The 115,343-nt window shown below is 70.7% G+C and carries 82 protein-coding genes, 1 tRNA gene and 6 pseudogenes (1 of these 89 running past the window's edge); 52 read left to right on the top strand and 37 right to left on the bottom strand.

Annotated elements, in window-relative coordinates; translation table 11 throughout:
* Window positions 1-331 carry the 3' portion of a DUF427 domain-containing protein gene (locus tag AOQ53_RS26630; protein WP_059421045.1) on the top strand. 494 nt of this gene lie to the left of the window's left edge, so the window shows 331 of its 825 coding nt (coding positions 495-825); its start codon lies off the left edge, out of view; its stop codon occupies window positions 329-331.
* On the opposite strand, the pseudogene AOQ53_RS26625 reads toward AOQ53_RS26630, so the two are convergent.
* The 7 genes and pseudogenes from AOQ53_RS26625 to iolC form a co-directional block, all read right to left on the bottom strand.
* Window positions 297-631, bottom strand: a pseudogene (locus tag AOQ53_RS26625) (TetR/AcrR family transcriptional regulator); the annotation flags it as partial. The gene AOQ53_RS26630 and the pseudogene AOQ53_RS26625 sit on opposite strands and share 35 nt — an antisense overlap.
* Before the next feature lie 14 nt (window positions 632-645).
* Window positions 646-1,437, bottom strand: a complete 792-nt coding sequence (locus tag AOQ53_RS26620; RefSeq protein WP_059421041.1) for a GntR family transcriptional regulator — start codon at window positions 1,435-1,437, stop codon at window positions 646-648.
* A 43-nt stretch (window positions 1,438-1,480) separates the two neighbouring features.
* Window positions 1,481-2,977, bottom strand: a complete 1,497-nt coding sequence (locus AOQ53_RS26615) for a CoA-acylating methylmalonate-semialdehyde dehydrogenase (protein WP_059421133.1) — start codon at window positions 2,975-2,977, stop codon at window positions 1,481-1,483.
* Between the two features lie 53 nt (window positions 2,978-3,030).
* The gene (gene iolD, locus AOQ53_RS26610) at window positions 3,031-4,905 is read right to left on the bottom strand and encodes a 3D-(3,5/4)-trihydroxycyclohexane-1,2-dione acylhydrolase (decyclizing) (protein ID WP_059421039.1); all 1,875 of its coding nucleotides are present in this window, start codon (window positions 4,903-4,905) and stop codon (window positions 3,031-3,033) included.
* Window positions 4,902-5,795 carry a 5-deoxy-glucuronate isomerase gene (gene iolB, locus AOQ53_RS26605; protein ID WP_059421037.1) on the bottom strand — a complete coding sequence of 298 codons (894 nt, stop codon included), beginning with the start codon at window positions 5,793-5,795 and terminating at the stop codon, window positions 4,902-4,904. Before iolB ends, iolD begins: the two co-directional genes overlap by 4 nt.
* Before the next feature lie 45 nt (window positions 5,796-5,840).
* Window positions 5,841-6,719 (bottom strand): Cgl0159 family (beta/alpha)8-fold protein, encoded by an 879-nt coding sequence (locus tag AOQ53_RS26600; protein WP_059421035.1) that lies wholly within the window; start codon window positions 6,717-6,719, stop codon window positions 5,841-5,843.
* Between the two features lie 12 nt (window positions 6,720-6,731).
* On the bottom strand, window positions 6,732-7,709 hold the full coding sequence (gene iolC / locus AOQ53_RS26595; RefSeq protein WP_059421033.1) for a 5-dehydro-2-deoxygluconokinase: 978 nt from the start codon (window positions 7,707-7,709) through the stop codon (window positions 6,732-6,734).
* Between the two features lie 322 nt (window positions 7,710-8,031).
* Here iolC and AOQ53_RS26590 point away from each other — a divergent pair, with 322 nt between their 5' ends.
* The 5 genes from AOQ53_RS26590 to AOQ53_RS26570 are packed head-to-tail and all read left to right on the top strand — an operon-like array spanning window position 8,032 to window position 12,986.
* Entirely contained in the window at window positions 8,032-9,051 is a 1,020-nt protein-coding gene (locus AOQ53_RS26590) for a sugar ABC transporter substrate-binding protein (RefSeq protein ID WP_059421031.1), read from the top strand.
* The gene (locus AOQ53_RS26585) at window positions 9,051-10,127 is read left to right on the top strand and encodes an ABC transporter permease (RefSeq protein WP_059421029.1); all 1,077 of its coding nucleotides are present in this window, start codon (window positions 9,051-9,053) and stop codon (window positions 10,125-10,127) included. Before AOQ53_RS26590 ends, AOQ53_RS26585 begins: the two co-directional genes overlap by 1 nt.
* Window positions 10,128-10,132: 5 nt before the next feature.
* A complete protein-coding gene (locus AOQ53_RS26580; protein ID WP_059421027.1) occupies window positions 10,133-11,044 on the top strand; it encodes an ATP-binding cassette domain-containing protein in 912 nt (303 codons plus the stop codon).
* A gap of 1 nt (window position 11,045) precedes the next feature.
* Window positions 11,046-11,948 carry a sugar phosphate isomerase/epimerase family protein gene (locus AOQ53_RS26575; RefSeq protein ID WP_059421024.1) on the top strand — a complete coding sequence of 301 codons (903 nt, stop codon included), beginning with the start codon at window positions 11,046-11,048 and terminating at the stop codon, window positions 11,946-11,948.
* An 18-nt stretch (window positions 11,949-11,966) separates the two neighbouring features.
* Complete coding sequence (locus AOQ53_RS26570) at window positions 11,967-12,986, top strand: Gfo/Idh/MocA family protein (protein ID WP_059421022.1); 1,020 nt, start codon at window positions 11,967-11,969, stop codon at window positions 12,984-12,986.
* Between the two features lie 48 nt (window positions 12,987-13,034).
* Here the strand turns inward: AOQ53_RS26570 and AOQ53_RS26565 are convergent, their stop codons facing one another.
* The 4 genes from AOQ53_RS26565 to AOQ53_RS26550 all read right to left on the bottom strand — a co-directional run bounded on the left by AOQ53_RS26565 (window position 13,035) and on the right by AOQ53_RS26550 (window position 17,110).
* Complete coding sequence (locus AOQ53_RS26565) at window positions 13,035-14,051, bottom strand: Gfo/Idh/MocA family protein (protein WP_059421018.1); 1,017 nt, start codon at window positions 14,049-14,051, stop codon at window positions 13,035-13,037.
* The gene (locus tag AOQ53_RS26560) at window positions 14,048-15,052 is read right to left on the bottom strand and encodes a Gfo/Idh/MocA family protein (RefSeq protein ID WP_059421017.1); all 1,005 of its coding nucleotides are present in this window, start codon (window positions 15,050-15,052) and stop codon (window positions 14,048-14,050) included. Before AOQ53_RS26560 ends, AOQ53_RS26565 begins: the two co-directional genes overlap by 4 nt.
* Window positions 15,053-15,167: 115 nt before the next feature.
* The gene (locus tag AOQ53_RS26555; protein WP_059421015.1) at window positions 15,168-15,944 is read right to left on the bottom strand and encodes an SDR family oxidoreductase; all 777 of its coding nucleotides are present in this window, start codon (window positions 15,942-15,944) and stop codon (window positions 15,168-15,170) included.
* An 8-nt stretch (window positions 15,945-15,952) separates the two neighbouring features.
* Entirely contained in the window at window positions 15,953-17,110 is a 1,158-nt protein-coding gene (locus tag AOQ53_RS26550) for a phytanoyl-CoA dioxygenase family protein (protein ID WP_059421014.1), read from the bottom strand.
* 108 nt (window positions 17,111-17,218) lie between these two features.
* Between AOQ53_RS26550 and AOQ53_RS26545 the strand changes: the two genes are divergently transcribed.
* Both AOQ53_RS26545 and AOQ53_RS26540 read left to right on the top strand, forming a co-directional pair.
* Window positions 17,219-18,253: a LacI family DNA-binding transcriptional regulator gene (locus AOQ53_RS26545; RefSeq protein WP_059421013.1), complete on the top strand. Its 1,035-nt coding sequence runs from the start codon at window positions 17,219-17,221 to the stop codon at window positions 18,251-18,253.
* 75 nt (window positions 18,254-18,328) lie between these two features.
* On the top strand, window positions 18,329-18,940 hold the full coding sequence (locus AOQ53_RS26540) for a TMEM175 family protein (protein ID WP_078945517.1): 612 nt from the start codon (window positions 18,329-18,331) through the stop codon (window positions 18,938-18,940).
* Window positions 18,941-18,943: 3 nt separating this feature from the next.
* Here the strand turns inward: AOQ53_RS26540 and AOQ53_RS26535 are convergent, their stop codons facing one another.
* Entirely contained in the window at window positions 18,944-20,107 is a 1,164-nt protein-coding gene (locus AOQ53_RS26535; protein WP_059421011.1) for a Gfo/Idh/MocA family protein, read from the bottom strand.
* A gap of 111 nt (window positions 20,108-20,218) precedes the next feature.
* Here AOQ53_RS26535 and AOQ53_RS26530 point away from each other — a divergent pair, with 111 nt between their 5' ends.
* The 3 genes and pseudogenes from AOQ53_RS26530 to AOQ53_RS26525 all read left to right on the top strand — a co-directional run bounded on the left by AOQ53_RS26530 (window position 20,219) and on the right by AOQ53_RS26525 (window position 22,035).
* On the top strand, window positions 20,219-21,217 hold the full coding sequence (locus AOQ53_RS26530; protein ID WP_059421009.1) for a LacI family DNA-binding transcriptional regulator: 999 nt from the start codon (window positions 20,219-20,221) through the stop codon (window positions 21,215-21,217).
* Window positions 21,218-21,395: pseudogene (locus AOQ53_RS46580) on the top strand (GntR family transcriptional regulator); the annotation flags it as partial. It abuts the gene before it with no gap.
* A 566-nt stretch (window positions 21,396-21,961) separates the two neighbouring features.
* A tRNA-Pro gene (locus AOQ53_RS26525) sits at window positions 21,962-22,035 on the top strand.
* A gap of 80 nt (window positions 22,036-22,115) precedes the next feature.
* On the opposite strand, the gene AOQ53_RS26520 is transcribed toward AOQ53_RS26525, so the two are convergent.
* From AOQ53_RS26520 to AOQ53_RS26510, 3 genes are all read right to left on the bottom strand, one after another.
* Entirely contained in the window at window positions 22,116-23,891 is a 1,776-nt protein-coding gene (locus AOQ53_RS26520) for an ABC transporter ATP-binding protein (RefSeq protein WP_078945516.1), read from the bottom strand.
* Entirely contained in the window at window positions 23,888-25,741 is a 1,854-nt protein-coding gene (locus AOQ53_RS26515) for an ABC transporter ATP-binding protein (RefSeq protein WP_059421008.1), read from the bottom strand. The genes AOQ53_RS26520 and AOQ53_RS26515 overlap by 4 nt, the downstream gene beginning before the upstream one ends.
* Before the next feature lie 123 nt (window positions 25,742-25,864).
* Window positions 25,865-27,307, bottom strand: a complete 1,443-nt coding sequence (locus tag AOQ53_RS26510) for an MFS transporter (RefSeq protein ID WP_059421006.1) — start codon at window positions 27,305-27,307, stop codon at window positions 25,865-25,867.
* A 137-nt stretch (window positions 27,308-27,444) separates the two neighbouring features.
* Between AOQ53_RS26510 and AOQ53_RS26505 the strand changes: the two genes are divergently transcribed.
* Window positions 27,445-28,125, top strand: a complete 681-nt coding sequence (locus AOQ53_RS26505; protein ID WP_059421004.1) for a TetR/AcrR family transcriptional regulator — start codon at window positions 27,445-27,447, stop codon at window positions 28,123-28,125.
* A 1,002-nt stretch (window positions 28,126-29,127) separates the two neighbouring features.
* Here AOQ53_RS26505 and absR1 read toward each other — a convergent pair.
* Window positions 29,128-30,213 (bottom strand): beta-glucuronidase AbsR1, encoded by a 1,086-nt coding sequence (absR1, locus tag AOQ53_RS26500; protein WP_059421001.1) that lies wholly within the window; start codon window positions 30,211-30,213, stop codon window positions 29,128-29,130.
* Window positions 30,214-30,335: 122 nt separating this feature from the next.
* Here absR1 and AOQ53_RS26495 point away from each other — a divergent pair, with 122 nt between their 5' ends.
* Window positions 30,336-32,036 carry a LuxR family transcriptional regulator AbsR2 gene (locus AOQ53_RS26495; protein ID WP_059421131.1) on the top strand — a complete coding sequence of 567 codons (1,701 nt, stop codon included), beginning with the start codon at window positions 30,336-30,338 and terminating at the stop codon, window positions 32,034-32,036.
* 63 nt (window positions 32,037-32,099) lie between these two features.
* On the opposite strand, the gene AOQ53_RS26490 is transcribed toward AOQ53_RS26495, so the two are convergent.
* Entirely contained in the window at window positions 32,100-34,667 is a 2,568-nt protein-coding gene (locus AOQ53_RS26490) for a CHAT domain-containing protein (protein ID WP_059421130.1), read from the bottom strand.
* Window positions 34,668-34,844: 177 nt separating this feature from the next.
* On the opposite strand from AOQ53_RS26490, the gene AOQ53_RS26485 reads away from it, so the two are divergent.
* From AOQ53_RS26485 to AOQ53_RS26475, 3 genes are all read left to right on the top strand, one after another.
* Window positions 34,845-36,275, top strand: a complete 1,431-nt coding sequence (locus tag AOQ53_RS26485) for a S8/S53 family peptidase (RefSeq protein ID WP_059421000.1) — start codon at window positions 34,845-34,847, stop codon at window positions 36,273-36,275.
* Window positions 36,276-36,337: 62 nt separating this feature from the next.
* Window positions 36,338-36,913 (top strand): RNA polymerase sigma factor, encoded by a 576-nt coding sequence (locus AOQ53_RS26480; RefSeq protein ID WP_059420998.1) that lies wholly within the window; start codon window positions 36,338-36,340, stop codon window positions 36,911-36,913.
* A complete protein-coding gene (locus AOQ53_RS26475) occupies window positions 36,910-37,395 on the top strand; it encodes a hypothetical protein (protein ID WP_099054692.1) in 486 nt (161 codons plus the stop codon). The genes AOQ53_RS26480 and AOQ53_RS26475 overlap by 4 nt, the downstream gene beginning before the upstream one ends.
* A 3-nt stretch (window positions 37,396-37,398) precedes the next feature.
* Here the strand turns inward: AOQ53_RS26475 and AOQ53_RS26470 are convergent, their stop codons facing one another.
* The 4 genes from AOQ53_RS26470 to AOQ53_RS26460 form a co-directional block, all read right to left on the bottom strand.
* Window positions 37,399-37,941: a cytochrome P450 family protein gene (locus AOQ53_RS26470; RefSeq protein ID WP_059420995.1), complete on the bottom strand. Its 543-nt coding sequence runs from the start codon at window positions 37,939-37,941 to the stop codon at window positions 37,399-37,401.
* A 121-nt stretch (window positions 37,942-38,062) separates the two neighbouring features.
* Window positions 38,063-38,188 (bottom strand): hypothetical protein, encoded by a 126-nt coding sequence (locus AOQ53_RS48150; RefSeq protein ID WP_408055189.1) that lies wholly within the window; start codon window positions 38,186-38,188, stop codon window positions 38,063-38,065.
* A gap of 58 nt (window positions 38,189-38,246) precedes the next feature.
* The gene (locus AOQ53_RS26465) at window positions 38,247-39,035 is read right to left on the bottom strand and encodes an N-formylglutamate amidohydrolase (protein WP_059420993.1); all 789 of its coding nucleotides are present in this window, start codon (window positions 39,033-39,035) and stop codon (window positions 38,247-38,249) included.
* 125 nt (window positions 39,036-39,160) lie between these two features.
* Window positions 39,161-41,380, bottom strand: a complete 2,220-nt coding sequence (locus AOQ53_RS26460) for an NADP-dependent isocitrate dehydrogenase (RefSeq protein ID WP_059420991.1) — start codon at window positions 41,378-41,380, stop codon at window positions 39,161-39,163.
* A gap of 271 nt (window positions 41,381-41,651) precedes the next feature.
* Here AOQ53_RS26460 and AOQ53_RS45270 point away from each other — a divergent pair, with 271 nt between their 5' ends.
* Window positions 41,652-41,852, top strand: coding sequence for a hypothetical protein (locus AOQ53_RS45270; protein ID WP_174523352.1), 201 nt, complete (start codon window positions 41,652-41,654; stop codon window positions 41,850-41,852).
* Window positions 41,853-42,031: 179 nt separating this feature from the next.
* Here the strand turns inward: AOQ53_RS45270 and AOQ53_RS26450 are convergent, their stop codons facing one another.
* Both AOQ53_RS26450 and AOQ53_RS26445 read right to left on the bottom strand, forming a co-directional pair.
* Window positions 42,032-43,129 (bottom strand): mechanosensitive ion channel family protein, encoded by a 1,098-nt coding sequence (locus AOQ53_RS26450; RefSeq protein WP_059420987.1) that lies wholly within the window; start codon window positions 43,127-43,129, stop codon window positions 42,032-42,034.
* A gap of 230 nt (window positions 43,130-43,359) precedes the next feature.
* Window positions 43,360-44,343, bottom strand: a complete 984-nt coding sequence (locus AOQ53_RS26445) for a lysylphosphatidylglycerol synthase transmembrane domain-containing protein (RefSeq protein ID WP_167745765.1) — start codon at window positions 44,341-44,343, stop codon at window positions 43,360-43,362.
* Window positions 44,344-44,555: 212 nt separating this feature from the next.
* On the opposite strand from AOQ53_RS26445, the gene AOQ53_RS26440 reads away from it, so the two are divergent.
* The gene (locus AOQ53_RS26440) at window positions 44,556-46,442 is read left to right on the top strand and encodes an ABC transporter ATP-binding protein (protein ID WP_099054691.1); all 1,887 of its coding nucleotides are present in this window, start codon (window positions 44,556-44,558) and stop codon (window positions 46,440-46,442) included.
* A 108-nt stretch (window positions 46,443-46,550) separates the two neighbouring features.
* Entirely contained in the window at window positions 46,551-47,045 is a 495-nt protein-coding gene (locus tag AOQ53_RS26435) for a hypothetical protein (RefSeq protein ID WP_059420984.1), read from the top strand.
* Window positions 47,046-47,047: 2 nt separating this feature from the next.
* On the opposite strand, the gene AOQ53_RS26430 is transcribed toward AOQ53_RS26435, so the two are convergent.
* Window positions 47,048-48,031, bottom strand: coding sequence for a Bug family tripartite tricarboxylate transporter substrate binding protein (locus AOQ53_RS26430; RefSeq protein WP_059420982.1), 984 nt, complete (start codon window positions 48,029-48,031; stop codon window positions 47,048-47,050).
* Between the two features lie 97 nt (window positions 48,032-48,128).
* Here AOQ53_RS26430 and AOQ53_RS26425 point away from each other — a divergent pair, with 97 nt between their 5' ends.
* Together AOQ53_RS26425 and AOQ53_RS26420 are read left to right on the top strand one after the other, a co-directional pair.
* A complete protein-coding gene (locus AOQ53_RS26425) occupies window positions 48,129-49,757 on the top strand; it encodes a sensor histidine kinase (RefSeq protein WP_099054690.1) in 1,629 nt (542 codons plus the stop codon).
* 32 nt (window positions 49,758-49,789) lie between these two features.
* A complete protein-coding gene (locus AOQ53_RS26420; RefSeq protein ID WP_408055190.1) occupies window positions 49,790-50,491 on the top strand; it encodes a response regulator in 702 nt (233 codons plus the stop codon).
* Window positions 50,492-50,499: 8 nt separating this feature from the next.
* Here the strand turns inward: AOQ53_RS26420 and AOQ53_RS26415 are convergent, their stop codons facing one another.
* Window positions 50,500-50,856, bottom strand: a complete 357-nt coding sequence (locus tag AOQ53_RS26415; protein WP_236711828.1) for a hypothetical protein — start codon at window positions 50,854-50,856, stop codon at window positions 50,500-50,502.
* An 84-nt stretch (window positions 50,857-50,940) separates the two neighbouring features.
* Window positions 50,941-51,888: a methionyl-tRNA formyltransferase gene (locus tag AOQ53_RS26410; protein WP_059420976.1), complete on the bottom strand. Its 948-nt coding sequence runs from the start codon at window positions 51,886-51,888 to the stop codon at window positions 50,941-50,943.
* Between the two features lie 264 nt (window positions 51,889-52,152).
* Between AOQ53_RS26410 and AOQ53_RS26405 the strand changes: the two genes are divergently transcribed.
* From AOQ53_RS26405 to AOQ53_RS26370, 8 genes are all read left to right on the top strand, one after another.
* The gene (locus tag AOQ53_RS26405; RefSeq protein ID WP_059420975.1) at window positions 52,153-53,505 is read left to right on the top strand and encodes a lysine N(6)-hydroxylase/L-ornithine N(5)-oxygenase family protein; all 1,353 of its coding nucleotides are present in this window, start codon (window positions 52,153-52,155) and stop codon (window positions 53,503-53,505) included.
* A 93-nt stretch (window positions 53,506-53,598) separates the two neighbouring features.
* Entirely contained in the window at window positions 53,599-54,657 is a 1,059-nt protein-coding gene (locus AOQ53_RS26400) for a FecCD family ABC transporter permease (protein ID WP_059420974.1), read from the top strand.
* On the top strand, window positions 54,654-55,727 hold the full coding sequence (locus AOQ53_RS26395; RefSeq protein WP_059420973.1) for a FecCD family ABC transporter permease: 1,074 nt from the start codon (window positions 54,654-54,656) through the stop codon (window positions 55,725-55,727). Before AOQ53_RS26400 ends, AOQ53_RS26395 begins: the two co-directional genes overlap by 4 nt.
* A gap of 38 nt (window positions 55,728-55,765) precedes the next feature.
* Entirely contained in the window at window positions 55,766-56,605 is an 840-nt protein-coding gene (locus AOQ53_RS26390; protein ID WP_059420971.1) for an ABC transporter ATP-binding protein, read from the top strand.
* 115 nt (window positions 56,606-56,720) lie between these two features.
* Window positions 56,721-57,779, top strand: a complete 1,059-nt coding sequence (locus tag AOQ53_RS26385; RefSeq protein WP_059420969.1) for an iron-siderophore ABC transporter substrate-binding protein — start codon at window positions 56,721-56,723, stop codon at window positions 57,777-57,779.
* Window positions 57,780-57,825: 46 nt separating this feature from the next.
* The gene (locus AOQ53_RS26380) at window positions 57,826-59,613 is read left to right on the top strand and encodes an ABC transporter ATP-binding protein (protein ID WP_059420968.1); all 1,788 of its coding nucleotides are present in this window, start codon (window positions 57,826-57,828) and stop codon (window positions 59,611-59,613) included.
* A gap of 58 nt (window positions 59,614-59,671) precedes the next feature.
* The gene (locus AOQ53_RS26375; RefSeq protein WP_059420967.1) at window positions 59,672-70,615 is read left to right on the top strand and encodes a non-ribosomal peptide synthetase; all 10,944 of its coding nucleotides are present in this window, start codon (window positions 59,672-59,674) and stop codon (window positions 70,613-70,615) included.
* Entirely contained in the window at window positions 70,602-72,302 is a 1,701-nt protein-coding gene (locus AOQ53_RS26370) for an ABC transporter ATP-binding protein (RefSeq protein ID WP_059420965.1), read from the top strand. Before AOQ53_RS26375 ends, AOQ53_RS26370 begins: the two co-directional genes overlap by 14 nt.
* An 84-nt stretch (window positions 72,303-72,386) precedes the next feature.
* On the opposite strand, the gene AOQ53_RS26365 is transcribed toward AOQ53_RS26370, so the two are convergent.
* A complete protein-coding gene (locus AOQ53_RS26365; protein WP_059420964.1) occupies window positions 72,387-73,484 on the bottom strand; it encodes an alpha/beta hydrolase-fold protein in 1,098 nt (365 codons plus the stop codon).
* A gap of 91 nt (window positions 73,485-73,575) precedes the next feature.
* On the opposite strand from AOQ53_RS26365, the gene AOQ53_RS26360 reads away from it, so the two are divergent.
* The 3 genes from AOQ53_RS26360 to AOQ53_RS26350 are packed head-to-tail and all read left to right on the top strand — an operon-like array spanning window position 73,576 to window position 75,914.
* Window positions 73,576-73,788, top strand: coding sequence for an MbtH family protein (locus tag AOQ53_RS26360; protein WP_059420962.1), 213 nt, complete (start codon window positions 73,576-73,578; stop codon window positions 73,786-73,788).
* 6 nt (window positions 73,789-73,794) lie between these two features.
* Window positions 73,795-75,393 (top strand): amidohydrolase, encoded by a 1,599-nt coding sequence (locus AOQ53_RS26355; protein WP_059420960.1) that lies wholly within the window; start codon window positions 73,795-73,797, stop codon window positions 75,391-75,393.
* Window positions 75,390-75,914, top strand: coding sequence for a GNAT family N-acetyltransferase (locus AOQ53_RS26350; RefSeq protein WP_078945513.1), 525 nt, complete (start codon window positions 75,390-75,392; stop codon window positions 75,912-75,914). Before AOQ53_RS26355 ends, AOQ53_RS26350 begins: the two co-directional genes overlap by 4 nt.
* Window positions 75,915-75,927: 13 nt before the next feature.
* Here the strand turns inward: AOQ53_RS26350 and argB are convergent.
* The 7 genes and pseudogenes from argB to AOQ53_RS26315 form a co-directional block, all read right to left on the bottom strand.
* Window positions 75,928-76,643, bottom strand: a pseudogene (gene argB / locus AOQ53_RS26345) (acetylglutamate kinase); the annotation flags it as partial.
* A 49-nt stretch (window positions 76,644-76,692) separates the two neighbouring features.
* On the bottom strand, window positions 76,693-78,183 hold the full coding sequence (locus AOQ53_RS26340) for a glycoside hydrolase family 43 protein (protein WP_059420958.1): 1,491 nt from the start codon (window positions 78,181-78,183) through the stop codon (window positions 76,693-76,695).
* A gap of 70 nt (window positions 78,184-78,253) precedes the next feature.
* On the bottom strand, window positions 78,254-78,997 hold the full coding sequence (locus AOQ53_RS26335; protein WP_059420957.1) for a cupin domain-containing protein: 744 nt from the start codon (window positions 78,995-78,997) through the stop codon (window positions 78,254-78,256).
* Window positions 78,994-79,917 carry a DUF6807 domain-containing protein gene (locus AOQ53_RS26330; protein ID WP_078945512.1) on the bottom strand — a complete coding sequence of 308 codons (924 nt, stop codon included), beginning with the start codon at window positions 79,915-79,917 and terminating at the stop codon, window positions 78,994-78,996. Before AOQ53_RS26330 ends, AOQ53_RS26335 begins: the two co-directional genes overlap by 4 nt.
* The gene (locus AOQ53_RS26325) at window positions 79,910-81,037 is read right to left on the bottom strand and encodes a Gfo/Idh/MocA family protein (RefSeq protein ID WP_059420956.1); all 1,128 of its coding nucleotides are present in this window, start codon (window positions 81,035-81,037) and stop codon (window positions 79,910-79,912) included. Before AOQ53_RS26325 ends, AOQ53_RS26330 begins: the two co-directional genes overlap by 8 nt.
* A gap of 267 nt (window positions 81,038-81,304) precedes the next feature.
* A complete protein-coding gene (locus AOQ53_RS26320; protein WP_107084039.1) occupies window positions 81,305-83,020 on the bottom strand; it encodes a substrate-binding domain-containing protein in 1,716 nt (571 codons plus the stop codon).
* Window positions 83,021-83,107: 87 nt separating this feature from the next.
* Window positions 83,108-85,108, bottom strand: a complete 2,001-nt coding sequence (locus tag AOQ53_RS26315) for a DUF4978 domain-containing protein (protein ID WP_059420954.1) — start codon at window positions 85,106-85,108, stop codon at window positions 83,108-83,110.
* A gap of 470 nt (window positions 85,109-85,578) precedes the next feature.
* On the opposite strand from AOQ53_RS26315, the gene AOQ53_RS26310 reads away from it, so the two are divergent.
* The 6 genes from AOQ53_RS26310 (at window position 85,579) to AOQ53_RS26285 (ending at window position 94,518) form a co-directional block, all read left to right on the top strand.
* Window positions 85,579-87,378 (top strand): RICIN domain-containing protein, encoded by a 1,800-nt coding sequence (locus AOQ53_RS26310; protein WP_078945511.1) that lies wholly within the window; start codon window positions 85,579-85,581, stop codon window positions 87,376-87,378.
* Window positions 87,379-87,651: 273 nt separating this feature from the next.
* A complete protein-coding gene (locus AOQ53_RS26305; protein ID WP_059421120.1) occupies window positions 87,652-88,680 on the top strand; it encodes a LacI family DNA-binding transcriptional regulator in 1,029 nt (342 codons plus the stop codon).
* 546 nt (window positions 88,681-89,226) lie between these two features.
* Window positions 89,227-90,543, top strand: coding sequence for an ABC transporter substrate-binding protein (locus tag AOQ53_RS26300; protein WP_059420952.1), 1,317 nt, complete (start codon window positions 89,227-89,229; stop codon window positions 90,541-90,543).
* 70 nt (window positions 90,544-90,613) lie between these two features.
* Window positions 90,614-92,674 (top strand): beta-galactosidase, encoded by a 2,061-nt coding sequence (locus AOQ53_RS26295; RefSeq protein WP_059421119.1) that lies wholly within the window; start codon window positions 90,614-90,616, stop codon window positions 92,672-92,674.
* Window positions 92,675-92,705: 31 nt separating this feature from the next.
* Window positions 92,706-93,617, top strand: coding sequence for a carbohydrate ABC transporter permease (locus tag AOQ53_RS26290; RefSeq protein ID WP_059420951.1), 912 nt, complete (start codon window positions 92,706-92,708; stop codon window positions 93,615-93,617).
* 1 nt (window position 93,618) lies between these two features.
* Entirely contained in the window at window positions 93,619-94,518 is a 900-nt protein-coding gene (locus AOQ53_RS26285) for a carbohydrate ABC transporter permease (protein WP_059420949.1), read from the top strand.
* Between the two features lie 558 nt (window positions 94,519-95,076).
* Here AOQ53_RS26285 and AOQ53_RS26280 read toward each other — a convergent pair.
* Window positions 95,077-97,005 (bottom strand): rhamnogalacturonan lyase, encoded by a 1,929-nt coding sequence (locus AOQ53_RS26280; RefSeq protein WP_167745764.1) that lies wholly within the window; start codon window positions 97,003-97,005, stop codon window positions 95,077-95,079.
* A 719-nt stretch (window positions 97,006-97,724) separates the two neighbouring features.
* Here AOQ53_RS26280 and AOQ53_RS26275 point away from each other — a divergent pair.
* From AOQ53_RS26275 to AOQ53_RS26225, 12 genes and pseudogenes are all read left to right on the top strand, one after another.
* Window positions 97,725-98,822 carry a poly(ethylene terephthalate) hydrolase family protein gene (locus AOQ53_RS26275; protein ID WP_236711826.1) on the top strand — a complete coding sequence of 366 codons (1,098 nt, stop codon included), beginning with the start codon at window positions 97,725-97,727 and terminating at the stop codon, window positions 98,820-98,822.
* A 21-nt stretch (window positions 98,823-98,843) separates the two neighbouring features.
* On the top strand, window positions 98,844-98,963 hold the full coding sequence (locus AOQ53_RS46575) for an RICIN domain-containing protein (protein ID WP_269085471.1): 120 nt from the start codon (window positions 98,844-98,846) through the stop codon (window positions 98,961-98,963).
* A 507-nt stretch (window positions 98,964-99,470) separates the two neighbouring features.
* On the top strand, window positions 99,471-101,846 hold the full coding sequence (locus AOQ53_RS26270; protein WP_059420948.1) for a glycosyl hydrolase 53 family protein: 2,376 nt from the start codon (window positions 99,471-99,473) through the stop codon (window positions 101,844-101,846).
* Window positions 101,847-102,011: 165 nt separating this feature from the next.
* The gene (locus tag AOQ53_RS44875; protein ID WP_059420946.1) at window positions 102,012-102,257 is read left to right on the top strand and encodes a hypothetical protein; all 246 of its coding nucleotides are present in this window, start codon (window positions 102,012-102,014) and stop codon (window positions 102,255-102,257) included.
* Window positions 102,221-102,596, top strand: a pseudogene (locus AOQ53_RS41635) (transposase family protein); the annotation flags it as partial. The gene AOQ53_RS44875 and the pseudogene AOQ53_RS41635, both read left to right, overlap by 37 nt.
* 90 nt (window positions 102,597-102,686) lie before the next feature.
* A pseudogene (locus AOQ53_RS48145) lies at window positions 102,687-103,454 on the top strand (aldehyde dehydrogenase family protein); the annotation flags it as partial.
* 100 nt (window positions 103,455-103,554) lie between these two features.
* A pseudogene (locus AOQ53_RS47460) lies at window positions 103,555-104,166 on the top strand (aldehyde dehydrogenase family protein); the annotation flags it as partial.
* Window positions 104,167-104,620: 454 nt separating this feature from the next.
* Entirely contained in the window at window positions 104,621-104,815 is a 195-nt protein-coding gene (locus AOQ53_RS45265) for a hypothetical protein (protein WP_059420938.1), read from the top strand.
* A gap of 944 nt (window positions 104,816-105,759) precedes the next feature.
* Window positions 105,760-106,335 carry a hypothetical protein gene (locus tag AOQ53_RS26240; RefSeq protein WP_174523351.1) on the top strand — a complete coding sequence of 192 codons (576 nt, stop codon included), beginning with the start codon at window positions 105,760-105,762 and terminating at the stop codon, window positions 106,333-106,335.
* Complete coding sequence (locus tag AOQ53_RS26235) at window positions 106,325-107,008, top strand: hypothetical protein (RefSeq protein WP_236711825.1); 684 nt, start codon at window positions 106,325-106,327, stop codon at window positions 107,006-107,008. The genes AOQ53_RS26240 and AOQ53_RS26235 overlap by 11 nt, the downstream gene beginning before the upstream one ends.
* Window positions 107,008-111,714 carry a putative T7SS-secreted protein gene (locus AOQ53_RS26230; protein ID WP_078945510.1) on the top strand — a complete coding sequence of 1,569 codons (4,707 nt, stop codon included), beginning with the start codon at window positions 107,008-107,010 and terminating at the stop codon, window positions 111,712-111,714. The genes AOQ53_RS26235 and AOQ53_RS26230 overlap by 1 nt, the downstream gene beginning before the upstream one ends.
* Window positions 111,711-112,130: a hypothetical protein gene (locus AOQ53_RS26225; RefSeq protein ID WP_148640382.1), complete on the top strand. Its 420-nt coding sequence runs from the start codon at window positions 111,711-111,713 to the stop codon at window positions 112,128-112,130. Before AOQ53_RS26230 ends, AOQ53_RS26225 begins: the two co-directional genes overlap by 4 nt.
* 431 nt (window positions 112,131-112,561) lie before the next feature.
* Here the strand turns inward: AOQ53_RS26225 and AOQ53_RS44860 are convergent, their stop codons facing one another.
* Together AOQ53_RS44860 and AOQ53_RS26215 are read right to left on the bottom strand one after the other, a co-directional pair.
* On the bottom strand, window positions 112,562-112,813 hold the full coding sequence (locus AOQ53_RS44860; RefSeq protein ID WP_059420932.1) for a hypothetical protein: 252 nt from the start codon (window positions 112,811-112,813) through the stop codon (window positions 112,562-112,564).
* 249 nt (window positions 112,814-113,062) lie between these two features.
* Entirely contained in the window at window positions 113,063-113,761 is a 699-nt protein-coding gene (locus tag AOQ53_RS26215) for an N-6 DNA methylase (protein ID WP_059420930.1), read from the bottom strand.
* A 507-nt stretch (window positions 113,762-114,268) separates the two neighbouring features.
* Here AOQ53_RS26215 and panD point away from each other — a divergent pair.
* Both panD and AOQ53_RS26205 read left to right on the top strand, forming a co-directional pair.
* Window positions 114,269-114,688 (top strand): aspartate 1-decarboxylase, encoded by a 420-nt coding sequence (panD, locus tag AOQ53_RS26210; RefSeq protein WP_059420928.1) that lies wholly within the window; start codon window positions 114,269-114,271, stop codon window positions 114,686-114,688.
* A gap of 28 nt (window positions 114,689-114,716) precedes the next feature.
* Window positions 114,717-115,061 (top strand): GNAT family N-acetyltransferase, encoded by a 345-nt coding sequence (locus tag AOQ53_RS26205; RefSeq protein WP_059420927.1) that lies wholly within the window; start codon window positions 114,717-114,719, stop codon window positions 115,059-115,061.
* Window positions 115,062-115,343: the final 282 nt, after the last annotated feature.

Raw genomic sequence — 115,343 nt, 5'->3', positions numbered from 1 at the left:
CACCCACGCCCCCGTCCTGCTCTTCGAGACGTCCCTGCCGACCCGGTACTACCTCCCCCGCGAGAACGTCCGCCTGGGCCTGTTCGACGCCACCGACCACATCACCCGATGCCCCTACAAGGGCACCGCCGAGTACTGGTCCTGGCGCGGCGAGGGCGATGTGCCACCCAACATCGTCTGGAGCTACCCCGAGCCACTGCCCGCCGTGGCGGCGATCCAGGGACGCGTCGCCTTCTTCAACGAGGCCGTCGACATCACGCTGGACGGCGAGCGGCTGGAGCGCCCGGACACGCCGTTCAGCCGGATGCTGCGGAAGGGGAGCCGCTCGTGAAGCTGTCGAACAGGGCGTCGAGACCGGCCGCGAGGCCCTCGGGGCCGCCCTGCTCGGCGAGCGCGGCCGCCGTCTCCCGCAGCGTCGGCAGCTCCCTGGCCGACAGGCGGTGCAGCCCGATCCGGAAGGCCGGATCGGCCTCGTCCGGGTTGTCCACCACGGTGGTGGCCTCGTCGAACCCGGCGGGCCGCAACAGCGCCAGCACCGCTCGTGATCCCGCAGCACCGTGGCGGGCCGCCCGGCCAGCGGGAACGCCGGCAGACGCGTGGCGAGCAGCGGCGCCCCCTGGAGGTGCGCGAGGCTTCGGGGTCCGGTCAGGGCCTCACCAGCAACTGGAAGTCGAACGTGTACCGCGACGCCCGGTAGATGTGCGTTCCGTACTCGACCGCGCGCCCGGTGTCGTCGTACGCCGTGCGCTGCATGGTGAGCAGCGCGGCGCCCTCTTCCTCGTCCAGGCGGGCGGCCTCCTCCGCGGTGGCCGCGCGGGCGCTGACGCGCTGCCGGGCGCTGTGCAGGGTGATGCCCGCCGAGCGCATCATCCGGTACAGGCCCGTCGCCTCCAGGCGTGTGTCGTCGAGGTCCACGAGAGACGCCGGCAGGTAATTGCACAGCAGGGCCACCGGCTGGCCGTGCGTGCGGCGCAGCCGGTCCAGGACGGTGACCTCGCTGCCCTCCGCGACGCCGAGCGCCGCGGCCACGTCGCAGGAGGCAGGGACGACCTCGTTGCGCACGACCTGCGTGGTGGGCCCCTGCCCGGCCGCCTCCAGGTCGTCGTAGAGGCTGCTCAGCTCCAGCGGGCGCTTGACCTGGCTGTGCACCACCTGCGTACCGACCCCGCGCCGCCGGACCAGCAGTCCCTTGTCGACGAGGGACTGGATGGCCTGGCGGACGGTGGGGCGGGACAGGCCGAGGCGCACCGAGAGGTCGACCTCGTTGCCCAGGAGGTTTCCCGGGGCGAGGATCCCGTGCTCGATCGCCGACTCCAGTTGCTGTGCGAGCTGGTAGTACAGCGGCACGGGACTGCCCCGGTCCAGGGCGAAGTCCAGCGAGCTGAGCGCAGGGGCGGCCGCGGGTCGGTTGCGGGCCCGGTCACCGGTCCTCGCCATGGATTACCCCCTTCGGTGTGCCATGGATTACCCCCCTTCGGCGTCAGGAGTTGCTCGGGAAGCCGAGGTTGATGCCGCCCGCGTCGGCCGGGTCAGGCCAGCGCGTGGTGATGACCTTGCCCTGGGTGTAGAAGGCGATGCCGTCGTTGCCGTAGACGTGCAGGTCGCCGAAGAGCGAGTCCTTCCAGCCGCCGAAGGAGTGGTAGCCGACCGGGACCGGGATCGGCACGTTGACGCCGACCATGCCTGCCTTGACCTCCAGCTGGAAGCGGCGGGCGGCGCCGCCGTCCCGGGTGAAGATCGCGGTGCCGTTGCCCCAGCGGGAGTCGTTGATCAGCTTGATGGCCTCTTCGTACGTCTCCGCGCGGACCACGCACAGCACCGGACCGAAGATCTCCTCCCGGTACGCGTCCGCCGTCAGCGGCACCCGGTCCAGGAGGGAGACGCCGAGGAAGAAGCCGTCCTCGTGGCCGTCGACCGAGAAGCCGGTGCCGTCGACGACGACCTCGGCGCCCTGCTCGGCGGCCGACGACACGTAGGACGCCACCTTGTCGCGGTGCTCTCGGGTGATCAGCGGGCCCATCTCGGACGCCGGGTCGTTGCCGGGGCCGATCCGCAGGTTCTTCGCCCGCTCGGCGATCTTGCCGACCAGCTCGTCACCGGTGTCGCCGACCGCGACCACGACCGACACGGCCATGCAGCGCTCGCCCGCCGAGCCGTACGCCGCGTTGATCGCCTGGTCGGCGGCGAGGTCCAGGTCGGCGTCGGGCAGGACCAGCATGTGGTTCTTGGCGCCGCCCAGGGCCTGCACCCGCTTGCCGTGCTCGACCGCCTTGAGCTGGATGTACTTGGCGATCGGGGTCGAGCCGACGAAGGAGACCGCCTCGATGTCCGGGTGCTCCAGGATGCGGTCCACGGCCGTCTTGTCGCCCTGCACGATGTTCAGGACGCCGTCCGGCAGGCCCGCTTCGGAGGCCAGCTCGGCCAGGCGGAAGGAGGCCGACGGGTCCTTCTCCGACGGCTTCAGCACGAACGTGTTGCCGCACGCGATCGCCAGCGGGAACATCCACATCGGCACCATGGCCGGGAAGTTGAACGGCGTGATGCCCGCGACCACGCCGAGCGGCTGGCGGATCGAGGCGACGTCGACCCGGGTGGAGACCTGCGTGGACAGCTCGCCCTTGAGCTGGACGCTGATCCCGCACGCGAGCTCCACGATCTCCATGCCGCGCGCGACCTCGCCGAGCGCGTCGGAGTGCACCTTGCCGTGCTCGGCGGTGATCAGCCCGGCGATCTCGTCGCGGTGGGCGTCCAGCAGTTCGCGGTACTTGAACAGGACCGCCGTGCGCTTGGCGAGCGAGGACTCCCCCCAGGACTCGAAGGCGGCCTTGGCGGAGGCGACGGCGGCGTCCACCTCGTCGACGGTCGCGAAGGCGACCTGCTTCTCCTGGGCGCCGGTGGCCGGGTTGTAGACGGGGCCGAAGCGGCCGGAGGTGCCCTCGACGGGCTTGCCGTCGATCCAGTGGGTGATGGTCTTCATGGTGCGCAAGGGCCTTTCGTGGAGCCTGAGTCAAGTAAGGAGGGCGCGGGTGTTCAGAGGTGGCGGCGGCGCCCGGCGACCTGCCGGTCGTAGCGCTCGCGGGCCTCGACGGCGGCCTCACGGGAGGCGGTCTCGGCCACCGGCACGTCCCACCAGGCCTCGGCCGGGGGAGCGGTCGGGGCCGGGTCGGTCTCGACGTACACGCAGGTCGGCCGGTCGGAGGCGCGGGCCGTGGCCAGCGCCTCACGCAGCTCGCGCACGGTCTTGGCGCGCAGGACGTCCATGCCGAGGCTGGCCGCGTTGGCGGCCAGGTCGACGGGCAGCGGGGCGCCGGTGAAGGTGCCGTCGGCGGCCCGGAAGCGGTAGGCGGTGCCGAAGCGCTCGCCGCCGGTCTCCTCCGACAGGCCGCCGATGGAGGCGTAGCCGTGGTTCTGGATGAGGACGATGTTGAGCGGCAGGCCCTCCTGGACTGCCGTGACGATCTCCGTCGGCATCATCAGGTAGGTGCCGTCGCCGACCAGCGCCCACACCGGCGTACCGGGAGCGGCCTGCTGGACGCCGATGCCGGCCGGGATCTCGTAGCCCATGCAGGAGTAGCCGTACTCCAGGTGGTACTGGCGCGGGCTGCGGGAGCGCCACAGCTTGTGCAGGTCGCCGGGGAGCGAGCCGGCCGCGTTGATCACCACGTCGTCGTCGCCGACGGCCGCGTCCAGCGCGCCGAGCACCTGCGTCTGGGTCGGGACCGCGCTCTCGTCGTCGGCGCGGTACGACGCCTCGACGACCTCGTCCCAGCGCTCCTTGCCTGCGCGGTACCCGGCCTCGTACGCCTCGCTCACCCGGTGGCCGGAGAGCGCCTCCAGCAGCCTTTCGAGGCCCGACTTCGCGTCGCACACCAGCGTGCGTGCGGCCAGCTTGTGCGCGTCGAAGCCGGTGATGTTGAGGTTGAGGAACCGCACGCCCGGGTTCTGGAAGAGCGTGCCGGAGGCCGTGGTGAAGTCGGTGTAGCGGGTGCCCACGCCGATGACGAGGTCGGCGGTGCGGGCGAGGTCGTCGCTGACGGCCGTGCCGGTGTGGCCGATGCCGCCGAGGTCGGCGGGGTGGTCGTGGCGGAGTGACCCCTTGCCCGCCTGGGTGGAGGCGACCGGGATGCCGGTGGCGTCCGCGAACGCCTTCAGCGCCGCCTCGGCCTCGCTGTGGTGGACGCCGCCGCCCGCGACGATCAGGGGGCGCTCGGCCGACCGGATCGCCTCCACGGCCGCCGTCAGCTCCACCGGGTCCGGCGCGGGACGCCGTACGTACCAGACGCGCTCGGCGAAGAACTCCTCCGGCCAGTCGTACGCCTCCGCCTGCACGTCCTGCGGCAGCGCCAGGGTGACGGCGCCGGTCTCGGCCGGGTCGGCCAGCACGCGCATGGCCTGGAGCGCCGAGGGGATCAGCGCCTCGGGGCGGGTGATCCGGTCGAAGTACCTGGACACCGGGCGCAGGGTGTCGTTGACCGACACGTCGGCCTCGACCGGGTGCTCCAGCTGCTGGAGCAGCGGGTCGGCCGAGTGCGTGGCGAAGTAGTCGCCGGGCAGGAGCAGCACCGGCAGCCGGTTGATCGTCGCCAGGGCCGCACCGGTGACCAGGTTGGTGGCGCCCGGGCCGATCGAGGTCGTCACCGCCTGCGCGGACAGGCGGTTGAGCTGCCGGGCGTAGCCGACCGCCGCGTGCACCATCGACTGCTCGTTGCGGCCCTGGTGGAACGGCATGACGTCCTCGCCCGCCTCCAGGAGCGCCTGGCCCACGCCCGCCACGTTGCCGTGGCCGAAGATGCCCCAGGTCCCGGCGATCAGCCGGCGCCGCACGCCGTCCCGCTCGGTGTACTGGGCGGACAGGAACCGCACCAGGGCCTGGGCGGTCGTCAGTCGGCGGGTGCGGGCGCTCATGCGGAGGTCTCCGGGGCGGTGTAGAGGGGGAGCCGGGGATCGACCGGCTGGTCCGGCCAGGTGTCGCGGACCCAGGCGTGGTCGGGGTGGTCGCAGATCAGCCAGGCGCGCTCGTCCTCCGGGCCCGCCATGACGTTGAGGTAGTACATGTGGTGGCCGGGCGTGGCCATCGACGGCCCGTGCCAGCCGTCCGGGATCAGGACGACGTCGCCGTCGCGGACCTCCGCCAGCACGTCGGTGTCCCGGCCCGGTCCGGACGGGGAGACGCGCTGGTAGCCGAGGCCGGGGGTGCCGTCGTGGCCGGCGAACTCGAAGTAGTAGATCTCCTCCAGCACGGACTCCTCGCCCGGCCGGTGCTCGTCGTGCTTGTGCGGTGGGAACGACGACCAGTTGCCGCCCGGGGTGATCACCTCGACCGCGATGAGCTTGTCGCACTCGAACACGCCCGCCGCGCCGAAGTTGTTGACCTGCCGCGAGCAGTTCCCGGTTCCTCGCAGCTCCACGGGCACCTCGGAGGCCGGGCCGTAGCGGGCGGGCAGCCGGCGGGTGCAGCGCGCGCCGGTCAGCGCGAAACGGCCGCCGGCGGCGGACGTCACGGTCGCCCGGGCGTCGCGCGGCACGTACGCGAAGTCGCTGACGCCGCTGAAGACGTCCCGGCGGCCCTGGAGCTCGAAGGTGTCCTGGCCGAAGTCGTCCGTCGCGGCGACCGTGCAGCCGCCGCTGAGCGGGACGACGATCCACTCGCTGTCGCCGGTGTCGAAGGAGTGCGTGCCGCCCGGCGGCAGCTCCAGGACCCGCAGGCTGGAGTGGCCCCAGCCGGCCTTCTCGGGCGTGACGTCGACGATGTAGGGGCCGCCGAGGGCCTTACCCGCGGGAAGGTGATACGTCATCGTGTGCCTTTCGGATCACAGCAGAGCGACTCACAGCAGACCGATTCACAGCAGACCGACGGCCGTGTCCACTGCCTGTTCCACGCTGCCCTCGGCCGGGTAGAGCAGCGAGCGTCCGACGACCATGCCCTGCACGGTGGGCAGGCGCAGGGCCTTGCGCCAGCGTTCGTACGCGCCCTCCTGGTCGCCGCCGACCTCGCCGCCGAGCAGCACGACGGGGAGCGTGGAGGTCTCCAGCACCTGGGCCATGTCGTCCGGGTCGTCGGTGACTGGCAGCTTCAGCCAGGTGTAGGCGGAGGTGCCGCCCAGTCCCGAGGAGATCGCGATGGACCGGGTGACCGCCTCGGCGGACAGGTCGTTGCGCACCTTGCCGTCGGCCCGCCAGGAGATGAACGGCTCGACGAACAGGGGGAGTTGCCGGGCCGCCATGGCGTCGATGGCCCGCGCGGTGGACTCCAGGGTGGTGAGCGAGCCCGGGTCGTCGTAGTCGATGCGGACCAGGAGCTTGCCCGCGTCGAAGCGGAGCCGGGCGATGTCCTCGGCGCGGTGGCCGGTGAAACGGTCGTCCATCTCGAACGTGGCGCCGGCGAGGCCGCCGCGGTTCATCGAGCCCATGACGACCTTGTTCTCCAGCACCCCGAGCAGGAGCAGGTCCTCCAGGATGTCGGCGGTGGCGAGCACCCCGTCGACCCCGGGCCGCGACAGCGCGACGCAGAGCCGTTCCAGCAGGTCGGCGCGGTTGGCCATGGCCAGGCGCCGGTCGCCGACCCCGAGGGCGCCGCGTGCCGGGTGGTCGGCGGCCACGATCATCAGCCGGCCGCTGTCACCCATCAGCGGTCGGCGCACCCGGCGGGCGGCCGCCTCGGCGACGGCCTCGGGATTCCGGGCCCGGACCGTGGTGAGGTCGGGGATGCCGATGTTCAATTCAGGCTCCGTTCAGTGGCTCGTGCTAGGCGACGACACCTCGGCGAGGAGGTCCTCGACCTCGGACTCGGCGGGCATCGCGGAGGAGCAGGCGAGGCGTGAGGCGACGAGGGCACCGGCGGCGTTGGCGTGGCGCATGGTCTTCTCCAGGTCCCAGCCGGCGAGCAGGCCGTGGCAGAGGGAACCGCCGAAGGCGTCGCCCGCGCCCAGGCCGTTGACCACCTCGACCGGCACCGGCGGCACCTCGGCCCTGGTGCCGTCGCGGTGCACGGCCAGGACGCCCTTGGGGCCCTGCTTGACGACGGCCAGTTCCACGCCCGCCTCCAGCAGCGCGTCGGCGCAGGCCTGCGGCTCGCGCACGCCGGTGGCGATCTCGCACTCGTCGAGGTTGCCGACCGCGACGGTGGCGTGGCGCAGCGCCTCGCGGTAGTACGGGCGGGCCTCCTCGGGGTCGGACCAGAACATCGGCCGCCAGTCGAGGTCGAAGACGGTGATGCCCGCCTTGTCGCGGGCCTTGAGGGCGGCGAGCGTGGCGGAGCGGCTCGGCTCCTCGCTCAGTCCGGTCCCGGTGATCCAGAAGATCCGGGCCCCGCGGATCGCGAAGAAGTCCAGCTCGTCGGTGTGGATCTCCAGGTCGGGGGCCTTGGGCCGGCGGTAGAAGTACAGCGGGAAGTCGTCCGGCGGGAAGATCTCGCAGAAGGTGATCGGCGTCGGATAGGCGTCGACCGGGGTGACCCAGCGGTCGTCGACGCCGAAGGACCTCAGCTCCTCGTGCAGGTAGGTGCCGAAGGGGTCGTTGCCGGTCCGGGTGATGACCGCCGTACGGCGTCCGAGGCGCGCCGCGGCGACCGCCACATTGGCCGCCGAACCTCCCAGGAATTTCCCGAATGTCTCCACCTGGGGCAGCGGGACGCCGGTCTGGAGGGGATAGAGGTCGACCCCGATGCGGCCCATCGTGATCAAGTCGAAATACTGGGCTGGCTCGGCCATGCGCGACCTCCTCGGGAAGCTGGGGATGCGGGTCCGGGGCCGCCCTGACACCGTGGGGCGTGGGGGGCTTGGGACCTGCCGCCTTACAGGTGTAGGTGCCGGAGGACGGCCCTGTCAATAGTTTGTACTTACATTCGGACCTGCTTGTGAAATGATGTCTTAACAAAGTATTGACAGCGGACGCGGCAGGGACTTGTATCCCGTGGCATCGCAACAGTCTGTTTGCGGCATCATGATCCGGACTCCGTAAGGCTCCGGGACCACGGATCCCTCGTGATCCCCTTCCTTTCCCCCGCAGTAGCACAGTGAGGTGCCAGGAAAGATGGACCGCTCTTCTCACCCCCGCTCCCGTAGGTTCGCGCCGGTTGTAGCCGTTGCCGCGGCGGCGGCCCTGACCCTCGCCGGCTGCTCCAGCAGTTCCGGGGGCAAGAAGTCCGAGGAAGGCGCCGCGAACGCCTCCGCCGGCAAGGCGACCACGCCGCGCATGACCGTCGCCCTGGTCACCCACCAGGCGCCCGGTGACACCTTCTGGGACACCGTGCGCAAGGGCGCCGAGGCCGCCGCCGCCAAGGACAACATCAAGCTCGTCTACTCCGCCGACCCGAACGCGGGCAACCAGGCCAACCTGGTCCAGAACGCGATCGACCAGAAGGTCGACGGCATCGCCGTCACCCTCGCCAAGCCCGACGCGCTCAAGGGCGTCATAGGCAAGGCCGAGAAGGCCGGCATACCCGTCGTCGGCCTCAACTCCGGCCTGAGCGACTGGAAGAACCTCAACCTGCTGGAGTTCTTCGGCCAGGACGAGTCCGTCGCGGGCGAGGCCTTCGGCAAGAAGCTGAACGAGGTCGGCGCCAAGAAGGTCCTGTGCGTCATGCAGGAGCAGGGCAACGTCGGCCTGACGCAGCGCTGCGACGGCGTGGCGAAGACCTTCGAGGGCAAGGTCGACCCGCAGAACGTCAACGGCACCGACATGCCCTCCGTGAAGTCGACGATCACGGCCAAGCTGAAGCAGGATCCGTCCATCGACTACGTCGTCACCCTCGGCGCCCCCTTCGCGCTGACCGCGGTGCAGTCGGTCGGCGACGCCGGCAGCAAGGCGAAGGTCGCCACCTTCGACCTCAACAAGGACCTCATCAAGGCCATCAAGGACGACTCCATCCAGTTCGCCGTCGACCAGCAGCCCTACCTCCAGGGCTACCTGGCCGTCGACGGCCTGTGGCTCTACAAGAACAACGGCAACTACAGCGGCGGCGGCGAGCAGCCCGTGCTGACCGGCCCGGCCTTCGTCGACAAGTCCAACGTCGACAAGATCGGGGAGTTCGCCGCGAAGGGCACCCGGTGATGAGCATGACCCAGCAGGCCACGCCGGCGGTGGAGACACCGCCGGCCCCCGGCCCCAAGCAGTCCGACGGCCGGACACGGCAGCGCCCGCCGGCGCTGCGGCTGCTGGCCAGGCCCGAGGTCGGCGTCTTCCTCGGCGCCGTCGCCGTGCTCGTGTTCTTCCTGTTCGCCGCGCCGCCGGTGCGCGACGGCAGCTCGATGGCCAACATCCTGTACCAGTCGTCGACCATCGGGATCATGGCGCTGCCCGTGGCCCTGCTGATGATCGGCGGCGAGTTCGACCTGTCCGCGGGTGTCGCCGTGATCACCTCGGCGCTGACCGCGTCGATGCTCAGCTACCAGCTGACCATGAACGTCTGGGTCGGCGTGATCGTCGCCCTCCTGGTGTCGCTCGCCATCGGGGCGTTCAACGGCTGGCTGCTGGTCAAGACGGGACTGCCCAGCTTCCTGGTCACCCTCGGCACCTTCCTGATCCTCCAGGGCGTGAACCTCGCCGTGACCAAGCTGGTCACCGGCAACGTCGCCACCGACGACATCAGCGACATGGACGGCTTCTCCCAGGCGCAGAAGCTCTTCGCCTCGACGTTCACCGTCGGCGGTGTCAACGTCAAGATCACCGTCGTGTGGTGGCTGGTCTTCGCGGCCCTGGCCACCTGGGTGCTGCTGCGCACCAAGTACGGCAACTGGATCTTCGCGGTCGGCGGCAACAAGCACTCCGCCCGGGCCGTCGGTGTCCCGGTGACCTTCACCAAGATCTCCCTGTTCATGCTGGTCGGCTTCGGCGCCTGGTTCGTCGGAATGCACCAGCTGTTCTCCTTCAACACCGTGCAGTCCGGCGAGGGCGTGGGCCAGGAGCTCATCTACATCGCCGCGGCCGTCATCGGCGGCTGTCTGCTGACCGGCGGCTACGGCTCCGCGATCGGCCCGGTCTTCGGCGCCTTCATGTTCGGCATGGTGCAGCAGGGCATCGTCTACGCCGGCTGGAACCCCGACTGGTTCAAGGCCTTCCTCGGCGTGATGCTCCTCGGCGCCGTCCTCATCAATCTGTGGGTCCAGCGCACGGCGACCCGGAGGTGACCGCAATGACCAGCAACGAAACCGGCACCCACGGTGCCGTCCTGATGGACACCCCGCCCGAAGGGGACCGCCCCCTCGTCGAGCTGCGCGGCGCCGGCAAGTCCTACGGCAACATCCGCGCCCTGCACGGCGTCGACCTGAAGGTCTTCCCCAACCAGGTCACCTGCGTCCTCGGCGACAACGGCGCCGGCAAGTCCACCCTCATCAAGATCATCTCGGGTCTGCACCAGCACACCGAGGGCGAGTTCCTCGTCGACGGCGAACCGGTGCGCTTCTCCACCCCGCGCGAGGCCCTCGACAAGGGCATCGCCACGGTCTACCAGGACCTCGCCGTCGTCCCGCTGATGCCGGTGTGGCGCAACTTCTTCCTCGGCTCCGAGATGACCAAGGGCCCCTGGCCCCTGCGCCGTCTCGACATCGAGAAGATGAAGAAGACCGCGGACGAGGAACTGCGCAACATGGGCATCGTCCTCGACGACATGGAACAGCCCATCGGCACGCTCTCCGGCGGCCAGCGCCAGTGCGTCGCGATCGCCCGCGCCGTCTACTTCGGCGCCCGCGTCCTCATCCTGGACGAGCCGACCGCCGCCCTCGGCGTCAAGCAGTCCGGTGTGGTGCTGAAGTACATCGCCGCCGCCCGCGAGAAGGGCCTCGGCGTCATCTTCATCACCCACAACCCGCACCACGCCTACATGGTCGGCGACCACTTCAGCGTGCTGCGCCTGGGCACCATGGAACTGTCCGCCTCCCGCAGCGAGGTCAGCCTCGAGGAGCTGACCAACCACATGGCCGGCGGCACCGAACTGGCCTCCCTCAAGCACGAGCTGGCCCAGGTGCGCGGCGTCGACGTCGAGGAGCTCCCCGAAGAGGGAGACCTCACCGCCCCCGTAGCCACGTCTTCGGAAGGAAAGTCCTGACATGGCCCTCGCGCTCGACCGCATCCGGATCGGCTCCGCCCCCGACTCCTGGGGCGTCTGGTTCCCCGACGACCCCCAGCAGGTGCCCTGGGAACGCTTCCTCGACGAGGTCGCCGAGGCCGGCTACTCGTGGATAGAACTCGGCCCGTACGGCTACCTGCCGACCGACCCGGCCCGGCTCACCGACGAGGTGACCAAGCGGAACCTGAAGGTCTCCGCCGGCACGATCTTCTGCGGCCTGCACCGCGGCCCCTCCGAGTGGGACTCCACCTGGGAGCAGGTCAGCCGGGTCGCCGCCCTCACCCAGGCCATGGACGCGAAGCACCTGGTGGTCATCCCGTCCTTCTGGCGGGACGACAAGACCGCCGAGATCCTGGAGCCGCCGGAGCTCACCACCGAGCAGTGGCGCAACCTCACCACGGGCATGGAGCGCCTCGGCCGTGAGGTGAAGGACACGTACGGCCTGGACATCGTCGTCCACCCGCACGCCGACACCCACATCGACACCGAGGAGCACGTCGAGCAGTTCCTCGACTCCACCGACTCCGACGCGGTCAATCTCTGCCTGGACACGGGGCATTACGCCTACTGCGGCGGCGACAGCGTCAAGCTGATCGAGACGTACGGCGAGCGCATCGGCTATCTGCACCTCAAGCAGGTCGACCCGGACATCCTCGCCGACGTGGTCAGGAACGAGGTCCCGTTCGGCCCCGCCGTGGCGCGGGGAGTCATGTGCGAACCGCCCGCCGGTGTGCCCGAGCTGGGTCCGGTGCTCACGGCCGCACAGAAGCTGGGCGTGGACCTGTTCGCCATCGTCGAGCAGGACATGTACCCGTGCGAGCCGGACAAGCCGCTGCCGATCGCGGTGCGCACCCGCAAGTTCCTGAGGTCCTGCGGCGCCTGACGATCCGAAAGGACGGCCATGACTGAGCGCGCCACCCTGGGAGTCGCGGTCATCGGTACCGGAAGAATGGGCGCCGACCATGTGCGCCGCCTCCACGAAGTCACCAGCGGAGCACGGGTGGTGGCCGTCGCGGACGTCGACGCGGAGCGCGCGAAGGCCGTCGCCGCCCGCGTCGACGGCTGCAGCGCCCACACCGACCCGGCCGCCGCGCTGGCGGCCGCCGACGTCGACGCCGTCCTGATCGCCTCCCCGGGCCCGGCCCACGAGGCCACGCTGCTCGCGGCCTTCGAGCGCGACCTGCCCGTCCTGTGCGAGAAGCCGCTCACCCCCGACGCGGCCTCCGCCCTGCGCGTCCTCGAAGCCGAACTGCGCCTCGGCCACCGCCGTGTCCAGGTCGGCTTCATGCGCCGCTACGACCCCGAGTACGCGAAGCTCAGGGCCCTGCTGACGACGGGTCAGCTGGGCCGTCCGCTGATGCTGCACAACCGGCACCGCAACGTGGCCAGCCCGCCCTTCTTCACCAGCTCCATGCTCATCAGCGACTCCGTCGCCCACGAGGCGGACGTGACCCGCTGGCTGCTGGGGCACGAGATCACGGCGGTCACGGTGCTGCGCCCGGCCCCGTCCGCCAACGCCCCCGACGGACTGCGCGATCCGCAGTTCGTCGTCTTCGAGACCGACGGCGGCGCCCTGTCCGACGTGGAGATCTTCGTCAACTGCGGCTTCGGCTACCAGGTGCAGGCCGAGGTGGTCTGCGAACGCGGCACCGCCCGCATCGGCGACGGCCACGCCCTGGTCACCAACATGGCCGGCCGCTGGGGCGGAACCATCGCCCAGGACTGGACCGAACGCTTCGAGACGGCCTACGACCGTCAGATCCAGACCTGGGTCGACGCCACCCGCCGCGGCGAGGTCACCGGCCCCAGCGCCTGGGACGGCTACGCCGCCGCCGCGGTGTGCGAGGCGGGGGTGCGGGCGCTGGAGGACGGCGGCCGGGTCGAGGTCGAACTGGCCGAGAAGCCCGCGCTGTACGGGTGAACGGGCCGAACGGGCCGGGGGCGCGCCCCCGGCCCGTCCGGCGTGTTCTCAGACCCTGGTACGCGGCCGGGGCTCGAACCCGGCCGCGCGGTAGCAGTCGTCGATGAGCGCCATCGTCGTCACCGCGTCGTCCGCGTCCAGCGGCACCGCCGCACCGTCTCGCACCCGGGCGGCGAACGCCTCCAGCTGGTACGTGTACGACGAGCGCGTCCCGAGGTGCTCCGTGCGCTCGCCCTCCGGGGTGCGCACCACGATCCGGTCGTCCATCTGGGGCAGCACGAAGTTCGGGGCCGTCGCCTCGCCTCGGGACCCGGTGATCCGGATGCTCATGTCCCGCCCGCCGTACGCCATGTGGCAGCGGGCCGAGCCCGTCGCGCCGCCCGGGAACTCCAGGTCGGCGTCCAGCCACTCGTCGACCCCGGGCGCGCCCGCGCGCTCCCCGCCCCGGGCCCCGGCCAGGCGGGGCGCGCCGCCCGCCCAGGGGGCGAGCATGCGCAGCGCGTGCAGGCTGTAGCAGCCCAGGTCCATCAGGGCGCCGCCGGCCAGCGGCAGCGACCAGCGCGGGTCGGTGTCCGGCGGGGCGGCGATGGCGACCATCGCCTCGACGTGCCGCAGTTCGCCGAGTTCACCGGAGTCCAGCAGCTCGTGCAGGCGGCGGGTGACCGGGTGGAAGAGGTAGTGGAAGGCCTCCATGAAGACCGTCCCGGACTTCCCGGCGGCCTCCCGTACCTCCGCCGCCTCCCGCGCGTTGCTCGCCGACGGCTTCTCCGACAGCACGTGCTTGCCCGCCGCGAGGGCGGCCAGGTTCCACGGGCCGTGCAGGCCGTTGGCGAGTGGGTTGTAGACGACGTCGATCTCCGGATCGGCCACCAGCTCGGCGTACGAATCCGCCACCCGCTCCACGCCGTGCTCGGCGGCGAACGCCTCGGCTCGGGCGCGGTCGCGGGCGGCCACCGCGACGAGACGGTGGCCTGTCGCCCGGGCCGGGTCGATCAGGGAGCGTCCGGTGATCCGCGCGGCTCCCAGTACGCCTATGCGCAGGGGTTCCCGGTCCTTCTCGCTCATGCCTGCCGTACCTCCTCGATCGTCACGGGACGGTGCTCGTGCAGCGACAGTGTGCACGCCTCGGCGATCCAGCCCGCCTCCAGGGCGTCCTCGATCGTGCAGGGAGAGGGGCGGGTGCCGGCGACGACCTCGGTGAACGCGGTCAGTTCGGCGCGGTAGGCCTCGGTGAAGCGGTCCATGAAGAAGTCGTGCGGCGTGCCCGCCGGGAAGGTCACGCCCGGCTCGACCGAGCGCAGCGGCAGCTTGTCCTCCAGGCCGACGGCGATGGAGTCGGTGAAGCCGTGGATCTCCATGCGCACGTCGTAACCTCGGGCGTTGTGGCGGGAGTTGGAGACCACCGCGATGGTGCCGTCGTCCAGGGTGAGGATCGCGCCGGTGGTGTCGGCGTCACCGGCCTCCTTGATGAAGTCGGCACCGCGGTTGCCGCCCACGGCGTACACCTCGGTCACCTCACGGCCGGTCACCCAGCGGATGATGTCGAAGTCGTGCACCGAGCAGTCGCGGAAGATGCCGCCCGAGGCTGCGATGTACGCGGCGGGCGGCGGCGCCGGGTCGAGCGTGGTCGAGCGGACCGTGTGCAGCTTGCCCAGCTCGCCGCCCTGCACGGCGGCGCGGGCGTTGACGAAACCGGTGTCGAAGCGGCGGTTGTAGCCGATCTGGATCGGCACGCCCTTGCCCTGGACGGCCTTCAGCACCTCGACGCCCTCGCTCATGGTCCTGGCGACGGGCTTCTCGCAGAAGACGGGGATGCCGGCCTCGACCCCGGCCAGGATCAGCGCGGGATGGGCGTCCGTCGCGGCCGCGACGACGATGCCGTCCACGCCGGCGGCCAGCAGGGCCTCCGGCGAGTCCACGACCTCGGCGCCGAACCGCTCGGCGGCGGCCTTGGCGGCGTCCGCGAACGGGTCGGTGACGACGAGGGACTCGACGGCGTCGAGCCCGGACAGGGTCTCGGCGTGAAAGGCGCCGATGCGGCCGAGACCGAGGATTCCGATACGCATGGGTGTTGCTCCTAGCTGTAAACGGGGAGTGGTTCTATGCCCTTGGGGGCGCGGGGAACTGCGCGACCAGCCACAACGGCGCCGCACACGACAGACGACAATGTGCGGCGAATCCTTAGTCGAGTCCGCCCAACACGTTCTGATCCCAATCGATAACCGACCCGGTGACCACCCCGGACCGCTCCGACAGCAGGAACACAACAAAGTCGGCGATCTCATCCGGCTGGCCCAGCTTGCCCATCGGCAGCTTCGCGGCGGCCTCCTCACGCCAGTCGTCCCCGGCGCCGTGGAAGGCGCGCTGTGTCGCGTCCTCACCCTCCGTCGCCGTCCAGCCGATGTTCACCCCGTTGATCCGCACCCGGTCCCACCGGTGCGCGTGCGCGGCGTTGCGGGTCAGGCCGATCAGCCCGGCCTTCGCGGCGACGTACGGCGCCAGGAACGGCTGCCCGCCGTGCGCCGACGAGGTGATGATGTTGACGATCGTGCCGGGTGCCTGACGCGCGACCATGTCCGCGACCGCAGCCTGCATGGCGAAGAACGGCCCCTTGAGGTTGATCGCTATGTGCTGGTCGAACAGCTCGGGCGTGGTGTCCAGCAGCGTCCCCCGGGAGGTCAGCCCGGCGGAGTTCACGAGGCAGTCGACACGGCCGTACGTCTCCACGACCCGGGCCACGGAGGCCTTCGCCTGCCCGGCGTCCGACAGGTCGGCCCGGACGAACACGGCCTTGCCGCCCGCGGCGGTCAGCTCCTCCACCAGGGCCTCGCCGGGTTCGGGGCGCCGCCCGGTGACGGCCACGACCGCTCCCTCGCGGACCGCGGCCCGCGCGATGGCGGCGCCGACACCCTGACTGCCGCCGTTGACCAGGACGACCTTGTCGTCGAGAAGTCCCACGAGGTTCCTCAGCTCTCTCGCCGTTCGGTACCGGCCCGCAGCTCCGCGCGGAGCGCCTCCGGCGTCCATTCCTCGTACAGGGCCCGCCGTACGAGATCCGCCTGCGAGGGCGGGGCCAGGCCGTCGACCGGCGGGTCGCTGTCGAGGTTGGTGGGGAAGGGGTAGCCCTCGGCGCTCGCCGCGATGACATTGGCCAGCCACGCGTCGCTCGCGCCCTCGGCCTTCCGCTTCAGCAGCACGGGGTACACCGCGTTGGTCACGGCCTCCCGGTCCACGGTCTCCATCGCGCGCCCGAACGCGGACGACACCTGCAACAGGTTGGCCATGCGCCGGATGTCCGCCGAGCGGTTGGTGCCGGCGGCGTGGAAGAGGGCCGGGTTGAAGAAGACCGCGTCGCCCTTCGCGAGCGGCAGCTGCACCTGGTGCGCGTCGAAGTACGCCCGGAACTCCGGGAGCCGCCAGGCGAGATAGCCCGGCCCGTACTTCTGCGAGTGCGGCAGATACATCGTCGGCCCCGACTCCACCGGCATGTCGCAGTGCGCGACCGCGCCCTGGAGGGTCAGCACCGGGGAGAGGCGGTGCACGTGCCCGGGGTAGGCGGCGGCGACCTCGTTGGAGAGGAAGCCCAGATGGTAGTCGCGGTGCGCGGTCTGGGCGGCGCCGCCCGGGTTGACCACGTTGAGCTGCGAGGTGACCTGGTAGCCGGGGCCCAGCCAGGCCGTCGCCACCAGGGCGAGGACGTCGTTGGCGTAGTAGTCGGCGAACGCCTCCGCGTCGTACAGGGCCGCCTTCTCCAGCGCGTTCCACACCCGGTCGTTGGCGCCCGGCTTCGCGAAGTGGTCACCGGCCGTCGCGCCCGAGGCGCGCTGCTCGGCGATCAGGGCGTCGAACACGGCGGTGGCCCGGTCCACGACCGCCGGGTCGGGAAAGGCACCCCGGAAGACGACGATGCCGGGCCCCTCGGCGAGCGCGCGCACCAGCTCGGCCTGGACCACCCGGTCGCCTTCGAGCAGGCCGGTGTCGTAGACCGGCACGTTCCGCTCCACGGCCGAGGCGTGCGGATAGTCGGCGGGGTCCGTCGCCCGTTCGACCAGCGCGCGGAACGCGTCGAGATCGCAGTCCTGCTCGGACAGCCAGACGCGGGGGTGTACGGAAGTGAAGGACATCGTCGTCCCTTCGGGGTCACGGAGCGACGGAGCCCTGTCATTCTTGTCAGTACAAACCCCTCGAACAACCAGCAGGCAGCCATCAAAAACCCCTCAAGGAGCCGGCGCATGGGCCACCCGTTCCCTATCCGGGAGATCGCACGTCAGGCGGGCCTGAGCGAGGCGACCGTCGACCGGGTCCTCAACGGCCGGGGCGGGGTCCGGGAGAGCACCGCGCGGGAGGTGCACCGGGCGATAGCCGACCTGGACCGGCAGCGCACCCAGGTCCGGCTCGTGGGCCGGACGTTCATGGTCGACATCGTGATGCAGGCGCCCGAGCGCTTCACCAGCGCGATCCGCGCCGCCCTGGAGGCCGAGCTGCCGTCCCTGCACCCGGCGGTGCTGCGCTCCCGCTTCCACTTCCGCGAGACCGGCCCGGTCGGGGAACTGGTGCGGACCCTGGACCGGATCGCCCGGCGCGGCTCCCAGGGCGTGATCCTCAAGGCCCCGGACGTCCCCGAGGTCACCGCCGCCGTCGGCCGCCTCGAAGCCGCCGGCATCCCGGTCGTGACCCTGGTGACCGACCTGCCCGCCAGCGCCCGCCTCGCCTACGTCGGCATCGACGACCGGGCGGCGGGCGCGACGGCCGCGTATCTGATGGGCCAGTGGCTGGGGGAGCGCCCGGGCAACATCCTCACCAGCCTCAGCAGTGGTTTCTTCCGCAACGAGGAGGAGCGCGAGATGGGCTTCCGCAGCGCCATGCGGGCCCGGCACCCCGAGCGCACGCTGGTCGAGATCGCCGAGGGGCAGGGGCTGGACGCCACCCAGTACGACCTCGTCCGGGCCGCACTGGAACGCGATCCGGACATCCGCGCGGTGTACTCGATCGGCGGCGGCAACATCGCCACGCTGAAGGCCTTCGACGACCTCGGCCGCGAGTGCGCCGTGTTCGTCGCGCACGACCTCGACCACGACAACACCCGGCTGCTGCGCGCGCACCGCCTGTCCGCCGTGCTCCACCACGACCTGCGCCAGGACGTGCGCGAGGCCTGCCACACGGTCATGCGGGCCCACGGCGCGCTGCCGCCGGCCGGGCCGTCGCTGCCGTCGGCGATCCAGGTGGTGACGCCGTACAACCTGCCGCCGCAGGCGACGGCCGTGTGAGCCGGGTCGGTGCCGGGGCCGGGGCCCCGGCGTGTATCCGGAACGGCGTGCGCCACGGCCCCTAACGTCGTCCTCATGTGGACTTCGCGCCCGGACGGCGGGCCGGACCGGTTGCTGACCCTCGCCGACGGCGTGTTCGCCATCGCCATCACGCTGCTGGTCCTGGACCTCTACGTCCCGCGGGAACTGGACGCGGACGGGTATCACGAAGCGCTGCGCCGGCTGCTCCCGGACCTCGGGGCCTACGCACTCAGCGTCGCGGTGCTCGGCAGCTTCTGGCGCGACCACCGCAGGATCTTCCGCGACGTACGGGAGGTCGACGGACACGTGATCATCCTGTCCCTCACCGGCTTGGGTGTCGCGGCCCTGGTGCCTTTCCCGACCAGGCTGCTCGCGGAGTACGGCGACGTGCCCGTGTCGGTCGCCGTCTACGCGGCGGCGGTCGCAGCGCTCGGCGCCTGCCATCTGGCACTGGCCGCCGTCCTGGCGAAGCGCCCGTGGCTCCGCGACGGCACCCCCTCCGATACCGGCAGCACGCCCTACCTCCTCGAGAGCGCCACGCTGGTGGTGGTGTTCGCCGTGACCGTCCCGCTGGCCCTGGTGGCCGGCGCCCCGGCCATGTGGCTGTGGCTCGTCCTCCTCCCGGTGAGGTTCGTCACCGGCCGCCGCCTCCAGAAGGCGGGCTGAACGTCAGGCCCCCGCGGTCACGTCCGCCCAGGCACCGCTCGACGCCGACCGCGCCATCGCGTCCAGCGCGGCCGCACTGTGCACGGCGTCCGCGAGTGTCGCCCCGTGCGGAGTGCCCTCGGCGACCGACCGGAGGAAGCGGTACGCCTCGATGACCTTCAGGTCGTCGTACCCCATGGCGTTCGCCGCGCCGGGCTGGAACGCGGCGAACTCGCCGTGGCCCGGGCCGACGTACACCGTGGTCACGGCCTGGTCCTGGTAGGTCGTGCCGCGGCTGATCCCCAGCTCGTTCATGCGGCGGAAGTCCCAGAACACCGCGCCCTTGGTGCCGTGCACCTCGAAGCCGTAGTTGTTCTGCTCGCCGACCGAGACCCGGCAGGCCTCCAGCACACCGCGCGCCCCGGAGGCGAAACGCAGCAGGCAGCTGACGTAGTCCTCGTTCTCGACCGGGCCGAGTTCGCCGCCGGAGGCGCGGCTGTGGCCCGCCGTAGCCCCGGTGGGACGGGCCCGCTCCGGCAGGAAGATCGCCGTGTCGGCCGTCAGGGACGTGATGTCGCCCAGCAGGTGACGGGCCAGGTCCGTGCCGTGCGAGGCCAGGTCGCCCAGCACGCCGCTGCCGCCCCGCTCCCGCTCGTACCGCCACGTCAGCGCGCCCTCGGGATGGGCCGCGTAGTCGCTGAACAGCCGGATGCGGACATGCGTGACCGTGCCGATCTCCCCCGAGGCGATCAGCTCGCGGGCGGCCTCGACGGCGGGCGCGTTGCGGTAGTTGAAGCCGACGGCGCTCTGCACACCCGCCTGGGCCACCGCGTCCGCCACCGCACGGGCGTCCTCGGCGGTCAGACCCACCGGCTTCTCGATCCAGATGTGCTTGCCCGCCTCGGCCATGGCGACGCCGATCTCGCGGTGCAGGAAGTTCGGCGCGGTGATGCTGACCGCCTGCACCCGGGGGTCGGCGGCCACCTCGCGCCAGTCCCGCGTGGTCGACGCGAACCCGAACTGCGCGGCGGCCTCCTCCGCCCGGCCCGGCACCTCCTCGGCGACCGTGATCAGCTCCGGAACGAGGGGCAGCTGCGGATAGTGGTGCCGCACGCGCGCGTACGCCTGGGTGTGCACCCGCCCCATCCAGCCGAAACCGACGACGGCGACGCCGAGCGTGTCCACCATGAGAGCCCCTCTTTGGACCGTTCCAGAACCTGTCCAGCCCACCCTGGGCGCGGTTTCCCGTCGCTGTCAACCCTTTGACAAGGCGCCGACCCGCATGGAACGGTCCATCCCATGAGACCGCCGACGATCCGCGACGTTGCCGAACGGGCTGGCGTCTCCAAGTCACTGGTCTCCCTGGTGCTGCGCGGTTCCGACCAGGTACGCCCGGAGAAGCGCGAGGCCGTGCTCCACGCCGCCCAGGAGCTCGGCTACCGGCCCAACGCCGCCGCGCGCAGCCTCAGTGAGCAGCGCACCCGCACGGTCGGTGTCCTGCTGAACGACCTGCGCAACCCGTGGTTCGTCGAGCTCCTCGACGGCCTGAACTCCCTCCTGCACGCCAATGGCCTGCAGATGCTGCTCGCGGACGCCCGCCTCAACCGCCGCACCGGCCAGGACCCGGCCGATCCGCTCCTGGACCTCCGCGTCGACGGCCTGGTCGTGGTCGGCACCCTGCCCGGCCCGGCGGCCCTCGGCGCGGTCGCCGAGCGGATGCCGGTGGTCCTGGCCGGCGCCCGTGAGCCCGTGCCACCCGGGGTGGACCAGGTCGCCGGCGACGACGAGCAGGGCGCCCGGCTGGTCACCGAGCACCTCATCGGCCTCGGCCACCGCCGCATCGCGCACCTCGCGGGCTACGGAGCCGTCGGCGAACTGCGCCGCCGCAGCTTCGAGGCGACGATGCGGGCCCACGGCCTTGCGGACCGGGCCGTCGTCGAGACCGGCGACATGACCGAGGAGGGCGGCTACCGCGCCACCGTCCGCCTCCTGAGCCGGCCCGACCGCCCCACGGCCGTCTTTGCCGTCAACGACATCACCTGCGTCGGCGCCCTCTCGGCGGCGGAGGAGCTCGGCCTGCGCGTCCCGCACGACGTGTCCGTCGTCGGCTACGACAACACGAGCATCTCCCGCCTGCGCCACCTGTGGCTCACCACCGTCGACAACGCCGGTCACGAGGTCGGCCGCCGCGCCGCCCGTTTCCTCCTCGACCGGTTCGAGCGGCCCGGGGGAGAGGGGCGGCTCCATCTGGCGGCGCCGACGCTGGAGGTCCGGGGGACGACGGGCCGGCCGTCGTAGCGGATCCGCAAGCGCGGTTCGCGGGTGCGGGTGGTGACCGTGGAGGAAGCGGTCGCCATCACCGAGTACCGCATGGTGCTGGAAGGGCTGTGCGGCGAAGGCGGCCGTGGCGGCGAGCTACGAGCGGCTGGCCGAACTGACCGTCCTCGGCAGGCCGATGACCAAGGCCGTGGCCGACGCGCGAGGCGGGCGGGCGGCGCCACCGCCCTGGCCGCCTCCCGCGCATCTCGGCGATCTGGTTCGCCCTGACCGCGGCCGGCGTCTTCCTCAACAGCGCCCAGCCATGACTGCGCGACCGTCTCCATCGGCCTTGCCGCCGTACGCAGTTCGCGCCGGGCGGGCGCTCATCGGCGCCCGCTGAGCGGTGGAGCGGACCGAGGTGTCCGTCTCGGCCTCTACGCCCTGGTCGGGTGCAAAGGGGGAGCGACGGGTGGATGAGGTGCGCGACCGGCGCGTCCGGCGAGCCGAAGCGACGGGAGGCGCCGTCACGGGCTCCTCGCCCTCGCGTCCTGCGCCGGGCACGCGACCAACTCGGAACTGCCCTGGTGGGCCGCCCTCGCCGTCGCCGTGTCGACGGCTGGCCTCGTCGGCTGGACCGGGGCACATCTCGGCCGCCGACGCGTACGCGATCCTCCCTCCGCACGCCACCGGCTCACACACCGCTCGACTCCCACGAGGGTCCGGTGTGCGGATGCGGTAGGGTTGACCTGCGTGATCACGCGGGTTCGACCGCGCGAGCCGCATCGGGACGTGGCGCAGCTTGGTAGCGCACTTGACTGGGGGTCAAGGGGTCGCAGGTTCAAATCCTGTCGTCCCGACTCGTAAGAGTCACAGGTCAGAGGTCGTATCGGAGGAATCCGACACGGCCTCTTGATCGTTGGTCGTGCCGACGTAGGTGCTACGACAAGACCGAGCCGTCCACCTTGCTGGGCTCCACGGCGTTGCCATCCTCATCGGTCGGCAAGGTGATCACACCGCAGCGCCCTGCATTCCAGAAATCGGCGTAGCGGCCGCCGCGGCGCAGCAGCTCGTCGTGGGTGCCCTTCTCCACGATCCGGCCGCCGTCCAGAAAGACGACGTGATCGGCACGTTGGACGGTCCGCATCCGGTGCGCGACCATCACCACCGTCCGGCCGGCCATCAGGCGCTCGATGCCCTCGTGGACGGCTGCCTCGTTCACCGGGTCCAGCGCGGAGGTCACCTCGTCCAGCAGCACGATGGGCGCGTTCTTCAACAGTGCCCGCGCGATCGAAACACGCTGGCGTTCACCGCCCGACAGCAGTGCGCCGCCCTCGCCGACATTCGCCGCCCAACCGCCGGGCAGCCGCTCGATCACCTCGTCCAGCCGCGCCGCGGTGGCTGCCGCCCGCACCTCGGCTTCGTCGGCGTCGGGACGGCCGAGGCGTACGTTCTCCTCGATCGTGCCGTCGAAGAGATAGACGTCCTGGAAGACGATGGCGATCTGCGCCATCAACGCCTCCGTGTTGACAGCGCGCACGTCCACCCCTCCCACGCGCACCGCGCCCGCGTTCACGTCGTAGAACCGCGCGATCAGTTGCAGCAATGTGCTCTTGCCCGCACCTGACGGTCCGACAACGGCAAGCCGCTGTCCCTCCGGCACGGACAACGACGCGTTGTCGATCACCGTGCGGTCGCCCTGCCGGAAGGCGACGGACTCGAACTCCAGATCGTGGCGTACCGGTTGGATCGGTTCGGCTGGTTCCGGCAGCGGCTCGGTGCGCAATACCGCCTCGAGCCGCGCCAACTCGTAACGCGCGCCGCGGAGTTTGCCGCCGATGTCCGACAGCGACAGCAGCGGATCCGCGCAGCGGGCGGCCAGCACCAGGATCGCCAGGATCTCCGCCGCACCGATGTCCCCGCCGAGTGCGAGGTAGGCGCCCAGGGCCAACACGACGGTGAACATCGTCTGCACCGCGAGTGCCAGACCCACCACGCCGGGCAGCGCCGACAGCGCGGTTCGGCGGGAGGCGCGCTGGACTTCCTGCAACGAGTCGTCGAGCACCCGGAAGCGTTCGGCGGTCCGGCCGCCGGCGCGCAGCACCGGCTGGGCCTGGAGGTACTCGATGACTCGCCCGGTGGCCTCGTGGTCGCGTTCGTGGCGCTCCGTGTCCGTGGCGGCCATCGAGCGTCCCGTCCGCATCTGGATCGCCGCCACGATCGGAACGGCGGCCAACGCGGCCAGCCCCATCTGCCAGTTGAAGGCCAGCATGACGGCAACAATCGTCAGGGGGGTCACGCAGGCGGAGATGAACGGTGCCAGCAGATGCGCGATCACGCTCATCGCTTGGAGGACGCCGCGGCTGGCAAGGACGGATACCTCCCCCAGGCGGCCTGAGTCGTACCAGCCGATGGGCAGTCGGGCCAGATGGTCGCCGAGACGGTGGTACGTGCCGCGCAACAGCGTGGTCCCGGCCAGGAAACCGGACCGATCGCTGACATAACGCAGCACCGCGTAGACGGCGACCGCGGCCCCGAACGCGACCAGCCAGGGCCAGGCGTCTTCGGGTGTGCTCCCGAACAGTGCCCGCAGCACGGGAACCAGCAGGGCGTAGGACAAACCCTCGACGAGGGCGGTCGCCGTCATCAGGGCCACGGCGCGACGCACCGGCTGGGCGTACTCGTGCCCCAGCACGCGCAGCAGCATTCGAATCATCGGGGCTCGCCTCCCTGCCGTACGCCACTGCGGGCTTCGGTCCGGTCGGCGATCGCCGACCGTTGGGCTTGCCAGAACGCGGCGAACTTTCCGTTCTGTGCCAGCAGTTCGGCGGGCTTGCCGCGCTCGACGATCGACCCGCTGTCCAGCATCACGACGGTGTCGGCTTCAGCGATCGTCTCCAGGCGATGGGCGATGACCAGGATCGTCTGTGTGCCCTCCAGCGTCGCCAGTGCGCGGCGCACCGCCTGTTCGGTTTGCGGGTCGGCGAAGGCGGTCGCCTCGTCGAGCACGAGAACCGGCGCGTCGGCGAGCAGTGCGCGTGCGAGGGAGATCCGCTGTGCCTCGCCGCCCGACAGCCCGGCATCCTCACCGATCACCGACTCGTATCCGCGGGGCAGCCTGAGAATCCGATCGTGAATGTGCGCCAGCCGGGCGGCGCGCACCACGTCGTCGAACTCGGCGTGCGGTACGGCCAGCGCGATGTTGTCCGCGACCGACGCGCGCAGCAGCCGGACGTCCTGGAAGACGAAGGAGACCTTCCGGTAGAGCTCCCGGCTGCCGAGCTCGCGCAGATCGACGCCGCCGAGGGCGACCGAACCGTGGGTCGGGTCGAAGAACCGTGGCAACAGCTGCACCAGCGTGGACTTCCCGCTTCCCGACGGCCCGACGATCGCGGTGACCGTCCCCGGTTCGAGCACCAGGTCGATCCCGCGCAGCACTTCGTGATCGGCTTCGTAGCCGAATCGGACGTCACGCAGTTCCACCCGGTGCCCCTGGGGCGTGGCCGGGTGCGTGGGCTCCGGTAGCGGCTGCACCTCGAGCACGTCCCGGATCCGGCCGATCGCGCGCCGGGCGGCCTGCACATCGTCGAAGCCGTGGCCCAGGGCCGCCACCGGAGCGGTCAGGCCCAATCCGAGCAGCAGGAAGGGCAGCAGGTCGGCCGCGGCCATGTCACCGGTGGTGATGAGAACCGTACCGCCGATCAGCACGACCAGCAGCACGAATGGGGGCGACAGCGCCACCTGCATCCCGGCGGCGACCCCGGCGAGCCCGCGCACCATCCGGAAGAAGCTGCCGACGAAATCGTCCACGGCCGTCAGGAACGTACGGTGGGCGCGCTCACTTCCGCCGAAGGCCTTGACCACCGCGATGCCCTGGACGAACTCGACGACCGAACTCGCGATCCGCCCCATGCCGGCATCGAACTCCTCCTGTTCACGCAGCCGGGTCGGGGTCATCATCAGGGGGACCAGCGCCACTGCCAGCACGACCGGTATCAGCGTGATCAGTGTGAGCCGCCAGTCGATGGTGAAGAGGTAGATCAGCGACACCAGCGGCACCACGAAGGCGGAGACGAGCTCGCCGGGAGTGTGGGCGATGAACGGGTGCACGGCGCTGACGTCCTCGCCCACCATCTTTGCCAGCTCGCCGGTACCGCGCCGGGAGAACCAGCCGATCGGTACGCGCCCCAGTTGCGCGGCCAGTTGCCGGCGGAACGTCAGTTGCACCTGACCGTCGACGATGTGCCCGATTCCTGACGACGCGGCCGTGAACAGCAGTCGGAGGAACAAGCCGACCGCACCCGCGATCACGACGAACCAGACATGACCGTGATCGATCGGGCCGGGCGCCAGCAGAGTGCGCCCCAGTTCGACGACCGCCAGCAGCGGCATCAGACCCGCGAGGGCGCCTATGACCTGCAGGGTCACAACGGCGGCGAAACTCAAGTAATAGGGGCGCAGCAGCCTCGCCATGTTCCGTCCCGCCGTGGAACCGGCATCCGTTGGCGGTGTGGACTGGTGTGGTGTGGACTGCCCCCTCGCTGTGGCGAGGTCGGTGGTGCTCATGGTCCTCCTGTCTTCGTCGATCTCGTCGCGACCAGGCCCGTAGCCGAGCCGAGGTCGTCGGTGGGCGTGCCGTCGTAACACGCCGTGATCAAGGACCCCCGGACGAACGGCTCGCCCGCATGGTCAACCCCGGGCGGGGAGCAGATCACGGTCATCGGTCCGCTCAACGCGTGACGGTGGACTGGTTCGACGCAGGACGGCGAGGGCGACGAGGACTGCGCAGACCAGGAGCGCGGCGCTGAGGGTCAGCCCGAGCGCGTATCCGTCGTTGAGTGTCTGGGGTGTGGCGGCCGGGCCGGTGCGATGGTGCGCCGCGGCGCCGAGGGCGGCGAGTCCGAGTGCGGCGCCGATCTGGCGTGAGCTGTTGAGCAGGCCTGAGGCGGTGCCGGTCTCGTGGGGCGCGACGCCGGCGGTGGCGAGGGAGGCGACCGGTCCGAGGCAGAGCCCGAAGCCGCCGCCGGTGACGATCGAGGGCCCGAGGACGTCGGTGGTGAAGGTGCCAGCGGGGCTGATCAGGCCGAACCAGGCGAGCCCGGTCGCAGCCAGGAGTCCGCCGATGACCAGAAGGGTGCAGGGGACGAGACGGTGGCCGAATGTGACGGCGAACACGGAGCCGGCGACCACTGCGAGGGCGAACGGCAGGAACATGATCCCGGTCCGGGCCGGCCCCGTCCCGAGGACTTGCTGGAGGTAGAGGGACGCGAAGTAGAAGCAGGAGGTCATGGCCGCACCGACCAGGAGCGTGTAGACGTTCGCGCCGGTGACCGAGCGGTTGGCGAACAGGCCGAGCCGGATCAGAGGTTCGCGGGCGGTGGTCAGCTCGACACAGATGAACGCGGCCAGCAGTGCGGCGGCGACCGCCAGAGTCGCCAGGGTGACCGGCGAGGTCCACGCATACTGATCCGTGCGCACGACGCCGAACACCAGCAGGGTCATGCCCGCCGTGACCAGGACGGCACCGAGCACGTCCGGACGGCCACCGCGAGCGGTCGGCCGGCCGCCGGCGACGCCGCGCCGGGCCAGGGCCAGCGCACAAGCGGCCATCGGCACGTTCACGAACATGACCCATCGCCAGTTGGCGTACTCGGTGAGCAGGCCGCCTGACAAGACGCCGAGGGCGCCGCCGGCGGCGTTCGTCGCACTCCATACCCCGAAGGCCCGGATGCGGGCCCTGCCCGTGGGGAACGTCGCGGTCAGCAGCGCCAGTGCGGCCGGAGCCAGCGCGGCGGCTCCGATGCCCTGTGCCGCTCGGGCGGCGACAAGGTGGCCGGGTTCCTGGGCGAACCCGCCGACGAGGGAGGCGAGCCCGAACAGGCCGAGTCCGAGCAGCAGGATCCGCCTGCGGCCGTACCGGTCGGCGGCCTTGCCACCCAGCAGGAGCAGCCCGCCGAAGGTGAGGGCGTAGGCGTGGATCACCCAGGTCAGGCCCACCGCGCTGAAGCCGAGGCCGACGGCGATCTGCGGGAGTCCGACGTTCACGACCGACAGGTCCAGCGACACCATGAACTGCACGAGGGCCACCGCGGCGAGCGTGAGACCTGGCCGAGCACCGGAACTATCCGTCATCACGAACTCCCTTCCCGACGCTGCCTTTTGACTTTTCGAACATGTTCCGAAATTAGCACGAGGCAGGCCGCCGTGAACACGAAAGCTGAACCGCACCCGTTTCGAGGCGGAGGACGGCGGGGCGGCATGATGGGACGATGTCCCGAGCGCCCGCGCCGCACGGCCGCACCGGCCGGCCACCCCTGACCTCCCGTGCGCAGATCCTGGTGGCCGCCCGTCGGCTCATCGACCAGGACGGCTGGGAGAAGCTGACGATCCGCCGCCTGGCCGCCGAGATGGGCATCGGGGCGACGACCCTCTACCACCACATCCGGAACAAGGACGACCTGCTGCTGCTCCTGCTCAATCACCACATCGAGCAGATCGAACGCCCGCAGCTGCCCGGTGACCCACGGCAGCGCATCATCACGGCCGCCACCGCGATGCACGACGCCCTCGCGGCCTGGCCATGGGCCGCGGAGGTGCTCTCGGCCGACGGGTTCGTCGGCCTCCTCGACGAATCGGCGATGTGGATGGTCGAAGCCATCGTGGCCGGTGCCGACGACTACGGATGCACACCCGAACAGAGCGTGGACGTCTTCCGCAACATCTGGTACTACACCGTCGGCGAGGTCCTCGTCCGCGCCCACTCCGCCCGCCGACGGGACGAAGGCCGGCCCTTCGCCTACCGCGACGACCTGGACCCGTCCCGTGTGCCCCACCTGGCCGCCATCGGTGTCCGATGGGCCGCGCTGGCCGCACGGGACAGCTACCCCCAGGGACTCCGCACGTTCGTCGACGGTCTGCTCGCACAAGCCACCTCCCGTGGTGTCGGCTGAGCACGGACAACGGGCCGGGCCGCCACTTCCCCAAGGCCGGCAGAAGAGCGAGCGTGACCGCGGCCAGGCCCCGCAGGGTCGGCGAGTCGCCGCCCCGGACCTGCCGCCCCGGACCCCCGGGGCCCCGGACCCCCGGAGCGGCATCGGGGGTGAGCGCGGGCTGTCAGGGGCGGGCGCCGGTGCGCGGCCTGCCGGGCCGGAGCGGTTCGGCGAGCTGGGCGAGGCAGGTGTTCGGGTAGCGGGGTTCGGCGGCCATGCCCAGGTCCTCGGAGGTGAACCGCCGGTCCGGGGCATAGGTGTAGGTGCGCGTGGCGTGGTCCCGGACGAGGGCGAACGACCGAAGTTGACGTCGCCGATGCCGGCCCGTTTCAGGTGGTGGAACAGCCGGCACGCACTCGCCGAACATCCTCAGTGTGCGGGCGCAGTCAACCAGGTCGCGAGCCCGGCGTCTCCACGGTGGGGCACGGCGCAGGTACGGATCCGGGGACCAGTCGGGAGTCATATGGTGTGCGCGGTGCCGCGCTAGTGCCCCGGCAGGCGACGTTCGCCCCGTCGCGACACCCGGCACGCCCTCTCGCCGCACCGGCCGTAAGCCCGAGTACATCCAGCACGAGGGCTTCCGGCCGGCACTCCCCCAAGCTCTTCGAGCAGGGGGTACCCCCAGAGCACGCACCGGACGCCGCTCCTTGACGGGCAAACGTTGCCTGCCGGGGCACTAGCCATCTCTAAGCGCACGCCGCCGTGACCTCCCGCCAGTGCAGATCGCCCCCCGTCAGACCCAGCGGCCGGCTCCGGCACGCCGGGGAAGCGCAGTGGGTCCACGTCGTCCAGGAGGGGGGCGCGCCGGTGTCCAGCCCGACGAGCGAGCCGGTGTGCCGCCCGCCACCGTGGCCGACGCATGGCGTGGTCGAGGACGTCACCCACCCCCGATGAGGCGACGTCCTCGACCCTTCCCCCGGCGCCGGACTGTGGCTCAGATGCCCGCACGGCGGATCCGTGCCGTCACCAGCACATCACCGCCGTCTCGCCGGAACCCCAGGCGGAGTACAGGCGTACGCGGACGAAGTAGCGGCGGCCCTTGACGAGCCGGGCGCTGATCGTGGCGTTGTGCGCAGTTCCTCCGTCGTCCTGCCCGGCGAGGTAGCGGGGTTCCCCGTCCCGCTCCTCGAAGACCACGACGACGGCGTCGCTGTCGCCGAAGGTGCCCAGCGTGTACGTGCGGGTCTCCGGCGGGTCGACGACGAAATCGGCCTGCTCGCCCGGCCCGAGACCGAGCGGTGCCGAGCGGAACGGCACCAGCGCGGGCGGACCCGCCGGATGTGCCGGCGGATACCAGCGGAGCACGAACTCCTTGTCGGCGGCGGACAGGGTGCCGGGCGGGTTGAGACCCGCACGGTACTGCTCCGGCTCCAGGACCAGCCCCGACGAGAACGGAAACTCCATGATCGAATGCGGGTCCCAGGCGGAGCCGTTGACCTCGTCCGGGTCGAGCTTGCGCAGGATGTTGTAGTGCGTCCGCTCCCGGCTCCAGTGGTTGGGCGGGCCCGCCAGTTCGGCGTACACGGCCTCGTCGTCCCAGTGGATGCCGGCGAACGGGCTCTGGTGCTCGTGCAGCATGCCGAGCGCGTGCCCGATCTCGTGCAGGGCCGTCCCGCGCTCCCCGGGCGCGGTCAGGTCCCAGCCGAAGTTCATGGTGCGCTCGTGCCGGCCGGCCGGCAGCGCGTCCCGGCCCACCGCCGACCAGGAGCCGGCGCCGAGCTGGAACCCGATGCGCAGTTCGGCCTCCGAGGGGTCGTCGACCTCGGCGAAGGTGATCCCGATGCCGAGGTTCTGCCACTCCTCGAAGCACTCGCGTACCACGTCCCGCTGCTCCCTGGCGCCGGCCCACGACACCCGTCGCGTCATCCCCGTCCCCGGCACGGGGATGACGGACGCGTCGGTGTCACGGTCGAAGAAGCAGTAGTGCAGGACCGTGCCGTTGACCCACATCCGCCGCCCGCTCACGAGCGCGCTCAGCCGCTCGGCCGCCAGCCCGGGTGCGAAGGCGGGCGCCGGCGCCTGTGCCAGCGAGCAGTAGCGTGCGGTCATGGCCACAGCCTGCCCCCCGGCCGGTCCCGGGCGCCTGAGTCGGGGGCTACTCAAGTCGCCCTGTATCAGAAGTGAGTAACCGCGCTCATGCATGTGTGACGACTTACGAGCGGGACGCGACGATGCTGGAGCTGCCCTGGCCGTTCGCCGGGCGGGAGGACGAACTGGAGCTGGTCCGCCGGTCCCTGGCCGGCGGACGCCGTGGCATCGTGGTGACGGGCCCGGCGGGCTGCGGCAAGACCCGCCTCGTCACCGAGGCGCTCCGCGGCACCGACTGCGCCCGGGCGGCGGGTACGCCCGAGACCCGGGCCATCCCCTTCGCCGCGTTCGCCCATCTGCTGCCGGAGGCGGTCACCCTGCACCGCGCGGTCCAGCTCCTGTCGGGCGTACGGACGTTGGTCGTGGACGACGCCCAGCTGCTCGACGACGCCTCCGCCGCCCTGGTCCACCAGCTCGCCGTGCACGGCCGCACCCGCCTGCTGGTCGTCGCCACGGACGGCAGCCCGGCGCCCGGTGCGATCTCCCGGTTGTGGACCGGTGAGCTGCTGCCGCGACTCGCCCTGGAACGGCTGCCCGAGGAGGAGAGCGCGCAACTGCTCGCGGCAGCCGGGGCCGGACCTCTCGAGCCGCTGACCGTCAACCGGCTGCGGCGCCTGAGCCAGGGGGACCTGCGGCTGCTGCGCGACCTGCTGGGGGCCGTCCGCGGACTGCTGACCCCCGTGCCGGGCACCGACGAACGGGCGTGGCGGGGTCCGGTGCCACTGACCACGGCCGTCCGCGAACGCACCGCCCATGTCCTCGGCCGTACCTGCCCGCTCGAACGGGAGACCCTCGACCGCCTCGCCTTCGCCGAACCCCTGTCGCCGACACTGGACGACCTCGACCTCGGAGCCCTCGAAGTCCTGGAGTCCGACGGCCTGATCGAGGTCGACGACCTGGGCGGCGTCCGTCTCGCCCACCCCCTCCACGGCCCGGTGCTCAGGGCGGCGGCGGGCCGGCTGCGGGCGCGCCGGCTGTCCCGGACGCCGGACGCGTACGCCTCGGCGCTCGACGCCGAGTCGGCTGCACTGGCCCGCCGTATCGACCGGGACGACGTACGGGCGATGCCCACGCCGGTGGGGGAGTGGCTGGTCGCCGAGGGCGGCCCGCTGCCCGGCCGGTACGCCGCCGTACGCGCCCGGTTCGCCCGGCTGCGGGGCGAGTTGAGGGAGGCGGAGGCCTGGGCGAGAGAGGGCCTGCGGGGCGATCCCGGGGACGCGTCGTGCCGGGAGGAAATCACCCGCGCCTCCGCACCGGTGGACAGCCGGGGGGACCTGGACCTCGAAGCCCTCACCGACCCCTACGACGCCGTCCGTCTCGGCGCCCCCGAGAAGGGCATCGACCGGCTGACCGGCGTGTTCGCCCGGCACGCCGACGCGCTGACCCGTGCCGACGGCCCGGCCCTGGACGAGGTGGCCGAGGAGCTGGAGCGGCGCGGCTTCACGCTGTTCGCCGCGGAGGCGCACGCCCAGGCCGTGCGCGCCCACCGCGATCCGAGCGCCGCCCGGCACTCCCGCACCCGGGCCGTCGCCCTGGCCCGGCGCTGCCAGGGCGCCCGCACACCCGCCCTGTCCGGGCTGGTCCTCGGCGAACTCACCGCCCGGCAAAGGCAGATCGTCACGCTCGCGGCGGCGGGCCTGAGCAACCGGCAGATCGCCGAACGCCTCACCCTGTCGATCCGGACCGTCGGCAACCACCTGTACAGCGCCTACGCCCGCCTCGGCGCGAGCGACCGCGGCGCCCTGCCCTGGCTGACGGAAGTCCCGCAAGCCCAGTCGGCCTGAGGCTTTTTGCAGAAGAAGTCCCGGCCCAACCAGACCGGCGGCCTGACCCGAACAGGGGACGGGTCAGGCCGCCCCGAACGCCGAGAACGCCCACCCCGTGGCCTGGTGCAGCGCGTCGCCCGGCAGGGCGGCCCGGGCGTCGCGCAGCGCCTCCGCCAGGGACAGTCCGGCCCCGAGGCCCTTGTGCAGCGCGAGCATCAGCGGCACCACGGCGGCGTCGTTGACGGGCGCGCTGCACGCCACCACCCCGGCCGTGCCGAGCGGCAGCAGCGCGGTGACCAGGCCGAGCAGTTCGTCGGCGCCGACGGAGGCGAGGAGGGCGGTGTCGCAGCAGGAGAGGATGATCCGGTAGGGGCTGCGGTCCAGACGCTCGAAGTCGTGCACGACGATCGGGCCGTCGGCCATCCGCAGCGAGGAGAACAGCGGGCTGTCCGCGCGGAACGTGCCGTGCGCGGCGATGTGCGCCAGCGCGGCCCCGTCCAGCTCCTCCAGCACACGCGGCACCCGCGCCTCGTCGTCCTCCAGGACGGTCGCACAGGCGTAGCGCCCGGCCAGTTCGGGCACCTCGGCGCCGCCCGTGGCCAGGCCCGGGCCGCGTACCAGCACATGGCGGCCGTCCGGCGGCGGCGCGGTCTCCCGGGCCCGCAGCCAACTGCCCGCCGACGGCGAGACGCTGAGCACCCGTTCCCGCAGCGACGGCAGCAGCGCCCACGGCACCCGGTGCAGCCGCCCCGGCGGCACGATCACCACGGGGCCGCCGCCCAGGTGGGCCGCGGCCGGCCCGAGCAGCAGCTCCTCCAGCCGCCGCCCCGCAGCCTCCACCATGGGAAGCCGCGCCTCGGCCCCCGGATGCGCCAGCCGCCGCAGCCCCGCCTGTACGTGCTCGGTCTCGGTCTCCGCGTCGGCCAGCAGCCCGGCCTCGAACCTGCGCACCCGCCCCTGCCCGCACAGCAGCACCTGCACCCGCCCGTCGAGCACGGCGAGTTCCACCAGCCGGACCTCGTCGCCCAGCCGGTCCAGCAGCCGGCCGACGTCGAACCGGTCGCCGCCCCCGGGGGCCTCGCCGCGCATGTGCAGGGTCCGGGAGCGGATCTGCCGCTCCAGGCGCCGCTGTTCGCGCTCCAGTGCCGGAACCGGCCGGCCCTCCATCCGGGCGGCCTCCGCGCGGGAGGCGATCTCGCGGAAGGCGGTCATGCCGCTGAGCAGTTCCGGGTCGGCGGGCGGCCGGGTCGGCGGGGTGGACAGCACGGTGGCCCGCCAGCGCTCGCTCCACACCAGCAGCCGCCGCGGGCCGCCGGAGACCAGACTGGCCCGCCCGGCCAACGCGGCCAGTTCCGCGCCCTGTTCGGTGGCGCGGGCCCGCAGCTCCGAGGCGCCCAGCGTCATCCGGTGGTCGTCGAGCACGTCCAGGCCGCGCCGGCACGCCTCCAGCACGCCCCGGGTGGACCCGGCGGCCCGGGCCCGCAGCGCCTGCGCCGCCCAGCCCGTCATCCGCGCCAGCGGCGGGCCGTTCCGTCTGCTGCGGGCGGCGACGGCCAGATGCCGTTCCGCGTCCGCCGTCCAGCCCAGGCCCAGCGCGATCCGGCCCGCGAGCAGCGACGCCTCCGGCGCGGCCGGCGCACCGAAGGCGGCCAGCTTCCCGGCCACCGCCGCGGCGTCGGCGACCAGCCGCCCCGAGCCGCGCCCGGCCGCGTGCCGCGCCTCGATCAGCACCAGCCGGGCGTGCGTCTCCCACCAGGTGCGGCGCTGCCCGGCGAACAGCCGTACCGCCAAGGCGGCGCGGGCGATCGCGGTGTGCGGGTCGCCCGCCAGCCGTGCGGCACGCGCTGCGGCCAGCAGCAGCTCCGCCTTGCGGGTGGACTGCCCGCCGATCCCGTCCAGCTTCCCGATCGCCGCGTCCGCCTCGGCCAGCGCCTCGGGGGCCAGCCCGGCCGCCATCAGCACCTCACAGCGCCGGATGTTCAGCATGAACGTGGGCGTGCCCAGCCGGGCGTACCGCTCCTCCGCCTCGTCCAGCAGCCGCAGCGCCGCCGGCACGTCACCGGACCGGAACGCGGCGAGCCCCCGGCTCTCCACGGCGTCGGCCTTGTCGTGCTCCTGGCCCGTGGTGTCCCACAGCGCCTCGGCCGCCGTGAAGTCCGCCTCGGCCCGCTCCACCGCCCCCAGCGCCAGATGCACGGTCGCCCGCAGGGTCAGCGCACGCGCCGTCCAGATCACGTCCTCCGCCTGGCGCAGCACGGGAATCGCCCGGCGTACGTCCTCCAGTGCCTCGCGATGGTGACCGAGCACCCACCACACGTACGCCCGCCGGTACAGCACCCGCGCCCGCGTGTGCCCGCCGCCCCGCGCGACCCCCCGCTCGAACGCCGCCAGGCCCTCCCGGGTACGGCCCGCGTGCACCAGCGCCACCCCCAGGGTGGCCAGCACGTCCGCCTCCCGGTCGGCCGAGTCCGCCCGCGCCGCGAACTCCCGGGCCCGCCGCAGATGGCTCAGCGCGAGCCGCAGATCACCGAAGTCCCGCTGCCAGATGCCGATCACCTGATGCGCGACGGAGGCGTCCAGCGGGGAGGGATCGGCGTCGAGCAGCGCCCGGGCGCTCGTGAGAGCCTCGCCCGGGTCGGCGAACACCATCGGCAGCAGTTCCTGCACCGAGTTGCTTCCCGCTGTCACTTCTCGGATGGTAGTGGCCCCCGAACCGCACCACACAGGTTGGCGCTGTATCAAAAGGCCGCCCGGCGGCTCTTGTCGACGAGTACCGACGACCGTTCGCCGCACCGACCGACGCCGTCGCCCAGTGGGAGGACCCGCATGGCACCTCAGCGATTCCACGAGCAGTTCGACCAGATCCAGCGCTCGATGCCCGACGTCCCCCTGGCGACGGGACCGGACGACTCGGCCGAGTTCATGTACGAGAAGGGCGTCGTCCTCGTCCGCGACGGCGAAGAGGCCCGGATCGTCGAGGACACCGTACGGGCGCACTTCACGGCGGCACCCGACCTCGACCAGGACCAGGTCCGCAGGGCGGGCCCGCAGGCCAACCGCAGTGGCGTCACCCGGATCCGGGTCGGCGACCCCGGCGAGGGGAGCCGGGGAACCGACCGTGCCGTCACGCAGGCACTGCGGTCCGTGCGCGAGCGCGAGGCCCGTGCCGGGCACCGGATGGTCGCCCGCAACCACGTGGTGCACATCGCGGTCAACGCCTGCCCAGGCGACGAACCCGTACCCGTCCCGGCGAGCGAGCCGCCCAACCCGGCGGCCGCGGACACGGCGTACGACCCGGGCACCGCCGTCGGCGTCCTCGTCGTCGACACCGGCCTCACGCACGACTACCGCTCCTGCACGCTCCTCGCCCACACCGACGGCGACGCCCAGGTCCAGGAGCGCGACGAGCAGGGGATCCTCCAGCAGTACGTCGGGCACGGCACGTTCATCGCCGGGCTCGTCGCCGCCGTCGCGCCCAACACCGACATCACCGTGCGCGGCAGCCTCAACGACGCGGGCGCCATCCTGGAGTCGGAGTTCGGCGAGAAGCTCTTCGAGGCCGTCGACGCCGGCGGCTGGCCCGACGTCCTCAGCCTCTCCGCCGGCACCTCCAACGGCCGCACCGACGGCCTGCTCGGCGTGGAGAACTTCATGCGGGAACTGCGCGAGCAGCGCACCCTGCTGGTCGCCGCCGCCGGCAACAACGGCAGCGCCACCCCCTTCTGGCCCGCCGCCTACGCCGACCTGCCCGGCTGGGAGGACTCCGTGCTGTCGGTCGGCGCGCTGCGCAGCGACGGCGAGTCCGGCGCCTGTTTCACCAACCACGGCCCGTGGGTGAAGGTCTACGCCCCCGGCGAGCGACTCACCAGTGCCCTCACCGGCTTCGAGACGCCCGTCCCGTACGTCTACCAGCACTCCACGTACGATGCCTGCCGCTACGGCTTCACCTACGGCTGCACCTGCCGGCACCCCCGCCACACCGGTGTGCTGAGCGACGAGAACGCCTCCGCCAAGCCGGACCAGGTGATGTTCGAGGGGTACGCGCAGTGGAGCGGCACGTCCTTCGCCACCCCCGTGACGGCCGGCCTGATCGCCGCCCACATGACGGCGCACAAGGAGGCCGACCCGCGCGCGGCCCGGCGGCAGCTGCTCGCCGCCGGCACCGGGGTCGCGGAAGTGCGCGGGGCGCACGTACCCGTGCTGCGCCCGCCCACCTGGCGTCCTGTCCCGGTCGTCCGTCTCGCCCCCGGCCTGTGAGGGCCGGAACTGCCCCCTCCACGGCGTACGATGACGTGCCGTACTCGAGGGGTGGGGCTGCCGTGGACCGTACTGATGCCGGCGCGCTCGTCCAGGCCGCCGCCGACGGCGACGCGGCGGCCTGGAAGGCGCTCGTGGAAGGGCTGAGCCCCCTGGTGTGGTCCGTGGTGCGGGCCCACCGGCTGTCCGACGCGGACGCCCACGAGGTGTACCAGACCGCCTGGTTCCGCTTCGCCCAGCACCTCGGGCGGATCCGGGAACCCGGCAAGGCGGGCGCGTGGCTGGCGAGCACCGCGCGCCACGAGTGCCTGAAGGTCATCCGGAGTTCGCAACGACTGACCCTGACGGACGATCCACAGCTCCTGGACCGGGTCAGCGAGGACGGCACGCCGGAACAGTCGCTGCTCGACTCCGAGGAGGCCGCCGCCCAGAGCGAACGGGTACGGCGGCTGTGGCAGGAGTTCGAGGAACTGGGCGAGCGGTGCCGGCAGTTGCTGCGGGTACTGATGGCCACGCCGCCGCCCAGCTACCAGGACGTGTCCGCCGCGCTCGGGATCGCGGTGGGCAGCATCGGGCCGCTGCGCCAGCGCTGCCTGCGGCGCCTGCGGGCCCGGCTCGAAGCGCGGGGGACGATATGAGCGACATGAACGACGACGTGTTCGACGAGGACGGCTGGGAGGACCAGGAGTTCGACGCCGGCCTGCTGGAGGAGGAACTCCGGCAGGCCGCCGCCGTCCTGGACCCCGTGCCGGCGGAACTCCAGCAGATCGCCGTCGACGCCTACGCACTGCACGACCTGGACGCCCGCGTCGCGGAACTCACCTTCGACTCGCTGGTCGACGCCCTCCCGGTCCGGGGAGCCGGCGACCCGCCCCGGATGCTGACCTTCCAGGCGGGTGAGGTGACCGTCGACGTCGAGGTCACCACGCACCGGCTGATGGGCCAGGTGCTGCCGCCCCAGCCGGCCGGCATCGAGGTCCTGACCGGACCAGGCCCCGGCTCCTCGCTCACGTCCGACGATCTGGGCCGCTTCACCGCCGACGCACCGCCCCAGGGCCCGTTCGCCCTGCGGTTGCGGACCGGCGGCGACGTGGTGGTGACGGAGTGGCTGCGGGCGTAGGCCTCACGGGTCACCAGGTGCAGGGCAGTGTCCTCGGCCCCCGGGGCATCGTCTTGCGGCGCCAGGCCACCTGGTCCGCGGGGACGGCGAGCCGCAGTCCGGGCGTGCGGCGCAGCAGCTCGGCCAGCAGCGCGTCGCACGCCCCGGGCCGCTCGTGCCACGTCTGCCGCGACTCGGGCCGGTGAGCAGCAGGCAGAGCATCTGCCCGCAGTTGCGGATGACGGCCTCGCCGCCGGTCTGGAGCGGTCCGGCGAGGCCGACCGCCTCCGTATCGCTGATGTCGCCGGCGGCCACGGCGGCGCCCAGCAGGGAGTACACGTCGCCGCCGGTGCTGTGCGCACGGGAGCGGATCGTCTGCGTGAGCCAGCCGTACAGGCTGCCCTTGGCCCGGTCGGCGGCCTCGGCCCCGCCCGAGGTGGAGATGATCTGCCGTTTCATCGAGCCGGCGGTGAAGGCGCCGGCGACGGCCTTGCGCGGCCGGTTGTGGTCGGGCTGGTCGGTGAAGGCGAGCGAACCGGGCGGCGGCTGAAGTGCGGTACCGTCCATGTCACTTGACGACCAGTCACCTCCGCGCGGCTGAACCGCGGATCGTTGGTGATCAGCTTCACGTCGTCGTGGCGGGTGGCCAGCCACGCCCACCCCTCGCCGTACGGCAGCCGGATCCGGGTCAGCGGCCCTCGCGCATCAGCTCCGCGAGGACCGGGCCGAACTCCGTCCCGTCCAGGTCGAGGACGGGCCAGTCCCGTACCGGGGGCGGTGCCTGGCCGGTCGGCGTGGTGGTCTCCTCCTTCATTCCCCCAGCCTCACCGCGTCCCCGCCGCTTGTCGCGCGGGAGTTCAAGCCGGTGGCGGTCAGCCGGACACGGCGTCTACCAGGCGGGCCAGCGCGGCGGCGAGCCGCCCGAGACCGGGACTGGCGGGACCGCCCGGCTCGGTCATGTAGGTGTCCCGGCGGATCTCCACCATGAGCGCCTCGACCCGCGGGTCGGTCCCGTAGAACTCCAGCGGCACGTAGGCCCCCCTGAAGGGGCTGTCGAGCTCCGTCTCCCCGAAGGCCCGCCGCGCGGCGTCCAGCAGCCCGGGAGAGGTGTGGAAGGAGTCGGTGCCGAGACACACCGGCGGACGGGCCCCCTCCCCGTGCAGCTCGTACGGCAGCCGGGCGCGGGGATAGGAGTGCACGTCGATGATCACGGCCCGTCCGGTGGCCGCCAGGCGGTCCGCCACGGCCTGGGTCATCGCCCGCGCGTACGGCAGGAAGTACCGCTGGACGAGCGGCCCGGCTTCGACGTCCCCGGACCGCAGCACAGCGCCGTGCGTGGTCCGGGTGTAGACCGCGCCCATTCCGACGACGCGCATCTCCTCCCGTTCGTCGGGGAAGCGCTCGGGGTCGACGACCAGCCGCGACAGCCGGTTGACGAACCGCCACGGGACGACGCCGGCGGCCCCGGCCGCCGCCTCGGCGATCTCCGCCGTGTGCGCGTCGGTGATGTGGTCCAGCTCCCGCGCGAGCTCGTCGTCGCCCAGCACGATGTCCGCCCGGACGGACGGCGGTATCTCCCGCGCCGAGTGCGGGACATGCAGGATCACGGGGGAGTGCCCGGCGCCGGGCAGGACGTCGAAGGACTGGGGGTCGTCGGTCACGCGGCGGCTCCACAGGACGTTGTCAGGGGGCTCCGCTCGAGACCCCGCCTCTTCGAACATGACTCCGCCCCGGCCGGGCGGTGCGCCGGCCGGGGCGGAGCGGAGGGACCGAGGGAGGCCAGGCGTCAGCTCAGCGACGCCAGCGCCTCGTTCCACGTGGCGGACGGGCGCATGACCTCAGCGGCCTTCGCCGGGTCGGGCTGGTAGTAGCCGCCGATGTCGGCCGGCTTGCCCTGGGCGGCGATCAGCTCGTCGACGATCTTCTGCTCGTTGGCGGCCAGCGTCTCGGCGATCGGCGCGAAGGCCTTCGCCAGGTCCGCGTCGTCGGTCTGCCGGGCCAGCTCCTGCGCCCAGTACAGGGACAGGTAGAAGTGGCTGCCGCGGTTGTCGATGCCGCCGACGCGCCGGGTCGGGGACTTGTCCTCGTTGAGGAAGGTCGCCGTGGCGCGGTCGAGGGTGTCGGCCAGGACCTGGGCACGGGCGTTGCCCGTCACCTTGGCGAACTGCTCGAGGGACGGCACCAGGGCGAAGAACTCGCCCAGGGAGTCCCAGCGCAGGTAGTTCTCCTTGACCAGCTGCTGCACGTGCTTCGGCGCCGAGCCGCCCGCACCCGTCTCGAACAGGCCGCCGCCCGCCATCAGCGGGACGACCGACAGCATCTTGGCGCTGGTGCCCAGCTCCAGGATCGGGAACAGGTCGGTCAGGTAGTCGCGCAGCACGTTGCCGGTGACGGAGATGGTGTTCTCGCCGCGGCGGATGCGCTCCACCGACAGCTTCGTGGCCTCGACCGGGTTCAGGATCCGGATGTCCAGGCCCTCGGTGTCGTGCTCCGGCAGGTACTGCTCGACCTTGGCGATCAGGTTGGCGTCGTGCGCACGGGTCTCGTCCAGCCAGAACACCGCCGGGTCGCCGGTGGCGCGGGCGCGGGTGACGGCCAGCTTCACCCAGTCCCTGATCGGCGCGTCCTTGGTCTGGCAGGCGCGGAAGATGTCACCGGCCGAGACGGACTGCTCGATGAGCGCGGTGCCGTTTTCGTCGACCAGGCGGACCGTGCCCGTGGTGGCGATCTCGAAGGTCTTGTCGTGGCTGCCGTACTCCTCGGCCTTCTGCGCCATGAGGCCGACGTTCGGCACCGTGCCCATGGTGGACGGGTCGAAGGCGCCGTTGGCCTTGCAGTCCTCGATCACGGCCTGGTAGACGCCGGCGTAGGAGGAGTCCGGGATGACCGCCAGGGCGTCGTGCTCCTGCCCGTCCGGGCCCCACATGTGGCCGGAGGTGCGGATCATGGCTGGCATGGAGGCGTCGATGATGACGTCGGAGGGCACGTGCAGGTTCGTGATGCCCTTGTCGGAGTCGACCATCGCCAGCTCCGGGCCCTCGGTGAGCTCGGCGTCGAAGGAAGCCTTGATCTCGGCGCCCTCGGGCAGGGCGTCCAGGCCCTTGTAGATGCCGCCCAGACCGTCGTTCGGGGTCAGGCCGGCCGCGGCGAGCTTGTCGCCGTACTTCGCGAACGTCTTCGGGAAGAAGGCGCGCACCACGTGGCCGAAGACGATCGGGTCGGAGACCTTCATCATCGTCGCCTTCAGGTGCACCGAGAACAGCACACCCTCGGCCTTGGCCTTGGCGACCTGCGCGGTCAGGAACTCACGCAGCGCGGCGACCCGCATCACGGAGGCGTCGACGACCTCGCCCTTCTGGACGGGTACGGACTCGCGCAGCACGGTGGTGGTGCCGTCGTCGCCGACGAGCTCGATGCGCAGCGCGCCGTCCTCGGCGATCACCACGGACTTCTCGGTGGAGCGGAAGTCGTTCTGGCCCATGGTCGCCACGTCCGTCTTGGACTCGGCGGACCAGGCGCCCATGCGGTGCGGGTGGGACTTGGCGTAGTTCTTGACCGACGCGGGGGCGCGGCGGTCCGAGTTGCCCTCACGCAGGACCGGGTTCACGGCGGAGCCCTTGACCTTGTCGTAGCGGGCGCGGATGTCGCGCTCCTCGTCGGTCTTCGGGTCGTCCGGGTAGTCCGGCAGCGCGTAGCCCTGGCTCTGGAGCTCGGCGATCGCGGCCTTGAGCTGCGGGATCGACGCCGAGATGTTCGGCAGCTTGATGATGTTGGCGGCGGGCGTCTTGGCCAGCTGCCCCAGCTCCGCGAGGGCGTCCGGGATGCGCTGGTCCTCGGTCAGGTACTCCGGGAACAGGGCGATGATGCGCCCGGCCAGCGAGATGTCGCGGGTCTCGACGGCGACACCCGCCTGCGAGGCGTACGCCTGGACCACCGGCAGGAAGGAATACGTTGCCAGGGCCGGGGCCTCGTCAGTGTGCGTATAGATGATGGTCGAGTCAGTCACCGGGTGCTCCGCTCCACGTCTGCAACATTGCTCGACATCAAGATATCTCGTGACTGACCTCGTCTCGACAGGGGTCCGCGCCCAGTTTCGGGTGACCGGCACCCGCCAGCCGTCCGAGCGAAGCGGACCATGAGACACCGCAGCGGAGCGACGGCCCCGACGGCAGCCCGCATCGGCACGGCGGCGGTCCCTGACCTGCTTCTCCCTCGACGCGCTCGGCCCGGACGTGCGGTCCGTCCGCGTCGGCGGTCGCCCGGGCACTTTCGAGCAGGTGGCCGAGAAGCTGCGGATCAGCCCGGGGCGTACGCTCCCCGCGAAAGCCCGGGGCACCGTGCCCGGCGGACTGCGGGGCGCCGCAGGCGGGCGGCCCGTGCATACCGAGCGGCTGACCGGCGACGGGATCGCGGGCAGGTGCTGCTCCTGCCCGCCGATCGCCACCGAGGTGGCGCAGATCACCCTGGCGGCTATGTGATCGAGGACCGGTCGCGGTGTCGATCGGCGAGGCGGCTTCACCGCCGTCGAGGGTGCGCTCCTGGAGCGGTACGGCGGGCATGGCAGACGCCGCGCACGCGCCCGGCCACCGGGACTGAACGGCCCGCCCCCGGCCGGGCCGCACAGCCGGCGGGGCGGGCGCCTGCACGAGAACTGGCCTCAGTCGAACCGGGCGGAGGTCATGTCGCCCGGCTCGAGCTCGCCGGTCCGCTGCTGGGGGATGACGGCCCCGCCCTGCTGGAGCGCCACCGTCCGGGCCGGGGCGGGGATGCGGATGCCCTCGGCGCGGTAGCGCTTGTGCAGGCGCTTGATGAACTCGTGCTTGATCCGGTACTGGTCGCTGAACTCGCCGACGCCCAGGATGACCGTGAAGCCGATGCGCGAGTCGCCGAAGGTGTGGAACCGGATGATCGGCTCGTGGTCCGGCACCGCGCCCTCGACCTCGGTCATCGTCTCGGCGATGACCTCGTTGGTCACCCGCTCCACGTGCTCCAGGTCGCTGTCGTAGGCCACCCCGACCTGGACCAGGATGGTCAGCTGCTGCTCGGGGCGCATGAAGTTGGTCATGTTCGCCTGCGCGAGCTGGCCGTTGGGGAGCACGACGAGGTTGTTGGACAGGTTGCGGATCGTCGTCTGCCGCCAGTTGATGTCCTCGACGTAGCCCTCCTCACCGCTGCTGAGCTGGATGTAGTCACCGGGCTGGACGGTCTTGGAGGCGAGGATGTGGATGCCCGCGAAGAGGTTGGCGAGGGTGTCCTGAAGCGCCAGCGCGACCGCCAGACCGCCGACGCCCAGGGCGGTGAGCATGGGGGCTATGGAGATCCCCAGCGTCTGAAGCACCACCAGGAAGCCGATCGCCAGGACCAGGATCCGGGTGATGTTGACGAAGATCGTGGCCGAGCCGGCGACACCGGAACGAGACTGGGTGACCGTGCGCACCAGACCGGCCACCACCCGCGCCGCCGACACCGTCGCCACGGAGATGAGCAGCACCGTCAGCACCTGGTTGGTGTGGTGCTGCACCGTCTTCGTCAGCGGCAGAACCGCCGCCGCGCCCGCCACGCCGCCCACCACCGCGGCCCACGGCAGCACGGCCCGCAGCGCGTGCACGATGACGTCGTCCCCGCTCCAGCGGGTGCGGTCGGCGTGCCGGCCCAGCCAGCGCAGCAGCATGCGCAGCGCGAAGGCCGCCAGCAGGCCCGACGCCAGGGCGATGCCGGCGAAGACCAGATCGTCCGCGGTGAGCGCCCGGTTCACCTGTCACCTCCGGGAAGGAAAACTGCGGCGAACGCCGTTGCCGGCGGCCGGATGTGAAGTTTCGTCACGTCGTCACCTGTTCGTCCTGCGGGATGTCCGGTCGCGCCCGACCACCCTGACCCGGGGTCGGCGCGATCGTTCATCCTGCCGCATTCCGTACGGTGGTTCGTACCGGGGAACGGGCCAAGCCGCGGGCGTTCCGCCCGGGCACTCCGGGGCTTGTCGGCCGGTCAGATCACCTTCAGGCGTACCAGCGCCGCCAGCGTCAGCGCGCCCGGCAGCAGTGGCAGCCAGACCGTGATGACCCGGAAGGCCAGCACCACGGCCGTGGCCACCGCGGCCGGGCCGCCAGCCGCGACCAGCGCCATGACCAGGGCCGCCTCCACCGAGCCGATCCCGCCCGGCGTGGGCACCAGCGCGACGGCGACCGTCGCCGCCAGGTAGGCCACCGCCATGTGCGCGGGCGGCACGTCCAGCCCCATCGCCCGGCCCACCAGCACCAGGACGCTCGCCTGCAACGCGGGGAAGGCGAAGGCCCCGCCCCACAGCGCCAGGGCCCGGGCCGGGCGGGTGTGCACCGAGCGGGCCTCACCGAGCGCCGTCCGCAGGAAGGACAGCACGGCCGCGCGCACCCGCCGGACGAGGGCCAGCACGGCCACCGCGATGACGAACACCACACCGGCACCGGCCAGCAGCGGGCCGAAGGCCGTCTCCGGAACCAGCGCGCCGAGCCGCAGCGCGTCCGGGAACGCGACGAGCAGGACGCCCAGCAGGGCCACCCGGCCGATGCTCTCCGCCAGCAGATACAGCGCGAGAGCCGCCGAGGAGCGGGCGAGCGGCAGCCCGCACACCGTCATGAACCGCAGGTTGACCGCGCTCGCGCCCAGCCCCGTCGGCAGCAGGTGGTTGGCCGCGCCCGCCGCGAACTGCGTGGCGAGCAGCCGCCGTCGGGGCAGCCGCTCGACGACCGCGCCCTGCCGGGTGCAGGCGGCGGCGACCCAGGTCAGACAGGTCGCGCCCACCGCGGCCAGCAGCCATGGCCACTCGGCGTTGCCCAGATGCGCGAAGCCCTCGGCCAGCACCGACCGGTGCTGCACCGCGACCACGGTGACCAGCAGGAGCGGAAGCAGACACAGGATCTGACGCAGGCGGCGGACCGGGACGCGACGGGGGAGTCGTCCCGGGCGGAGTTCGGGGAGTTGTACCGCTGTCACGTCCGCTGAGGCTTCCCACGCCCCGCCAACGGCGGGTTGCGGACATGCGGACGGCGTCTTACGCGCGGGGAGCGGCTGGGAGGAGAGCGTCATCGGGGCCTTTGCGGGGGGACGGGGAGAGGGGGTTCGGGCCGATTGTGCGGGATGTCGCGGCGATGTGCGAGCGCCTTGACCTCAAGAATGCTTGAGGTTCTACGTTCTCTTCCATGAGTATGGAGACCACAGCGTGGACACAACTGCACAGCGTCATGAACGCCCAGGAGGAGCGCCGCCCCCTCGCCCTCGCCACCCTGCGCCGCATCGGCGCGTTCGCCCGCCCCCACCGGCGCCGCATCGCCCTGTTCGTCCTGCTCGGCGTGGGGACCGCCCTGCTCGCCGTGGCGACCCCCGTCCTGGCCGGAAGCGTCGTCGACGCGATCGTCTCGGGCGGCACCGAGAGCACCGTCGTACGCCTGTCCCTGCTCATCGCGCTGATCGCGGTGGCGGAGGCGGCGCTCGGCATCCTCGGCCGGAGGCTGTCGGCGACGCTCGGCGAGCACCTCATCCTCGATCTGCGGACCGCCGTCTTCGACCATGTACAGCGCATGCCGGTCGCGTTCTTCACACGCACTCGTACGGGCGCCCTCGTCTCCCGACTCAACAACGACGTCATCGGAGCCCAGCGCGCGTTCAGCAACACCCTGTCCGGAGTGGTCAGCAACCTCGTCACGCTGCTGCTCACGCTCGCCGTGATGCTCACGCTGTCCTGGCAGATCACCCTGCTCTCGCTGGTGCTGCTGCCGGTGTTCGTGGTCCCGGCCCGGCGCATGGGCAGCCGTATGGCCCGTATGCAGCGGGAAGCGGCGACGCTCAACGCGGCCATGGGCACCCGCATGACCGAGCGCTTCTCCGCACCCGGCGCCACCCTGGTCAAGCTCTTCGGGCGTCCCGAGGAGGAGTCGGCGGAGTTCGCCGAACGCGCCCGCCGGGTCGCGGACATCGGCGTCCGGACGGCGACCGCCCAGGCCGCGTTCATCACCGCCCTCACCCTGGTCTCCGCCCTCGCCCTGGCCCTGGTCTACGGCCTCGGTGGCACCCTCGCCCTGCGCGGCACGCTGGAGCCCGGCGCGGTCGTGTCGCTGGCGCTGCTCCTGACCCGGCTGTACGCGCCGCTGACCGCGCTCGCCGGGGCCCGTGTCGAGGTGATGAGCGCCCTCGTCAGCTTCGAGCGGGTCTTCGAGGTGCTCGACCTGAAGCCGCTCATCGAGGAGAAGCCGGACGCACGCCGGGTACCCGACGGGCCCGTCGCGGTCGAGTTCGACCACGTCCGCTTCGGCTACCCCTCCGCCGACAAGGTCTCCCTGGCCTCCCTGGAGGAGGTCGCCACTCTGGACAAGCGGGGCGGTGACGAGGTCCTGCACGGCATCTCCTTCCGCGCCGAACCGGGGCAGACCGTGGCGCTCGTCGGCTCCTCCGGCGCGGGCAAGTCGACCGTCGCGCAACTGCTGCCGCGCCTGTACGACGCCGACGAGGGCGCCGTACGCGTCGGCGGCGTCGACGTCCGCGACCTGAGCGCGCGCTCCCTGCGGGAGACCCTCGGCATGGTCACCCAGGACGGGCACCTCTTCCACGACACCGTCCGCGCCAACCTCCTCCTGGCCCGCCCCACGGCCACGGAGAGCGACCTGTGGGACGCCCTGCGCCGGGCCCGGCTCGACGACCTCGTACGGTCGCTGCCCGACGGTCTCGACACAGTGGTCGGCGAACGCGGCTACCGTCTGTCCGGCGGGGAACGCCAGCGCATGACCATCGCCCGGCTGCTGCTGGCCCGGCAGCGCGTCGTCATCCTCGACGAGGCCACCGCCCACCTCGACAACACCTCCGAGGCCGCCGTCCAGGAGGCACTCGCCGAAGCCCTCGAAGGCAGGACGGCGGTCGTGATCGCCCACCGGCTCTCCACGATCCGGACAGCCGACCAGATCCTGGTCGTCGAGGCCGGCCGGATCGTGGAACGCGGCACGCACGAGGAACTCCTGGCGGCGGGGGAGCGGTACGCGGAGCTGTACCGGACCCAGTTCGGCGGGACGGAGAGCCCGGTCGTGGACGGGGTGGCCGCGTAGAGCGCCGACGCCCCGGCCTGTGTGAACGGCTCCGGGTGCGCATCCGTACCCCTGACGAGTACTCCTGCTGCCCGCGAGGGCAGGACGGTTCGCACCCGGAGAAACGACGTGTCCCAGCAGCAACCGCACGCACGATCCAACCGCCGGCCCCTGTCCCGCGCCCATCGGTTGCGCGCCGCCGCGCTGATCGTGCTCCCTCTGGTCACCGCTTGCGGCGGTGGTGACCACGACAAGCCGGCCGCCGGCGGCAGGACGGCGAAGCCGAGCGGGTCCGCCGCTCCCGCCGCCGGAGTCGTCGCGCCGGCGAAGGCGGAGGTGATCGCCGCCCTGACCGGCTGCAAGGTGAAGATCCGCACCGAGGCGGACGAGCTGCGCGAGGGCGTGTGCCACACCAAGAAGGGTGACTACCTCATCACCACCTTCCCCGAGGAGAGGCTCAAGGAGACCTGGCTGGAGTCGGCCGGCGTCTACGGGGGCAGGTACCTCGTCGGCATGCGCTGGGTGGTCAGCGCCAAGCCGGAGATGCTCGAACCCCTCCGCGCGAAACTCGGCGGCACGGTCCGGGAGTTGAAGGGGATCGGCCCCAGCGCGAACGCCTCCTGAGGTCACCGCTGTCCGAGCCGGCTGACGAGACCGGCGACCTGTGCGTCCTGCCGGGCCAGATACGACTCGAAGGCACGGCCGGTGGCGAACACGTCTCTCCAGCCGTGCCGGCGGAGCTCGGCCCGCCACTGGCGGGAGTCGTGCAGCTCGGTCAGGGCCTCGACCCAGCGCCGCCGGTCGGCGTCGCTGATGCCGGGCGGCGCCACGACGCCCCGCCAGTTCTCGAAGACCAGGCCGATCCCCGAGGACTTCAGGGTCGGGACACCCGGCAGCACACCGACCGGCCGCTCGCCGGTGACGGCCAGGACCCGCAGCCGGCCGGCGCGGATCTGGTCGAGGAACTCGCCGAACCCGCTGGTGGCGATGGAGACCCTGCCGTCCAGCAGCGCGGGCAGCAGCTCCCCGCCCCCACCGTCGTACGGCACGTACGCGACCTTCCTCGGGTCGATGCCGACCGTCTGCGCCAGCCGCATCGGCAGCAGATGGTCGGGGCCGCCGGCCGAGGACCCGCCGCCCACGCGGAGGCTCCCGGGGTCCTCGCGCCAGGCGTCCACCAGCGCGCCGATCGTCCGGTACGGCGAGTCCTTCCGGACGACGATCGCGCCGGCCTCTTCGACGAGGCGTGCGATCGGGGTGGTCTCGGTGACGGTCACCTCGGAACCGGCCGCGTGCGCCGCGCCCACGACTCCGAGGCCCATCTGGAGGGCGAGATCGCCGTTGCCCCGCTCGTCGGCGAGGCGCTTCAGGCCCACCGTGCCGCCGGCGCCGGGCAGATTGAACACCTGCACGTCCGAGGCGATCCCGGTCTCCTCCATGACCCGGGCCGCGGTACGGGCCGTGGTGTCGTAGCCGCCGCCCGGGGTGTTGGGCACCATGAGCCGCAGGTCCCGCGCGGGCCCGTCGCCCGGCCACCCACCGCACGCGCCGGCCGCCAGCAGGGCCAGGGCCGAGAAGGCGCCGAGTAAGGCGCGTGCGGGACGTCTCATGACACCTCACTTCCGGTTTTCCCTGGCCGGCGTCATGATTGTGCGACTCGGCACACGAGCCGCCCCACCTGTGTCGGCATTGAAGATTGAGTTCATTGTGGTCGCCACCTTTCGTCGCCATTCGCTCGCGGGCGAGATGCTGGTGCTCCAGCTCGCCATCGTCGTGGTGGTGCTGCTGGCGGTCGCCGCGGTCTCGCTCGCCCAGTCGCAGGCCACCTTCAACCGCGTCGAGGGACGCCGGGTGAGCGCGCTGGCCGAACAGCTGGCCGCCAACCCCCTGGTACGCAGCCAGCTGGTGCGTCCCGCGCCCGGCGAGACCCTCGCTCCGCTGGTGCTCGCCACGCAGGCGCAGTCCGGAGTGACCTCGGTGACGGTGGCCGACGCCTCCGGCCGGATCGTCAGCTCCACCAATCCCACGGTGATCGGCGAGCGGCTGCCCCAGGGGCATGCCCCCGACCAGGCGCGGGGCTGGTCGGGGCCGCTGACGCTGGACGGCAACCGCGAGCTGGCAGCCCGGGTCCCCGTCCTCGGGGCGACGCAGGAGAATCTCGGCCGGATCCTCGGCACGGTGATGATCGGCGAGGCCGATCCGACCGTCTGGCAGCGGCTCAGCGGCGCCTCCTCGTATCTGCTCGCCTACCTGGGCATCGCCAGCGGGCTCGGCGTGGCCGGCTCCTGGCTGCTCGCGCGGCGGGTGAAGCGGCAGACCCTCGGGCTGGAGCCGGGGGAGATCGCGGGGCTCGCCGAGCACCGGGAGGCGATGCTGTACGGGATCGCCGAGGGCGTGGTCGCCCTGGACCCGCAGCACCGGCTCTCCCTCGTCAACGACATGGGCCGCCGCCTGCTCGACCTGCCCGAGGACTGCGTCGGTCAGAGCCTGGACGGCCTGGGCATCGACGGACGGCTGCGCGACGTGCTGGCCGGAACCACCGCCGGCAAGCGGGACGAGGTCGTCGTCCGCCACGGCCGGGTCCTGGTGATGAACCGGATGACCGTCACCAAGGACGGCCGGCTCCTCGGCTCGGTCACCACCCTGCGCGACCGTACCGAACTGGCCCGGCTGGAGCGGGAGATCGGCTCCTTCCGCAGCTCCTCGGAGCTGCTGCGGGCGCAGGCGCACGAGTTCGCCAACCAGCTGCACACCATCTCCGGGCTGATCCAGATCGGCGAGCAGGACGAAGTCGTGCGCTACATCCGCGCGTTGAACCAGCACCGCCAGTCCCTGGACGTCACCCTCAGCCGCCGCGTCCGGGACACGGCGGTGGCCGCGCTGCTGATGGCCAAGGCGTCCCTCGCGGCCGAACGGAAGGTCAGCCTGCGCATCTCGGACGACACCGCGCTGGAGCGGCTGGCCCCGGAGGACGCCGCCGACGTGGCGACCGTGGTGGGCAACCTCGTGGACAACGCCGTCGACGCCGCGGCGCACCAAGGGGAGCGGTGGGTCGAGGTGGCGCTGCGGCAGGACGCCTCCAGCGTGGAGATCGTGGTCCGCGACTCGGGGCCGGGCGTGGCTCCCGAACTGGCCCGCGAGGTGTTCTCCCACGGCTTCACCACCAAGGCCGCGCGGGAGGGCGAGCGCGGCATCGGACTGGCCCTGACCAAGCTGGTCTGCGAACGGCACGGGGGAGAGATCTCGGTGGCCAACACCCCTGACGGGGCCGTGTTCACCGCACGCATGACCGTCAGCCACCTCCCCGAAGCGGTGGCGGAAGGAGCGGCCCCATGACCGGAACGCGCAACATGACCGGAACACGCGACATGACCGGAACGCGTGACAAGGCGGGCACGATCGACGTCCTCGTGGTCGACGACGACTTCATGGTGGCCCGGGTCCACCGCGCGTTCGTCGAACGCGTCGAGCCGTTCCGTGTCGTCGGCGTGGCCCATACCGGCGGACAGGCGGTCGAGGCCGTGGACGAACTGCGCCCCGACCTCGTCCTGCTCGACCTGTATCTCCCCGACCTCTTCGGCCTGGACGTCATCCCCCGGCTGCGCACCGCAGGCCATGACTGCGACGTCATGGTCATCAGCGCCGCGCAGGAGGCCGGCGCGGTCCGCGGCGCCGTCCGGCAGGGGGTCGTCGACTACCTCCTGAAACCCTTCGACTTCGAGGATCTGCGCCCCCGCCTGGAGCGCTATGCCGCCCAGCGGGGCCGGCTGCTCACGACAGTGGTACGAGGCCAGGCCGACATCGACCGGGTCCTGGCCGGAACGGGCGTCCCCGCCCCGGCCCCCGCGCTGCCCAAGGGCATGAGTGTGGAGACCGCCGAACTCGTCGAGCGGGCCCTGCGCGAGGCGGACGGCTCCCTGTCCGCCTCCGAGTGCGCCGCGCTGACCGGCGTGTCCCGCGTGAGCGCCCGCCGCTACCTGGAGTACTTCCACGGCACCGGCAGCGCGGAGGTGTCCCTGCGCTACGGCGTCGCCGGCCGGCCCGAACGGCGGTACTCCTGGCGGGCGTGATCCCGCGCCTACGGCGGGCCGTCGCCCTGCAGAGGGCCGGGCGCGGGCAAGGGGGAAGGCACGGGGGCCGGGACGGAGGCCGTCGCGGCGGAACCGCCTCGGTCCTTCGGCGTCGAGGTGCCCGTCTTCTCCGTCGTGTCCTCCGTGATCGTCACGGTGTGCAGGCCAGGGCTCTGGTCACGCCACTGCCCGGATTCCGGTCCGACGGCCGTCGCGGCGGTCAGGGGAAGCACCACGGCCCCGGTGAGCGCCAGGACCCAGCCGAGGACGGGGCTCAGGAGCGTGCCGGCAGTCCGGTGGTACGTGTCGTGGTAGGCCAACTGTCGTCCCGGTGGTTCGACTTCGACGTCATGTACTGCCCCCATGGGACTCACTGTCGCAGCAGCCCACCGGAAAAGGAATCTTGAAACTTAAAGCCTCACCCGTTGCACAGAAGTTTCACAGCAGCGTCAGGGCTGGTTGGTCAGGTAGCCGCCCATGGCGGTGAAGTGCTCGGTCGCGGGCAGCTCCCGGCCGTCCTCGGTCCGCACGCGCGTGATGGCCAGACCGTGGTTGCGGCCGGTGCGGGCGTCGGCTCCGGCGACGATCACCACGCCCTCGCCCTCGCGGTAGAAGATGCGGCCGGGTGTGCCGCCGTACCGGCCCTCGGAGACGACGGCGGCCAGGACCTCGAGTCGCCTGCCCTTGTGGAAGGTGAAGGCGCTGGGGTACGGCTCGGACTGGGCGCGGACCAGGCGCTCCAGGTCCTCGGCCGGCCAGGTCCAGTCGATGCGGCTGTCCTCGATGGACCGCTTGTGGAAGAAGCTGGCCTGGGAGCGGTCCTGCTTGGTGAACTCCGTCTGCCCGGAGGCGATGAGGTCGAGCGCGCCGATGGTGACCGGGGCGATGAGGTCGACGGTCTTGTGGAACAGGTCGGTCGCCGTGTCCGTCGGCCCGACCGTCACCGCCTCCTGCCGCACGATGTCGCCGGCGTCGAGTTCGTCGTTCATCATGTGGGCGGTGACGCCCACTTCGGGCTCGCCGTTGATCAGCGCCCAGATCAGCGGGGAGAAGCCGGCGTACTTCGGCAGCAGCGAGTCGTGCACGTTCAGCGTGCCGTGGCGCGGCAGATCGAAAATGCGCGGCGGAATCCACGTACGCCAGTTGTTGGCCACGATGATGTCCGGGTCGGCCTCCTTGAGGCGCTCGAACAGCTCGTCGTCGTCAGGGCGGTTGCGGATCACGACCGGTACGTCGTTCTCCTCGGCGAGGTCGGCGACCGAGTCGCTCCAGATCTTCTCGTACGCGTGCTCGCTCTTGGGGTGCGTCACGACCAGGACCACGTCGTGCTCGGAGTCCAGGAGGGCTTGCAGGGTGCGGTGCCCCCAGGTCTGGTAACCGAACATGACGACCCGCATGGGGTTCCTCCTCGAAGCAGGGAATGGCCGCGGCCAGTAAAGCAAGGCTTGCCTAAGTGGTCAACGGGTCCGGTTTACGCACGTGTTGACGACCCGCCTGCTGCGGCGTACCCGTTTTGTCTATGGACAGCTCCACGGGATGAGCTTAGCCTTACCTAAGTTTTTGGGTGGTGCCTCTTCGGCGTGCCCGACTTCCGTACTTCCCGATGCTCGACCGACGGCTGCCTGCCCAGAAGGGCCGCCGCACCGCACGATGGGAGTGACATGGCACAGGCTCGTCCTGGCGACGCCCCTTTGATCCACGACCTCATAGGCATCGGCTTCGGGCCGTCCAACGTGGCCATGGCGATCGCGCTCAGCGAGCACAACGCAGGCGCCGGGGAGGAAGCGGTCTCCGCTCACTTCTTCGAGCAGCAGCCGCGCTTCGGCTGGCACCGAGGCATGCTCATCGACGACGCGACCATGCAGGTGTCCTTCCTCAAGGACCTGGTGACGCTCCGGAACCCCGCCAGCGAGTACAGCTTCCTGTGCTACCTCAAGAGCAAGGGACGGCTGATCGACTTCATCAACCACAAGAACCTCTTCCCGCTGCGGGTGGAGTTCCACGACTACTTCGAGTGGGCCGCGGGCCAGGTCGACGGCATGGTCTCCTACGGCCACGAGGTCGTCGGCGTCATGCCGGTCATGCGCGACGGCGCCGTGGAGTACCTGGACGTGACGGTCCGTTCGGGGGAGGGCCTCGAGGTCCACCGGGCCCGCAACCTCGTCCTCGGTACCGGCCTGCGCCCCCTCATGCCGGAGGGCGTGGAGCGCAGCGACCGCGTCTGGCACAACTCCGAACTACTGGGCAGGATAGACGCGTTGGAGGGCACCTCACCCTCCCGGTTCGTCGTCGTGGGCGCCGGGCAGAGCGCCGCCGAGAACGTCGCCTACCTGCACCGCCGCTTCCCCGAGGCCGAGGTGTGCGCGGTCTTCTCCCGCTACGGCTACAGCCCCGCCGACGACAGCGCCTTCGCCAACCGGATCTTCGACCCCGAGGCCGTCGACGAGTTCTTCGCCGCGCCGGAGGACGTCAAACGCCGGCTGATGGACTACCACGGCAACACCAACTACTCCGTGGTGGACATCGACCTGATCGACGACCTGTACCGGCAGATGTACCGGGAGAAGGTCCTCGGCGCCGAGCGCCTGCGCTTCCTCAACGTCTCCCGGCTCACTGGTGTCACGGAGACGCCGGACAAGGTCACGGCCGCCGTCACGTCCCTCGTCACCGGCGAGGAGACCCTCCTGGACGCCGACGTCGTGGTCTTCGCCACCGGCTACAGCCCCGCCGACCCCGTCGGTCTGCTCGGCGAGGTGGCCGACCGCTGCCTCCGTGACGACGAGGGCCGCGTCCGCGTCGAGCGCGACTACCGCATCGCGACGGAGCCCGGCCTGCACTGCGGCATATACCTCCAGGGCGGCACCGAGCACACGCACGGCATCACCTCGTCCCTGCTGTCCAACACCGCCATCAGGGTCGGCGAGATCCTCGACTCGCTCCTCGACCGGGGCCGCAAGTCCGCCTCCGACGAGGCCCGGACGGTCGCCGACGGAACCGGCAGCCCCGCCCGTTAGTCCACCGGTTCCGCCGTCACATCGCCGCGCCTCGCCAGGTGGGCCCACCCGGCCGGCGCGGCGGCACTGATCAAAGGGATAACGTACGTCGACATGGGCACGATCGCAGTGGAGCGCCCCGCGTCCAAGGTCACAACTCAAGCCCGTCGACGGCGAGTTGTGGGCCTGGGTGCGCTGGTGCTGATCCTCGTGGCAGCGGGGGCGGTGTCATTGGCCGTCGGGGCGCGCGCGTTGAGCCCCGGCGAGGTGTGGCACGGCTTGTTCGCGGCGCCGGAGTCCGACCAGCGGCTCACCGAGATCAGGCTCATCGTGGAGACCGTGCGGGTGCCCCGGACGGTGCTCGCGATCGTGACGGGCGTCGCCCTGGGGGTCGGCGGGGCGCTGATCCAGGGGTACACGCGCAACCCGATCGCCGACACCGGCCTGCTGGGCGTGAACTCCGGCGCCTCGTTCGCCGTGGTGACGGTGATCGCCGTGTTCGGGCTCTCCGACCCGTTCCAGTACATCTGGTTCGCCTTCCTGGGGGCGGCGGTCACCGGTGTCGTGGTGTTCGGCCTTGCGAGCATCGGCCGCGGTGCCGGGAACCCGTTGACGCTCGCCCTGGCCGGGCAGGGAGTCACAGTGTTCCTCGCGGCGATGACCGTGGCGGTCGCGCTGTCGGACCAGAAGTCGCTGAACGCGCTGCGGTTCTGGAACGCGGGCTCCGTGGCCGGCGTGGGATTCGGCGTCATCTGGCCGGTGACCGGGTTCATCGCGGCCGGGCTGGTACTGGCACTGATCACGCTGCCGGCCCTCAACCTGCTCAACCTGGGTGACGACGTGGCGCGCGGGCTCGGGGTGAACATCGCGCTGAGCCGGACCATCGGCATCACCGCCATCACCCTGCTCGCGGGCGCCGCGACGGCCGCGTGCGGCCCCATCGCGTTCCTCGGGCTCATGGTGGCCCACGTGGCCCGGTACCTGACCGGGCCCGACTACCGCTGGCTGGTGCCGTACGCGGGTCTGCTCGGCGCCGTCGTCCTCCTGGTCTGCGACATCGTCGGGCGCCTGGTGGTGCGGCCGAGCGAGTTGGACGCGGGTGTCGTCGTCGCTCTGCTGGGAGCCCCGTTCTTCGCGGCTCTGGTGTGGCGCGGAAAGTTCAAGAACGCATGAACAGGACAGACGTGAAGCCGGACGTAAAGCCGTCGGTGGCGCCGGGCGTGCGGCTCGGCCAGGTGTCGTTCGTGTGGCGACCGTGGCTCGTGTGCGTCACGCTGCTGCTCGCGGCGGCGACGTTCCTGGTGTTCTGCCTGTCCATCGGCGTCGGGGACTTCCCCATCGGGCTGCCCCAGGTGATCGCCACGATCTTCGGCCGGGGTGAGCAGGTCGACGAGTTCGTGATCATGGATCTGCGGATGCCGCGGGCCCTGGCCGGGGTCGTCGTGGGCATCGCGCTGGGGGTGTCCGGAGCGCTCACGCAGTCCATCGCCCGCAATCCGCTGGCCAGTCCGGACGTCCTCGGGATCACGGGCGGCGCCAGCGCGGTCGCGGTGTCCCTGGTGACGGTGTCGGGCGGGACGGCCGCGGCGGTCGTCAACTCAGTGGGCCTGTCGGCGGCTGCCCTCATGGGCGGTCTCTGCACGGGCCTGCTGGTGTACTTCCTCGCCTGGCGGCGCGGGATCGACGGCCTCCGGCTCATCCTCATCGGCATCTCGGTGAGTGCCGTGATGGAGGCCCTCACGACCTGGCTGCTGGTCTCGGCCGACATCAGGGACGTGGCCCAGGCGCAGGCTTGGCTGATCGGCTCGCTGGACGACCGGTCGTGGGACGAGGTCCAGGTGGCCGTCTGGGGCACGCTCGTCCTCCTGGTCGTCGTGGCGGGCGCCGCGTTCCAGTTCAAGCCGATGCACCTCGGTGACGACGTCGCCGCGGGCCTGGGGGTGCGGTACTCGGCCGTGCGGGCGGTCCTCCTGCTGTGCGCGGTGCTGCTGGCCGGCGTGGCGGTGAGCGCGGCGGGCCCGGTCCCGTTCGTGGCGCTGGTGGCCCCGCAGGTGGCGATGCGCCTGGCGCGGTGCCCGACGCCGCCCATGGTGGCCTCCGCGCTGGTCGGTGCGCTGCTGCTGACCGGCTCGGACCTGGTCGCCCGCACGGCACTGCCCGTCAGTCTCCCGGTCGGCGTGGTCACCGCGGCGATCGGCGGCCCCTTCCTCGTCTATCTGCTGGTACGGGCGAACCGCAGATAGCTGGTACAAAGTCAGGCGAGCCTAAGTAAGGGGGCCTTGTGGTCACTCAGTCCGTCACCGGGGTCGAGTCCGAGTCCGATCACGCCTCACGGCTGGCAGCCAGGGGCGTCACGGTCGGATACGGCGCCCGGACCGTCATCGACGATCTCGACGTGGCGATACCCCCCGGGGTGATCACCACCATCATCGGCCCGAACGGCTGTGGGAAATCGACCCTGTTGCGGACCCTGTCCCGGCTGCTCAAACCGTCCAAGGGGACGGTCGTGCTGGACGGTGACGACATCGCCCGGCTCAGGACGCGGGACGTGGCGAGGAAACTCGGCCTGCTGCCGCAGGCGCCGGTCGCACCCGAGGGGCTGACGGTGGCCGACCTGGTCGCCAGGGGCCGCCATCCGCACCAGAGCTGGCTGCGGCAGTGGTCCTCGGACGACGCCGACGTGGTCGAACGTGCGCTGGCCATGACCGGAGTGTCCGACCTGGCCGACCGCCCGGTCGACGCGCTGTCCGGCGGACAGCGGCAGCGCGTGTGGATCTCGATGACCCTGGCCCAGGGCACCGATCTGCTGCTGCTGGACGAGCCGACCACCTATCTCGACCTGGCGCACGCGATGGACGTGCTCGATCTGGTCGACGATCTGCACGAGTCGGGATGCACCGTGGTGATGGTGCTGCACGACCTCAATCTGGCCGCGCGCTACAGCGACAACCTCATCGTGATGCGGGCCGGGTCGATCCTGGCGCAGGGACATCCCCGTGACGTGCTGACCGCCGAGTTGCTGCACGAGGCGTTCGGACTGCGCGCCAAGGTCATCGACGACCCGGTGGGCGACCGGCCGCTTATCGTCCCGATCGGTCGCACGCATGTCCAACTCGACTAGTTCGCCATAAAGTTACACAAGTAAGGCTAGGCTTGCCTTACTGCCTTGCGATACGGTTTGCCTGGCCCTTACCCGGGGGCGTAGTGGACAGTGCGAAAAGCAAGGGGATTGACGGATGCTCCTCCACAGAACGACGCGCAGGACGCCATGGCGGCGGGTCGCTGCACTGCTCTCCGCCGCGACGCTCGGCGTCGGCCTCCTCGCGGGGTGCGGTTCCGGATCGGACTCGGCGGACAAGGGCAGCGACACCACCTCGACCGCCGCGGCCGGTGCCTTCCCGGTCACCGTGGAGCACGCGTTCGGCACCACGAAGGTCACCGAAACCCCGAAGCGGGTCGTCACCGTCGGATACACCGACGACCAGACCGTCCTGGCGTTCGGCATCAAGCCGGTCGGCATGACCGACCAGTACCCGAACCCGGCGGGCCAGAGCCCCGACATCAACACCCAGTGGCCCTGGGTGAAGGACAAGTGGGGTGACACCAAGCCCGAGGTCATCATGAAGAACGGTGACACCGGCCCCAACTACGAGAAGATCGCCGCCCTGCGCCCGGACCTGATCATCGCGGTCTACTCCGAGATCGACCAGGCCGGCTACGACAAGCTCTCCAAGATCGCGCCGACGGTGGCCCGCACCAAGGCCGAGAAGGAGCCGTTCAGCGCCCCCTGGCAGGACAACGCCCTGCACATCGCCAAGGCACTCGGCAAGGCCGAGGAGGGCGAGAAGATGGTGCAGGACATCCAGGGCAAGCTCGACGCGGCCAAGAAGGCGCACCCCGAGCTCGCGAAGCAGACCGCCGTCGTACTGTCCTGGTACGAGAACTCGGTGGCGCCCTTCACCTCCACCGACGTGCGCGGCCGGCTCGTGACGGGCATCGGCTTCAAGTACCAGACCGAGATCGACAAGGTCGCGGACGGCAGTTTCTACACCAAGCTCTCGCCCGAGCGCGTCGACCTGGTCGACGTCGACCGCATCTTCGTGATCAACGACAAGGCCGACACGGCGGCCCTGAAGAAGTTCAAGCTGTTCGCCAACCTGGACGCCGTGAAGAAGGGCAACGTGTCCTACCTGCTGGACAGCGAGGGCCCGGCGGTCGGCGCGGCCATCTCCCAGGGCACCCTGCTGTCCATGCCGTACGCCGTCGACGAGCTCGTGAAGTCGGTGGCCGAGTAGCGATGCCGGTCACCAAGTCCTGTCCCCTGCCCGCCCGGGTCGCGGTGTGAGCGCGACCGACACCCGCCCCGCCCCGGCGACCCTGCACACGGCGACCGGGCGCGAGGCCTCCCGATGGGTCGCGGCGCACTGCCGCGAGGTGCCCTGGCTGTCGGCGGCCACCGTGCTCACCACGGTGGCCGGCGCGGCGCTCCAGGTGCTCCCGGTCCTGCTGCTCGGCCGGGTGGTCGACGGCGTGGTCGAGGGGGAGTCGCGCTCGATCCTGGTCACCGTCGGGGTGCTGATCGGAGCCGCCGCGCTGCTCGGCGCGGCGGCCACCGCGGTGTCGACCTACCTGATCGGCCGGCTGGGCGCCGACCTGCTCGCGCGGCTGCGGGAAGGAGCCGTCCGGGCGGTGCTGGGAATGCCGAGCGCCCGCGTCGAACAGGTCGGCCGGGGAGACGTGCTCTCCAGGGTCGGCGACGACGTGGCCGTCATCTCCAAGGGCATCCGCACGGCCATCCCCACGGTGTTCTCGGCCGGAGTGCTGGTCACCATCGCCACGTTCGGCATGTTCGGGCTGGACTGGCGGCTCGGACTGGCGGGCGCCGGCGCGCTGCCCGCGTACGCGCTCGCCCTGCGCTGGTACCTCCCGCGCTCCGCGCCGCTCTACCGGAAGCAGCGGGTGGCCCAGGCCGACCGCGCCCAGGCGCTGATCAGCGGTCTGAACGGGATCGACACGGTCCGCGCGTACCGACTTGAGGGTGCCTTCCGCGAGAAGGTCACCAGCGAGTCCTGGCGGGTGCGCGATCTCGGTATCGAGGTGTTCCGGTTCTTCGGCCGGTTCGTAGGCCGGGAGAACCGCGCCGAGTTCATCGGGCTGGTCCTGATCATCGTGGTGGGGTACGCCCTGCTGGAGGCCGACGCCGCCAGCCTGGGCGAGGTGTCGGCGGCCCCGCTGCTGTTCCACCGGCTGTTCGGTCCGCTGGGCCTCATCATGTTCACCTTCGACGAGGCGCAGAAGTCGGGCGCGAGCCTGACCCGGCTGGTCGGGGTGCTCGGGGAGGCCGGTGAGGGCCGCCTGGTGGGTGACCCGGCCGTCGCGCCGGCGGACGCCGAGCCGTTGCCGGTGACGGTGCGGGGGCTGACGTTCCGTTACCCCGGCGCCGAGGAACCGGTGCTGAGGGACGTCGATCTGACGATCCCGGCCGGGGGGTCGCTCGCACTGGTGGGCGCGACGGGTGCGGGCAAGACGACCCTGGCCGCGCTGATCGCGGGCATCGGGACTCCCGAGTCCGGGTCGGTGCGCATCGGCACGACCGACCTGGCGGGTCTGGACGAGGCCGGGGCGCGGGCCCTGGTGAGCATCCTGACGCAGGAGACGCACGTGTTCTCCGGCCCGCTCGCCGAAGACCTGCGGCTGTCCGCGCCCGGGGCGACCGACGCCGACCTGACGGACGCACTGCGCACGGTCGGCGCCGACGCATGGGTCCAGGCGCTGCCCGACGGACTGAACACCACGGTCGGCGAGGGCGGCGAGCGCCTGGACGTCACCAAGGTCGCCCAGATCGCCCTGGCCCGGCTGGTGCTGGCCCGCTCGCCCGTGGTGGTGCTCGACGAGTCCACCGCGGAGGCCGGCAGCGAGGGCGCCGCCGAGCTGGAACGCGCGGTCCTGGCCGCCTGCGCGGGCCGGACCACCCTGTTCGTCGCGCACCGGCTGACCCAGGCGACGGCGGCGGACCGGATCGCCGTGCTGGACGCGGGCCGCGTCGTCGAGCAGGGCACGCACGACGAGTTGGTGGCTCTGGGCGGCCGGTACGCGCGACTGTGGCAGGCATGGCGCGAGGGTAGTTAGGCAAGCCTAAGTTAGGCTGGGCTTACTTTGGTTTCCTTGAAAGGGTGCTGAGTCTTCGATGATGGAACCGAGCGCTCGTCTCGTACGGCTTTCTCCCGCACGCCTGGCCGACGTACGCCGGCGGACCGGCGACTACTCCGACAGGACCATCACCGAAGCGTGCGCCATCGCGCTGTCGTACTGGACGACGGGTCAGAGCCCCGACGGCATCGACCTCACCCCCGGCACCCTGTTCGCCGACGTCCTCGGGTGGGTCGACAACGGCGGGGCCGGGCCCGGTGACTGGGAGGTCGGTGCGGACGGCCGCACCATCACCGTCCCCGACGGTGTCGACCCGGCCGAGGGGCAGCTCGCGCTGGACGACCTGGCCGACTTCCCGGACCGGCCCCTCGGCACCATCGGCCCGTCCAGCGCGGCCGCGAGACTCGACGTCCTGGCCCGCTGGAACGACACCGAGGCCGACCGTGTCCGCCCGACCATCGTCGAGATGTTCCGCGAGCAGACACGGGCCAGGCCGGACGCCGTCGCCATCGTCGACGAGCACCGGTCGCTGATCTACCGTCAGGCGGCCGAGCGGTCCAGTCAGCTGGCCCACCATCTGATCGAACGCGGCCTCGGCCACGAACAGGTCGTCGGCATCTCGCTGGGCCGCTCCGCCGAGATGGTGATCGGGCTGCTCGCCGTGCTCCAGGCGGGGTGCGCGTTCGTGCCGCTCGATCCGCAGTGGCCCGCCGCGCGCCGGGCCCTCGTCATCGAGGACGCCCGGGTCGTCGTACAGCTCAACGACTCGGGCGAGCACGACCCGGCCGAACCGCCGGCCGTGGCCGTGGACCTCGACGACTGGCGCTACGGTTCCCACCCCACCGAGGGGACCGGCGTCACCGTCCGCGGCGACGCCCTCGCGTACGTGATCTTCACGTCCGGCTCGACCGGACGGCCCAAGGGTGCCATGATCCGGCACGAGGCGATCAGCGAGCGCCTGCTGTGGCAGGTGAACGAGATCCTGGGCTTCGGCCACGACGACGCCTCGCTGTTCAAGGCGCCGTTGTCCTTCGACATCTCCATCAACGAGATATTCCTGCCGCTGGTGTCCGGCGCCCGCCTGGTGGTGCTGCGGCCCGGCGGCGAACGCGACCCGCACCACCTGCTGAGCGTCATCGCCGAACAGCGCGTCACCTTCACGTATTTGGTGTCGTCCATGCTGGACGTGCTGCTGGAGATCGCCGGCGACTCCGGTCGGCTGGACAGCCTCAGGCACGTGTGGTGCGGCGGAGAGGTGCTGACCCCGGAGCTGTACGAGCGATTCCGCACCAAGCTCGACATCCCCATGTACCACGGCTACGGCCCCGCCGAGACGACCATCGGCGTATCGCACGTGATCTACCGGGGAGCGGCGGAACGCCTGTCGACATCCATCGGCAAGGCCAACCCCAACACCCAGCTGTACGTCCTGGACGAGGAGCTGCGCCCGGTCCCCGTCGGCGTCGGCGGCGAACTGTACGTGGGCGGCTTCCTCCTGGGACGCGGCTACGTCAACGCGCCCGGTCTGACGGCCTCGCGGTTCGTCGCCAACCCCTTCGCCAGCGACGGCTCCCGCCTCTACCGCACCGGTGACCTCGCCCGGTTCGCCCCGGACGGATCGCTGGACTTCCTCGGCCGCGCCGACAACCAGATCAAGATCCGCGGCATGCGGCTGGAGATCGAGGACGTCGAGGTCGGCCTCGCCGAGCACCCCGGCGTACGGCACACCTGCGTCGTCGCGCGGAAGAACGCGGCGGGCGGCACCTACCTGGTGGGCTACGTCATCCCGGCCGCGGGCAGCGAGCACCTGCGGGCGGACGAGGTCAAGGCGTGGGCCGCCGAGCACATGGTCGAGTACATGGTGCCCGCCCACATCGTCGTGATGACTCAGTTCCCGCTCACCGCCAACGGCAAGCTCGACCGCAACGCCCTGCCGGAGCCCACGATCGGCACCGGCACGCTCGTACGGCCCACCACCGACAACGAGCGCGCGGTCTGCGCGGCGGTCGCGGCGGTGCTGCGGCTCGAAGAGGTCGGCGTCGACCAGGACTTCTTCCAGCTCGGCGGCGACAGCATCCTGGCGATCTCGCTGCTGACCGCGCTGCGCGACGCGGGCCTCTACGTCACGGCACGGCAGATCTTCACCCACAGCACCGTGGGGGCCCTGGCCTCGGTCGCGAGCCGGGAGGACGTCTCCACGGTCGACCACCGCGATGTCGCGACCGGGACCGTCGTGGGATCGCCCATCGTGCAGTGGCTCGGCGGTACCACCGACGCGATCGACGGCTTCGTGCAGTCCGTCGTGCTCAACACCCCGCCGGATCTGACCGCCGGCGCTCTCGACGAGATGCTCACCGCCGTGGTCCGCAGGCACGACATGCTGCGCGCCAGGCTGGTGCGCGCAGGCCGCTGGAGCTTCGACATCCCGGAGCCGGACCAGGCTGTCGTCGGGTGGCAGGAGAGCGACGGGCCGCTCGACGCGTGCGTCGCACTCGCCACCGACGCCCTGGACCCCGACGACGGGGTGATGCTCCGAGCCGTGTGGCGCCGCGAGGCGGGGCAGCTGGTCCTGGTCGCCCATCACGTGGTGATCGACGGCGTGTCCTGGCGGATCCTGATGGACGACCTGGCCACGGCCTGGCGGCAGTTCACCTCGGGCACCCCCATCGAGCTGCCCCCGGTGGGCACGTCCTTCCGGCGCTGGACGCAACTGCTGGAGCGCGCGGCGTTCGACGCGGACAGTTCCTACTTCTGGCGCCCCCTGCCGGGCGAGGACCAGCCGGTGGGCAGGCGCGCGCTGTCCGAAGCCGACACCGTCGCCACGGAGCGACTGCGGACCGTCTCGGCCGGCCCCGAGATCACGGCCGCGCTGCTCGGCGAGACCCCCGCGAAGTTCCACGCGGGCGTCAACGACGTCCTGCTGACCGGACTCGCCGTCGCGCTCGCCCGATGGCGCCGCGACCTGGGACAGGACCAGACCTTCGCGCACATCGAACTGGAAGGCCACGGCCGCGAAGGACAGTTCGTGGCGGGCTCCGCCGGCTTCGAGCCCGAGCTGTCGCGGACCGTCGGCTGGTTCAGCACCCTCTTCCCGGTGACCGTCGACCCCGGCACGGCGGCCGACTTCACCGCACCCGACTACCTGACCGCCGCCCTCAAGGCCGTCAAGGAAGACCTCGCCCGGGTGCCGGACAACGGCGTCTCCTACGGTGCCCTGCGCTACCTGACCGACACCGAGTTCGACGCCCCCGCACCGCAGGTGCTCTTCAACTACCTGGGCCGCTTCGCCGCCGGCGAGCCCGGGGACTGGCAACTCGCGCATTCCACAGGCCAGTTGGGCGAGAAGCGTGATCCGCGGATGCGGCTGCCGCGCGCCCTGGAGTTCAACGCGATCGCCGAACCGGCCGCGACCGGCGAGTACGACCTGGTCACCACCATCTCCTGGCCCGACGGCATGTTCACCGACGAGGACATCGCGACCATCGGCGAGTACTTCCGCAGCGCCCTGGCCGGACTGGCCGCACTCGACCCGCGGGGCGGCCACTCGCCCAGCGACTTCGGCCTGGTGCCGCTGACGCAGGTCGACGTCGACGCCCTGGACGGCCCGGCGCTGCGGGACATCCTGCCGCTGACGCCGTTGCAGGAGGGCCTGTACTTCCACTCCGTCTTCGACGACGACTCGGCCGGCGCCTACGTCGAACAGCAACTGCTCACCCTGGACGGCGAGGTGGACGCCGACCGGCTCGCGGCGGCGGCCACCCGGCTGCTCACGCTGTACCCGAACCTGGCAGCCCGGTTCGTGGCCCTCGCGGACGGCCGTGTGGTCTCCGTACTGGAGAGCGGTGTCGAGGCACCCTTCACGACCCTGGACCGCCCCGGCATCACCGACGCCGAGCTGCGCGACCTGGCCGAGCGGGACCGCCGCGCCGGATTCGACCTGGCGACCGGCCCGCTGATGCGGTACACGCTCGTCCGCGGCGGCCCGGGCCGGAACGTCCTGGTGCAGACCGTGCACCACATCATCGCCGACGGCTGGTCGGTGCCGCCGATGCTCCGCGCGCTGCTCGCCGAGTACCACGCGCCGGGGAGCGTGTACCCGATCGGCGGCTTCGCCGACTACCTGCGCTGGCTCGCCGGACGCGACGCCGACGAGAGCGACCGGGTGTGGCGCGAGCAGCTCGCGGACCTGCCCGGGCCGTCGCTGGTCGCAGGGGGGCACACCCCGTCCGACCGGTTCGCCGACACCGCCGTGCGGCCGGAGCACGACATCGACGCGGCCGCACGGTCGGCCGGCGTGCCGCTCAGCGTGGCCGTGCACAGCGCCTGGGCGGTGACACTGGGCGGCATCCTGCACGGCAGGGACGTGGTGTTCGGCTCGACGGTCTCCGGACGCGACGCGGACGTACCCGGCATCGAGGACATGGTGGGCCTGTTCATCAACACGGTCCCCGTACGCGCTCGTTGGACCGGCACCACCACCGCGCGGGACCTCCTCGCCTCGGTGCGGGGACACCAGGGCGCCGTCCTGCCGCACCAGCACGTCTCACTGGCCAGGATCGGCCGCCAGGCCGACGCCGGCTCCCTGTTCGACACCCTGGTGGTGTTCGACGTCGCGACCGACGTGGACGGACTGCGGCGGCCCGGTGACACGCTGGTCGTCACCGACCTCGTCAACGAGGGCGCACCGCACTACCCGATGACCCTGGTCGTGGAACGCGCACTCGACGGCCGTCCCCGCTTCAACCTGATCTACGACGGCGAGCTGCTGCGGGAGACCACCGCCCAGGCGATCCTGCGCACGTTCACCTCGACGCTCACCGCCCTGCTCACCCGACCGGACACCCTGGTCGACGACGTGATGTCCGAGGGCGACCGGCGCCCCGCGCGCATCACTCCGACGCCCCTGGGCGGCCTGTTCGACGCCGCCGCACGGCGTGACCCGGCCGCCACCGCCGTTACCCAGTGCGGCCTCGACGGCGGCACCCGGTCCCTGACGTACGGCGAACTGGCGTACGCCAAGGACCAGTTGGCCTCCGCTCTGCGCGCGGCCGGTGTCGGCCCCGGCCGCCGGGTCGCCGTCGCCGTCCCGCGGTCCGTGGAGCAGGTCGTCGCCCTGGTCGCGATCGTCGGCGCGGGCGGCGCCTACGTACCGCTGGACCTGGCCTACCCGGACGAACGGCTGGAGTACATCCTCGCCGACGCCGCCCCGCAGGTCGTCCTTGTGGACCGCGAGCAGCGGGACCGCTTCACGCAACTCCTGGCACGTACGGGCGTGCGGGCCCGCGTGCTCGTCCAGGGCGACGAGCTGCCGCAGGCCACCGCCGAGCAGCCCCGCCCGGAAGCCGGCTGGCACGACCCCGCGTACGTGATCTACACGTCCGGATCGACCGGCCGGCCAAAGGGCGTCGTCGTCCCGCACTCCAGTGTGGTGACGCTGCTCGCCAACACCCAGCCCGGCATGGACTTCGGCCCGCACGACGTCTGGGTCCAGTTCCACTCCTTCTCCTTCGACTTCGCGGTCTGGGAGCTGTGGGGCGCGCTGGCGTACGGCGGTGAACTGCTGGTGCCGGAGTACGGGTTGACCCGCTCCCCGGTCGACTTCCACCGGCTGGTCCGCGAGCGCGGGGTGACCGTGCTCAACCAGACGCCGTCCGCCTTCTACCAGTTCATCGAGGCCGACCGGCACGCCGGCGAGCCGCTGCCCGCCCTGCGCCGCATCATCTTCGGCGGCGAGGCGCTGGACCTGGGGCGGCTGCGCGGCTGGGTCGAGCGGCACGGCACAGGCTCCCCCGAGCTGGTCAACATGTACGGCATCACCGAGACCACCGTCCACGTCACCCACCGCGTGCTGACCGGGGAGGACTTCGGCCCCGGCGACGACGTCAGCCCGATCGGCGGCCCCATACCCGGCCTTGTCACCTACCTCCTCGACGACCGGCTCCGGCCGGTGCCGCCGGGCCGGGTGGGCGCCATCTACGTCGCCGGCGACCAGGTGTCGCTCGGCTACCTGGGCAGGCCCGGCCTCACCGCGAGCCGGTTCGTGGCGAACCCCTTCGCCGGCGACGGCTCCCGCATGTACCACACGGGCGACCTCGCCCGCCGCACCCTCGACGGTGAGCTGGAGTTCGCCGGCCGCGCCGACGACCAGGTCCAGCTCAAGGGCTTCCGCATCGAGTTGGGCGAGGTGGAGGCCGCGATCCGGGAACTCGACGGCGTGACCGACGTCGCCGTGACGGTGGCGGACAGCGGGGATCACCTGGTGTCGCACGTGGTGGGCCACGTACCCGACGACCTCACCGCCCAGCTGTCCGAGAAGCTGCCTGTTCACATGGTCCCGGGCCGAGTGCTGAGGATCGATGCCCTGCCGCTGACGGTCAACGGCAAGCTGGATCGAAAGGCCTTGGCGGAGCGCACCCTTAGCAGCGCGGGGCTGTATCCCTATACGGCTCCGCCGCGGGCCGCGACCAGCCAAGACGCTCCCGCGGACGAAGACTCAGCTGTAGCCGCACTTCTCGACATCTTCACCCAGACACTGCCCGGCACGGCCGTGGACGCCGACACCGACTTCTTCCACGCCGGAGGCGACAGCATCATCGCCATCACGGTCGTGAACAGGGCCAGGACGCTCGGCCTGCCCATAGCCCCCCGGGACGTGTTCCTGCACAAGACCCCCCGCGCTCTCGCCGAGCACCTGGCGACGCGTACACCACAGGCCGCCGCCCCGACCCACCGCGAGGACGGCCCCCTCCCCCTGACGCCGATCATCCTGCGCCAACGCGAACTGGGCGGCTCACTCGCCCGGTTCGCCCAGGCCAGGACACTCCAGGCTCCAGACGGCACCGGCTTCACGGACGTCCAGCGCGCGGCCAACGCCGTAGTCGCCGCGCACCCGACCCTGCGTCTGCGGCTCCGCACCGAACACGGAGTGTGGGCCCTCCGCACCGAACCCGCCCGCGACATCACCGTCGTACGCCCGGACACCTCCGACGCCACGACCGCCGCGAACGAGGCCGCCGGACGGCTCGACCCCGAGTCGGGCGAGGTCGTCGCCTTCTCGTGGCTGGAGGCGAGCCGGACCCTGGTCGTCACCGTGCACCATCTCGCCGTCGACTCGGTGTCCTGGCTGATCCTGCTGGACGACCTGGCCGCCGCCCTGCGCGGGGAAGCCCTGGCCGCACCGACGACGTCGTACGCCGAGTACGCCGAAGCCCTGGTCCTCCGGTCCGCCCACGCGATCGACGACCTCGGGCACTGGTTCACCACGCTCCAGGCGCCCCCGCTGCTCCCCGCCGTCGAGGGACTGCGGGAGACCACGGTCGTACTCCCGCCCGAAGCGAGCGGCCGCCTGACGCGCACCGCCCCCGCCGCACTCGGCGTCGGCCTCACCGAGCTGCTGTGCGGAGCCCTGCGCACCGCGCTGACCCACATCCAGCCCTCGCCCACCGATCTCGCGATCGAGCTGGAGCGGCACGGTCGCGTCCCGGCGCTGGAACACCACGACTACACGCGTACCGTCGGCTGGTTCACCTCCATCGCGCCCGTGCGGCTCACCGCACACACCGACCCCGTCGCAGCCGCGCGCGAAGTCGCCGAACGCCAGCCGGACGAGCGCGCCCACGTCGCCTACGGACAGCTCAGGTATCTCAATCCGCAGACAGCCCCCCTGCTCGGCACTGCCCGCCCGCAGGTGCTGTTCAACTACCTCGGCCGGGGCAGCGAGTCCCAGGCGGTGCACATCACCGGCGGCGGCCAGGGCAGCCCCTACGCCGTCGAGGTCAATGCCTGGCTCGACGAGGCCACCGGGAGCCTGCACACGGCCTTCACCCTCGCCGAGGGCGTCCCCGACGAGATCACCGAGCACTGGCGCGGCGCACTCGAGCGCCTCGCGGCCGCCGCCGTCACGGCCGAGCGCACCGCACCGGTCACCCCGCTCCAGCGGGGCCTGTTCTTCCAGGCCCAGATGGCGGGCTCGGCCGGGCACTACGTGGCGCAGAACTGGTTCACGTTCGACCGGCGCCTGGACACCGGCGCGCTGGCCGAGGCGATGGCGTACGTGATCGCCCGGCACCCGGTGGTGGGCGCCGGCTTCACGACCGACTCCGACGGCAACCCGGTCCAGGTCCTCAAGGCCGGCCGGCGGGTCGGCGTCCGCACGGTGGAGCTGTCGACGGACGCCGAGGTCGACGCCCTGCGGGCCCGGGACCGCGACACGGGGTTCGATCCGGGCGAGCCACCGCTGATCCGGCTGACCGTGGTGCGACTGCCCGGCGACCGCGACGGCCTGCTGCTCAGCTACCACCTGCTGCTGTGGGACGGCTGGTCCCGCGAGATCATGCTGCGGGACCTGTTCGACGCCTACGAGGCCGCCGTCGCGGGCGAGCCCCTCGACGCGGTCCCGGCCACGCCGAGCTTCGAGGACTACGCCCGGGCGCTCGACGCCAAGGACTCCGCCGTCTCGGAACGCTTCTGGGCGGAGCACCTGGCCGGCCTCCCCGGCCCCACGCTGCTCGCCGGACCGGCGCCGTCCTTCTCGGAGGACCTGCCGCGCGCGCTCGTGCACACGCTGTCCGCCGACCAGTCCGACCTGCTGCGGGAAGCGGCCAGGGCGCACGGCGTAACGCTGAACTCGGTGCTGACCGGCGCGTTCGGCCTGCTCCTCGGCGCCCACACGGGCCGCAGTGACGCCGTGTTCGGCGTGACCGTCTCCGGCCGTGAGGGCGAGGGACTGTCGGACATCGTCGGCGTGCTGCTCAACACCGTGCCGATGTGGACGCGGCCACGGCCGGACGACACGGTCCGCGACTACCTCTCGGCCGTGCAGACGGCCAGGGTCGAGGCGATGGAGCACGAGCACCTGGGGCTCGGCGAGATCCAGCGGGCCAGTGGCCACGACACCCTGTTCGACAACCTTTTCGTGCTCCAGAACTTCCTGGACATGGACGCCTTCGCCGAGATGAACGCTAGGCACGGCATCGCCTCGGTGCAGGCCGACGACTCCACCCACTATCCGTTCACCTGGGTCGTCACGCCCGGCGACCGGCTCACCGTCAAGCTGGAGTACCGCGACCAGGACACCGGGAACGCCCGTCGTCTCCTCGACGACTACCTGCGCGTGCTGGAGGACCTGGCCCGGTCGACCGGCCCGGTGGGTGCGCTGCGGGGCCTGGGGCCGGAGCCCTCGCGGGGCGAGCGCACGGACGTCGGCACGGACACCGTCGTCGACCGGTTCGACCAGGCGGCGGACCGCGCACCGGAGCGGGTCGCGCTCGTCGCCCACGGTTCGACGATGACGTTCGCCGAACTCCGGGACCGCAGCCGCGCGGTGGCCGGTGTCCTCGCCCGGCGGGGCATCGGCCCCGAGACGAACGTGGGTCTCGCGATCCCGCGCTCCCTCGACTCGATCGTGGCGCTGTTCGCCGTGCTGCGGGTCGGCGCCGCGTACGTGCCGCTGGAGCTGGACCACCCGGACGAGCGGATCGCCGCGATCGTCGAGGACGCCCGCCCCGAGGTGATCCTCACCGTGAGCGCCGTGTCGCCCCGGCTGACCTCGCTGAACGGCGACCTGATCGAGCTGGACCGCCCGCTGCCCGAGGCCGAGCCGTACGTGACGTTCGCACCGGACGACCCCGACCGCCTGCGGCATCCCGCCTACACGATCTACACCTCGGGATCGACCGGCAAGCCCAAGGGCGTGGTGACCGAGTACGCCGGACTCACCAACATGCTGATCAACCATCAGCGCCGGATCTTCGCGCCGGTGCTGGCGGAGCACGGCCACCGGATCTTCCGGATCGCGCACACCGTGTCCTTCGCGTTCGACATGTCCTGGGAGGAGCTGCTCTGGCTCGCCGACGGCCATGAAGTGCACGTCTGCGACGAGGAGTTGCGCCGCGACGCGCCCCGGCTGGTCGAGTACTGCCTGGAGCACGGGATCGACGTCGTCAACGTGACCCCGACCTACGCACAGCAGCTCGTGGCCGAGGGCCTGCTCGACAACCCGGAACGCCGGCCGCCGCTGGTGCTGCTCGGCGGCGAGGCCGTCACCCCGACGCTGTGGCAGCGGCTCGCCGAGACCGAGGGAACGGTCGGCTACAACCTCTACGGACCCACCGAGTACACGATCAACACCCTCGGCGTCGGCACCTTCGAGTGCCAGGACCCGGTGGTGGGCGTCGCGATCGACAACACCGACGTGTACGTCCTGGACCCGTGGCTGCGGCCCCTGCCGGACGGCGTCCCCGGCGAGCTGTACGTCTCGGGCATCGGCATCGCGCGCGGCTACCTCGGTCAGCCAGCCCAGACCGCGCACCGCTTCGTCGCCTGCCCCTTCGGGGAACCCGGCGAGCGCATGTACCGCACCGGGGACCTGGTGGTCCGCCGGCCCGACGGCAACCTGATGTACCTGGGGCGCACCGACCAGCAGGTCAAGATCCGCGGCCACCGCGTCGAACTCGGCGAGGTGGAGGCCGCGTTCGCGGCGCACCCGGCGGTGCGGTTCGTCGCCGCGGTCGCCCAGCCCGACCCACAGGTCGACGGCTCGTACCGGCTGGCCGCCTATCTGGTGCTGGAGGGAGCGGAGTTGCCCGCGGTGGCCGCCGAAGTCGGCGCCGGGCTGCCGGACTTCCTGCGCCCCACGCACTACGCCCAGGTCGACAGCATCCCGCTGACGGTGAACGGGAAGGCTGACACCAAGGCGCTGCCGGAGGCCAAGCCGCTGGGCGCGCTGACCACGGTGGGGGAGCGGGGGCCCGAGACCGAGACCGAGACCGTGGTGTGCGAGTACTTCGCCGAGGCACTGGACCTGGACGACGACGAGGTGAGCGCGGTGAGCGACTTCGTGTCCCTCGGAGGACACTCCATGCTGGCGGTGCGGCTGATCGGGCTGCTCCGCCGCGAGTACGGTCCCGTCATCACGATCCGTGATCTGTTCACCCTCCGCACCCCGGAAGCGATTGCCCGCCACCTCGATGACAACTCCTGACACGCAGCGGCCCCGCTCGGGGTCCGACATCCTCCGCACCGCACTGCGCCGCAACGTCGGCGCCATGGCCGGCGGCACCCTCCTCATGGGCATGTACCAGGCGGGCGAGACGGCCTTCCCCATCGCGCTCGGCCTGATCGTCGAGCACACGATGCGGGACCGCAGCCTCGGCGCGCTCGGCCTCTCCATCGCCGTGCTGGCCGTGATCATCACGACCGTGTCGCTGTCCTGGCGGTTCGGGATGCGCATCCTTCAGAAGGCCAACACGACGGAGGCGCACCGCTGGCGCGTGAAGGTCGCGGCCTGCGGCCTGAAGCCGGTGGCCAGGGACGTGGACCTCAAGTCCGGCGAGGTGCTGACCATCGCCACCGAGGACGCCGACCAGACAGCCGACATCATCGAGGTGGTGCCGCTGCTGATCAGCTCGCTGGTCGCGGTGGTGGTCGCGGCGGTCGCGCTGGGTATGGCCGACATCCGGCTCGGCCTGCTGGTGATCGTGGGAACGGTCGCGATCCTGTCGTGCCTGAGCGTGCTGTCCAAGCGGATCGGCACCAGCACCCAGGAACAGCAGGCCCGGGTGGCGCGGGCGGGCGCGAAGGTCGCCGACTTGATCACCGGCCTGCGCCCGCTGCACGGCTTCGGCGGCAACCACGCGGCGTTCCGGTCCTATCGGGAGGTCAGCACGGAGGCGAAGGTCCAGGCGATCACCGTCGCCAAGGTGAACGGCGCATACGCGGGCACAGCGCTGGCTCTCAACGCGGTCCTCGCCGGCGCCGTGACGCTGACGGCGGGCTGGCTGGCGTTCGACGGCCGGATCAGCATCGGCGAACTGGTCATGGCCGTGGGCCTGGCGCAGTTCATCATGGAACCGCTCAAGCTGTTCTCGGAGATGCCCAAGTACGTGATGATGGCCCGCGCCTCGGCCGAGCGCATGGCGCTGGTGCTGACCGCGCCACCGGTGATGACCCAGGGATCCGAACGCCCGGCCGAGAGCGCGGACATGGAGGTCGACTGCGTCCGGTACGGAACCCTGCGCGAGCTGAAGTTCCAGGTGTCAGCGGGGGAGTTCGTGGCGATCGCCGCCTACCAGCCGCGCGCGGCGGCCGACCTCGCGTCGATCCTGGCCGTGAACGTCCCGCCCGGCGCGTACGAGGGGACGGTGCGGGTCGGCGGGCGGGACCTCGCGGACCTGTCGGTCGAGGCGGTCCGCGAACACGTGCTGGTGAACCCCTACGACGCGGAGATCTTCGCGGGGACGCTCCGCTCGAACATCGACCCGTCGGGCACCAGCCGCATGGTCCCCGAGGCCGTCGAGGCGTCCATGCTGACCGACGTCGTCGCCCTCCACCGCGAAGGCCTCGACTACGGCGTCCGCGACCGCGGCGCCAACCTCTCCGGGGGACAGCGCCAACGGCTCTCCCTGGCCCGCGCCCTGGCCGCCGACAGCGACGTCCTCGTCCTGCACGATCCGACGACAGCCGTCGACGCGGTAACGGAACAGCTCATCGCACGCAACGTCGCGAAGCTGCGCCGGGGCCGCACCACCATCGTCCTCACCAGCAGCCCGGCCCTCCTGGACGCCGCCGACCGGGTCCTCGTCCTGGACGACGGCGTCGTCACGGCCGAGGACACGCACCGGAACTTGCTGGCCAAGGACGAGAACTACTGCTCGGCGGTGGCGCGGTAACGCGCCCCGCCGAGGGGCGCGGGGCTGTTTCGATGTGCGGCTCCGCCGCGTGGGCGCGATCAACCCCCACCGGCCCGCAGGCGACTACGGTGCCCCCAACACCCAGGCGACATCCCTGACCAGCGCATGTCTCCACCCCACCCGATCATGGCCGGAGGCCGACCGCGAAACCCGCACGGTCGCCCCGGCCTGCTCGGCCAAGGTCTCCACCGCCTCACAATGCGGCAGCATCCGCGTCTCGTGTTCCCCCACATCGAACGCGACCCGCAGCCCCGACAGATCCACCCCCTCCCGCAGCCGCGCAGCGATCGCACCACCCACCGGACCCCCCAACGGGTCCGCCGCCCCCATCGCATCGGACGTCCACCAGAACGACCCCGACTGACAGGCCACACGCGACACCAGCTCCGGAAACTCCAGCGCCGCGTACATCGCGCTCAGCCCGCCGAGGCTCTGCCCGGCGACCACCAGCCGGTCAAGGCCGGCGGTCACCCCCGCCTCCGCCACCAGCGGCAGCAGTTCGTCGCGGACCGCCTCCCACAGCTCGGGCCGGCACGCGAACTCGGCCTCCCTGTCCTTGGCCGGCAGGAAGACGAGGGTGACCGGCGGCATCTCCCCACTGGCGACCGCCGAGTCGAACGCGGACATGGCCGGGTGCAGATGCAGCCAGTCGTCCCCGTCGAGCAGCAGGACCACCGGCCCGCCCCCGCCCGCCGGGTGCACGCGCACGGTCCGCCGCCCGCCCAGCCGTTCACTGGCCCAGCGGATCCGAGTGCGGGGCAGGGGCAGCACGCCGTCGGCGCCGACAGCGGGCCAGTGCGGCTGGGCCGGCGCGTCCGGCGTCGCGGCGATGGACCGGTCTCCGCCGGCCCCGACCGGGTTGAGCGGATCGGCGTACGCGTCCTCGCCCACGCGGAACCGGTACGTCACCCGCAGCCGCGCGGGCATGCGCACCTCGGCGTACCAGCAGTCCGTGTCGCCGAACCGGCCCAGGGGCACCGGCTCGGACCAGCTCTCGAAGTCGATGCTCGCCGCATCGGACCCGCGCCACAGGAAGAGGGTCACCCAGCCGTCGCCGTCGGGTATCGACGCGGGTGTCCGCGCGGCCGCCCAGAACTCGTCGGTGCCGGGTGTGCCGGGCAGTCCGAACGCGGCGAACGTGTCTTCCCCCACCAACCTCATTGAACGTCTCCTTGTGGAGCGGAAAGCGAGAAGGCTAAGCTCACTTGCGATTAGGCGAGCCTAACCTAATTTTCACAGGAGGCACCGGCACATGACCACCAACCCCTTCGACGACGCCGACGGCCGTTTCCTCGTCCTCGTGAACGACGAGGGCCAGCATTCGCTCTGGCCGTCCTTCGCGGACGTGCCCGGGGGCTGGACGATCGCCTTCGAGGAGAACACCCGGGAGGCCTGCCTGGAGTACGTCGAGGCCAACTGGACCGATCTGCGCCCCCGTTCCCTCGCCGAGTCCATGGACGCCTGACGCGCGATGCTCTGCACCAGACTGACGAACGCCCGTTTCGTCACCATGGACCCGGCCCACCCCGTCGCCCACGACCTGGGCATCTGGGGGGGCCGGATCGTCGGCCTGGACGAGGCCGTGGCCTCGCTGCCCGCACGGGAGGTGATCGACCTTCAGGGCGCCACGGTGCTGCCCGGGTTCATCGACGCCCATGTGCACCTGGCCTGGGCCGGCTTCAAGCAGAACACGCCGAGCATCGCCGGCCGCACGCGGATCGACGACGCGCTGGCCGTCGTGGAGGAAGCCGTCCTCCGGAAGGGCTCGCCCGGCGCCTGGGTGAGCATCGCCGGCTACGACCAGCGGGCCCTGGGCCGTCATCTGACCGCCGCCGAACTGGACCGGGTGAGCCACGGGCGCAAGGTGTTCGTGCTGCACGACTCCGGACACGGCTGCGTCGTCAACACCGCAGTACTGGACCTGCTCCCCGCCGGCGTTCCGCACGAGGACGGCTTCCTCGCCGAGGGCGCGATGGGCGCCGCCCGCGCACTGCGCCTGCCGTACTCCCAGGAGGAACTCGCCGAGGCGATCGGACGCGCCGCCCGGACCTGCGTGGCCGAAGGCGTCACCGCCTGCGCCGAGGCAGGCATCGGCGGCGCCCTCTTCGGGCACAGCCCGGTCGAGCTCGGCGCCTACCAACTCGCCCGCGAGAAGGGCCTGTTGCCACTGCGGGTGCAGCTCATGGTCGCCGCGGACCGGCTGCGGCCCGTCGCCGCGCACGAGGCCGACGGCATTCCCAGGGCTCTGGACCTCGGCCTGCGCACGGGCTTCGGTGACGACTGGCTCTCCGTCGGCGCCCTGAAGATCTACACCGACGGCGGCATGATGGCCCGCACCGCCGCGCTGAGCAGTCCGTACGAAGGGCTGGACCACACGGGCCAGTTGCAGGACGACCCGGAGACGCTCACCGAGACGATCGTGGCCGGTCACCTCGCCGGCTGGCAGCTCGCCGTGCACGCCATCGGCGACCGCGCGGCCGACGTCGCCCTCGACGCCCTGGAACGGGCCCAGCGCCTGCGGCCGCGCCACGGCGTGCGGCACCGCGTCGAACACGCGGGCCTCATCCGCCCCGACCAGCTCTCGCGCTTCGCGCGGCTCGGCGTGAGCGCGGTCGTCCAGCCCAACTTCCTGCGCTGCTTCGGCGACGACTACGCGGCGATCATGGGGGAGGAGCGGGCGCCGTGGCTGTACCGGGGCAAGGGATTCCTGGACCACGGCATCACCCTTGTCGGCAGCTCCGACCGGCCGGTCACCGACGGATCCCCGCTGCGGGCCGTCCAGTTCATGGTCGAGCGCGCCTCCGAGTCCGGCCAGGTGATCGGCCCGGACGAGGCGATCACCGTGGACGAGGCGCTGCGCGCCTACACCGTCGCCGGTGCCTACGCCTGCCACTGGGAGGACAGCATCGGCAGCCTCACCCCGGGCAAGCGCGCCGACCTGGTCGTGCTCGGCGACGATCCGCGGCGCGTCGGCACCTCCCGCATCGGCGACATCGAGGTGGTCGCGACGTACGTCGACGGTCGCGATCGACGCGACGGCGGACTCGAAAGCGGGGAAGGGAAGTCTTGAACACGGCTACGCCGCGCACCGCATCGCCGTTGCCGCGTGCTCCTCTCACGGCAACCTCCGTCGTACGCCCCGCCCGCCCCGAGGACGCCGCCGCACTCGCCTCGTTGTCCCAGCCCTTCGTGCATTCGGGGGCGTTACGCCGACGACCGGCCTCGCTCTATGGCGCCCACGTGACCGACTTCGTCGTGGCCGAGGGATCCGACGGCGTCCTGGAGGGCTGCCTGGCCCTGCGCGTACACGCGGCCGGCGCGGAGGGGAGTCGCGGTTCCGCGGGCGTTCTCTACAACTTCTGCGTGGCCCGGCACCGGCAGGGCAGCGGACTGGGAGGCCGGCTGCTGCGTGCCGCGGTGGCCAGGGCGCGCGCCCAGTCGGTGGGTTCCTTGTTCACCGCGACGGTCGGCAGCGGCAGCCTCTTCCTGCGGCACGGGTTCGCCCCGGCCGGCGTGCGCCTCGCGCCTCCGGCCTGGGCGACCTCCCTGGACCCGCGCCGCAACGCGCGCATCCTCGCGCGAACCCTGTGACGGCGTCGGATCCTCAGGCGGAACTCGCCCCGGCGCACGGGACGTCGGAGTGGTGCTCCGGCAGAACCATGGTGCCGGGGCTGTTCCGGCCCAGGACACCCCGCAGCAGTGCGTGCGGTACACGGCCGTCGAGCACGTGCGCCCTGTGCACGCCGCCGCGTACGCTCGCAGACAGCCCTCCATCTTCGGCAGCATCCCGGCCGCCAACCCCGGTAGCAAGGCGGCGAGTTCGTCGGCTGTCAGCTGCTCGATCACCTCGGTGCTGTGCGGCCAGTCGGCATACAGGCCCGCCACGTCGGTGAGCACCACCAGGCGGGCGGCGTCGAGGGCCACGGCCAGGGCCGACGCCGCCAGATCGGCGTTCACGTTGTAGACCTGTGCGTCCTCACCGCGGGCCACGGGGGAGACCACGGGGATGTGCCCCTGCTCCAGGAGCGTGCGCACCGCGCGCGGATTCACGTCGACGACATCGCCGACCAGACCGATGTCCACCGCCCGGCCGTCCACCCAGGCCGGCCGCCGTACGGCCGTCATGGTGTGCGCGTCCTCGCCCGTCATCCCCACCGCGAGGGGGCCGTGGGTGTTGATGTGGCCGACCAGCTCCCGCTGGACCCGGCCGGTCAGCACCATGCGCACCACGTCCATGGTCTCCGGGGTGGTGCCTGCGCGGCGTCCTCGCCGCCATGGCACACCTGGGCCATGGCGGATCCGGATCCCGAGTCGGGAAAGCGCCTCATGAGGCAGAGCCCGGGGAAGGGAGTACGTCCGTCACGGGCCGTTACGCGCGCTGTTCGGCGAACCGGACCCGGCGGACGAGGACCTCCCGCGACTCGGCCCACACTCCGACCAAGCGCCCGGTGAACCCGCCCGCCACTTCGGTGGAGAGATAGCGTCCGTCCAGGCGGGCGAGGACATCGGTGCCGGTTCCGTGACCGATGCCCAGTTCGATGTCGTCCGGTCCGTTCCAGGTCGGCTGCGTGGATCGGATGCGGAGGGTGACAGGGGAGCCGGGCAGGGGGCGGGAGCCGAGAACTGTCCGGACCTGTCCGATCCGTGCGACGGCAGTGACCTCGCCGTCGGCGACGCGCAGCCCGTACCAATGAGCACCATCGAGCCGCAGTGCGACGGTGAACGCACCATCCCCCGGATCGATGAGGAAGTCGGCCGCCCAGTGGTCTCCGCCGACCCGGGTGAACAGGCCCGAGGGCTCACCGGTCGCGCTCGGCGCGTGACCCACGACCACCCCTCCCGGCACGCTGCGGACGAACCGGTCGGGCCGCTCTCCTGGCGAAACCCACCTGAGATGGAGTCCGGGCGCGGAGAAGTCGTCCTCGAAGTCCCGCTGTCCGGTGGGGACGCGCAGGCTCGCCGGCTCGAAGTATGGCCAGTCCGCCACCCAGGAGACCCCGGCGAGGAACGTCTCACGCCCGTTGACGTGGAAGCGCGGGCTGCGGCCTCGCGGCCGTGTGCCGAGGTACACCGCCGCCCACGTCCCGTCGGGGCGCTCGACAAGATCGGCATGACCGACGTTCTGGACGGGATGAGCCGTGCTGCGGTGGCTGAAGACCGGATTGTGCGGGGCGGCTTCGAACGGCCCTCGGGGACTGCGTGAGCGTGCGACCGACACCACGTGGCCCCGGTCGGTGCCGCCTTCGGCGATGACCAGGTACCACCAGTCGCCGCGCCGGTACAGGTGCGGCCCCTCGGAATGGGCCAGGCCGGTACCGTGCCAGATCCACCGCGGCTGTTCGAGGAGCACGCCCTGCTCCGGATCGACCGCGACCTGCCTGATGCCGATCTCGGTCTCCGACCACGAGCAGTAGGTGACCAGGCAGGTTCCCTCATCGTCCCAGGCCATGTCCGGGTCGATGCCGTCGAGTTCGGTCAGGCACACCGGCGCCGACCACGGCCCGGCCGGGTCTGTCGCGTGGTAGATCTGGTGACCACCGCGAGCATCGTCGATGTTCGTGGTGATCAGCCAGAATCGTCCCTCGTGATGGCGCAGCGTCGGGGCGTAGATGCCCCGACTCGACGGCGACCGGCCCGCGGGGAACTGATCGTCCCTCGTGAGGGCGTTGCCGATCTGACGCCAGGACACCAGGTCCCGGGAATGCCAGAGCGGGACGCCGGGGCTGTACTCGAACGACGAATTCGCCAGGAAGTAGTCCTCGCCGACCCGGCACACCGATGGATCGGGGTACATCCCCGACAAGATCGGGGTGGTCGCCGCGTCGGCGCTCCTACCGCTTTCCGGCAGCATCGAACTCATGCGAAACACTGTCCTTGGTTCGAACCCGGGCAGATCAGCAGCCGTTCGGGCACGTTCGGGTGGTGGGGCGTCACTGAGGCTCGGCCGATGTGCCGGCCCGGCGGGCCGGGTCGTAGGCGCGTAGGAAACCGCACATGCCCAGGGTCTGCCGGGGCGGTTGGGCGATACGTGAGACGGTCGCCTTGTACAGGTGGTTGAGGTCGCCGTTGCGCAGCGAATCGATCTGCCGCAGCGCCGCCTGTGCGGCGGCCAGCGCACCGTCGTCGACCGTCTTCTCCCAGGCGTCCAGGCGTGGCTGGACGAGCCGCAGGGCTGCCGCGCAGAAGTCCTCGTAGGCCGAGCGGTTGCCGCGCCGCCACTGACGCGTCAGTTCCCTGAACCCCTCGATGGCCAGGTCCCTGCGTACCTGGGCGCGCTCGGGGTCGGGGGTCCCGTCGGCGTCGAGGAGCGAGGCCGCGCCCGGATAGGTCTCGGGGGAGAGGTACGCGGGCGGGAAGGTCATGACCGCGTCGCCCGCCTCAGGAAGGCCGCTGTTCTGCATGACGACGATCACGCGCAGGTCCTCGTCGTTGATGGCGCGGTGGATCGTGCCCGGGGTGAACCAGACCGTGTCTCCAGGGTGCAGCTCGGTCGTAGTGTGGCCCGTGTAGTTGAGGGTCTCCAGCCGGCCGCGGCCGCTGACGACGACGTAGCACTCCGAGCAGACGAGGTGCATGTGGGGCGAGCCGCCGTGTTCGTCGTCCGCCGTGGGCCAGGGGTACACCTGGAGCTGGCTCAGTCCCACGGCCCCGGGGAAGTCGGGCAGGGCGGTCACGGCGCGAACCTCTGGGCGATCGGCTCCAGTTCACGGCGGTCCACCAGGCGGTCGATGAACACGAAGCGGTGGCTCAGGGACAGGGTCTCACCGGGCTCGAGCTTGATCTCGGTGTCGAAGGCGGGCGACGGGTTGAGGCAGGCGAAGGAACTGCTGCGGGCGAACCACTTCAGCGGGACGGCGGCCGTGGTGGTGCCGGCGTAGGCGAGGACCGTGGCACCGCCGTCGATCTCGTCGTGCTCGCCGGTGATGGCCGCCCAGGCGCCTTGGGTGCCCATGACGGCGTCGCCTTCATGGCCTCCGTCTGAGATGACGTCCGCGCCGGTCCAGGCCCGGGGCCCGCGCCAGAACAGCCCTGTGTAGCCGGCGTTGGGACGGCCGTGTGTGGTGGGGCTGCCCAGTTCCAGGGGCTCGTGGTGAACGTTGGTCAGGCCGGTGGTGAAGTCAAGCGCCCAGACGCCTTCGCCGGTGTCGGCGCTGTGGAAGCGAAGGGTGCGGGTCTCGCCGATCCACACCTCGTCGCTGGAGCCGAACCAGTCCAGGGCCTGGACGACCGACACCTCGCTGCCGCTGTCGTCCTGCCGGTCGAAGGCGCGGTGCACCTGCTGGCCGTGGTTCTCACGCCAGACATAGCCGTGGCCGGGCGCGCCCTGTTCGAAGGTGGGCCCGCCCCAGAAGTTGTCGCCGGACAGATGGGACCAGGTCATCTGCAGGCCCTTGTGCCAGCGGTGGTCCCAGGGCCGGTAGACGCCCACGGGCGCACCGGAGAGGGTCTTCAGCGGGTAGAGATACGGCTTGGGGGATTCCTCGACAGGACTGTCCGGCCGGTAGACGTATGTGGCGAGGTCCGTGCCCGCGGCCGACACCACGAACTCGGTCCCGCCCTCGTCGTGCTCGATCCGGAAGTGAGTGTCAGACACTGGTCTTCTCCTTGTCGGCGTTGTCCTGGGCGGCGCGGAGGCGGCCGTTCATGGAGTGGTAGAAGGGGTTGTCCGAGGTGATCATGTCCGGGGTGACGGGGCGTCCGGTCGTCGCCGACTCGTACAGGGCGGCGATGAAGGCCAGGACGCGGCGGCCGTCGTCGCCGCTGGCCTCGGGGCGTTGTCCGGCGCGCAGGGACCGCAGGAGCAGGCGCAGTTGCGCGGCGTGCGAGCTGGCCTCGTCGTCGAGCGGTGCCCCGAGCTCGGCAGCCGTGGCCTCGGCCCGGTGGGGTGCGGGGGTCCACGTCCAGTGGGAGTTGTCGTAGCCGTAGAGGTGGGACAGCTCGACCGTGGCCTCGGGGAAGTCGAAGCGCAGGTAGCTGGTCTCGCGGGGGGATAGCAGGCTGTTGACCATGGACACCATGGCGCCATTGGCGAAGCGGACCATCGCCATGGAGACGTCCTCGGTCTCCACGTTCCGCGCCAACGTGCCCATGGCGGCGCGGACTTCGGTCCATTCGCCCATCAGGGCCAGCATGAGGTCCATCTGGTGGATGCCGTGGCCCATGGTGGGACCGCCGCCCTCGGTCTCCCACTTGCCGCGCCAGGGGACGCCGAAGTAGGCGTCGTCCCGGTACCACAGGGTGTGGCAGACGCCGACCAGGGGCGCGCCGAGGCTGCCGGCGCGGATGTGCTCCCGCAGGGCTCGGGCGGCGGACCCGAAACGGTGCTGGAAGACGTAGGAGACGTACGGGCCGCCCTCGCGCTCGTGGGCGGCGACGGCGTCGTACTCGGCCACCGAGAGGGTGGGAGGCTTCTCGCACCACACCGACGCGCCGGCGTCCAGACAGGCGGTGATGGCTTCGCCGTGGGCGATCGGGGGCGTGCAGACGATGACCAGGTCCGGGTGCTGCTCCCGCAGCATGTGGTTGAGGCTGTCGTAGGCAGCGGGAATGCCCCAGCGGGCGGCGAAGGCCTCGGCGCGCCGCAGGTCGACGTCGACGACGGCGGTGACGGCCGCCTCGCCGCTCTGGGCCTGGACGGCGGGCATGTGGCAACCGTCGGCGATGTTTCCGGCGCCGACGATCGCCACCTGCACGGGCTGGCTGTACTCAGTCATGTGGCTCTCTCGTGGAAGCTCGGGCGGTGCCTGGGCACGGCACGGGGGGCGTCACACCGCTTACGGAGAAGGTGGGTTCGACCTGCTCAGCCCAGGACGTGCACGCATGGCCGTGCGGTCGAGGGGAACGGCTCCGTCGGACGAACTCGGCTCGCGCCGATGTAACGGCGGCAGCATGAACGTAGTGAACGGTCACCTTTGTGGTCAAGAGTTTCTCTGTGATCGTTCACTTTTTGCGTTGACACCCCAGCGGGAACGCCGTCCGGCTCAGCCGGGGGCCGGGCCGCTCGACCCACGCGGCACGAGGTGGAACAGATCCTCGACCTCGGACTCCGGCGCGGGCTCGCCGCGCAGAAGCGCGAGCAGCGACAGCATCGACCGGCGGCCTACTTCTTCCTTGTTGATGTGCACCGTCGAGATGCTCGGCGAGAAGTACCGGGTGAACTCCTCGTCGTCCCAGCCGAAGACGCTCATCTCCTCGGGCACCCGCGTGCCGCGGTCCTGGAAGCCGCGGAGTACCCCCAGGGCGACGTAGTCGTTGGCGGCCAGCACGGCCGTGACGCCGGAGTCGGCCGGCAGGTCACGTGCGGCCTCGTAGCCGGAGCGCACGGACCAGTCCCCGTCGACGACGCCGTAGGACGTGAGGCCCAGTCGCTCGACCGCCTCCACGTAGACCGCCCGCCGGTTGCGTGCCGAGGCCCAGTCCTGCGAGCCGGCGACGTGGAGGAACCGGCGGTGTCCCTGGCCGGCGAGGTGACGCAGGATCTCCTCGGCGGGCCGTCCGTCGGCCAGCCGTCCCCGGGACTGGAGGTTGTCGTCGTACTCGCCCAGCACCACCACGGGCCGCTGCCCGGAGCCCTGGCCACCGGCGAGGTCCCCGAGCGGCACCAGGGACAGCACCCCGTCCGCCTGCCGGGTCTCCAGCAGGGACAGCACGCTGCGGGCGCGCCGCGACTCGCCGCCCTCCAGCCCGACGACGTCGGTCATGTACCCGGCCTCGTGCGCCGCGGTCGAGGCGCCCCTTAGCAGAGGAATCGGAACGAAGCCGCTCAACTCGGGCAGCACGATGGTGATCCGGTGGGACCGCTGTGTGCGCATCGACCGCGCCATGAGGTTGGGCCGGTAGTCCAGCTCGGCGACGGCGCGCTCGATCCTCGCTCGCGTCGTCGGCTTCATGCCGCTGTCGTTCTTCAGGAACCGGGACACGGTCTGGTGCGACACGCCGGCCCGCTTGGCGACCTCCCATATGGTCGGCCGTTTCCTCTCCGGGGTGGAGGCCGCCCCCGGGCCGGCGGCTTTCGCGGTGGATCGACCGGCCTTCCGTGCCGGGAGAGGACGCCCCGCCTGCTCGCACAGAAACTCCAGCAGCTCCGCGCCGGACGCCTGCGCGGGCAACCCGTAGTCACCGGCGAAGCCCGCGACCCGTGGCGCGAGGTCGTCGACGCGCACCAGGCCACGGGCGGCGGCTTCGGCGACGAACGCGCCCGTGCGGGCCGCGTCGGCACGGTCTTCCAGCAGGTCGACGACGGTACGTGGCACGGTGGTGACGGGCAGCCCGTCGACGACGGTGATGTCCTCGGCGTCCGTGGCCGCGCGGTGCAGCACGACGGTCTCGTCACGCGTGGTACGGCGTGACGAGACCGTCAGCTCCACGAAGTCGGCGGGCCGGCCGCCCAGGCCGTGCATCGCACACGCGGAGGTGTGGGAGACGACGCCCGCCCCTGGGCCGTAGGCAGGGCGGTCCCGCGCCGGGGTTCCGGGATCCAGCCGCAGCCACGCGACCTTGATCCTGAGGTGCTCCGGCGGGGGAGAGGCGGCCAGTCGGTACACCCCGTGGCCCACACTCTCCAGCGCCCCGGACCGCTCCAGCCGCAGGAGCTGGACGCCCTGCACGCCGTCCAGCTTCGCCTGTGCGGTGGTCACCAGACCCCACTGGCCGGCGGCCCTGGCATCCAGAGCCCGCAACACGTCGGCCTGAGTCATGCAGCAATCATTACACGGGCACCCTGCGCCGCCCTCCCCGCGTGGACCGTCTTTCCGGCCTCGCGGGAGAAGGGACGGCGCGGGCGGCTACTTCGGCTGGAACTCCCAGACCGTGTTCGCGTCCTGCGTCCCGGTGTTCCACTTCGCCTCGCCCGCGGAGTTCCCGTACAGGTAGGCCCTTCCCGTGTGGGTGTTCCTGACGCGGAGCCCGCCTGCCGCGACCCCTTCCAGGTTCCAGAGCGAGGCGTCCGAAACGGTGCCGGTGTTCCAGATGACGTTGTTGGCGGTGGCGTCGGCTTCCAGATAGAAGCGTCCCGTCCGCACGTTCTTGATGGTCCAGGACCCGGACGAGTCCTTGGCGACGATCCAGTCCTGGTCGTCGTAGGTGGTCGCGGCCGCGAGAATGACCGCACCGTTCGCATCGGTGTCGAGGTACTTGCCCGAGGACGTGTTCCTCAGCTTGTACCGCGCGCCGCTGACGAGGTAGGCGACCCGCACGCATTCGCCGGCCGCCAGGGCGACGACGGTGTCCCCGGACACCGTGCTGTACGCCTTGGTCCCGGACTTCACCCAGTTGTCGTTCGCGTCGTACTGGCCGGTTTCGACGGACCGTACGACGCCGATGGTTCCCGGCAGTGTGAACGTGGCCTGGGTCGTGGTGGTGAAGGCGAACTCGGCCGCACCGCGCCTGACGCCGAATGCCTGCGCACCGCTCGATGTCGTAAACGTGATGTTGACGCCGCCCACGGGCTTGGTGGCGGTGGTGTCGGCGGTCGCGCTCCGGTTGAAGGTCTGCAGGTCGGTTCCGCCGCGTTCCACCGGACGCTTGCTGGCGAGGTCCCGGTGGATCTTGTTCAGCACGTGGTTGAGCCGGGCGACCTTGTCCGAGACGGCCTTGCGGGTGACGACCTTGGTGGTGGGGTTGAAGTCGTACAGGCCGTGGCTGCTGCTGCCCGTGCTGGAGTCCGGGTCCAGGGCGGCGTACAGATTGTGGGCGGTGTTGCCGGCGATGGCGTTGAACTTCTCGACGTCCGCCGCCGCGGATCCTCCGAAGTTCTCCATGATCATGGGGAAGTTCTTCCCCTGGGCCCAGACGGCGTCCCTCCCGTAGTTGTAGAGCGTGTCGAGGCCCGTGGTGTACGGGTCCTTCCCGAAGAAGTCGATGGTCGCCGTCCCCTGGGCCCTGAGGGCCTCGTTCTCGGCGACCGGCACCGTGTCCGCGCTGCCTGCGAGGTTGGTCCTGGTGTACACCGAGTAGTCCGACTGCTTGATCACCTGTCCCAGCTGGGTCAGGTAGTTGAGCAGCACGTCCTTGCGGAACTTCGTCGCGTCGGTGTATCCGCCGCTGTTCCACAGGTTGGTGCTGTACGTGCTGTAGCTCCGGTCGATGGCCGAGCCGCCCTGCTGCTTCGACACGTTCGGTTCGTTCAGCACCTGGATGCCGACGACGGTGTGCGCGGTGTCGGCGGAGGCGAGGTGGCTCATGAGCTGGCCGAGCACGAACTTCTCCCTGGCGAGCAGGTTCGGATCGGTCTTGTCCAGGAGGGGGTTGCCGTTCAGGGTCAGCCTGGTGCCGTCGGACCTCACCACGAACTGGTAGTCGTTCATCACGTAGGCCGGCATCCGGGCCGCGATGGACGCACCGGTCGATTCATGGCTGAACCACAGCAGTTCCAGCTTCAGACCGTACTCCCCGCACCAGGCCAGGTACTTGTCGATGTCGGTCCAGTCGAAGGTGTCCTTCGAGGGCTCGATCTTCGACCACCAGATCGGGATGTTCACCACGGTGAACCCGTCGTCGCGGATCATCTCGAGCACCGGCTTCAGCTGGGCGTCCGTCCAGCCGTACGTGTACTTGTGCTTCTCGTACCGGAACTGGACGCCACTGTGGTAGAAGGGCTTCCCGTCGACCATCAGGGCGATCTTGTCGTACGTGGACCTCGTGGTGTCGACGTAGGACACCACGCCGCCGGCCGCGGCGGCCCGCGGGAGGCCGCCGACGAGGTTCAGCGCCATGCTCCCGAGGGCCGCCGCCCCGCTCGTGGCGAGGAATCTGCGGCGTGACCAGGAGCCGGTGTTCGACTTCATGTGGACTACCTCCGTGTCGGGTGAACTTCTGCCAGATGGTGAACGATCACAATTGAGGGGTCGACGGCGCCGTCAGGAACCTTCGAGGCGGGGGTGTCGGGCGCAGCGCGATCGAGCCGACAGGCGATGGCGGGGCCCTGGCGATCAGATGGTGGCCGAAACCAACGATGGCGCACATAAGACTGGCTGAAACGCTTGTGTGTCAATGGTGTGAACGGGGAGAGTTTCGTCGCAGTCCAGAGCAAATCGGCTCCGGTCGGCCCGGTGGGCCCCATGAAGTGAACGATCACCCGCAGACATCTTGACCGCTCAGGTGAACGATCACTACGTTGCCCCTGCTGTTGTCGGACACCTCATCCTTCCCGGTACTCCGTGGCTTTTCTGTGCGGCCCTCGGGCCGAGCCGCGGCCGGGGCCCCCTTCCTCCCCGCCGGGCACCGGTCGGCATCACCAGAGATCAAGGGAGATCACATGAATACGGTCATGCGCAGAACGGGCTGTCGGCCCCGAAGATGGGCCGGCTCCCTGGCCGCCGGCATCCTGCTCCTCGCGGCCTTCCTCACAGCTCCGGCCGCCTCCGCCGCCGAAACCCCCGGCGCGGCGTTCATCAACGAGACGTTCGACGCTCAGACGAACCCCGCGAACTTCGGTTTCCCGGTCGGGGCCGCCATCGGCAACGGCGTACTGGAGGTCACGAAGGGCATGGGCAACTACACGACGTCCGTGAAGCCGTTCGCGTCGTCGATCACCCAGGAGAAGACGCTGGACCTGCGGTTCGACTGGAAGACGGCCATCACCAGCACCGGGATGAAGACCGGTCTGGAACTGCGCGACAACGCCGGGCACCTCGTCTTCGGGCTGGCCGCGACCGCAGCGGAACTCCGCTACGCCGTGACCGGGCCCGACTCGGACTCCACCTCCGCTCCGGACTCACTCAATCCCACCTGGACCAAGATCAGCTTTGACCGGACCAAGTGGTACACGGTCGATCTGCACATGGACTTCACCCTCCAGAAGGTCCAGTACACGATCACCAGCAAGGAGGCCGCGCCGATCGTGCTGGCCTCCGGCACGAAAACCATCACGGGGACCAACCTGGCGAAGTTCGTCGCCTGCAACTACTACGGCACCGGTGTGCAGTCCATCGACAACTTCCGCCTGACCCGCCCCGTGAACCCCGCTTACGGATCCCTCACCGGCTCGTCTGTCTACGCCTTCGGTGACAGCATCGTCTGGGGGCACAAGTACTCCCGCAGCTTCATGAACTTCCTCGCCGAACGTGAAGGCATGACGCTGACGAAGTACGCGGTGAACGGTGCGACCGTGGGCCCGACCAGCAACCAGATCCTCACCCAGGTGCAGAACGCCAACGCGCAGGCGCCCGACTTCGTCGTCTTCGACGGCGGCACGAACGACGCCGGCGAGATCTACACCAACCACACCTACACGGTCGGCACCGTCAGCGCCTCCCAGGACCCCGCCACGTTCGACACCGGCACGTACGCCGGAACGCTCGAAACCACCATCCGCACGATGCGGCAGAAGTGGCCGTCCGCCCAGCTCGTGTACGTGGCCGCCCACAAAATGGGCTCGCGGGACTGGGACACCCAACTCGCCCTGCGCCAGGTGTACCTGCAAGCCGCACAGAAGTGGGGCATCGCGGTGGCCGACGTCTTCGCGGACGCGACCCTCGACACGCGTGTTGACGCCCAGCGGGTGGCGTACACGTTCGACAACCTCGTCAACACCTTCCCGGGCAGTGGCGGCACCGGGACGCACCCGAACATCGCAGGCATCACCGACTTCTACGTGCCCGTCCTCACATCGACACTGTCCCAGCTGGCCGACACGACGACGCTCAAGGCGCGGCACTCCGGCAAGTGCGCCGAGGCGGTCGGCTCCTCGACCACGGCCGGCGCCGCGATCGAACAGGCCGGCTGCTCGGGCGGCGGCGACCAGCGGTGGCAGCTGCACGACGTCGGCGGGGGCTACTACCAGATCCTCTCCCGGCACTCGGGACTGTGCCTGGACGTGGCCGGCTCCTCCACGGCGAACTCGGCCGCGATCGTCCAGCAGACCTGCGACGGCCGCACCAGTCAGCAGTGGCGGCTGAGCGACACCGGCACCGGCTACGTCGAGATCATCGCCCGTCACTCCGGCAAGTGCCTCGACGTGGACCGGGCCCTCACGACGGACGGCGCCCGGCTGCTGCAGTACACGTGCTGGAACGACGAGTCGCACACGAACCAGCACTGGACCGTGCAGGTCTGACATGAGGAACGCGAGCCGCCAGGTGACGGCGGATCCGGCGGCCGGCCGCACGGCCCGGACAGGGACCATGCGGCCGGCCAGGCCGGACGATCCGCGGGGCAGCCGAGCTCGACCGGCCCATGCGCTCGGGTCCGGCGAGACGGCAAGAGGAAGGGACCCGGCCTGCCATGGAGAACTCGGCAGTACAGTACCGATGGGCGTGCGGGGCGTGGAGATGCGGCGGGGGGCGGCACGGTGGACGCGGACACGGGACCGGAGAGAGCGGAGCGGGACGTGAAACGGCCGAAGCCGCCGTCCAGAAAGCGTCCCACCATCCTCGACGTCGCGGCGCACGCGGGGGTGTCGCATCAGACCGTCTCGCGCTTTCTGCGGGGCAACGGTGGCATGAAGCCGCAGACGGTGGCCCGCATCGAGCAGGCCGTGGCCGCCCTCGACTACCGGCCCAACCTGGTGGCGCGGTCGATGCGCACCCGCAAGTCCAACCGTGTCACCGTGGTCCTGCCGGCCATGACGACCTTCGTGCCCTCGCAGATCCTGCGGGGAGCGTCCTCCGAGGCACAGGCGGCCGGCTACCAGCTGGACATCGTCGGCCTGGAGGGCGACGAACGGGTCAGGGGCGACCGCGTCCGCTCCCTGCTCGACTCCGGTCAGGCAGACGGAGTGCTGACCTTCACCCCCATCGGTGACTTGGAAAAGCTGGGGCTGGACCATACTCCGACCGTCGTCATAGGTGAGTACGACGACCAGATGCGGTCCCACGGGATCACGGCTGACGGCGAGCCGGCCGCCATGATCATCGATCACCTCGTCTCCCTGGGCCATCGGCGTTTCGTCCATGTCGCCGGCAGCACGGACTGGATGTCGGCACGCAAGCGACGCGAGGTCTACCTGCGGACGGTCGCCGAGCGGGGCCTGGAGAACTACGCCGTCATCGACGGTGACTGGTCCGTGCGGTCCGGATACGACGCGGCCCAGGGCCTGTCGGCGGACTCCGGTGTCACCGCGGTCCTCGCCGCCAACGACGACGTCGCCATGGGCGTGATCCGTGGCTTCCAGGACCGCGGGTGGCGGGTCCCGGAGGACGTGAGTGTCTTCGGCTGGGACAACCAGGAGTTCACCGCGTACTTCAATCCATCCATCTCCACCGTGGATCTCGACCGCGAGGCCATGGGCCGGCGGGCCATGCAGGCTCTGCTCGCCCGCATCCGCGAGGAGACCGAGCCGGAACTGCATCTGGACCTCGACTGCCGCCTCGTGCTGCGCGAGTCGTCCGGACCGGCGAGGACGAACCACACCCTTTAGCCCGTCGGCCCCACCAACCAGCCGTCGTGCAAGGGGCATTCGAGCGGACGGGAGCACCCGAAACCCGTCCGCACCGGGCGGAGCGCGCTGACCCGGCCTGTTCCCGCGCGGTCCGTTCCGCTTCCGTACCGGCCCGGAACCGGTGAAGTCTCACCAAGTACCCAAGTGTTATGTACGGAACCCTTGACCGAGATATGGCCGCTTATTACGCTCATCGTGTGAACGTTCACTATTGCTGACGCACACAACCCCCAACTCGGCCCGATGCTCGCGGTCAACCCGCGGATCAGCTCGGCACACCGACCCAAGGTTCCAGCGTACGTTCACAAGAACCCCTTCCATAGCCGCTGCAGCCCACCCGGATTCGACGAGCCGGGCCGGCTGTCAGCACGCGGATCGCAGGTAACTTTCGCGGCCCGCAAAGCAGCCGAGTTGTGCAGTTGGCCGCCACGCGGCGAGACAGCCGGTGTCCTACGCCGGCTTCCTGAGACGACGTTTCCCCCGTCTGGGCACACCGCCCAGTGATGGCAGCAGAGGAGCCCCACCATGAACCACTCGTCCCGTCCGAGCAGACGCACAAGACTTCGTGCGGTCGGGCTGACCTGTTCGGTCTTCGCCCTGGTCCTGTCCGCGGGCTGCGCCGCGGACTCCTCCGGCAGCGAGGGCGGCAAGACCGTCATCCGGTTCAACTGGTGGGGGTCGGACGTCCGGCACGAGCAGACCAAGCAGATGATCGCGGAGTTCGAGAAGAAGCACCCGAACATCGACGTCCAGCCCGAGTACTCCAACTGGGACGACTACTGGAAGAAGCTGTCGACCAGCGCGGCCGCCAATGACATGCCCGATGTCCTGCAGATCACGGACCCGTTCATGTACTCGTACATCGACAACGGGCAGCTGATGGACCTGAAGAAGGTCAAGGACGTGCTGAACACGGACAAGCTGCCCCCGAACTCGATGGCGATGACGACCGTGAAGGGCGGCCTCTACGGTGTCCCGGCCGGCGACAGCGCGTTCGGTGTCGCCGTGGATCCGGCGGCGTTCAAGAAGGCCGGTGTGCCCATTCCGGACGACACCAAGTGGTCGTGGGACGACTACGTGAAGACCGCCACCGCCGTCGCCAAGTCGAAGTCGAAGCTGGTCGGCAGTGTGATGCCTCTCTACCCCAACATGGTGGGCCCGTGGCTGCGGCAGCACGGTGAGGACTACTGGACCAAGGACGGCAGCCAGATCGGTTTCACCGAGAAGACCATGGCCGGCTACTGGGAGTGGGTCGTCAAGCTGCGTGACAGCGGTGGCTCGACCAGCCCCGAGGCAGCGGTCGAGGCCCTGGCCTCAGGAGCCGGTATCGAGCAGAACCTGGTCGCCCAGCACAAGGCGGCCATGACGGAGATGTCCGTCACCCAGCTCGGCGCGCTGGAGGCCGCCAGCGGGCGTGAGACCAAGCTGCTGCTCTTCCCCGGCGAGGACGGTGCCGCCCAGGTCGGCGCCTACACCAAGCCGGGCGTCTTCTACGGGGCCTCGGCGCGGACGGAGCACCCCAAGGAGGCCGCGCAGCTGCTGGACTTCCTGGTCAACTCTCCCGAGGTGGGCAAGATCGGGAAGTTCGACCGCGGTGTTCCCGTCAACCCTGACGTGCTCAAGGCGATCACGCCCGAGTTGTCCCCCGCGGAGAAGCGGATCGCCGACTACCTGCGTCGTGCCAACGCCCTGAAGCCGACCGCGGTGCACCTCCCCAACGCGAAGGCCGGTCCCGCGGTCCCGGAGATCTTCCAGCGTCTCAACGAGGACGTGCTGTTCGACCGTCTGTCGCCGAAGGCGGCGGCCAAGAAGTTCATCTCCGAGATCAAGTCCCAGCTCTGAGCTGCCACATGTAGTAACGCTTCTGGAAGGAATCCCCGCTGTGTCCGATCCGCGCACGAACGATCCGCGCATGAGCACCTTTCGCAGTCGACTGCCGGGAGTCGTCTACGGCGGGGACTACAACCCGGAGCAGTGGCCGAGGGAGGTGTGGCAGGAGGACGTCCGGCTCATGCGAGCCGCAGGAGTGCGGCTCGTGAGCCTGGGCATCTTCTCCTGGTCCGTGCTGGAGCCGGCCGACGGCCGGTTCGACTTCTCGTGGCTCGACGAGATCATGGACCTGCTGTGGGCGAACGGCATCCATGTCAACCTCGCGACCCCGAACGCCGCACCGCCGCCGTGGCTCGCCACGGACTTCCCCGAGATCCTGTCGGTCGACCGGCAGGGGGTGCGGCACGGCATCGGGAGCCGGGGGCACTTCTGCCCGTCCTCCCCGGTCTACCGGGACCGCAGCCGGCGCATCGCCACCAAGCTGGCCGAGCGGTACGGCAAGCATCCCGCTCTGGCCATGTGGCACATCGGCAACGAGTACCACTCCGACTGCTTCTGCGACCGGTGCGACGACCGCTTCCGCGCGTGGCTGCGGCAGCGGTACGGCACGCTGGACGAGCTCAATCGCCGGTGGGGCACGGCATTCTGGAGCCAGCGCTACGGCGACTGGTCCCAGGTGCACCTGCCCCAGCCCGTGCGCGGCTGGGTCAACCCCTCCCGTGAGCTGGACTTCTCCCGCTTCACCTCCGACAACCTGCTGGAACTGGTCACGCAGGAGCGTGACCTGCTCCACGCGATCACCCCCGATGTGCCGGCGACCACCAACTTCTTCGGCTGCCGGCTGACCGACAGCCACCGGTGGGCGAAGGAACTCGACGTCGTCGCCTTCGACTGCTACCCCGACCCGGGCAAGCCCCACTCGATGGCCGTCGCCGCCTTCCAGTACGACCTGATGCGCTCGCTCGGCAACGGCCGGCCCTGGATGCTGATGGAACAGGCGGCCGGCGCGGTGAGCCAGTGGAAGACCAACCAGGTCAAGCAGCCCGGCCGGATGCGCCTGGGCTCCTACCAGGCCGTCGCGCACGGCTCCGACGCGGTGATGTTCTTCCAGTGGAGGGCCTCACCCCAGGGCCAGGAGAAGTTTCATTCGGCGATGCTCCCGCACGGAGGTGAGAACACCCGGACCTGGCAGGAGGTCAAGGCGCTCGGCAACGAGCTGCGGGCCATCGACGAGGTCGTCACGGCACGGACCGGCGCGCAGGTCGCGATCGTGTGGGACTGGCAGAACTGGTGGGCCGTGGAAGGCTGCGCCCACCCGGACAACGCCCTCGACTACCGCGAGATCGTGGCCCGGCACCACCGGGCCCTGTGGAACAGCCAGGTCGCCGTGGACGTCGTCACCCTCGACGACGACCTGTCGCCCTACCGCGTCCTGGTCGTCCCCAACCAGTACCTGATGACACGCCAGCAAAGTACGGCTGTACGGAAGTTCGTGGAGGACGGGGGCCATCTCGTCGTCTCGTACTTCTCCGGGATCGTCGACGAGGACGACCGGATCGTCGAAGGCGGATACCCGGGCGCCCTGCGCGAGATCATCGGAGCGCACGTCCAGGAGTTCTCTCCGCTGCCCGCGGAGGCCGCGGTGCCGGTCCGGGCGGCGGCCGAGAAGACCGCGCTGAACGGATTCTTCGCAACCGCCTCGGTGTGGCAGGACGACCTGGTAACGGAAACCGCCCGACCGCTCGCCGTCTACCGGAAGAGCCATCTCTCCGGCAAGGCGGCGGTGATCGAGCACGAACTCGGCCGTGGCCGTGCCGTGTACATCGGCACACGTCTGGACGACGACGCCCTCGAGGCTCTGGTGCGGTACGTCCTGGACCGTGCCGGGGTGCGACCGGTGCACGCCGCACCGCGGGGCGTCGAGGTCACCGAGCGACGGACCGACACAAGCGCGTACCTGTTCCTGCTGAACCACCGGCAGGACAAGGCGACGGTCACCCTCGACCGCTCCGGCACCGACCTGATCACCGGACGCCGCATCGAGGCCGGGGAGACCCTCGTCCTCGACGCGGCGGACGTCGCTGTCGTGCGCAGCCCCCTGGCCGCGGCACAGCACGCCGAACCGTCACCCAGCGGCTCCTGAACCCCGCACCCGATCCAAGAACCCGAGGACGATGACTGTGCTTCGCAGACCCCTGAGCCGGGCGGCCAGGAAAGAAGAACGGACCGCATGGGTCTTCCTGCTGCCGTGGTTCGTCGGCATGGCCGGCGTCACGCTCGGTCCGATGGTCGCCTCGCTGTACTTCTCGATGACGGACTACAACCTGCTGAGCTCTCCGCAGTGGGTGGGCTTCGAGAACTACGCCAAGATGCTCGACGACCCCCGATTGCGTCAGTCCCTGAGCGTGACCTTCCTCTACGTCGTCCTCAGCGTGCCGTTGCTGCTGGCGGTCGCCCTCGCCCTGGCGATGGTCCTCAACCGGGGCATCAAGGGGCTGGCGTTCTACCGGTCCGTCTACTACCTGCCGTCGCTCCTGGGCTCCTCGGTCGCGGTGGGCATCCTGTGGCGGCAGGTCTTCGGCACCGAAGGCCTGGTGAACAAGTTCCTCGGACTCTTCGGCATCCAAGGCCCCGGCTGGATCTCCAACCCGGACACCGCGCTGTACAGCCTCGTCGTCCTGCACGTGTGGACCTTCGGCTCCTCAATGGTGATCTTCCTGGCCGGCCTGCGGCAGATCCCCGAGCAGTACTACGAAGCCGCCGCCCTCGACGGCGCCGGCCGCCGACACCAGTTCCGGCACGTCACCCTGCCGCTGCTCACCCCCATCATCTTCTTCAACCTCGTTCTCCAGGTCATCAGCTCCTTCCAGTCCTTCACCCAGGCGTTCGTCGTCAGCGGCGGGACGGGAGGCCCCTCGGACTCGACCCTCTTCTACTCGCTGTACCTGTACGACGAGGGCTTCGGCCGGCTCCACATGGGCTACGCCTCGGCCATGGCATGGCTGCTCGTGGTGATCGTCGGCTTCCTGACCGCAATCAACTTCTACTTCAGCAAGAGATGGGTGTTCTACGGTGACGGTAAGTGAGATGACACCCCTGAAGGCCGCAGCCCCGGCTCCTTCCCCCGCTCCCGCGCCTGCCGCGCACCGACACAGGCGGGCGGCCCGCATACGCGCCACGCTCAAGCACGTCGTGCTGATCGCCTTCGGGCTCGTGATGGTCTACCCGCTGTTGTGGATGATCGCCAGCTCGATCAAACCCGACGCCCTGATCTTCCGTGACCCCTCACTGCTGCCCACGAAGACCGACTTCAGCCACTACACCGACGGCTGGAACGCCCTCTCGCACCCGTTCGGGGTGTACCTGCTGAACTCGGCGATCGTCGTGCTGGGGGCCCTGCTCGGCAACCTGGTCAGCTGCTCCATGGCGGCCTACGCCTTCGCGCGGCTGAAGTTCCGCGGGCGGGCCTTCTTCTTCGGCATGATGATGCTGACCCTCATGGTGCCGGTCTACGTGCTCATCATCCCGCAGTACGTCATGTTCTCGAAGATCGAGTGGGTCAACACGTTCCTCCCGCTGATCGTGCCCAAGTTCCTGGCCACGGACGCCTTCTTCATCTTCCTGATGGTCCAGTTCTTCCGGGGTCTTCCCACCGAGCTGGACGAGGCGGCCAAGATCGACGGAGCAGGGTACTGGCGCATCTACTTCCGCATCCTGCTGCCGATCTCGTTGCCGGCCCTGGCCACCACCGCCATCTTCACTTTCATCTGGACGTGGAACGACTTCCTGAGCCAGTTGATCTACCTGACCAAACCCGAACTGCAGACGGCGCCCGTGGCACTGCGCAACTACGTCGACGCCACCAGCGGAGCCTCATGGGGATCACTGTTCGCGATGTCCGTCATCACGCTGATCCCGGTCTTCATCATCTTCCTCGTCGGCCAGCGCTATCTCGTCAAGGGAATCGCCACCACGGGAATGAAGTAGACCTTGGCGTGGAGTACTCAGCGAACAGCGTCGCTGTTGCAGGGGCCTGGCGCCGCGGAGCTGTCCGCGCCCCTGCCCAGGCCGGTTCCGGCCGCGCGCCGGTCCGGGATTCTGGGCCTGCTGGACCAACGCTGCTCCTCGGTCCTACGGAGTAGCCGAGGCGGCCACCACTGCTGCCGGCGGCGCCGGTGGCGGGCTGCTGCCGTAGTCGTGTGTGCTCGCAGATGGGGAACACTCCGTCGGCGCCGGGTGCGTTGGTGACGGGCCTGCCGCCAAGGGCCCGGTGGCCGGGGGAACAGACGTAGATGGTCAGCCGCCGGCTGCCGCGAGTCCAGGCGCACCGCCGCACACCTACCGCGTACGGCTGGGTCGGGGCGGTGTCCGCGAGCGCCTGCCCAGCGCCGAGCAGGGACATGCCCGGGCCCGTCGCCGGGTGTTGTCCTCACCTTGTTCACCTTCACGTTCGTCGTCGGTCCGGGAAAACCTCCAGGCCGACCGGGGGGCTGTCCCGGCCGGTCTGGAGGTGTTGTTCCTTTCCCGGGCGCCGGCGGGGTGCCGTCAGCGCACGTAGATGTTGGGCTGCGGCGGGCGGGTCATGCCGGCGCCGAGGAAGTAGCTGGGGTGGGGCGGCTGGTTGTAGGCGGTGTTCTGCCAGGCCAGGGCGGTGCGGTACTGGGCGTCGTGGGCCAGGGTGTGCAGTTTGGTGGTCGTGGGGGTGGACGTGGCGTAGATGCGCAGGGCGTTGTTGCCGGAGTGGCGCCAGATGACTTCCTCGCGCCAGTCGCCGAAAAGGTCGCCCGAGAGCACCGGGGTGGACTTGGTGCCGTTGCTGGAGGCCACGCCGCTGCCGGTGAGCAGCCGGGTGTCGCCGCCGGTGCCGTACTTGTCGATCTGCGTGCCGTTCAGCAGTTCGCGCACCGGGTCGGCGTCCCACCAGGCGAGGAAGTTCGCCGAGGACGGGTTGCGGCCGACGTTGCCGCCGGAGGAGTTGCGCAGGTTGCTCATGTTCGGTCCGGAGCCCCAGAACTCGGCGCCCGCGTTGCCGGCGTAGATGTCGCCGGCCACGCCGCGGCCGGGTCCCTCGGAGCCACTGGTGGGGGTGCGGTGGATGACCTGTCCGGTGCGGGCGTCGTGCAGGTCGGAGCCGGGCTGGTTGCTCGACTCGTGGATGGAGAAGACCTCCAGGCCGGTGCGGTTGGGCACGAAGTCGCCGACGTGCAGGGCGTCGCCGTGGCCGAAGCGCGTGGCGTACATCAGGCGGCCGTTGTCGTCGATGGTCGCGGAGCCGTAGACGATTTCCTGGCGGCCGTCGGCGTCGACGTCGGCGACGGACAGTTGGTGGTTGCCCTGGCCGTACGCGGCGCCGTTGCCCGAGGCGTTGGAGTCGAACGTCCAGCGCTTGACGAGCTGCCCGTTGCGGAAGTCCCAGGCGGCGATGACCGCGCGGGTGTAGTAGCCGCGGGCCATGATCAAGGACGGGCGCTCTCCGTCCAGGTACGCGGTGCCGGCCAGGAAGCGGTCCGCGCGGTTGCCGTAGTTGTCGCCCCAGGAGGAGAGGTTGCCGCGCGGCGGGTCGTAGTTGACGGTGGACATCGCGGCGCCGGTCAGACCGTTGAACATGGTCAGGTACTCGGGTCCGGCCAGGATGTAGCCGCTGGAGTTGCGGTGGTCGGCGCCCGCGTTGCCGATGACCGTGCCCCGGCCGTCGCGCGTGGCGTCCGCCGTCTTCATGGCCACCTCGGCCCGGCCGTCGCCGTCGTAGTCGTACACCTGGAACTGGGTGTAGTGCGCCCCGGCCCGGATGTTGCGGCCGAGATCGATGCGCCACAGCCGCTGGCCGCCCAGCCGGTAGGCGTCGATGTAGACGTTGCCTGTCACGCCGGACTGCGAGTTGTCCTTCGCGTTGCTCGGGTCCCACTTGACGATCAGCTCGTACTGCCCGTCGCCGTCCACGTCACCCGGGCTCGCCTCCACCGGTGTGTAACCCGAACCCGGCGAAGACAGCGGCACGTCCAGGTAGTTGCCGCCGGTGAAACGCAGCGAGGACTCCGAAGCCGGCTGCTCCGTGCCGTTCACCACCGCGCGCACGGTGTACGAGGCATCCGAAGGGGCGCCGTTGTCCAGGTAGTTGGTGGAGTCGGTGACCGGCGAACCGTTCACCTTCGTGCCGTTGCGGTACACGTTGAACGCCGTGTCGTAGCTCTCGGTGCCCAACAGCCGCCAGGACACCAGATTGTTCGAGCCCGAACGCACCGAGACCAGGCCCCGGTTCAGGTCCTCCATCTGCAGGGCCGAATCGGCGAGCTGGGACTGCTGGTCGGCGGCGGTTCCAGGGGTCCGCTGGACCAGTTGGTAAGGCGCGGACGTCTCGATCACGGCCGCGCTCGCGCTGGACGCGGGAAGGGTGACCAGCGAGACGGCGGCCAGCGACGCCGCCAGCGAAAACGTGACCGGCCCGCGGATTCTTCGCAGACTTCGGACGGACATGTGCGGCTCCTTGAGGTGGGGGGCAAGGGCGTGCGTGGTCCGCGGCACCATGGATGAAACGATTCACCCACGTCGTGCACGAGGGACGGGTGTTCTGAATGACTGGGAGCGCTCCCAGTGAGGCTAGAAGGGGCCTCCAGGAGCGGCAAGACCTATGCACGGACTGAATGTGACAATCTGTTTGATCAAGTGGGTTCTCCGACGCAGGGTCACGGTTGCCCGTCCCTGCATGCGGCCGATTCATGTCGGCCGTCGACTGATCTCAACCTGGAAGTAGCAGGCGGTCGTTGCCTGATCAGCGCTGGTTCCCGTCCTGCGGCGAGACTCGGAAACGTGGCGGGCTGATGCCTTGCCGTATGTCGGGTGCCTTAGTACCGTCCTCAATTGTCAACAGAACCGAAAGAACCTCAACGGCCTCTCCGGCGTTGCGGCGACGAGCCGCACGCGTCGCGACAGAACTGTCACGCCCGGGCCGGGCGACGTGCCGGTCTCGTAACTCGCCGAATCCGCCCCTGTGGTGGCGTGCTTCCGAGTCGCGCGCAGGGCCGCATGCGTCATGACGCGTCTTCCTAGGGCTCATCCGCTTGTCCCGGCGGGCTGCGGACACGCCCAACACGAGGAGGAACAACGTGCGATCACGAACCACTGAGAGCGCACCGTCCCGGAGAACCGGGTCCAGACCCCGGCGGAGAACGCCCCTGGCCGCGCTCGTGGTCGCCGTGATCAGCCTGATCAGCACCCTGGTCGCGATGCCGGCGGCGTCGGCCCGGGACAGTCCCTACCAGCGAGGTCCGGACCCCACGGTGAGCGGCGTCGCGGCCCAGAGGGGAACGTTCGCCACCGCGGAGGTCAGCGTGCCGCCCGGCAACGGCTTCAACGGCGGGAGGATCTACCACCCCACGGACACCGGCCTGGGCACCTGGGGTGCGGTCGCGGTCGTGCCCGGCTACACAGCCACCTGGAACGCCGAAGGCGCGTGGATGGGCCACTGGATCGCGTCCTTCGGCTTCGTCGTCATCGGCATCGACACCAACAGCCCCACCGACTGGGACACCGCCCGCGGTACCCAGCTCCTCGCCGCACTGGACTACCTCACCCAGCGCAGCCCGGTGCGCGACCGGGTTGATCCCCGGCGGCTCGCAGTGATGGGTCACTCCATGGGCGGCGGCGGCGCGATCAGCGCGGCCCAGCGGCGGCCGTCGCTGAAGGCGGCCGTCCCGTTCGCGCCCGCCTCGTTCTCACAGGACCTGTCCGACGTCCAGGTGCCGACGATGGTCATGGGCGCCCGGGACGACGGTACCGTCACCCCGTCCTCCCTCGACACCCTCTACGCCACCCTGCCCGCCGGCACCGAGGGCGCCTTCGTCGAGCTTTCCCGCGGCGGCCACGGATTCCCCACCTGGGGTAACTCGAACGTGACGCGACGCGTGATCCCCTGGCTCAAGCTCTTCATCGACAACGACACCCGCTACACCCGGTTTCTGTGCTCGACGTTGGCGGACTCCACCGGCGTCTCCCGGTACCGGAACACATGCCCGTACCTGCCCGGCGGGTCGACGCCCCCGCCGACGGACGAGGGCCCGATCGTCGGCGCCCGGTCCGGCCGCTGCGTGGACGTGCGGAACGACTCGCGAACCAACGGGACGCAGGTGCGGCTGCGGGACTGCTCGGGCCGGCCCAGCCAGCAGTGGACACCTACCAGCGCCGGGGAGTTGCGGGCGTACGGAAGCAAGTGCCTGGACGCCGAGGCCTCAGGTATCTCCGCGGGCACGCGGGTCATCATCCGGGGCTGCCACGGCGGCTCGAACCGACAATGAGCGGTCAACGCGAACGGCACGATCACCAGCACCCGGTCCGGCCTGTGCCTGGACGCGTACAACGCCGGAACCGCGAACGGCACCCAACTGTTCCTGTGGACCTGCCACGGCGGGTCCAACCAGCGGTGGACTCACGGATGAAACGGGCGGGCCCGAGGCCCGAAGCCGGATCGAGCCGGAGCGGGCGGCGCGCCGGGCACTCCGGCCGACGCCCGGGTCTGCTCCGGGCCCGATGCGGGGCACACGGGACCGGGCCGGTTGGAGCTGCACTCCTTCGCCATGGTCTGTGCCCTCCTGCTCAGCCCCGGGCCTGGCCCTCCGCCTGCTCCAGTGCAGCCTGGCCCACATCAACACCCTGCCGCTCGGGCGGGTGGTCGCCGGGTCGGCTTGCGCGGAGCGGCTAGGCCGCGTCCCGCCGGTCCTGCCGGGCTCGCGTCGTCGGCTACGGCGCCTCGCCGCGTTATCGATTCGCCCAAGCACGGACACGTACGAGTGGCGACCCGGTGGCCTGCGACGCACCTTCCCCCAAGCCCAGTGGTGCCTGAGGGGCGACGCGGCCGCTCCGACAAGAGCGACGGGACAAGACCCAGAAGGCTCGCTGGAACGAAGTCGTGCCCCTGTTCGGGGCACAGAGATGAGGAGTAAGCAATGATGCGAAGACATCCAGTCCGCACGGCACTCAGCATCACGACCGCCGTCATTCTGGCTTGCGGCGCGGCGGCATTCGGGCCGGTCGCCCCGGCCTCCGCACACTACGGCGAGGCCGAGATCTCACCGATCGAGAGCGACATCAGCGCGAAATCCTGGGCGAGCGTCGACGTCAGCAGCGGGTCGTCCACCGCTGACCTGGCGATCGACCAGGACGACAAGACCGCGTGGAAAGCGGACGGCACGTCCACGAACCAGTGGCTGACCCTCGATCTGGGCGGCGCCTACGACAACGTCAGGAAGGTCGAGGTCGTCTTCCCGGGCACCGGGGCCGCGTACCAGTACGTGGTCGAGTCGTCCGCGGACGGCGACAGTTGGAACGTCATCGCCGACCACTCGGCCAACCACCAGCCCGCTCGCGGATCGGTCGACCTCTTCACCCGGCCGGGGACGAGATTCGTGCGGGTGACGCTCACGGGAGCCTCGCCCGGCGCGACCTTGGGAATCAGTGAACTCAGCGTCTACAACTATCTGCGCGACGACCTGATCCTCGGCGCCGATGCCTCCTGGGTGGACAACGACGTCGCCGAAGGACGCAAGTACTGGGTGAGTCCGACCGAGGAGGACCGAGGCGCGGGTCCCCACCTGCTCGACGTGCTCCAGGACCGTGGTGTCGAGTACGTCCGGCTGCGGGTCTTCAACGAGCCGCGCAGCGAGTCCTCGGGCGACGTACTGTCCGTCCCGTACCAAGGCCCCAAGCGGTCACTCGAGGTCTCCAAGTGGATCAAGGCAGAACGGGACATGGGCCTGGGGATCGACTTGCACTACGCGGACTCGTGGGCCGACCCGGCCAAGCAGCCGAAGCCGCGGGCGTGGGCACAGCTGGAGTTCGACGACCTGACCCAGGCGGTGTACGACTACACCTACGACTACGTCGAGCAGTTGATCGAGCAGGGCACGACGCCGGACAAGGTCGCGATCGGCAACGAGATCGTCAATGGCTTCATGTACGGCAGTGAGGCGGCGTTGATCGGCACCACCGATCCGGCGTACTTCCGGAACCAGCCGGAGATCTACCGGTCGCAACCCGGCGGTGGCCTGCTCTGGAAGTACTGGGGCTCCGACGACCCGAAGGAGCGGCGGCTCTACGAGGAGGCGTGGGACCGGTTCACGACGCTGTCCGCGGCGGGGATCCGCGCGGTCCGCGACGTGTCGGCCGACCAGGGCGAGGACATCGACGTCGAGACGCACATCATCATCGGCAAAGATCGGGGCGCCAAGACGCTCGAGTTCTGGGACCAGTACCTGACCCGGGTGAAGGCCAAAGGCGCCGCCCCGGACGTTCTCGCCCATTCGTACTACCCGGAATGGCACGGGTCGCCGGACCACTACGAGTCCAACCTCAACGCGGTGGCGGCGGCGCACCCCGGGTACAAGATCGAGATCGCCGAGACCTCGTACCCGGCGTCGGGCGGCGGCGGGGCCCCGATGCCCAACTCGACGTACCCGCGGACCGTTCAGGGGCAGGCGGACGCCCTACAGCGCGTGTTCCAGATCGCCAACGACATCCCGGACAACCAGGGCTTGGGCGTTCTGGCGTGGGAGCCGGCGAGGTGGCAGTCCTTGTTCACCGCCGTACCGGGCATGACGCGCACCTGGGAGCCGAACGCGTCGATCGACATCTTCACCAAGAGTCGCGCGTCCCACGTGGTGGAGGACACCGTGTACGCGTCCGCGCTGGTCGGCGACGAGGCGGTGCTGCCGGATTCGGTGCGGGTGCTGACCATGGCCGATGGTTCGACCGAGCCGGTCCCGGTGGAATGGGACCCGGTACCGGACGGCGCCACCGACACGGCCGGCCGGCTCACGGTCAACGGCTCGACCGAGTACGGTCCGGTGACGGCGAAACTCGACGTGGTCGAAACGTATGCCGGCCTCGACTGTGACCGGGAGATCACCGGCCGGCATGCCGGGCCGTTGACGGTGACCGAGGGCGTGACCTGCCTGGACGGAGCGACGGTGTCGGGCCCGGTGTCGGTGCGTGCCGGTGCCTCGCTCCAGGTGGACGGTGCGGTGATCGCCGGCCCGGTGCGGACCGACGGCGCGGCGGGGGTGGTGATCTGCGACAGCCGGATCTCCGGCCCGGTGACGTTGTCCGGGACCTCGTCGGTGACGATCGGCAACCCGGTGCTGGGATGTGCTCCGAATACGATCAGCGGCCCGGTGACGGTGACGCGGACGCATGGGTGGAACGTGATCGCCGGGAACACGATCAACGGCCCGCTGACGTGCGGGGGAAACGCTCAGCCACCGGTGAACAACGGATCGGCCAACACGGTGAGTGGTCCGAAGTCGGCGCAATGCCGCGACCTGTAGCGATCTGACGTCCGGCTGTTTCGAGGCGCTGCCGGGCCGGGAGACCGGGCCTGGCAGCGCGCTCACGGAACCCGGCACCGCCGGGTGTTGGTGGTGTCCGAGGGATAGCGGCGAGGACGTATGAGGGACGCAGGTCATGCAGCCCGTCCGGCAGTCGGTGGCCTGATGACGCTGGCGGAGGGCGGCAGCTGCCTCTTCGCGCTCCACGAAGAGGTGCCCGTAGCGCCGGCAGGCCACCCCGGTCACGTCCCCGACCGTGACGATGGCCGGTTCGCCGCGTGCGGCCCGGCGACGCACTTCGGCGATCGCCATGTCCGCACAACGCAGCAGGTTCCTGGATGGTCCCGGATCACGGCCGACTGGGCCCGTTTCACCGACTCCCGCCGCACCGACCTGCGCCGGTCGGCCTGACGCACCTGCGCAAGCACGACACGCTCGTCCAGATCGCCGCCGGCTTCGGTATCTCGGCGGGCACCGCTCACGCCTGCACCACTGCGGTGATCGGCCTGCTCGCTGACCGTGCACCCGGCCTGCTCAACGTGCTGCGCGAGACCGATCCCGACTCCGTCCTGCTCGACGGCACTCTCGCGGAGTGCGATCGCCTGGGCGACGGTCAGGCTGACCACTGGCACCAAACACCGCCGCCACGGCGTGCACGCGCAAGTGGTGACCGAACCGGTTGGCCGGCTGCTGGGGATCTCACCCGCGCTGCCCGGCCGCGCGCCCGACCTGACCGCGGCCCGCACCCACGAAAAGCTACCTGCAGGACACCTGGGTCGCGCCGTCTGCCGCCGACACAACGGCAGTTGACGTGCACGACGCCGTCACCGGCGAGACGGTGTGCCGCGTCTCCTCCCAAGGCCTCGACCTCGCGGGTGCGTTCGACCATGCGCGCCGCGCCGGCGGCACAGCGCTGCGCGCGCTGAGCTTCCACCGGCGGGCCGACCTCCTGGACGCGCTCGTCGCGGCCGTCCGCGCCCCACCCGTGAAGAGCTGTACGCCCTCTCGACCCGCGCCGGCGCCACCCTCAACGACGCCCGCTACGACGTCGACGGCGGCATCCGCGTCCTGCGCGACTACGCGGCCCGCGCCCGCACCGAGCTGCCGGACGGGCCCCACCTCGTGGAAGGCCCCGCCGAACGCCTCGCCCGGGGCGAGGACTCCCTGGGCGTCCACCTCGTCAGCCCCTCCCCGGGCCTGATGCTCCAGGTGAACGCCTTCAACTTCCCGGTGTGGGCGCCGCTGGAGAAGCTCGCCCAGGCCGTGCTGGCGGGCATGCCCAGCGTGGTGAAGCCGGCCACCCTGACCGCCTACCTCGCCGAGCACCCGGTCCGGATCGTCGCGGACGCCGGCGTGCTGCCGCCCGGAGACCTGCAGATGGTCGCCGGTTCGGTGCGCCCGGCGCTCGGCCTGCTCGGCGAGCAGGACGTCCTCTCCTTCACCGGCTCCGCCGCCGCCCGGACGCTGCGCACCCACCCCGACCTGGTGGCCCGTTCGGTCCGGTTCAACGCCGAGGCCGACTCCGTCAACGCCATCGTGCTGGCCCCGGACGTCACCCCGGGTTCCCCGCTGTTCGAGGCGTTCGTGCGCGAGGTGGTGACCGAGATGACCGTCAAGGCGGGCCAGAAGTGCACCGCGATCCGCCGCGGCCTCGTCCCCGCGAGCACGAGGCCGCAGCGCGCGACGCGATCGCCGCCGAGCTCGCCGGAGTCGCCATCGGGAACCCCGCCGCGGAGGTGTGCGGATGGGGCCGGTCGTCAGCCTCGCCCAGCGCGACGACGTACGGCAGGTGGCACGGAAGATCGCCGAGTCCGGACGCTTCGTGCACGGCGACCCCGAGGAGGTGCGCGTGCTCGACGCCGATCCCGAACGGGGGGCGTTCCTCGACACCCTTCTCGTCTCCGCCGACCCGGACGCCGCCGCACCTCACGAGGTGGAGCCGTTCGGACCGGCCGCGACCGCGCTGGCCTACCGCGACACGGCCCACGCGACGGCCCTGGTGGCGCGTGGCCGGGGCAGCCTCGCGGCCTCCGTCGTCGGCGACGACCTCGTCTGGACGACCGCCTTCGTCCAGGAGGCGGCCCCCTGGCACGGGCGACTGCACCTGCTGGACTCGACGAACATGGCGCAGACCACCGGCCACGGATCGCCGCTTCCGGCCATGAAGCACGGGGGCCCCGGCCGGGCCGGCGGCGGAGCGGAGATGGCAGGCACCCGTGGTGTCGTAAACCTGATGCAGCGCACGGCACTGCAGGCCTCACCACGGGTTCTCGACTCGCTGCGGAGCACCCCGTCGTCCTCGCCTGCCGGCCACGCCTGACGTCATGCGGGCCGGGCGGGCACCCTCGCGCACGCGCCACCAGCCGTCCGCCGAGAAGCCCTGACCACCTGCCCGCAAGGGCCTGAGATCTCCGAGCCTGTGGTAAAGCCGGGCATGGTTGTACGCTACGGGGACCGCCCCTGACCTGCGAAGCAGGCAGGGAGCAGACAAACCGGGAGCCTCTCCATGCTGCGCACCATGTTCAAGTCCAAGATCTAGTGTCTGGGTGTTTCCGCAGGTCAGAGCCCGGATTGTGGCATTCGGGTCAGCAAATGGTCAGCATCAAGCTGGACGGTGTCCGGCTCTCTGCGGTACGAGGTTCGGGCCGGGCGGGGGCGCGAACCCACCGGCTCTCTCCCACGTCCGGCGCTCATCATGGAAGAGGGCGGCCTGCCGGGCGCGGAAGAGGGAGATGCCGTCGGCGTTCTCACGCATGAAAGCATCGTGCTCGGCGGTGGCGTGTCTGAGCGGCCGACTGCGAGCGGAGTTTCGCCTGAGAGAGAACACGGGCACGCACTGCACGCCCCGCGTCCTGGCGGAGGAAGTCGTGCTGCACGCGCTGGGGTCGCTGGTGTACGAGCCGGACCCGCTCCAGATGGCGGACGCGGGGGAGTGGCGCCTGAAGTCGAAGGCCCGGCTTCTCGTCTGAAGGTCGCGGACATCGCGATGGGCTCGGCTGCGTTCCGGTGGCGGCATGCCGTCACCTGGCGGACCGCCTGATCGAGGCGTGGGGAGGCCGAGGGCAGCCCGGACGCGATGGCGTGCCGGGCAACCGGGCCGTGGACGCGGTGACGGCAGCGGACGCGGAGCAGGATTCGGTGGTCGTTGATGCATGGCGCCAGACCATTGAGCAGTGCCTGGCCCCGGGGCGGCTGCGGCTGGGGGGAGACTTGATCCCAAGGGCAGCGCTGGCGACGTGCGCGTCGACGCGGGTGCTGTGGTCCGAGGGGGCCCGCGGGGAACGGGTTCTGGATCTGTTTCGAGGGCTGCCTGGATCGTTGAGAAGTTTGTCGCGAATGAGGTCGAGGGCGACTCCAAGTGGTTCGGGAGGCTCGGGCCATGGCGGAGAATTGCTGACGGCGGAGTTGCCGGAGGGGGCGTTGGAACGACGGCCTGTGCATTGGCCGTTGGTGCCTCCGGAAGTATTCACACTCAGGGCGGATTTACTGCGGACGCCCGGCTTCCCCGCCAGCTCGCCGTCGAGCAGTTTCCCCCAGTGGACCGGCGCCTCCGACCGCCCACACTGAGTCTTCCCGGTAAGTGTCCATCGATCGCTGTGACCGCGACGCTGGGCTGCGGACCATGCGGTTCCCCAGGCTGTTGCATGATCACCGGATCGTGGCCGGAGCGCGCAAGGGTACGTGCGTTGGGCTGTTACCAGCAGGAAGGCGGTGCTCGCAGACCGCCCCGCAGCCCCGGTCCTGCTCCAGGTCGCGTACGCCAACACCATCTGAGCGATCGCTCTCACGACTGTAACGGGCCCTCCGCGCAGATGAGGGATCGGGGGAGTCGGCGCCGACTTGACAGCCAAATCCTGCCCCGGCCGGTGGTCCGCGTTGCGCTCGACAATATGGGGATGTGATGATCCCGGGCATGGCTGAAGAAGGGGGCGAGGGCCCGGAGATCCCCAGGTCCAGGCTGTACGACTACCTGGAGAACGCTGACCCGGACGACAAGGTCGGGCAGGCGCCGCGGGACAGCGTTGAATCGTCATCGCCTGGCCCCCTGACGGGAGCTGCAATATCGCCGACCGCCGCGGCCCTCTCTCCGGGCAGCACGGACGACAGTGCCCGTGCCCGGCGCGAGTTCGCCGCCCTGCTCGGTGAGTTCCGCCGTACGCCCGTACTCGTGCCGCTGGACGAGGATGAAGCCCCGCTGGTCGGGGACTACGGCGGCATCCGGTGGATCTACGCCTTCTCGGACGAGTCGGCGCTGGCCAGGTTCGCGATCGCGCGGGGTGAAGGCTCGCGGGAGTGGGAGTACCGACGTGTGCTGGGGGCGCGGTTGCTGGATGCCGGTGTTCCGGCGACGGGGGTGCCGACCGGGGTGGCGTTGGACGTGGGCAGTGACGGGGGCGGCGTGCTGTTCCCGCCGGTGGCGGGGATCGTGCCGGATGCGGCCGCAGTGGACACGGAGACGGTGGACGTGGAGGACCGCGGTGAGCGGTGAAATGGGCGGCGGCAGCGGCGGCAAAGACATCCAGGCGATCGGCCTCGATGCCATCGCGCAGGGCATCACGCTGACACTGTCCGAGTTGAAGGAGCTCGGCATGGACAGCATGGCCGGTTCCGGCCGTGGGTTCGAGGAGCTCGCGCTGTCTGGAATGCAGTTGGGGCACGATGGGCTGACCTCGGCCTTCAAGTCGTTCTGTGAGCGCTGGGAGTGGGGCGTGCGCGACCTCGTGATCGAGGGCAACCTCTTCGCGCAGAACGTGGGCCTGTCGGCGGGCACGTTGCACGAGACGGATCAGTACGTGGAGGGCGCCCTGAAGATCGGCGTCAACTCCCTCATGGGCAACCCGTACGCGTCCGAGGATGAGGTCACACAGATGGGCTGGCGCCAGATCGCCGGCACCGGTATGGACTCCCTCAGGAACCCGGACTACAGCGCGGAGTCCTTCGACCAGGCGTGGGACAACAGCAAGCAGGGCTGGATGGACGCGAGCCGCGACATGATGACCTCGCAGGCGATGTCCGGCCCCATCCCCGGCCCGCTGAACGTCCAGCAGGCAACGGGCGTGAGTGACGAGCAGTACGAGACCTTCCTGGACGCGACGTTCGGGCCGTCGGCCGAGGAACGGGCCCAGCAGCCCCAGCCCCAGCAGGGCGAGGAGAGCCGCTGATGGGCTTCGGTGATCTCGTCAACGGCGGACTGGGCAAGCTTGAGGACGGCTGGGAGGAGGGTAAGAAGCTTGTCGGTGAGGGTGTCGACAAGGGCACCGATCTCGTCGGTGCGGGTCTGGAGAAGGTCGGGGCCGAGGGCTGGGCCGACAAGGTCGAGGACTTCGGCGACGAACTGGCCTCGGACCTCGGTGCCACGCCGGGCGAGCAGCAGCTCGGGCAGACCGAGCAGGCGAACGAGCTGATCCACGGCAACCCGGGCACCATCCGGGCGTCCGCCTCGCACCTGAAGGACTTCCGCAAGGCCTTCGACAAGGTCGGCGACGGGATGCGGAAGCTGGACTCCTCGCACTGGAAGGGCGAGGCCGCTGACACGTTCCGCGAGAAGTTCGCCATGCACCCGACCAAGTGGCTGCACGCGGCGGACGCCTGCGAGAAGGCGGCCAAGGCATTGGAGGACTTCGCCGACACGGTCAAGTGGGCGCAGGCCCAGGCCCAGGACGCCATCGACCTGTACAAGAAGGGCAAGAAGGCGTCGGACGACGCGGCCGACTCCTACAACAAGCGCGTCGACGCCTACAACGCCAAGCTGAAGACGAACGAGGACCCGGGCCCGCGTCCCGAGCCCTTCAAGGATCCGGGCACCGCCGACATCAAGCGCGCCCGCGAGATCCTCGCCGAGGCCCGCCGCCAGCGCAACGACGCCGGCCGTACCGCCGCCACGTCGGTCCAGGCCGCACTCGCCCACGCACCCGCAGAACCGCCTGCCCTGGACCGCCTCCGGGCCAACGCCGAGGACGGGTACGTGGCGGTCAACACCGAGATCCTCCACGTCGCTGGTGGTGTGGTCAAAGGCGGGGCGGGCCTGGTCAACTTCGCCCGAGGCATCAACCCGCTCGACGGGTACAACATCACCCACCCCGCCCAGTACCTCCAGAACGTCAGCATGACGCTCTCCGGTCTCGTCTCCACTGCCGCGCATCCCGAGCGCGTGGTGAAGTCCGCGTGGGAGGGCTTCAAGAAGGATCCGTCCGAGGGTATCGGCCGCCTGATCCCCGAGCTGATCGGCACCAAGGGGCTGGGGCTGGCGAGGGGCGGGCTGCGGACCGCGGTGAAGGAGGGGATGGAGGGGGCAGCGAGCAGAGAAGCCAAGGGCGCGGCGGACGCCGCCAGAAAGAACCCGGAGCAGCACGACACCCCGAACCCGCGGGAGAAGGTCGAGCGCGATCCCACAGACCCGGTCGACCTCACCACCGGCAAGATGTACCTGCCGCAGACCGACGTGGCGTTGCCCGGCGCCCTCCCCCTCGTCTTCAGACGGCGGGTGGAGTCGGGGTACCACTACGGCAGGTGGTTCGGCCCCTCCTGGTCCTCCACCCTGGACCAGCGCCTGGAGATCGACGCAGAGGGAGTCGTTCTCGTCACCGAGGACGGCCTTCTCCTCACCTACCCGCACCCGGCCCCGGGCCTCCCCACGCTTCCCTCCCACGGCCCGCGCTGGCCGCTGGACCGCGAGAACGGCGGCTACACGGTCACTGACCCCACCACCCACCGCGTCTGGCATTTCGCCGACCGCACCGACGACCTGGCGGTCCTGGAACAGATCGACGACCGCAACGGCAACTGGATCACGTTCGAGTACGACGCCGAGGGCACCCCGCTGGCCGTGATCTCCAGCGGCGGCTACCACGTCCGTGTCACCACGGAGGCGAGCCGCGTGACGGCCCTCCAGCTCGCGGCCACGGGCGAGGAGCTGAAGCGCTACGCCTACACAGACGGTCACCTCACCGAGGTCATCAACTCCTCAGGCCGACCTCTCCGCTTCACCTACGACGAGTCCGGCCGCATCACCTCCTGGACGGACACGAACAACCGCGGCTACACGTACGAGTACGACGACCAGGACCGCTGCGTCGCCGAGGGCGGCACGCACGGCCACATGACCCTGCGCCTCTCCTACGACGACAGGGACCCGGACACCGGCCTGCGCGTGACGACCACGACCACCGCCGAAGGTCACACCCGGCGCTACGTCGTCAACGACGCCTGCCAGATCGTCGCCGAGACCGACCCCCTCGGCGCGGTCACCCGCTTCGAACGCGACCGTTACCACCGCCTCCTCTCCCGCACCGACCCCCTCGGCCACCGCAGCACGTTCCACTACGACGAGTCGGGCAACCTCCTCACCCTGACCCGCCCCGACGGCCGCGAGGCAAGAGCCGAGTACAACGAGCTCGGCCTGCCGGTGAAGGTGGTGAACGCGGACGGCACGGTGGTCCGCCAGACGTACGACGAACGGGGCAACCGCACGTCGGTGTCCGACCCGTCGGGCCAGACCACGCACTTCACCCACGACGAGGCGGGCCATGTCACCTCCGTGACCGACCCGCTGGGCCACACGACCACTATCGTGTGCGACCGCGCGGGCCTCCCCCTGGAGATCACGGGCCCGCTCGGCGCGACCACCCGCTACGAACGCGACGCCTTCGGCCGCCCGGTCACCGTCACCGACCCCACGGGCGCCGTGACCCGCCTGGAGTGGACGGTGGAGGGCCACCTGGCCCGCCGTACGGCAGCAGACGGCTCGACCGAGTCATGGACGTACGACGGCGAGGGCAACTGCACCACCCACACGGACCCGGTTGGCGGGGTCTCCCGCTTCGAGTACACCCATTTCGACCTGCTGACCGCCCGCACGGGTCCGGACGGCGTCCGCTACGACTTCGACCACGACCTGGAACTGCGGCTGACGAAGGTCACCAGCCCGCAGGGCTTGACGTGGAACTACGAGTACGACGCGGCCGGACGCCTCATCACGGAGACGGACTTCGACGACCGCACGCTCACGTACACGTACGACCCGGCCGACCGTCTGGCCTCCCGGACGAACGCACTCGGTGGGGTGACGCGGTTCGAGCGCAACGAGCTGGGCCAGGTGATCCGCAAGGAGGCGGCGGGCCGGATCACGACGTACGCGTACGACATGACGGACCAACTGACGGAGGCCATCGGCCCGGACGACACACGTCTGACCCTCCTGCGCGACCGCTTTGGCCGCCTGCGCTCGGAGACGGTCGACGGCCGCACGCTGACCTACACCTACGACGAGATGGGCCGTCGCACGGGCCGTATGACCCCGACCGGCGCGACGACGACATGGTCGTACGATGCCGCGGGCCGCCGCACCGGCATGGTGGCCTCAGGCCGCTCGATCGACATCACCTACGACCCGGCAGGGCGCGAACTGATCCGCCGCATCGGCGAGACTGTCACCCTGGAGCACACCTTCGACCCCCTGGGCCGTCTGACCACCCAGTCGGTGACGGGTACGGGCGACCGTGCCGTGCAACACCGCTCCTACACCTACCGCGCCGACGGCAACCTGATCGGTATCGACGACCGCCTCTCGGGCTCCCGCCGCTTCGACCTGGACGCGACGGGCCGGGTGACGGCGGTCCACGCGGCGAACTGGTCGGAGACGTACGCGTACGACGCGGCAGGCAACCAGACGACGGCACACTGGCCGTCCTCACACCCCGGCGCGGACGCAACCGGCCCCCGCGACTACGTGGGCACCCGCATCACCCGAGCCGGCAACGTCCGCTACGAACACGACGCCCTCGGCCGCATCACCCTGCGCCAGAAGACCCGCCTGTCCCGCAAGCCGGACACGTGGCGCTACGAATGGGACGCGGAGGACCGCCTCACGTCGGTGACGACTCCGGACGGCACGCGCTGGCGCTACACGTACGACCCCCTGGGCCGCCGCACGGCGAAACTCCGCCTGGCGGAAGACGCCCAAACGGTCGTCGAGCGCGTGGACTTCACCTGGGACGGCACGACCCTGTGCGAACAGACCACCACGTCCATCGACCTACCCAACCCAGTCACCCTGACGTGGGACCACCGGGGCCTGCACCCCGTCGCCCAGACCGAGCGCATCACGGCCGCAGACGCACCACAGGAGGAGATCGACTCCCGCTTCTTCTCCATCGTCACCGACCTGATCGGCACGCCGACCGAGCTGGTCGACGAACACGGAGACTTGGCTTGGCGAACACGCAGCACCCTGTGGGGCACCACCTCATGGGCCGCGAACAGCCCCACCTACACACCCCTCCGCTTCCCCGGCCAGTACTACGACCCGGAAACGGGCCTGCACTACAACTACTTCCGCCACTACGACCCCGAAAGCGCCCGGTACCTTACCCCCGATCCGCTCGGGCTCGTCCCAGCGCCCAACCCAACCACCTATGTTCGTAATCCACACGGACAATCTGATTCACTCGGACTTGCTCCCGAATGTCCTCGTGGCAAGAATGGGCGCGGCACTTACGACTTCAGGGAGCCGAACCCGAACTATCCGCCCGACGAAGGAGCGGCCGCAGCCATGAGGTCTGCTCCGATTGGTGGGAATATCGACTGTTCGGAGATTGCGGAGTACATCCTAAGAGAGGGTGGAGGGCGAGGGAACATCATCAATTTCACGATGCGTGAAAGTTCAGCCATTAACATTCCTGAAGATGCAGGTCGTATAGTGACGGAATATCGCTATCATGACGTTTATACGGACGGGCGATACGTGTACGATCCCGCGATGAGCTCAAAACCAATTCCATACGGTGACTATGAGCGAGCCATTCGTCTGGAGAATCCGGGAAAGAAGCTTATCGTCCAAGATGGGGGATACTCCGGCCCCCTCTGGTGACGAATGAATGGATGATTATGTCGAGTCGTGGCGAGCAGGCGGTGCAGGCGCTGAGCAGGTTTGGAGAACTCGCATGGTTCAAATTGCCCACGGAATTCAATGCTGCATATGGCTATGCTCAGGTTCCTTACATGGGGTGGCGCTACGCGTTCCCAGAAGAAGGGGTGGCGCAGCTCATTGAAGCTGCCGTGAGGGCTCTGCCGACGCAAGTTGACTGGGAAATCGACAGAACGCGCAGAAACTGGGTGCTGGTCCCAACGCGGGTCCTGCGTGAGGCGCACGGGCTCGCCGACCCCAGCTTCAGAGACGTTGTTCACTCTATCAACGTTCAAGATCAAGAATTTTGCCTCAAAGCGCTGTCAGATTTCGAACTCATCATCCAGCATCTGCTGCGGGTACACATCTCGGAAGACTGAGGCAGTAAGCTTTCCCAACCTCATTTTGAGCTGGTCAGTTGCAGGGGCAGCACCGGCCGACGGCCTACCCCGGCGGTGAGGCGACCGGCCCCTGCGAGTACGTGGGCACGTGCATCGCTCAAGCCGGCAACGTCCGCTATGAAAACGATGAGCTGGGCCACATCGCCTTGCGCCAGAAGACGCACTGTCGGCCCAAAACCGGACACCAGGCGCTACGAGTGGGATGCGGAAGACCGCCTCATTGGGATGACGACACCGGACGGCACGCGCTGGCGCTACAGGTACGGCCCCCTTGCTGCCGCACGGCGAGACTTCGCCTGGCGGAAAACGGCGAAACGGCTCACGGCGCTCTCGTCCCGCTCCGCGTCCACGGTCAGACGGACCCTGCCCTCGGCGAGTGACGGTGTCGGTGACGCACAGACCTCCGGACGTCAAGAGGTCGTCCATGGTGAGCAGCCCGGCAGGAAGGAAGCGAGCGGGTCGGCGGGCTTCCGCGGCCGGCTGTCGGCCTCCGGCTCGACGTTGTTGCACTCGGCGATGCGCATGAACGCCGTGCCTACCTCGGCGGCGGAGAGTTCGCCGCCGAGAGGCATGAAGCCGTACGACTGTCCGGGCTCGGTGATCGGCCAGAGCGTGTAACCGGTGGGCGCGTAGACCTCGAGGACGGGCTGCAACACGATCATCCGCGAATGGTGCGGCATGCCCTTCCCACACCGCGCCCCGCATGACGCGACGGCAGCCCGCGCATCCGCTGCGGACGTGAGGCCATCTACTCCAGTGAGTAGCCGATGGCATCCCCGAGCTGCTGCTGGTTCAACCCGGCCCACTTCCGCAGGTACTGCAAGAGCACCCCAGACGCCGACCACATGCCCGACAGAATCGGGCCCCGGTCGCTCCGCCCCGTCCGCGTGTCCCCTACCGTCCTCACAGTCTCACGCCTTTCCCATCCCGCTCCGCGCCCCGCCCACGGCCGCGCTCGCCACCAGTCCATGTCCAACGCGGCGCGCGGGAAACGGGACACGCGCCGGACCCGTACAACGCCCGTACAAGCCCCGTACAACCAAGCCCACAGCCGACCACCCACGCCGTACGACGAGGGCGACGTGCGGTCCGCCCGGCGGGAGTGGGGCGCCGTGCTTCTTCAGCAGGTCGGCCGCGCGGAGTTCGGCGACCGCGAACGGGCCTATCTGGAGCTCGAAACCGTACAGTCGCTCGGCGAGCCGGCCGATCGCGTCGGGTACATGGCGTCGCCGTGCCGCTCGGCCGCCTGCCGCGCCAACCCGCTCGATGACGGTGTGCAGGTAAGTGCCGGTGCCCATCGCGGGGCCGACGATGTACACGCTCTCGTCGCCGTAGCCGCGCGCCTTTGCCAGGCGGGTGCGCAGCACCTCTTCGGCGAGCCGGACCATCTCCTCGACGACCTGGTGCGGGGTGTAGTACGAGCCGCTGCGCTGGCGGAGGCTGTCGTCGTAGACGGAAAGGGACGACTCGTAGAGGTGGAGGTAGGCGTCCCGGTTGCCCTGCCGGATGTTCTCCCAGTCGACGGCCGCCACGGTACGGGCGAGGAGGTTCAAGGTCACTTCGAACCGCTCGTTGACGTTGTCGGTGAGCAGTTGGAGGGCTTTGCCCATCAGCGCGTGGCCCGCGTTGAGGCGGCGGCCGATCTCGTGGAAACAGACATCCCTGGCGCATTCGGACTGCCCTCACGTTGGCACGCTGCACAGTGAGCCACGGATGAGCGATCCGCCCCCCTGTTCGCCGTCGCATGGATCGTTCGACGTACGACCACGGACAACCCGCACCGCCGGAACCAGGCTGAGAGTTGTATTCGCGCATTACCGGGTCAGTTGCTCTTGGGAACTGACCCGGCTATGCCGTTCAGGTTGCTGATGCTCCGTCAGTTAAGTCAGCGTCTGGTCAGCATCAGTCCTGGCGCATTCCGCGAAGAGTGTCCGAGTAGGTGCATGGTCTGCGATGTCACAACAACCTGGTTCGCTCGGAAGCCCAGGCAGGGAGCCTTGTGTCCCAAGAGGAGCGATGTTCCCCACAATCGTCGACTTCGACGCGTGCCCGTGTAAAGTGAAGACCGCCCTTGACCTGCACAAAGCAGGCAGGGAGCCGTCTTCCAGGAGTTCAACATGCTGCGCACCATGTTCAAGTCCAAGATCCACCGCGCCACCGTCACCCAGGCCGACCTGCACTACGTGGGATCGGTGACCATCGACGCCGACCTGCTGGACGCCGCCGACCTGCTGCCCGGCGAGCTCGTGCACATCGTGGACATCACCAACGGCGCCCGGCTGGAGACGTACGTCATCGAGGGCGAGCGCGGGTCCGGCGTCGTCGGGATCAACGGGGCCGCCGCCCATCTCGTCCACCCCGGCGATCTGGTGATCATCATCAGCTACGCCCAGGTGACGGACGCCGAGGCGCGGGCACTCACCCCCCGGGTCGTGCACGTGGACGGCGACAACCGGATCGTGGACCTCGGCAACGACCCGTCCGAGCCGGTACCGGGCTCGGACCAGCAGCGCAGCCCGCAGGCCGTCCGGGCCTGACCGACGTACAGGGGACAGGAGCGTGTCCATGAGGGACCTGGAGATCCGCGACGACCGGGCGGCGGGCCGCCTGGAGGCGGTGTCCGGCGGTGAAGTCGTCGGCCGCATCGAGTACTTCGTCCTCGACAGCCCCGAACGCGCGCTCGTGCCCGTGCACACGATCGTCGAACCGGCCCACGAGGGCCAGGGCATCGCGGGCGCGCTGGCACGAGAGCTCTACGGCATCGCCCGCCGCGAGCACAGCGCCGTCGCCCCGCTCTGCCCCTACGTCGCCAAGTGGTCCGAACGCCACCCCGACGAGGCCCCACCGGCTGACCAGGCCCTGCTGACGGCGGCGAAGGACTGGCTGACCGAACACCCGGGCCGCTTCTGACTCCCGAGCCGGGACGTACGGTGTCCGAGCCCGACCCCCGTTACCCCCACCTGGCCCCTCACCCGTCCCGCGCGGGGGTGACTGGGGAAGCAGTCGATGGGTAGGCGGGGGAGTAGTCCAGAGCCGGAGTCGAGCGACTGGCTGGAGGACCTCATGATGAATCCGTATCCCGACCCCGTGCCGCCGGGGCCGACGCCGGGCCCGGAGCCGCACCCCGATCCGGTGCCGAACCCGCAGCCTCCACCGGGCCCGGAGCCGACCCCTCCGCCCCCGGCCCCGACC

It is taken from the genome of Streptomyces azureus (assembly GCF_001270025.1).
GTDB lineage: Bacteria > Actinomycetota > Actinomycetes > Streptomycetales > Streptomycetaceae > Streptomyces > Streptomyces azureus.
Note: the sequence above shows the minus strand (reverse complement) of the source record. Positions and strands in the feature narration are given on the sequence as shown.

What these genes read in the sequence shown, in the direction of transcription:
- AOQ53_RS26405 (WP_059420975.1), top strand. Translation starts at nt 52,153, where the DNA reads ATGGCACAGGCTCGTCCTGGCGACGCCCCTTTGATCCACGACCTCATA.
- AOQ53_RS26520 (WP_078945516.1), bottom strand. Translation starts at nt 23,891, where the DNA reads ATGATTCGAATGCTGCTGCGCGTGCTGGGGCACGAGTACGCCCAGCCG.
- AOQ53_RS26355 (WP_059420960.1), top strand. Translation starts at nt 73,795, where the DNA reads ATGCTCTGCACCAGACTGACGAACGCCCGTTTCGTCACCATGGACCCG.
- AOQ53_RS26570 (WP_059421022.1), top strand. Translation starts at nt 11,967, where the DNA reads ATGACTGAGCGCGCCACCCTGGGAGTCGCGGTCATCGGTACCGGAAGA.
- AOQ53_RS26410 (WP_059420976.1), bottom strand. Translation starts at nt 51,888, where the DNA reads ATGCGGGTCGTCATGTTCGGTTACCAGACCTGGGGGCACCGCACCCTG.
- iolD (WP_059421039.1), bottom strand. Translation starts at nt 4,905, where the DNA reads ATGAGCGCCCGCACCCGCCGACTGACGACCGCCCAGGCCCTGGTGCGG.
- AOQ53_RS48150 (WP_408055189.1), bottom strand. Translation starts at nt 38,188, where the DNA reads ATGAAGGAGGAGACCACCACGCCGACCGGCCAGGCACCGCCCCCGGTA.
- AOQ53_RS26340 (WP_059420958.1), bottom strand. Translation starts at nt 78,183, where the DNA reads ATGAGTTCGATGCTGCCGGAAAGCGGTAGGAGCGCCGACGCGGCGACC.
- iolC (WP_059421033.1), bottom strand. Translation starts at nt 7,709, where the DNA reads ATGGCCGAGCCAGCCCAGTATTTCGACTTGATCACGATGGGCCGCATC.
- AOQ53_RS26290 (WP_059420951.1), top strand. Translation starts at nt 92,706, where the DNA reads ATGACTGTGCTTCGCAGACCCCTGAGCCGGGCGGCCAGGAAAGAAGAA.
- AOQ53_RS26420 (WP_408055190.1), top strand. Translation starts at nt 49,790, where the DNA reads ATGACCGGAACGCGTGACAAGGCGGGCACGATCGACGTCCTCGTGGTC.
- AOQ53_RS26310 (WP_078945511.1), top strand. Translation starts at nt 85,579, where the DNA reads ATGAATACGGTCATGCGCAGAACGGGCTGTCGGCCCCGAAGATGGGCC.
- AOQ53_RS26205 (WP_059420927.1), top strand. Translation starts at nt 114,717, where the DNA reads ATGAGGGACCTGGAGATCCGCGACGACCGGGCGGCGGGCCGCCTGGAG.
- AOQ53_RS26615 (WP_059421133.1), bottom strand. Translation starts at nt 2,977, where the DNA reads ATGAAGACCATCACCCACTGGATCGACGGCAAGCCCGTCGAGGGCACC.
- AOQ53_RS26270 (WP_059420948.1), top strand. Translation starts at nt 99,471, where the DNA reads ATGATGCGAAGACATCCAGTCCGCACGGCACTCAGCATCACGACCGCC.
- AOQ53_RS26560 (WP_059421017.1), bottom strand. Translation starts at nt 15,052, where the DNA reads ATGCGTATCGGAATCCTCGGTCTCGGCCGCATCGGCGCCTTTCACGCC.
- AOQ53_RS26620 (WP_059421041.1), bottom strand. Translation starts at nt 1,437, where the DNA reads ATGGCGAGGACCGGTGACCGGGCCCGCAACCGACCCGCGGCCGCCCCT.
- AOQ53_RS26535 (WP_059421011.1), bottom strand. Translation starts at nt 20,107, where the DNA reads ATGGTGGACACGCTCGGCGTCGCCGTCGTCGGTTTCGGCTGGATGGGG.
- AOQ53_RS26495 (WP_059421131.1), top strand. Translation starts at nt 30,336, where the DNA reads ATGCTGGAGCTGCCCTGGCCGTTCGCCGGGCGGGAGGACGAACTGGAG.
- AOQ53_RS26295 (WP_059421119.1), top strand. Translation starts at nt 90,614, where the DNA reads ATGAGCACCTTTCGCAGTCGACTGCCGGGAGTCGTCTACGGCGGGGAC.
- AOQ53_RS26365 (WP_059420964.1), bottom strand. Translation starts at nt 73,484, where the DNA reads ATGAGGTTGGTGGGGGAAGACACGTTCGCCGCGTTCGGACTGCCCGGC.
- AOQ53_RS26385 (WP_059420969.1), top strand. Translation starts at nt 56,721, where the DNA reads ATGCTCCTCCACAGAACGACGCGCAGGACGCCATGGCGGCGGGTCGCT.
- AOQ53_RS26545 (WP_059421013.1), top strand. Translation starts at nt 17,219, where the DNA reads ATGGGCCACCCGTTCCCTATCCGGGAGATCGCACGTCAGGCGGGCCTG.
- AOQ53_RS26320 (WP_107084039.1), bottom strand. Translation starts at nt 83,020, where the DNA reads ATGACTCAGGCCGACGTGTTGCGGGCTCTGGATGCCAGGGCCGCCGGC.
- AOQ53_RS26515 (WP_059421008.1), bottom strand. Translation starts at nt 25,741, where the DNA reads ATGAGCACCACCGACCTCGCCACAGCGAGGGGGCAGTCCACACCACAC.
- AOQ53_RS26510 (WP_059421006.1), bottom strand. Translation starts at nt 27,307, where the DNA reads ATGACGGATAGTTCCGGTGCTCGGCCAGGTCTCACGCTCGCCGCGGTG.
- AOQ53_RS26490 (WP_059421130.1), bottom strand. Translation starts at nt 34,667, where the DNA reads ATGGTGTTCGCCGACCCGGGCGAGGCTCTCACGAGCGCCCGGGCGCTG.
- AOQ53_RS26575 (WP_059421024.1), top strand. Translation starts at nt 11,046, where the DNA reads ATGGCCCTCGCGCTCGACCGCATCCGGATCGGCTCCGCCCCCGACTCC.
- AOQ53_RS26300 (WP_059420952.1), top strand. Translation starts at nt 89,227, where the DNA reads ATGAACCACTCGTCCCGTCCGAGCAGACGCACAAGACTTCGTGCGGTC.
- AOQ53_RS26590 (WP_059421031.1), top strand. Translation starts at nt 8,032, where the DNA reads ATGGACCGCTCTTCTCACCCCCGCTCCCGTAGGTTCGCGCCGGTTGTA.
- AOQ53_RS26550 (WP_059421014.1), bottom strand. Translation starts at nt 17,110, where the DNA reads ATGTCCTTCACTTCCGTACACCCCCGCGTCTGGCTGTCCGAGCAGGAC.
- AOQ53_RS26565 (WP_059421018.1), bottom strand. Translation starts at nt 14,051, where the DNA reads ATGAGCGAGAAGGACCGGGAACCCCTGCGCATAGGCGTACTGGGAGCC.
- AOQ53_RS26580 (WP_059421027.1), top strand. Translation starts at nt 10,133, where the DNA reads ATGACCAGCAACGAAACCGGCACCCACGGTGCCGTCCTGATGGACACC.
- AOQ53_RS26215 (WP_059420930.1), bottom strand. Translation starts at nt 113,761, where the DNA reads ATGGGCAAAGCCCTCCAACTGCTCACCGACAACGTCAACGAGCGGTTC.
- AOQ53_RS44875 (WP_059420946.1), top strand. Translation starts at nt 102,012, where the DNA reads ATGACGCTGGCGGAGGGCGGCAGCTGCCTCTTCGCGCTCCACGAAGAG.
- AOQ53_RS26415 (WP_236711828.1), bottom strand. Translation starts at nt 50,856, where the DNA reads ATGGGGGCAGTACATGACGTCGAAGTCGAACCACCGGGACGACAGTTG.
- AOQ53_RS26395 (WP_059420973.1), top strand. Translation starts at nt 54,654, where the DNA reads ATGAACAGGACAGACGTGAAGCCGGACGTAAAGCCGTCGGTGGCGCCG.
- AOQ53_RS26505 (WP_059421004.1), top strand. Translation starts at nt 27,445, where the DNA reads ATGTCCCGAGCGCCCGCGCCGCACGGCCGCACCGGCCGGCCACCCCTG.
- AOQ53_RS26285 (WP_059420949.1), top strand. Translation starts at nt 93,619, where the DNA reads ATGACACCCCTGAAGGCCGCAGCCCCGGCTCCTTCCCCCGCTCCCGCG.
- AOQ53_RS26400 (WP_059420974.1), top strand. Translation starts at nt 53,599, where the DNA reads ATGGGCACGATCGCAGTGGAGCGCCCCGCGTCCAAGGTCACAACTCAA.
- AOQ53_RS26430 (WP_059420982.1), bottom strand. Translation starts at nt 48,031, where the DNA reads ATGAGACGTCCCGCACGCGCCTTACTCGGCGCCTTCTCGGCCCTGGCC.
- AOQ53_RS26240 (WP_174523351.1), top strand. Translation starts at nt 105,760, where the DNA reads ATGGCTGAAGAAGGGGGCGAGGGCCCGGAGATCCCCAGGTCCAGGCTG.
- iolB (WP_059421037.1), bottom strand. Translation starts at nt 5,795, where the DNA reads ATGACGTATCACCTTCCCGCGGGTAAGGCCCTCGGCGGCCCCTACATC.
- AOQ53_RS44860 (WP_059420932.1), bottom strand. Translation starts at nt 112,813, where the DNA reads ATGATCGTGTTGCAGCCCGTCCTCGAGGTCTACGCGCCCACCGGTTAC.
- AOQ53_RS26585 (WP_059421029.1), top strand. Translation starts at nt 9,051, where the DNA reads ATGAGCATGACCCAGCAGGCCACGCCGGCGGTGGAGACACCGCCGGCC.
- AOQ53_RS26540 (WP_078945517.1), top strand. Translation starts at nt 18,329, where the DNA reads ATGTGGACTTCGCGCCCGGACGGCGGGCCGGACCGGTTGCTGACCCTC.
- panD (WP_059420928.1), top strand. Translation starts at nt 114,269, where the DNA reads ATGCTGCGCACCATGTTCAAGTCCAAGATCCACCGCGCCACCGTCACC.
- AOQ53_RS26375 (WP_059420967.1), top strand. Translation starts at nt 59,672, where the DNA reads ATGATGGAACCGAGCGCTCGTCTCGTACGGCTTTCTCCCGCACGCCTG.
- AOQ53_RS26315 (WP_059420954.1), bottom strand. Translation starts at nt 85,108, where the DNA reads ATGAAGTCGAACACCGGCTCCTGGTCACGCCGCAGATTCCTCGCCACG.
- AOQ53_RS26370 (WP_059420965.1), top strand. Translation starts at nt 70,602, where the DNA reads ATGACAACTCCTGACACGCAGCGGCCCCGCTCGGGGTCCGACATCCTC.
- AOQ53_RS26325 (WP_059420956.1), bottom strand. Translation starts at nt 81,037, where the DNA reads ATGACTGAGTACAGCCAGCCCGTGCAGGTGGCGATCGTCGGCGCCGGA.
- AOQ53_RS26530 (WP_059421009.1), top strand. Translation starts at nt 20,219, where the DNA reads ATGAGACCGCCGACGATCCGCGACGTTGCCGAACGGGCTGGCGTCTCC.
- AOQ53_RS26440 (WP_099054691.1), top strand. Translation starts at nt 44,556, where the DNA reads ATGGAGACCACAGCGTGGACACAACTGCACAGCGTCATGAACGCCCAG.
- AOQ53_RS26280 (WP_167745764.1), bottom strand. Translation starts at nt 97,005, where the DNA reads ATGTCCGTCCGAAGTCTGCGAAGAATCCGCGGGCCGGTCACGTTTTCG.
- AOQ53_RS26475 (WP_099054692.1), top strand. Translation starts at nt 36,910, where the DNA reads ATGAGCGACATGAACGACGACGTGTTCGACGAGGACGGCTGGGAGGAC.
- AOQ53_RS26360 (WP_059420962.1), top strand. Translation starts at nt 73,576, where the DNA reads ATGACCACCAACCCCTTCGACGACGCCGACGGCCGTTTCCTCGTCCTC.
- AOQ53_RS26470 (WP_059420995.1), bottom strand. Translation starts at nt 37,941, where the DNA reads ATGGACGGTACCGCACTTCAGCCGCCGCCCGGTTCGCTCGCCTTCACC.
- absR1 (WP_059421001.1), bottom strand. Translation starts at nt 30,213, where the DNA reads ATGACCGCACGCTACTGCTCGCTGGCACAGGCGCCGGCGCCCGCCTTC.
- AOQ53_RS26485 (WP_059421000.1), top strand. Translation starts at nt 34,845, where the DNA reads ATGGCACCTCAGCGATTCCACGAGCAGTTCGACCAGATCCAGCGCTCG.
- AOQ53_RS26230 (WP_078945510.1), top strand. Translation starts at nt 107,008, where the DNA reads ATGGGCTTCGGTGATCTCGTCAACGGCGGACTGGGCAAGCTTGAGGAC.